Consider the following 115,343-nt stretch of genomic DNA (forward strand, 5'->3'; position numbering starts at 1 on the left):
TCGCGCACCATCTCCAGGTTCTCCTCCAGGGTGGTGCGCAGCGCCAGCTCGACATGCCGGTCGTGGGACTTCGCGACGAGGGTGATCACCGGGGCGCCGGAGTCGAGCAGCGCCTGGACCTGGGGGTCCTCGGCGGCCTTCGCGTGGGCCCGGCGGGTGGCGCCGAAGGCGACGAGCTGGGCGTGCCGGAAGTCGATCTCCTGGCGGGCGCGGGCGAAGAACTCGGTGTCCCGGGGGTTGGCGCCGGGCCAGCCGCCCTCGATGAAGCCGACGCCGAAGTCGTCCAGGTGCCGTGCGATGGCCAGCTTGTCCGCGACCGTGAGGTTGATGCCCTCACGCTGCGCGCCGTCGCGCAGCGTCGTGTCGAAGACGTGGAACGAATCGTCGAGCTCGCTGGTTTCGGTCATGGTCTGTGGCTCCTGTGAGAAAACTCGGTCTACCGGAATGACCGGCTCCACCGTCCCCCAATGATCCCTCGCGCTCTCTTCCCGGCTTGTGGTGGGCCAGGAAAACGAAAAACCCCTCGCGGGTGCGAGAGGTCTGCGCGCGGGTCGAGACGACGGTGCCCGCCCGTACGTGGTGGTACGTGGCGGTCACTGCGGACCGGCGCGCCTGCTGCCAATAATCATGGCGAACGAGAGCACGGTGGCAGTCTGGCACAACGGGGCCCCGGTGCTCACCGGCGTCTCAGGATGCGAGCCGGGCGTCCCGCCGGGAGGGCGGCTTCCGGCCATCACCGGCCGGCGTCCGGCGCCTGCGCCCAGGCGAGGCCCCGCCTCCCGGCGTCCGCCCTGCCTCCCCGAGACTGCCCTGCCGGGACCCGGCCTGCCGAGAACCGGCCACCCCCTGTCCGCCCTGCCGAGGACCCGCCTCAGGACTCCCGACCGGCCGAGCCGTCCCCGAGGGAGTCGTCCAGGAACTCCCGGACATGGGAAAGGACCTGTCCGCGGTCCGTCCCGCGCAGGCCGATGGCCACGTGGATGGAGAAACCGTCGAGCAGGGACCGCAGCCGGGCGGCGAAGCGGTCCGGGTCGACCCGGCGGAACTCGCCGCGCGAGACACCCTCGGCGAGCAGCGCCACCAGGTCGCGGTGCCAGGCGCCCTCGATGGCGGACTGCCGGTCGCGGGCCTCCTCGTCGGCGTTCTGCGAGCGGTTCCAGACCTCCAGCCAGAGCGTCCAGTGCGGGTCGCGGTGGCCGTCGGGCACGTACAGGTCGACGTACGCGTCCAGGCGCTCGCGGGCCGTCCCGCGCGCGGCGAGCAGCCGGCCGCGCTCGGCGCCGAGCCGCCCCTCGCTCCATTCCAGGGTGCGCAGCAGCAGCTCGTCCTTGGAGTGGAAGTAGTAGAGGAGGTGGCCGCTGCTCATGCCGACCTCGCGGCCGAGCGCCGCCATGGTGAGCTTCTCCAGACCGCGCTCGGCGATCATGTCCATGGCGGCCGCCAGCACGTCCTCGCGCGGAGGGGCGTTCCTCCTCCGCGGTGTGCGGCTCTCGGCCACGCGCGTCTCCCGGGTCAGGTCCTCGGCTGCTGCTGGGTGATGCAGTGGATGCCACCGCCCCCGGAGAAGATCGTACGGGCGTCCACCAGGGTGACCGTCCGCTCGGGGAACAGCCGCCGGAAGATGCCGGCGGCGATCTCGTCGCGCGGGTCGTCGAAGCCGCACAGCACCACGCCGCCGTTGCAGAGGTAGTGGTTGATGTACGAGTAGTCGGCCCAGTGACCGTCGGCCTCCAGCACCGTCGGGGCGGGCACCTCCACGACCTCCAGGCGGCGGCCGCGTGCGTCGGTCTGTCCCCTGAGCAGCCCGATGATCTCCTTGCTGACCTCGTGGTCGGGGTGCGCCGGGTCCGGCTGCGCGTGCGCCACGACGACGCCGGGCCGCGCGAAGGCGGCGACGATGTCGACGTGCCCGAGGGTGCCGAAGCCGTATGGGGGATAGTCGCCGGTCAGGCCGCGCGGCAGCCAGATCGCCTTGCGGGTGCCGAGCAGGGCGTGGATCTCGGCCTCGACCTGCTCGCGCGTCCAGTGCGGATTGCGCTCGGGGCCCAGCTGCACGGTCTCCGTGAGGAGCACGGTCCCCTCGCCGTCGACGTGGATCGCGCCGCCCTCGTTGACCAGGTCCGAGCTGTACGTGCGCGCCCCGGCGAGATCCGAGACGTACGCGGCGATCTTGCCGTCGTGCTCCCAGCGGGCCCAGTCCTGGGCGCCCCAGCCGTTGAACGTCCAGTCCACGGCGGCCAGTCGGCCCTTCCCGTCGGTGAGGAAGGTGGGGCCGATGTCGCGCATCCAGGCGTCGTCGAGGTCCCGCTCGACCAACTCGATCCCGGCTCCCAGGAGTTCGCGCGCCCCGGCCGTCTGGCCCGGTCCGCACACCATCGTCACGGGTTCGAAGCGGCGTACGGCACGCGCCACTTCGGCCCACGCCCGGCGGGCCCCGGCCAGGTCGTCCGGGTCGTCGAAGGTGGGGTTGGGGCCCGGCCACGCCATCCAGGTGCGCTCGTGCGGGGTCCACTCGGCGGGCATGCGGAAGCCGTCGGCGGCAGCAGACATGGGGGGTCCTTAGAGGCTGTGTCGATTACAGGAAGTACAGGCGATTGAGGGAGACGGAGTCGGCCGGTTCGGAGCGCAGCGGGTCCCCGTCGAGGGTGACCAGGCCGGTGCGCTGGTCGACGTCGACGGCTCCGGTACGGGAGTTGAGGCGCAGGTCGGCGGGGCCGATGCCGCGGGTGCCGCGCACGGCGACGCGGCGGCGGCGGGTCGGCATGGTGTCGTGGCCCAGGTCGAGCGCGGCCTGCGCGACGAACGCCACCGAGATCTCCGCGGGCGTCGCGCCGTGCGCCCCGAACTGCGGTCCCAGTACGAGGGGTTCGCAGGTGTCGGTGGCCGCGTTCGGGTCGCCGACGACCCCGTACGCGGGGAACCCGGACTTGAGGACGAGCTGCGGTTTGGCGCCGAAGTACTCGGGCCGCCACAGGACGATGTCGGCGAGCTTGCCGACCTCGATGGAGCCGACCTCGTGGGAGAGACCGTGCGCGATGGCCGGGTTGACGGTCAGCTTGGCCATGTAGCGCAGCACGCGCGCGTTGTCGTCGCCGGTGTCGCCCGAGCCGTCCAGCGGTCCCAGTTCGGCCTTCATCTTCCCGGCCATCGCGAAGGTGCGGCGGACGGTCTCGCCGGCCCGGCCCATGCCCTGCGCGTCGGACGAGGTGATGCCGATCGCGCCGAGGTCGTGCAGGACGTCCTCGGCGCCCATCGTCCCGGCCCTGATCCGGTCGCGGGCCATCGCGGCGTCGCCGGGCAGGTCGGTCTTCAGGTCGTGGACGGAGACGATCATCCCGTAGTGCTCGGCGACCGCGTCCCGGCCGAAGGGCAGGGTCGGGTTGGTGGAGGAGCCGATGACGTTCGGGACGCCCGCCATCTTCAGGACGTTCGGCACGTGGCCGCCGCCGCAGCCCTCGATGTGGAAGGCGTGGATGGTGCGCCCGTCCAGGACGCGCAGGGTGTCCTCGACGGAGAGGCACTCGTTCAGTCCGTCGCTGTGCAGGGCCACCTGGACGTCGTGCTCCTCGGCGACCCGCAGGGCGGTGTCGAGCGCGCGGGTGTGGGCGCCCATGTCCTCGTGGACCTTGAAACCGCTCGCGCCTCCCTCGGCCAGCGCCTCCACGAGCGGGGCCGGGTCGGAGGACGAACCCCGGCCGAGGAAGCCGATGTTCACCGGCCAGGCGTCGAAGGCACCGAAGGCGTGCCGCAGGGCCCAGGGCGAGTTGACGCCGACGCCCCACACCGGCCCGAACTCCTGGCCGATGATCGTGGTGACGCCGGAGGCGAGGGAGGCCTCCATGATGCGCGGCGACAGGAGGTGGACGTGCGTGTCGACGGCGCCGGCGGTGGCGACCAGCCCCTCGCCGGACACGATGGACGTGCCGGTGCCGACGACGACGTCGACCCCGTCGAGGGTGTCCGGGTTGCCCGCGCGCCCGATCGAGCAGATCCGGCCCTCGCGGATGCCGATGGAGACCTTGCGGATCCCCTGGACGGCGTCGATCACGACGACGTTGCTGATCACGACGTCGCAGGTGTCGCGGACGGCGGCGGCCTTCAGGTGCAGTCCGTCGCGGGCGGTCTTGCCGAAGCCGGCCAGGAACTCGTCCCCGTACTTCTGGGCGTCGCTCTCCACCCGGACCGTCAGCCCGGAGTCGCCGAGCCGGATCCGGTCCCCGGCCCGCGGGCCGTGGGTCGCGGCGTACGCGTAGGGGTCGACCCGGGTCGTGTCGCTCATCGTCCGCCTCCGTCGTGCGCGGGGCCCGCCTCGGGGCCGCTGTCGCCGTCCGTGCCGTCACGCGGGGCCGTGCCGGACCCGCCCGCTCCCAGGTAGCCGCAGGCGGCGGCCCTGCGCAGGGCCTCCCGCCTGGCTCCGGGCGCGTCCAGCGGCCCGTCGACCAGCCCGGCGAAGCCGATCGCGATCCGCTCGCCGCCGATCGGCAGCAGCCCGACCTCGACGCTCTCGCCGGGACCGAACCGCACCGAGGAGCCCGCGGGCACCGCGAGCCGCATGCCGTAGGCCGCGGACCGGTCGAAGTCCAGCCGCGGGTTGACCTCGAAGAAGTGGAAGTGCGAGGTGACGGAGACCGGGACCGTCGCGGTGTTGGTGACGGTGAGCCGGACGACGGCCTCGGGGTCGCCGTGCGCGGGTCCCGGGAGCAGCGCGCCCGGGGCGTCCCCGCCGAGTCCTCCGCCGATCGGGTCGCCGACCACCGCGAGCCGGGAGCCGTCGTCGAAGACGGCCTCCACGTGCACCTCGGTGACGACGTCGGCGACCCCCGGCAGGACGTCGTCGGGACCGAGCACCGCGCGGGCCGCCGCGATGGCCTCGGCGAGACGCCGCCCGTCCCGCGCCGCCTCGCAGACGGTGTCGGCGATGAGGGCGGTCGCCTCGGGGACGTTGAGCCTGAGGCCGCGGGCCCGGCGGGCCCGCGCCAGTTCGGCGGCCCCGAAGAGCAGCAGCCGGTCACGCTCGGTGGGAGTCAGTCTCACGACGCGACACCTCCTTGCCTTCCACCAGTTAGAGCAACACTCTAACCACAGCCTAACGGTGAGATTCACGGGACGGAAACATTGACGTGCCCGCCGGGACAGGTCACATTGAACGCCGCTCAAACTTTCAGGTGTGCACGCAGGCGGCCGATCGAAGGAGACCAGCCATGCCGATAGAACAGCGCGGAGTCGACACCGTCCCGGACGAGGAACGCACCAGCGGGCCCCGCGACCTCGTCTCGATCCTGCTCGGGTCCAACCTGTGCCTCGGAGTGATCATCTTCGGCTGGCTGCCGCCGTCCTTCGGCCTCGACTGGTGGGCGTCCGTCAGCTCGATAGTGGCCGGCACCGTCGTCGGCACCGCGGTCACCGCCCCGCTCGCGCTGGTCTCCCTGCGCACCGCGACGAACCTGTCGACCTCCTCCGGCGCCCAGTTCGGCGTCCGCGGCCGGCTGGTCGGCTCGGTCGTCGGCCTGCTGCTCGCCCTCGGCTACACCGCGCTGACCGTCTGGATCGGCGGCGACGTGATGGTGAGCGTGCTGCACCGGCTCCTCGGACTGCCGGCCACGGGAGTCTCGTACGCGGTGGTGTACGCGCTCCTCGCCACGGCGACGGTGGCGGGCGCGGTGTACGGCTACCGCGTGCTCCTCGCGATGTCCCGGGTGCTGGCGATCGGCATGACCGCGCTGCTGGTCCTCGGCGTGATCGCGTACGCCCCGCACTTCACCACCTCCGCGCTCCCGGAGACCGGCGGGTACCTGCTCGGCTCGTTCTGGCCGACGTGGCTGCTGGCGGCGGTCGCGGCGGGCCTGTCCGGGCCCATCGCGTTCATCACCCTCCTCGGGGACTACACCCGCTACATCTCCCCCGTCCGCCACAGCTCCCGCTCGGTCCTGCACGCCACCTGGCTCGGCCTGCTCGCCGGCCTCTTGGTCCCGCAGCTCTTCGGCACCTTCACGGCGTACGCGGCCCGCGCCGCCCTCGACTACGCGGGCCCGCTCGTCGCCGCCTCGCCCGGCTGGTACCTCGTCCCGCTGCTGCTCGCCGCGTCCGCCGGCTCGGTCGGCAACGCGGGCCTGATGCTGTACTCCATGGGCCTGGACCTCGACGCGATCCTCCCGCGGGCCTCCCGCGCCCGGGCCACCGTCACGGTCGCCGTCGTCGCCACCGCCTGCGTGTTCGTCGGCCACTACGCGTCCAGCGCCCAGGACGCGATGACGTCCTTCGTCCTGCTGCTCACCGCGATCGGCACGCCGTGGGCGGTGATCACCCTGATCGGCTTCGTCCGCTGCGGCGGGGTCTACGACCCGGACGCGCTCCAGGTCTTCAACCGCCGCGCCAAGGGCGGCGTCTACTGGTACCGCGGCGGCTGGCACGTCCCGGCCACCGTCTCCTGGGCGCTCGGCGCCTGCGTCGGCCTGCTGGCGGTCTCCCTCCCCTCGTACGAGGGCCCGCTGCTGTCCCTGACCGGCGGGGTGGACTGCAGCTTCCTGCTGTCGGGAGCGGTCGGCGGCGCCCTCTACCTCGCCCTGCCCCGGCGCACGTCCGCCGCGCCCGCCCCCGCGGACACGGAGCGCGAGGAGGCCCCACTGTCGTCGTGACGGGCCGGGACCGCGCCCCCGGATCCCGCACCACCGCGTACGGCGGCGACGGTCAGAGCCCCCGGCCGACCCCGCGGGGCTTGCGGGGCGCCTTGCCCCACGGTCCGGCGGGCCGTTCCCGCCGGACCCCGGCCACGAATTCGGCACGGGTCGGAACGGACCGTGCCCCCGGCCGCAGGACCGACTCCGCGTCCCACGGTTCGGCATGCGCCCATCCGAACGCGGAGACGATCTCGGCGAAGACCGGTGCGAAGTCCGCACCGGTCAGGTCCGGCATCCGATGGCGCAGCCCTCGCACCCGGGCGGTGAAGGCGGCGGGCAGCGGCACGTGGTACGCCTCCAGGTAGTGCGCGAAGTCCGCGCGCCACACCCACACGCCGTCGGTCACCAGCGAGGAGCACCCGGACGTGTGCCGGTGGACCTCTCCGGTCAGGACGTCGACGCCCGCCTCCATGACGTGCGTGAGGCCGTGGCCCGTGTCGAGATACTCCACGATCCGCGCTTCGTCCGGCTCGCCGGTCGTCCGCACCTGCGCCCTCAGCGGTCCCGCAGCCACCTCACCCCGGAAACCGAAGTCGTCGAAGAAGCCGAGCAGCCTCAGCACGCGCGCCCCCTCCGGCGTCTTCGGGCAGATGATCGAGGCGAGCATACGCAGGCTCGGCGGGGGCCGGTGCGGGACCGCGGCCGCCCGGCGGGGCGGGCCGGTGCCTGCCGGCCGGGAGACGCGGGAAGCCCGGCTCGTGACGGGCCGGGCTTCGCGCGGGGGTGGGATCGGGATCAGCCCAGGGGGTGCATCCAGCCGTGCTTGTCCTCGCTGATGCCGCGCTGGATGTCGAGGAGCGCCTCGCGCAGCCGCAGGGTGACCTCGCCCGGCCGGCCGCCCGACTGCTGCCACTCGGTGCCGGTCCGCTTGACCGTGCCGACCGGGGTGATCACGGCGGCGGTGCCGCAGGCGAAGACCTCGGTGAGGGTGCCGTTCTCCGTGTCGCGCTGCCACTGGTCGATGGAGACGCGGCCCTCCTCCGCCCCGTAGCCGAGGTCGCGGGCGACGGTGAGCAGCGAGTCACGGGTGACGCCGGCCAGCAGCGAGCCGGTCAGCTCGGGCGTGACGATCCGGTCGCCGTACACGAAGTACAGGTTCATGCCGCCGAGCTCCTCGACCCACTTGTGCTCCACGGCGTCGAGGTAGGCGACCTGGTCGCAGCCCTTGGCGGCGGCCTCGGCCTGCGCGAGCAGCGACGCGGCGTAGTTGCCGCCGGTCTTGGCGTCGCCCATGCCGCCGGGGACGGCGCGGACGCGGTCCTCGGAGAGCCAGATCGAGACGGGCCGCACGCCGCCGGCGAAGTACGCGCCGGCGGGCGAGGCGATGACCAGGAACAGGTACTCGTTGGCGGGCTTCACCCCGAGGCCGACCTCGGTCGCGATCATGAAGGGCCGCAGGTAGAGGGACTCCTCGCCGCCGTGCGCCGGGACCCAGGAGCGGTCGTGCTGCACCAGGACGTCACAGGCCTCGATGAACGTCTCGACGGGCAGCTCGGGCATGCCGAGCCGGCGGGCGGACGCCTGGAAGCGCCGCGCGTTCATCTCGGGGCGGAAGGTGGCGACGGAACCATCGGGCTGGCGGTACGCCTTCAGGCCCTCGAAGATCTCCTGCGCGTAGTGCAGGGTCATGTTCGCCGGGTCGAGGGAGAGCGGGCCGTACGGGACGAGCTGGCCGTCGTGCCAGCCGCGGCCCTCGGTCCACCGGATCGTCACCATGTGGTCGGTGAAGTGGCGGCCGAACCCGGGGTTGGCCAGGATGGCCTCGCGCTCCGCCTCGGAGAGGGGGGCGGCCGAGGGCTTGAGCTCGATGGTGGGCGTCGTCATGAGTGGTTGTCCTTCACCGGTTGTGTGTGACGGGCCGCGCTCACGCCTGTACTGCCAGTGGCCAGTGCTAGGACGTCCGAGCATTCCCTCATTCCGCGGCTCCACGTTCGATTATCGCGTGTGGCGAGCCGTGGACGAAAAAGGTGTGAATGCGGCCCAGGGTTCGATGGTGGCACCCGGCGAGGGCATAAGAAAAGCCGCCGGGTGCGGATGCGACCCGGCGGCTCCTGTGGAAAGCGAGTGGCGCGGGGTCAGCCGGCTACTCGTACGGCGAGGGCGTCGCCGATCTCATCGGTGCTGCGGGCGGGCTTTCCGACGCGCTCGGCGAGGTCGGCGGCGACCGCTTCCTCGATCCGCGCGGCCTCGTTCTCGTAGCCGAGGTGGCGCAGCAGCAGGGCGACGGAGAGGACCGTGGCGCTGGGGTCGGCCTTGCCCTGGCCCGCGATGTCGGGCGCCGAACCGTGCACGGGCTCGAACATCGAGGGGTACGTGCCGCTCGGGTTGATGTTGCCCGAGGCGGCCACGCCGATGCCGCCGGAGACGGCCGCGGCCAGGTCGGTGATGATGTCGCCGAAGAGGTTGTCGGTGACGATCACGTCGAAGCGCTCGGGCTGCGTGACGAGGTAGATCGTCGCCGCGTCCACGTGCATGTACTCGGTGGTGACGTCGGGGAACTCCTCGGCCACCTTGTTGAAGACGTCCGTCCACAGGTGACCGGCGAAGGTGAGCACGTTGTTCTTGTGGATGAGCGCGAGCTTCTTGCGGGGGCGGGCCTGGGCGCGGGCGAAGGCGTCCCGGACGACCCGCTCGACACCGAAGGCCGTGTTGACGCTGACCTCGGTGGCGACCTCGTGCGGGGTGCCCTTGCGGATGGTGCCGCCGTTGCCGGTGTACGGGCCCTCGGTGCCCTCGCGGACGACGACGAAGTCGATCTCGGGCTCGCCCGCGAGCGGGGTGGCCACACCGGGCAGCAGCTTCGACGGACGCAGGTTCACGTGGTGGTCGAAGGCGAAGCGGAGCTTGAGCAGGAAGCCGCGCTCCAGGACACCGGAGGGGACCGAGGGGTCGCCGATCGCGCCGAGCAGGATCGCGTCGTGCTTCTGCAGGGCGTCGAGGTCGGCGTCGGTGAGGGTCTCACCGGTGGCGTGGTAGCGCCGGGCGCCGAAGTCGAACTCCTTGGTCTCCAGCTTCACATCCTGCGGGAGGACGGCGGAGAGGACCTTCAGTCCCTGGGCCACGACCTCCTGGCCGATGCCGTCACCGGGAATGACTGCGAGATTGAGGATGCGAGAGCTTGCCGACATGCGCAGCACCGTACTCCTTGTCCCATGGGATGACACGCGGTGTCCGCCATACGGACATCCCGAGCGTGTCCGGACGGGCGGCGGAACCATTCGTCAGACTCCGTTCACCCGTCCGTTTGGCGGTTGTTGGGAATTGCTGGGAAGTTCACCGGCATGGACACCCCTGACGTCGGCATACCGGAGCAGCTCGCGCGCCGCATGAGCATGGCCGAGCAGCACGAGTACCTGCGCACGCGGCTCACCCGGCGCCGGGCGCTGGTGTCGGCGGGCGCGTTCGCGGGCGCCGGGCTGCTGGCCGGCTGCACGCCGGGCACCGCGAGCCGGTCCCAGCCGGCGGGCGGTGCGCCGAGCCCGGCCACCAGCCGTTTCCCGGGCTCCGCCCTCGCGCCGTTCGGGCGCCATCTCGCCTTCGGCGCGGACCCCATGACGCAGATGCGGATCTCCTGGCAGGTGCCGTCCGCGGTCCGCAGGCCGTACGTCCGCGTGGGCCTGACGCCCTGGTCGCTGAGCCGGCGGATCGAGGCCGACCTGCGCGACCTGCACACACCGGGCGTGGAGGGGCAGCGGGCGGCGCTCGACCAGTACTACCTGCACGCGGCGCTCGACGGACTGCGCCCGGGGACGACGTACTACTACGGCGTCGGCCACGAGGGCTTCGACCCGGCGGACAAGAAGCACCACGGGACGGTCTCCCGCTTCCGCACGGCGCCCGCGCACCCGGAGAAGTTCGTGTTCACGGCCTTCGGCGACCAGGGCGTCACACCCGACGCCCTGGCCAACGACAAGGCGCTGCTGGGCCGCGGCCCGGCCTTCCACCTGCACGCGGGCGACATCTGCTACGCCGACGGCACCGGCCACGGCGAGAAGTCGGACATCTACGACCCCGCGGCCTGGGACCTGTTCCTGAAGCAGACCGAGACCGTGGCCGGGTCGGTGCCGTGGATGGTGACGACCGGGAACCACGACATGGAGGCCTGGTACTCGCCGAACGGCTACGGCGGCCAGTCCGCGCGCTGGGCGCTGCCCGACAACGGCTTCGACGCGAGGCGGGCGCCGGGCGTCTACTCCTTCGTCTACGGCAACGTCGGCATCGTCGCCCTGGACGCCAACGACGTGTCGTACGAGATTCCCGCCAACCTCGGCTATTCGGACGGCCGGCAGACCGCCTGGCTCGACCGGCGGCTCGGGGAACTGCGCGAGCGGACGGACTTCGTCGTCGTGTTCTTCCACCACTGCGCCTACTCGACGTCGACGCACGCCTCCGACGGCGGGGTCCGGGACACCTGGGTCCCGCTGTTCGCCAAGCACCAGGTGGACCTGGTGATCAACGGGCACAACCACGTCTACGAGCGGACCGACGCCATCAGGGGCGGCGCCGTGGGACGGCGGGTCCCGGTGGGCGCCTCGACCGATCCGACCCGCGACGGCATCGTCTACGTGACGGCGGGCGGCGCGGGCAAGAGCCTGTACGCCTTCCCGGACGGCGTGAAGGACAGCCACGAGAAGAAGGTGCGGGACCGCGAGTCCGTGGAGACCTTCCACTGGACGAAGGCGAAGCGGCGCAAGCGGGACACCGTCGAGTGGTCGCGGGTGCGCTACACCGGCTACTCGTTCCTCTCCGTGGAGGCGGAGGCCGGTGCGAGTCCCCGGCTCACCGTGTCCGCGCTGACGCAGGACGGGGAGCGGATCGACCACTTCGAGGTGCGGCGCGGGAAGTGACCGGCGCGGGCGCCGCACCGCGCGGTGTGGCGCGGGCCGTTGGCCTCGCGCCACCGCCGCCCGGGCGCGGCCCGCGCGACGGTGGGAGGGGCGGGGGGCCTCAGTGGCCCGTGGCCCCGCCGTTGTCCCGGCGGTCGAGGGCGCGCTGGAGTGCCGCGGCTGCGTTCTTGCGGTCGGAATCGCTGGTACGGGAAACGTGACGGACTCGGCGGACGGTCGTCTCGGCCATGACGGTCGGCTCCTTGCCTCCGGACGATGACGCCGGAAGTGGGGTGAGGGATACGAGACGCCGGAGGGGCGGGGAGCGGTGCCGCAGGGGTTGCCTGCTCGGGGCCCGGCTCACGACCGCCATTCGCTTGATCGAGCGAGACGTTCGGCTCCTACAAAGCTAGGCGAGGACGGCGCATCTGTCTCCACAATTACTCGGACTTCCTACTATCTGAGACGGCGGCCTGCCCTCCACCGCTCTGACCTGCGGGGACGTGATCCGGGGGGTCATACCCGCCGGGGGTGCAGCGCCCGCAGCTCCCTGATCAGCGCGCGGACGGCGACGGTGCCGGCGAGCTCGGGCGTGGTGACGTACCCGACGGAGCGCGTCGGCCGGTCCGGGCCGAGATCGGTGATCTCGACGGAGAGCGGTGCACTCGCGAGGGAGAGCTCGGGCATGATCGCCATGCCGAGACCACTGCTCACCATGGAGAGCACCGCTCCGTCGTCCTCGGCCCGCACCGTCGCGCACGGGATCCAGTCCTGCGCCGCCCACCACGCGCGGGTGTACGACGAGCAGTTCTCGGTCCAGTCGACCAGCGGCAGCGAGCGCGGGCGCGGATGACCGGCCGGGTGGACGAGGGCGTACGGCTCCTCCAGGAGGACGTCGCCGACGAGTTCCGGCGGCACGGGCGCGCTCGTGCCGAGCGTGGCGATCCCGAGGTCCGCCCGTCCCTCGGCCACCTCGCCCGCCGTACCGGGCCCCACCTCGCGCACCACGCGGACGGTCGCCTCGATCCCGGGGTGCCGGGCCGCCAGCCTCTCCAGGGCAGGCGGCAGCAGATGCAGGGCGGCACTCCGGAAGGAGGCGACGCGCAGCGGCCCGGCGACGGTGTCGCCGCCGTCCGGCCCCGCCCCGGCACCACGCGCCTCGGCGGTGAGCGTCTCCAGCATCCGCAGGACCCGCCGGGCGTGGACGACGGCCCGCTCCCCCGCGGGTGTGGGCCGTGCCCCGTACCGGCCCCGCTCGAACAGCACGACGCCCACCTTGCGTTCGATACCGCGCACCGCGTGCGAGACGGCGGACTGGGTCGTGCCGAGCGTCCCGGCCGCCGCCGAGAACCCGCCCTCCCGCGCGACGGCCACCAGGGTCCGCAGTTCCTGCGGGGCGAGGTCGGCTGCGGTCATCGGGGCTCCCACCTGCTCCTATGAGGACGGCTCATGGAAGGCGCCGTCGCATGAGCGCAACCCTCTGCCCGGGCCGCGCATTCCTTCCTAGCGTCATGCCCATGAACCCAACGCCCCTCGGCACCCCCGCGGTCGGAGCGCCGGCCTCCCCCGGCGGGACCGCGCTCACCGTCCAGCAGACCGCCCGTCCGACCGGATTCCCCACCGCGGACCACTTCCGCTTCGTCGAGTCGCCGGTGCCCCGGCCGGCCCCGGGCACCGCCCTGGTGGAGAACCTGTACTGGTCCGTCGACCCGTACCACCGCGAGATGATGGACGGCGACTTCACGCTCGGCGCCCCGCTGGAGGGCCGCACGCTCGGACGCGTGACCGAGTCCCGCGATCCGGCGCTCCCCGAGGGCGAGATCGTGTTCCACCGCCACGGCTGGCGCACCCATTCCGTCGTGCGCCCGGACGAGGCCAGACGGCTCCCGCGTCTCGACGGGGTCCCCCTGACCGCCCACCTGGGCCTGCTCGGCGGCACCGGCCTGACCGCGTACGTGGGACTGACCCGCGTGGCGCGGCTGCGCGAGGGCGAGGACCTGTTCGTCTCGGCCGCCGCGGGCGGGGTCGGCACGGCGACCGGACGGCTGGCCAGGCTGATGGGCGCCGGGCGCCTGGTGGGCAGCGCGGGAAGCGCCGCGAAGGTGCGCTACCTGAAGGAACAGGTCGGCTACGACGAGGCGTTCGACTACCGCACCGGACCGGTGGCGGACCTCCTGGCCGGCGCCGCGCCCGACGGCGTCGACGTGTTCGTGGACAACGTGGGAGGCGAGCACCTCGGGGCGGCCGTCGGCGCGCTGCGCCGGTACGGGCGGGTGGTGCGGGTGGGCACGGTCGGCCAGTACAACACCCCCGACGCCACGCTCGCGGTGTTCGACCACGCCGACGTGGTGGAGAAGAGCCTGCGCATCGAGGGCTTCCTGGTGCGCGACCACCTGCAACTCCAGGACGAGCTGTACGAGTTCGCGGTGCCGGCGCTGCGGGACGGACGGCTGGCCCTCGACGAGACGGTGGTGGACGGCTTCGGCCGGATCGTGGAGGCGTTCCTCGCGATGCTGCGCGGCGGCAACACAGGGAAGATGATCGTGCGCGGCGTCTGACGCACCGTCACAGCACGTCGCCGTCACGCCAGTCGAAGATCAGCTCGTGCGCAGGGTCGAGCGGGCCGGCCGTGGCGTGCCGGACGAAGGTGGTGCCCTCCTCCTCCGCGAGCCGGACGACACCGGCCGGGCCGAGCGCGCAGATCCGGCCGGGCCAGACCTGCCAGCCGCGGGCCGCGTAGAGGGCGGCGCCCTCGTCGCTCGCGGAGAGCGCGCCGAGGGCGTAGGCGCGGTCGACGATCCCCTCCAGGGCGCCCATGACCCGGCCGCCCAGGCCGGTCCGCCGGACGTCGGAGCGCACGCCGACCGCCTCGACGTATCCGACGCGCAGCGAGCGCCCGCGGTGCAGGACGCGCCGCTGGACCACGGAGCCGTGGGCGGCGAGGCCGCGCTCGTCGTGGACGAGGGCGTGCATGCCGCCGAGACCGTGGTCCCAGTCCTCGTCGCCGAAGTCGCCCTCGAAGGCGTCCTCCAGGAGGGCGCGGACGGCGCGGAGTTCGGCGGGGGCGAGTTCCGCCGTGTGAGCGGTACGCAGTCGGGTGGCCATCGCCCCAGTATTCCGGCCGCCGCGTCCCGCCGGGCGGCCCGGGGACGCATGCGGGCCGGGAACCGCCGTCGCTCGGCGGCCTCCCGGCCCGGAACCTCGCGGGAGGTCAGCCCATGTGCGGGTACGTGTAGTCGGTCGGCGGGACCAGCGTCTCCTTGATGGCGCGGGTCAGCGTCCAGCGCATCAGGTTCTGCGGGGCGCCGGCCTTGTCGTTGGTGCCGGAGGCACGGCCGCCGCCGAAGGGCTGCTGGCCGACCACGGCGCCGGTCGACTTGTCGTTGATGTAGAAGTTGCCCGCGGCGTAGCGGAGCTTGTCCATCGTGTACGCGGCCGCCGCACGGTCGTTGGAGACGACCGAGCCGGTGAGCGCGTAGTCCGACACCGACTCCATCTGGGTCAGCATCTCCTCGTACCGCTCGTCCTCGTAGACGTGCACGGCGAGGAACGGGCCGAAGTACTCCGTGCGGAAGACCTCGTTCTCCGGGTCGGAGCACTCGACGACGGTCGGGCGCACGAAGTAGCCGACCGAGTCGTCGTAGGAGCCGCCCGCGACGATCGTGCAGGCAGGGTCCGAGCCGGCGCGGTCGATGGCGGCCTTGTTCTTCGCGAACGACCGCTCGTCGATGACGGCGCCCATGAAGTTGGTGAGGTCGGTGACGTCACCCATGGTCAGGCCGTCGACCTCGGCCGCGAACTCCTCCTTGAAGCCGGAGTTCCAGATGGAGGCGGGGATGTACGCGCGGGAGGTCGCGGAGCACTTCTGGCCCTGGTACTCGAAGGCACCGCGGGTCAGGGCGGTCTTGAGGACGGCGCGGTCGGCGCTCGGGTGCGCGACCAGGAAGTCCTTGCCGCCGGTCTCGCCGACCAGACGGGGGTACGAGCGGTACTTCTCGATGTTGTTGCCGACCGTCTTCCACAGGTACTGGAAGGTCTTGGTCGAGCCGGTGAAGTGGATGCCCGCGAGGTCGCGGTGCTCCAGGGCGACCTCGGAGACCGCGATGCCGTCGCCGGTGACGAGGTTGATGACGCCCTTGGGCAGGCCCGCCTCCTCCAGGAGCTGCATGAGCAGCACGGCGGCGTGGGTCTGCGTCGGGGACGGCTTCCAGACCACGACGTTGCCCATGAGCGCGGGCGCGGTGGGCAGGTTGGCCGCGATGGCGCTGAAGTTGAACGGCGTGATCGCGTAGACGAAGCCCTCCAGCGGGCGGTGGTCCATGCGGTTCCACACGCCCGGGGAGTTGGCCGGGGGCTGCTCGGCCAGGATGTTGCGGGCGTAGTGGACGTTGAAGCGCCAGAAGTCGACGAGCTCGCAGGGACAGTCGATCTCGGCCTGCTGGGCGGTCTTGGACTGGCCGAGCATGGTGGAGGCGGCGAGGGTCTCGCGCCAGGGGCCGGACAGCAGCTCGGCGGCGCGCAGGATGATCGCGGCACGGTCGTCGAAGGACATCGCGCGCCAGGCCGGGGCGGCGGCGAGGGCGGCGTCGATCGCGTCCTGCGCGTCCTGCGCCGTGGCGTTGGCGCCGGTGCCGAGGACGGCCTTGTGGTTGTGCGGCTGCACGACCTCGAAGCGCTCACCGCCACCGAGCCGCTTCTCGCCGCCGATGGTCATCGGCAGCTCGATGGGGTTCTCGGCCAGCTCCTTGAGCTTGGCCTCCAGACGGGCGCGCTCCGGGGAGCCGGGGGCGTAGCCGTGCACCGGCTCGTTGACGGGGGTGGGGACCTGGGTCACAGCGTCCATGGTTTCCGTAACTCCTTAGTGAGCGGTGGTTCGGGCTCAGCCCTTGGTAAGGATCGAACGCGCGAAGAACAGGAGGTTGGCCGGCTTCTCCGCGAGGCGCCGCATGAAGTAGCCGTACCAGTCGGTGCCGTACGCGGTGTAGACACGCATCCGGTGCCCCTCGGCGGCGAGCCGCAGGTGCTCCTCGCCGCGGATGCCGTAGAGCATCTGGAACTCGTACTCGTCGAGCTTGCGGCCGGCGAGCCGGGCGAGCTCCTGGGCGATGGAGATCAGCCGGGGGTCGTGGGACCCGATCATCGGGTAGCCGTCGCCCTGCATCAGGGTGCGCAGGACACGGACGTACGCCTTGTCGATCTCGGCCTTGTCCTGGTACGCGACCTCGGCGGGCTCCTTGTAGGCGCCCTTCACCAGCCGCACCCGGCTGCCGTTCGCGGCGAGGCGGCGGGCGTCGGCCTCGGTGCGGAAGAGGTAGGCCTGGATGACGCAGCCGGTCTGCGGGAAGTCCTTCCGCAGCTCCTCGTGGATGGCGAACATCGAGTCGAGGGTGGTGTGGTCCTCGGCGTCCAGGGTGACCGTGGTGCCGATGGCGGCGGCGGCCTCGACGACCGGGCGCACGTTGGCGAGCGCCAGCTCGTGCCCGCCCTCCAGCGCCTGGCCGAACATCGACAGCTTGACGGACATCTCGGCGCGGGTGCCGAGCTCCAGGCGCGCGAGGTGCTCGATCAGCTCCAGGTAGGCGTCCCGGGCGGCGGCGGCCTGCTCGCGGGTGGTGATGTCCTCGCCGACGACGTCGAGGGTGACCTCCAGGCCCTTCCCGACGGCGTCCTGCACGATCGGCACGACCTGGTCGACCGTCTCACCGGCGATGAAGCGGGCCACCACCTGCTTGGTGCCGGGGGCCGCCGACACGAAGCGGCGCATCCTGTCGCTGCGCGACGCGGCGAGAATCACGGGACCCAGCACGGGGCACCTCCACGGAAAGTACGGACGGCCGCGGGCCCCGGGCGGGGACGCCCGGGTACGGCACGGAGAACCACCGTGAAACCTAAGGATCCCCCCGATCCTCGGCCATCGACAGCTGTCACGCATCCGTGCCCCGGATCTCAGACATCTGTATGAAGGCTCCGGGGGAATGAGGGAGAATGCCCGTGTGACGGGCGATTTCAAGGCGGGCCGGCCGGCCGGACGCGGCGAGTACCAGGAGCTGGTGGACGAGATCTCCGCGCTCCTCGGCGCCCCCGCGACGCTGGAGAACCGCGACTTCGAGCTGATCGCCTTCGGCACGTACGACAGCGAGAGCGACTTCGACGAGGCCGCCCTCGACCCCGTGCGCACCCGCTCGATCCTCACCCGCCGCTCGACGCCGGCGGTCCGTTCCTGGTTCGAGGGCTTCGGCATCGCCCGGGCGACGGGCCCGGTCCGCATCCCGCCGGCGCCGGAGGCCGGCGTCCACCGCGGACGCGTCTGCCTGCCGGTACGCCATCGGGGGGTCGTCCTCGGTTACGTGTGGCTCCTGGACGGCGATCCGGGGCCGACGGCGGCGCAGCTGACCGCCGCCATGGAGGTCGCCGCCCGCATCGGGGCGCTGCTCGCCGACGAGGCACAGGCGGGCGCGGACCTCACCCGGGAGCTGCGGGCGGTCCTCACCGCCGAACGGGGCTGGCAGCGGGACATGGCGGTGGCCGAGCTGCGCACCGCGCTCGGCCCGCGCGGGGACGGCCTGCACACGGTCGTGTGTGTCGCCCCGTGGCCCTCCGCCGACCCGGACGACGCCCCGTCCGTGCGTACGGTGCCGGGGGCGACCGCGCTGTGCACGGTGCCCTGGGGGGCGACGGGGCAGAGCCTCGCGCTGCTGATGCGGCTGCGGTCGCCGGAGGTGCTGACACCGGCGCTGACGGCGGCCACGCGTTTCGTCCGGGAGGCGGCGGGCGCGGGGGCTCCGGCGGCCGGGCGCCTCGCGGGAACGGCCGGACCCCACGACCTCGGAGGCATCGGGGGCACCGGGGGCACCGCAGGGGTCGTGGCGGCCGGGGTCGCCGGGGCGCGCGCCGGACTCACCGAACTGGGCGCCGCGTGGCAGGAGGCGTCGGCCGCCGCCCGGGCCGTACTGGCCGAGCCGCGTCTCGGCCCGGTCGCCGAGTGGGCGTCCATCGGCCCCTTCCGGCTCCTGACCTCGCTCCCCCCAGGCGCCGCCCAGGACCCTGCCGTCCGCACCCTGCTGACCCCCGCCCACCGCGAACTCGCCCGCACCGCCGAGGTGTTCCTCGACTGCGCGGGCCAGGCGGGACGCACCGCGGCGGCGCTGGGCATCCACCGGCAGACCCTGTACTACCGCCTGTCCCGGGTCGAACAGCTCACGGGCCTCGACCTGGACGACGGCGAGGACCGCCTGCTGCTGCACATGGCCCTCAAGGGGACCCGCCTGTAGACGGCGCGTCCGGCATCCCCGCGGCCGTGCCGCACGCGGGCGGCGTCAGCCGGCCGTCTTCGCCGACGCCTCGATCACCCGCCGCAGGCCCTCCGTGAGATGCGAGGCGTCCGTCGCGGAGTCGGGGTCGAAGAGCCACTGCACGCACAGGCCGTTGAGCAGGGTCTGGTAGAAACCGCCGACCGTGCGCAGCGTCTCGTCGTCCACGTCGGACTCCCGGCCGCCCATGAGCAGCGGGACGAGACCCCGGCGCCCCTCGTCCTGGGCCTTCACCAACTGCTCGCGCACCCCGGGCAGCCGGCCGTCGTCGGTGATCACCTCGAAGGTCAGCATCCAGACGGGGCGGGCTTCGCGGAAGGACCGGGTGATGTTCGCCCAGACCTCCTGGAAGCGCTCCAGGGAACCCGGCTCCCCCACCGTGCCGTCCCCGCCGAAACCGTCGAAGCCCTCGCCCAGGTTCGCGATCAGGTCGACGTAGGCCTCCGCGAGGAGCGCGTCCTTCGAGCCGTAGTGGTAGCCGATGGACGCCAGGTTCGTGCCCGACTCCCGGACGATGTCGCGGGCCGTGGTGCGCACGAACCCCTTCTCCAGCAGGCAGCGCTTGGCGCCGTCGAGCAGATCCTCACGGTGTCCCATACGGACGAGCGTACCCCGATCCAGACAAGCGTCCCATACGGTCGTCCCATACAGGCGTCTCTGACACCCGTACTATACAAACGTTCTAGACAAGCGTTTAAGACGCCCGTACAGTCCCTGCCATGACGCACTCGACGAGCCCCGCCCCCACGCCCGGCCCCCGCGCCGGCCGCCGCGAATGGACCGCCCTCGGCGTCCTGATGCTTCCGCTGCTCCTGGTCTCGATGGACGTCTCGGTCCTCTACTTCGCGATCCCCGCGATCAGCGCGGACCTGGAGCCGAGCGGCACCCAGCAGCTGTGGATCTTCGACATCTACGCGTTCGTGCTCGCCGGGCTCCTCATGACGATGGGCTCGCTGGGCGACCGGATCGGACGCCGTCGGCTGCTGCTGTGCGGCGCCGCCGCCTTCGGGGCGGCCTCCGTGCTCGCCGCGTACGCGGACAGCGCCGGGACCCTGATCGCGGCCCGCGCCCTCCTCGGTGTCGGCGGCGCGACCCTGATGCCGTCGACGATGGCGATCATCCGCACGATGTTCACCGACCCCGGCCAGCGCGCGAAGGCCGTCGGCCTGTGGTCCGGCGTGATGACCGGCGGGATCGCGCTCGGCTCGGTGATGAGCGGTGTCCTCGTCCAGTACTTCTGGTGGGGCTCGGTCTTCCTGGTCAACCTGCCCGCGATGGTGCTGCTGCTGGTCCTCGGCCCGGTCCTGCTGCCCGAGTCCAGGAACCCCCGGCCCGGCCGCTTCGACCTGCTGAGCGTGCCGCTGTCGATGGCGGCCGTGCTGCCCCTGATCTACGGCGTCAAGGAGATCCCCTCCGAGGGCTGGCAGCCGCGGTACGTGGTCTGCGTCGCCGTCGGCCTGCTCTTCACCGCGCTCTTCGCACACCGCCAGCGCACCGCCGAATCCCCCCTGATCCCACCGGAGTTGTTCCGCGGACGCGGTTTCGCGCCGGCGGTCGTCCTCAACCTGGTCTCCTCGTTCGGGATGATGGGATCGGCGTTCTTCACGACCCAGTACCTCCAGTCCGTGCTCGGCAAGAGCTCCATGGAGGCCGCCCTGTGGGCGCTGCTGCCGACGGTGCTGGTCGGCGTCGCCGCCCCGGTCGCCGCGCAGTTGGTGCAGAAGGGCGTGGACCGCGCCCATGTCGTCGCCGGCGGCTTCGCCGTGGCCGCGTGCGGTTACGGCCTGCTCGTCCTCGCCGGTACGGACTCGCTGTGGCTGGTGCTGGCCGGCGCGGGCGTCCTCGCCTCCGGGATCGTCACCGTGATGTCCCAGATGATGGACCTCGCCCTCGGCACGGTCCCCGTCGGCAACGCGGGCACCGCGTCCTCCCTGCTGGAGACGGGCGCGGAGTTCGGCGGCGCGCTGGGTATGGCGGCCCTCGGCTCCATCGGCACCGCCGTCTACCGCCACGAGATGCCGTCCACCGCCCCGGCCGCGGCCCGCGAGACCCTCGGCGGCGCGTTGGACACCGCCCGCCGGCTGCCGGACGGCGCGGGCGACGCCCTGACGACGGCCGCCCGCGAGGCGTTCACCAGCGGCATGAACGCCGCCGCCGTCGCCGGAGCGCTGCTCCTCCTGGCGGCAGCGACCCTGGCCACCACCACCCTCCGCCGCCTCCCCACCCCGACCCCGACCCCCACTCCGGAAAAATCCCTGACCTGACGCCCGACACAGAGCCCCGGGACGGCACCGGCAGCGCGGGCACGGGGCACCCCACCGAGAAAACCCAACCCGTCCGGCGCCCAGGAACTCCGCCCCCCGGCCAAGACCCTCCAGCCCGTCCAACGCCCAGGACCTACGTCCTTGGCCGAGAACACCCAGCCCGTCCGGCGCTTGAGGACAAGACCGTCCAGGCCAATGCGGGGGGCCGGGGGCGCAGCCCCCGGAGGGCAGCCTTATTGCAGGGTGCCGTGTCACCCCCGCATGCCAGGATGGACCCGTGGCACAGACATTCGGTACGCCGTTCATCGGCCGGTCAGACGAACTGTCCCGGCTCACCGGCGTGCTGGACCGCGCCAGAACCGGCGACCCCCGCGCCGTACTGCTGGCGGGCGACGCCGGCGTCGGCAAGACCCGCGTCCTGACGGAGGCCGCCGCACACGCCGCCGCCACCGGCACGACCGTCCTCACCGGCCACTGCGTGGACCTGGGCGACGTCGGCCTGCCGTATCTGCCGTTCACCGAGATCCTCGGGGTGCTCGCCGCCGATGAGCGGTTCGCGCCCGCGCTCGCGGCGCACCCCGCCGTCGACCGGCTGCTCGGCAGCGGGGCCGACGGCGCCTCGGACGCGGGCGGCCGGCTGCGCCTGTTCGAGGGCGTGGCCGGCCTGCTGGGCGACGTCGCCGCGATCACCCCGGTCCTCCTGGTCCTGGAGGACCTGCACTGGGCGGACCAGTCCTCCCGCGACCTGCTGCGCTTCCTGCTCAGCCGCGGTCTGCCCCAGCTCCCCCACACCCGCGGCCCGGCGGCACCGGGGACAGCCGGGACCGGCGCCCCCGCCCGGCGCCTCGCCGTCTTCGCCTCGTACCGCGCCGACGACCTGCACCGCCGCCACCCGCTGCGCCCCCTGCTCGCCGAGCTGGTCCGGCTGCCCGCCGTCGACCGCCTGGAGCTGCGCCCGATGCGCGACGCGGAGGTGGCCACCCTGGTGCGCGCCCTCAACACCGGCCCGGTGCCGGACACCACGGTCCGCCGCATCGTCGAGCGCGCCGAGGGCAACGCGTTCTACGCGGAGGAACTGCTCGCCGCCACCGCCGACGCCGTACCCGGTTCCTCGGACCCGGCAGCGGACGCCATGCCCAGCGGCCTGGCCGACGTCCTGCTCATCCGCTTCGAGCAACTGCCCGCCACCGCCCAGCAGGTACTGCGCACCGCCGCCGTGGCCGGCCGCCGCGTGGAGCACGAGCTGCTGCGCGACGCCGTCCAACTGCCCGAGGAGGAACTGGAGTCGGCGCTCCGCGAGGCCGTCGGCAGACAGCTCCTCGTCCCGGCCGAACAGGACACGTACACCTTCCGGCACGCCCTCATCCGCGAGGCGGTCTACGCCGACCTGCTGCCGGGTGAACGGGTGCGGCTGCACCGGGCGTTCGCCCGTCTGCTGGCCGGCCGCGGCGACCCGGCGAAGAGCGCGGCCGAGCGCGCCCACCACTCGCGGGAGAGCCACGACCTCGCCGACGCCCTGCGCGCGTCCCTGGAGGCCGCCGACCACGCGGCCGGCGTCGGCGCGCCCGCCGAGGAGCTGCGCCACCTGGAGGCCGCCCTCGACCTGTGGCCCGCCGTGGCGCCCACCGCCCGGCCGGAGGACAGCCTCGACACCGTCACCCTGACCCTGCGCGCCTCGGCCGCCGCAGCCCACGCCGGCGAGAGCCACCGGGCGGTGACCCTGACCCGGGCCGCGCTTGCGCGGGCGGGCTCGGACGCCGACTCCGAACTGGCCGTGCGCGTCCGCTACACCCTCGCGGGCAACCTGATCCGCGTCGACCGGCTGAAGGCCGCGTTCACGTACAGCAGCGAGGCGCTGGCCATGATCCCCGCCGAGCCGCCGTCGCGCACCTGGGTCTGGGCCGCGGCGACCCACGCCATGGCCGCCCGCTACATGGGCCACGACGAGGACGCCCAGCGCGTCGCCCGGCAGGCCCTGCGCGTCGCGGAGGACCTCGGACTCCCCGACGCCCAGGCGGACTTGACGATCTCACTGGTCGGGCTCGAAGGACACAACCGCCGCACTCCGCAGGGCCGCCTGAGGCTGGCGGAGGCCCGCGGACTGGCCCGGCGCGCGGGCAACGTCCCGGTGGAGATGCGGGCCCTGTTCAACCTCGCGGTCGGCTGCTACGAGTCGGGCGACCTGGACGAGTGCCTGACCTGGCTCTCCGACGGACTCGACCGCGCGGGCCGCTCCGGTCTGCTGTCCTCGCCGTACGCGCTGGAACTGCGTTATCTGCAGTCCCTGCTGTTCTACACGCTGGGCCGCTGGGACGAGTGCGCCCGCGCGGCCGCCGCCGACGCCGGGCGGCTGCCCGCCGCCGCCGGCTTCGCGACCGGCCCGGCGCTCTACGTGGCACTCGCGCGCGGCGACCGCACGGCGGCCGACCGCGCGCTCGCCCTGCTCGACGGCCCCTTCGACTGGATGGCCACGCTCGTCGCGGGCATCGTGCTGACCGACGCCGCGGCGCTGCGCGGTGACGCGGAGGCGGCCGTCGCCCGGGTCCGTACGACGATCACCACGCTGGCGGGCGAGGCCGGGGCCGAACGGCCGGACGTCGCGGTGCACCTGGCCGGGCTCGCCCTGGCCGCGGTCGCCGACCGGGCCGAGCAGCTGCGGACGACCGGCGACCGGACCGAGCTGGGCCGGTGGACGGACACGGCGGACGAGCTGGTCGAGCTGGCCCGGGCCACCGCCTCCAAGGGCGAGGACGGCTCACGGCAGGGCCCGGAAGGGCTCGCCTGGCTCGCCCGCGCCGAGGCGGAGTGGACCCGCGCCCGCACCGGTCCCGACGTCGCCGCGTGGGAGAAGGCCGTCGCCGCCTTCGCGTACGGCGACCCGTACGAGCTGGCGCGGTGCCGGCGGCGGCTCGCGGAGGCGCTGCTGACGGCGGACCGCCGCGAGGAGGCCGCCGAGCAGATCCGCGCCGCGCACGAGACGGCCGAACGGCTCGGCGCCGTGCCCCTGTGCGAGGACCTGGACGCCCTGGCCCGGCGCGGCCGGCTCGCCCAGGCCGGACCCGCCGCGCAGGACGGCGCCGTCCTGACCGCCCGGGAGTACGACGTGCTGCGGCTGCTGGCCCTCGGCCGCACCAACCGCCAGATCGGCGAGGAGCTGTTCATCAGCGGCAAGACGGCGAGCGTCCACGTCTCGAACATCCTCGCCAAGCTGGGCGCGGCCGGGCGCACGGAGGCCGTCGCCATCGCCTACCGGCAGGGCCTGATCGAGCCGGAGCGCACCGCGTCCCCCTGACGTCCGCCCGGGCACAAGCGAAGGGCCGGATCACCCGAAGGTGACCCGGCCCTCGGCTCGCGCGGCCCGTACTCCCGTACGGCGCGTGGCGGCCTGGTGCGACTCAGACGAGGTTGACCGAGCGGGCCGACGTGGCGCCGATCTCGTCGGCGACCTCGGTGAGGACGGTCTGCGGGACCGTGTCGTCGACCGTGAGGACCGCGAGGGCCTCCCCGCCGACGGCGGCACGGGCGACCTGCATGCCCGCGATGTTGATACCGGCCTCGCCGAAGACGCGGCCGACGGTGCCGACGACACCGGGACGGTCCTCGTAGCGCAGCACGACCATGTGGTCGGCGAGCGCGAGGTCCACGTCGTAGTCACCGACGGCGACGATCTTCTGGAGGTGCTTGGGGCCGGCCAGCGTGCCGGAGACCGCCACCTCCTGACCGTCACTGAGCGTGCCGCGGACGGTGACCACGTTGCGGTGGTCCGGGGACTCGGAGCTGGTCGTCAGACGCACCTCGACGCCGCGCTCCTGCGCGAACAGCGGGGCGTTCACGTACGACACGGTCTCGTCGACGACGTCCTCGAACACGCCCTTGAGCGCGGAGAGTTCGAGCACCTTCACGTCGTGCTGGGTGATCTCTCCGTACACCTCGACGTCGAGGCGGACGGCGACCTCACCGGCGAGGGCGGTGAAGATGCGGCCCAGCTTCTCGGCGAGCGGCAGGCCGGGCTTGACGTCCTCGGCGATGACGCCGCCCTGCACGTTCACCGCGTCCGGCACGAGCTCACCGGCGAGGGCGAGGCGCACGGAGCGGGCGACGGCGATGCCGGCCTTCTCCTGGGCCTCGTCGGTGGAGGCGCCGAGGTGCGGGGTGCAGACGACCTGGTCGAGCTCGAAGAGCGGGGAGTCCGTGCAGGGCTCCTTGGCGTACACGTCGAGGCCGGCGCCGGCGACGCGGCCCTCCTTGAGCGCCGAGTACAGCGCCTCCTCGTCGACGATCCCGCCGCGCGCGGCGTTCACGATGCGCACCGAGGGCTTGACCTTGTGGAGCGCCTCGTCGCCGATCAGGCCGAGCGTCTCGGGGGTCTTGGGGAGGTGGACGGTGATGAAGTCGGCGACCTCCAGCAGCTCGTCCAGCGACAGGACCTTCACGCCCATCTGGGCGGCGCGCGCGGGCTGCACGTACGGGTCGTAGGCGACGACCTTCATGCCGAACGCGGACATGCGCTGGGCGACCAGCGCGCCGATGCGGCCGAGGCCGACGACGCCGAGGGTCTTCTCGGCGAGCTCGACGCCCGTGTACTTGCTCCGCTTCCACTCGCCGTTCTTCAGGGCGGTGTTGGCCTGCGGGATGTGGCGCGCGGTGGCGAGCAGGAGGCCGCAGGCCAGCTCGGCGGCGGTCACGATGTTCGAGGTGGGGGCGTTGACGACCATCACGCCGGCCTTGGTGGCGGCGGAGACGTCGACGTTGTCCAGGCCGACGCCGGCTCGCGCGACGACCTTGAGCTTCTTCGCGGCGGCGACGGCCTCCGCGTCGACCTTGGTGGCCGACCGGATCAGGATCGCGTCCACGTCGGCGATCGCGGGCAGCAGCTCGGCGCGGTCCGCGCCGTTGCACTGGCGGATCTCGAAGTCCGGGCCCAGGGCGTCCACGGTCGCGGGCGACAGCTCTTCAGCGATGAGTACGACAGGTTTCGAGCTCACGTGAGTCCTCACAAGTCCAATGCGGACGGCCGTCCCGACGGCCGCATGCGGTGGAGGGTTGTCGGCGGCCCCGGGGAGTGCTGGTGGCGTCCCGCGCCGAGTGGCGTGGGGGCGTGCCTTCACTTCCTCGGTGTCGCTTGAGCCGCGTGGAAGACGCACGACGCTGTGGGCCTGACGCGTTTGTTGTGCAGCAGTCTAGTGCCGCTGCGGGGGCCGTCTTGCGCCTCCGCGTAAGGATCACCCGGACGAGGCTGGCCTCAGTGGACAACAGCGTTACCCCGGGTTCGGCGACGGGCCGGAACAGTACGCTCCGGCCCGCCGTCCCGAGGCTTACGCCTCGTCGTCGTTGACCCAGCTCATGAGCTTGCGCAGCTCCTTGCCGGTGGTCTCCAGGAGGTGGTTCTCGTCCTGGGTCTTGTACTCGTTGTACTTCTTCAGGCCGCCGTGGTACTCGTCCATCCACTGCTGGGCGAACGTGCCGTCCTGGATCTCGGCGAGGACCTTCTTCATCTCCGCCTTGGTGGCGTCGGTGATGATCCGCGGGCCGGTGATGTAGTCGCCCCACTCGGCGGTCTCGGAGACCGACCAGCGCATCTTCTCCAGGCCGCCCTCGTACATGAGGTCGACGATGAGCTTCAGCTCGTGGAGGCACTCGAAGTACGCGATCTCCGGCTGGTAGCCGGCCTCGGTCAGCGTCTCGAAGCCCGCCTTGACCAGCGCGGCGGTACCACCGCAGAGGACGGCCTGCTCACCGAACAGGTCGGTCTCGGTCTCCTCGGTGAACGTCGTCTTGATGACGCCGGCGCGGGTGCCGCCGATGCCCTTGGCGTACGAGAGCGCCAGCGCGAAGGCGTTGCCCGTCGCGTCCTGCTCGACGGCCGCGATGCAGGGGACGCCGCGGCCTTCCTCGTACTGGCGGCGCACCAGGTGGCCCGGGCCCTTGGGGGCGACCATGCAGACGTCGATGCCGGCCGGGGGCTTGATGAAGCCGAAGCGGATGTTCAGGCCGTGGCCGAAGAACAGCGCGTCGCCGTCGTTCAGGTTGTCCTTGATGGACTCCTCGTAGACCTGGGCCTGGATCGGGTCCGGCACCAGGATCATGATGACGTCGGCCTCGGCCGCCGCCTCCGACGGCGTCACCACGCGCAGGCCCTGCTCCTCGGCCTTGGCCTTGGACTTCGAGCCCTCGTGCAGACCGACGCGGACGTCGACACCCGAGTCACGGAGCGACAGCGCGTGGGCGTGGCCCTGGCTGCCGTAACCGATGACCGCGACCTTGCGGTTCTGGATGATGGACAGGTCGGCATCGTCGTCGTAGAACAGCTCGGCCACTGGGGTTCTCCTCGTTTGCGGTATTGCTGGTTCTGCTTGCCACCGTACGGCGGGCGGGGGAAGGGAAGTCTTCGGGTCTCGGAATACGGGCGGTCCGCGGCTGCAGACCGTCCGTTTCCGGTCGTGCCGTGGCCGGGGGCGATCGGTCCCCGGTCGAGAGCGTCAGGCGGAGCGGTCGAGCGCGCGCAGTGAACGGTCGGTGATGGAGCGGGCGCCCCGGCCGATGGCGATCGTGCCGGACTGGACCAGCTCCTTGATGCCGTACGGCTCCAGCATCTTGAGCATGGCCTCCAGCTTGTCGCTGCCGCCGGTGGCCTCGATGGTGACGGCCTCCGGGGAGACGTCGACGGTCTTGGCGCGGAACAGCTGGACGATCTCGATGATCTGCGAGCGCGTCTCGTTGTCCGCGCGCACCTTCACCAGAACGAGTTCCCGCTGAACGGCGGAACCCGGCTCCAGTTCGACGATCTTCAGGACGTTGACGAGCTTGTTGAGCTGCTTCGTCACCTGCTCCAGCGGCAGGTCGGCGACGCTCACCACGATGGTGATGCGGGAGATGTCGGGGTGCTCGGTGACACCGACCGCGAGCGAGTCGATGTTGAAGCCGCGACGCGAGAACAGGGCGGTGATCCGGGCGAGGACACCGGGCTTGTTCTCGACCAGGACGGAGAGCGTGTGCTTGGTCATGGGTGGCGTTCCTTCTCCTGCGGCTCTCAGTCGTCTTCGTTGTCGCCGAAGTCGGGGCGGACGTCCCGGGCGGCCATGATCTCGTCGTTCGAGGTGCCGGCGGCGACCATCGGCCACACCATCGCGTCCTCGTGGACGATGAAGTCCACGACGACCGGGCGGTCGTTGATGGAGTTCGCCTCCTCGATGACCTTGTCGAGGTCGTCCGGGGACTCGCAGCGGATCGCGTGGCAGCCCATGGCCTCCGACAGCTTCACGAAGTCGGGGACGCGGGTGCCGGCGCTGGGCTCCCTGCCGCTGGCCCCGGGGCCGGAGTGCAGCACGGTGTTGGAGTACCGCTGGTTGTAGAAGAGGGTCTGCCACTGGCGGACCATCCCGAGGGCGCCGTTGTTGATGATGGCGACCTTGATCGGGATGTTGTTCAGGGCGCAGGTGGTGAGTTCCTGGTTGGTCATCTGGAAGCAGCCGTCGCCGTCGATCGCCCAGACCGTCCGGTCCGGGACCCCGGCCTTGGCGCCCATCGCGGCCGGGACCGCGTAGCCCATCGTCCCGGCGCCGCCCGAGTTCAGCCAGGTCGCGGGCTGCTCGTACTGGACGTAGTGCGCGGCCCACATCTGGTGCTGGCCGACGCCCGCCGCGAAGATCGTGCCCTGCGGGGCGAGTTGACCGATGCGCTCGATGACCTGCTGCGGCGACAGCGAGCCGTTCTCGGGCTGCTCGTAGCCCAGCGGGTACGTCTCGCGCCAGCGGTCGAGGTCCTTCCACCAGGCCGCGTACTTCGACCGGGCGGCCTCGCCCAGGTGGCCGTCGCTGTGCTCCTTCTGGACGGCCTGGACGAGGTCGGCGATGACCTCGCGGGCGTCACCGACGATCGGCACGTCGGCGGCGCGGTTCTTGCCGATCTCCGCCGGGTCGATGTCGGCGTGGACGATCTTGGCGAACGGGGCGAAGCTGTCCAGCTTGCCGGTGACACGGTCGTCGAAGCGGGCTCCGAGGGCGACGATCAGGTCGGCCTTCTGCAGCGCGGTGACGGCGGTGACCGCACCGTGCATGCCCGGCATCCCCACGTGCAGCGGGTGGCTGTCGGGGAATGCGCCGAGCGCCATCAGGGTGGTGGTGACGGGCGCTCCGGTGAGTTCGGCGAGGACCTTCAGCTCCGCGGTGGCCCGCGCCTTCAGGACGCCGCCGCCGACGTACAGGACCGGCCGCTTGGCGGCGGTGATCAGCTTCGCGGCCTCGCGGATCTGCTTGGCGTGCGGCTTGGTCACCGGCCGGTAGCCCGGCAGGTCCTGGGTGGGCGGCCAGCTGAAGGTGGTCTTCGCCTGGAGGGCGTCCTTGGCGATGTCGACGAGGACGGGACCGGGCCGGCCGGTGGAGGCGATGTGGAAGGCCTCCGCGATCGTCCGCGGGATGTCCTCGGCCTTGGTCACCAGGAAGTTGTGCTTGGTGATCGGCATCGTGATGCCGACGATGTCCGCCTCCTGGAAGGCGTCCGTGCCGATCGCCTTGGAGGCGACCTGGCCGGTGATGGCGACCATCGGCACGGAGTCCATGTGGGCGTCGGCGATCGGCGTGACCAGGTTGGTGGCGCCGGGGCCGGAGGTCGCCATGCAGACGCCGACCCGGCCGGTGGCCTGGGCGTAACCGGTGGCCGCGTGGCCCGCGCCCTGCTCGTGCCGGACGAGCACGTGCCGCACACGCGTCGAGTCCATCAGCGGGTCGTACGCCGGGAGGATCGCACCGCCGGGAATGCCGAATACCGTGTCGGCCCCGACCTCCTCGAGAGAGCGGATGAGGGACTGCGCGCCCGTCACGTGCTCGGGGGCGGACTGATGTCCTCCGGAACGGGGCCGCGGCTGCGGATGGTGGGCCCCGGTGGCCTGCTCGGTCATCGGCATTCTCTTCTCGATGCTGAGGGTTTTTGCGAGGTTTGTGCGGTGTACGTCTGCTGATGGAAAGGCGCCTGTGCAACAAAAAACCCCTCGTGCCGTGAGGCAAGCGAGGGGAGCGCGCCGGGTGCGGTCGCTGGGTGTCTCCGGATCGTCCTCCGGTGTGCCCCAGCTTCAGCCGACGCGCTTTCCAAGTACGAGAATTCGGGTGCGCATGGCATTGACCCTCCCCCCGGCACGCACCGACTGTCAAGTGGGTGGGACGGGAGTCTCATTATGTGAGCGCAGTGCCGTGCCGCCCCCGTAGACGGAGGGCATACCGCTCCCGTACATTCCCGCGCCGCCGCCGGCGAAAGCGGGCTCGACCGGTCCGTGCGGCACCGGGTACTGACCGAGGGACAGCGCCCGGCGCAACCGGTACTCGTCGAGCGGTCCGGAGAAGGCCATGCCCTGCCCGTGGGTGCAGCCCATCGCGCGCAGGGCGATGACCTGCTCCGGCAGGTCCACGCCGTCGGCCACGGACTGCAGCCCGAGGTCGGTGGCGATGCGCAGCAGCCCGCTGGTGATCTTGTGCAGCCGCGCGGACTCGACGACGCCCTCGACCAGCCCGCGGTCGAGCTTCAGTACGTCGACGGGGAGCCGGCGCAGCGCCGTGATGGCCGCGTAGCCGCTGCCGAAGCCGTCCAGCGCGATCCTGACCCCCATGCGCCGCAGCGCGTTCAGCCGGCGCTCCAGCTCGTCCAGGGAGACCCGGGGGTCCATGTCGGACAGCTCGACGACCAGGGCGCCCGAGGCGAGGCCGTGCCGGGTCAGCAGTGCCTCGACGGAGCCGACCGGCATGGAGCGGTCCAGCAGTCGGCGGGCGCTCATCCGCACGGCGACGGGGACGGACAGACCGGTGGCGGTGCGCTCGGCGGCCTGCTGGACGGCCTGCTCCAGCATCCAGCGGCCGAGTTCGGCGGTGCGGTCGTTGTCCTCGGACACCCGCAGGAACTCGGCCGGGGTGAAGAAGACGCCCTGGGAGGAGCGCCAGCGGGCCTGGGCGGCGACCGACGTGATCCGGCCGCTCTCCAGGGCGACGACGGGCTGGTGGAGCAGGGCGAACTCGCCGTCGTGCAGGGCGGCCCGCAGCCGGGTGGCCAGCTCGGCCTTGCGGACGACGTCCTGCTGCATCTGGGGCGCGTACAGCTCGACCCGGCCCTTGCCTGCGCCCTTGGCGCGGTACATGGCCAGGTCCGCGTTGCGCTGGAGCTCGCCCGCGCCGAGTCCCGGTTCGGCGAAGGCGACGCCGATGGAGGCGGCGACCCGGACATCGTTGCCGTCGATGGCGTACGGCTGGGACAGGGTGATCCTGAGCCGGTCGGCCAGCTCCATGATGTGCCGTTCGCGGGCGGAGCGGTCGCGGGCGCCGTCGCCGACGATGAGGGCGGCGAACTCGTCACCGCCGAGGCGCGCGGCCGTGTCGCCCTGCCGCACCGAGTCCTGGAGCCTGCGGGCGGCCTGGACGAGGAGTTCGTCGCCCGCCTGGTGGCCGATGGTGTCGTTCACCGCCTTGAAGCCGTCGAGGTCGATGAAGAGGACGGCGGTGCCGCGGTCGGTCGAGCGGCGGCCGGACAGGGCCTGCTGGACGCGCTTGGTGAACAGGGCGCGGTTGGGCAGGTCGGTGAGCGGGTCGTGCTCGGCGTTGTGCTGCAACTGCGCCTGGAGGCGGACCCGTTCGGTCACGTCACGGCTGTTGAAGATGAGGCCGCCGTGATGGCGGTTGACGGTGGACTCCACGTTGAGCCAGCCGCCGTCGCCGGACTTGAAGCGGCACTCGATGCGGGTGGTGGGCTCCTCGGTGTGGCTGGCGGCCAGGAAGCGGCGCACCTCGTGCACCACGCAGCCGAGGTCCTCGGGGTGGATGAGCGCGGCCAGTTCGGACCCGACGAGCTCCTCGGCGGGGCGTCCGTACACACCTGCGGCGGCCGGACTCACGTACCGGAGGATGCCGTTGGGGGCGGCGATCATGATGACGTCGCTGGAGCCCTGCACCAGGGAGCGGAAGTGGTTCTCCTTCTGCGCCAGTTCCTGGGTGAGGGTGATGTTGTCGAGCAGCATGATGCCCTGGCGCACGACGAGGGCGAGCACGACCGTGCCGCCGGTGATCAGTACGACGCGGTCGACGCTGTGGCCGTTCAGCACGTTGTAGAGGATGCCCAGCGTGCAGACGGCCGCGGCGAGGTAGGGCGTGAGCGCGGCCAGGGAGCCGGCGATGGGCCGGGTGGCCGGATAGCGTCCGCGCTCGCCGCCGTGCGCGGGTCCCGGCAGCGGGGTGTGCCCCGGGGACGGCGCCTGGCCCTGTGCGGGACCGTGGAGGGGGCTTCCGGGGCGCTGCCCGGGGACGTGCTCGTGCACCACGCGCGTGTGCCCCTCGCCGTCCGGGTGCCGGCCGTTGCGCAGGCCGACCCAGGGGGCGTAGGCGAGCAGCAGGGAGCCGGCGAACCAGCCCGCGTCGAGGAGTTGCCCCGAGCGGTAGTTGTTGTGCAGCAGGGGCGAGGTGAACAGGGCGTCGCACATGACGGTGAGGGCGAGGGCGCCGATGGCGGTGTTCACCGCGGACCGGTTGACCGCCGAGCGCCGGAAGTGCAGGGCGAGCACCATGCTGACGAGGGCGATGTCCAGGAGGGGGTACGCGAGCGAGAGCGCGGTGTGCGCGACGCTCGGCCCGTCCATCTTCGCCGCCTGCGCCAGCGCCAGGCTCCACGACAGGGTGAGCAGCGAGCCGCCGATCAGCCAGGCGTCCAGCGCCAGGCAGACCCAACCGGCCTTCGTCACGGGCCTCTTGGCGAGCACCAGGAGGCCCACGATGGCGGGCGGGGCGAAGCAGAGGAAGAACAGGTCGGCGTAGCTGGGGCTGGGTACGGGGATCCCGAGCACGACCTCGTACCACCCCCAGACCAGGTTGCCCAGCGCGGCCATCGCGGAGGACAGCGAGAACAGCAGCCACGCGGGGCGGAACCGGATGCGGCGCCTGCGGGCGTACAGGAAGCAGGAGACCGCGGCGGTGCCCGCCGCGGCGCTCAGTCCGAAGTCGCCCATGACGAGGGCGGCTCCGGGGGAACCCCAGCCGAGCGCGGACCCGACTCCGTACGCCGCGCAGACCAGGGCCAGGACGAGTTGCGACCGCAGGCCCGTCCCGCCGCCCGGTTCCGGCCGGCGGGTCAGCAGCGTCCCGAGGAGCCGCTGCGGGCGCAGCGCTCCGTCGAAGGCGGTGGGCGGCGGCGGGGAACTCACCGCGCCCACCCGGTCCGTGCCGCCGCGGGGTCCCGCTGGTCGCGGTGCGCGGGGTGCGTGTGCCTCCTGCGGCCGCTGTGCCTGCGGTGGTGGTGATGACCGCCGTGGCCGTGGCCGTGGCCGCGCCTGCGCGTCGCCGCCCGCCAGGGTCGCCGTCGGCGGCCCCGCCGCGTCGGATCGTTGGTCCATAGGCCGTGCATCGCCCGTCGCCCCCCTCGCAGTCTTGAACTCTTCGTCCCCGGCGCCGAACGGTGCACGGCGCAGCCCCTGTCGGGACGATACACCAGTCTCGTCACTCAGGGACATAGTTCCTCTACGCTCCGTGACGACCAGCACGAATGACCGTACGGAACGCGTTCGGGAGACTGCGGAGGGTGCCCGAACCGGACGGGGAGTGAACGGTACGCGGATTACCCGCCGGTTGTGAGCACTACGTTCTGAAGCGCCTCCCCGCGCGCGAACCGGTTCAACTGTGCGACCAGCAGGCGCTTGGCGCGTGGCAGGAACGCGGACGTGGGTCCGCCGACGTGCGGGCTGATGAGCAGGCCCGGCGCATGCCACAACGGGTGCCCCGGGGGCAGCGGTTCGGGGTCGGTGACGTCGAGCGCCGCGGTGATCCGGCCGCTCTCCAGTTCGGAGAGAAGGGCCTTGGTGTCCACGACGGGCCCGCGGGCGACGTTGACGAGCAGGGCGCCGTCCTTCATGCGGGCGAGGAAGTCGGCCCCGGCCAGGCCACGGGTGGTGTCGTTGAGCGGCGTGGACAGGATGACGACGTCGGCTTCGGGCAGCAGGGCGGGGAGTTCGGTGAGCGGGTGCACCGGACCGCGCTCCGTCGTGCGGGCGGAGCGTGCGACGCGCGCCACCCGCGCGAGCTCGAAGGGTGCGAGCCGGTCCTCGATCGCGGCGCCGATCGACCCGTACCCCACGATGAGGACGGACTTGTCGGCCAGGGCCGGGCGGAACCCGGAGCGCCACTCCTCCCGGTCCTGTCCCCGGACGAAGTCGGGGATGCCGCGGAGCGAGGCGAGGACGAGCGCCAGGGTGAGTTCGGCGGTGCTGGCCTCGTGCACCCCGCGGGCGTTGCACAGCCGCACGCCGGGACGCAGGTGCCGGAGGCCCGGCTCGACGTGGTCGATGCCCGCGGACAGGGTCTGCAGGGCCTGCACGGACGACATGCGGGGCAGCGGGCGTACGGAGACCTCGGCCCCCTTCATGTACGGCACCACGTAGAAGGCACACTCGGCGGGGTCCGCGGGAAAGTCCTGGTCACCGTTCCAGAAGCGGTAGTCGAGGCCTTCGGGGAGGCCGTCGATCTCGTCCGCGCCGAACGGGAGCCACACATCGGAAGTCATGGTCAGGAGGCTATGCGAAGGCCGCGCCGGTCCATTGGTTAGTTTGGGGTGCCAGAGAGGGAGGGTGCGGCCAGGTGGAGCGCAGGACGATCGGTGCGGCGACGCTCGATGTGGGGGCCGTCGGACTGGGGTGCATGCCGATGAACTGGGCGTACACCGGTTCACGGCAGCGGAGCGACGAGTCGCTGCGGACGGTGCACCGGGCCCTGGACCTCGGCTCGTCGCTGCTGGACACCGCCGACATGTACGGCCCGTTCACCAACGAGCTGTTGCTGGGGCGGGTGTTGAGGGAGCGGCGCTCCGAGGCGTTCGTGTCCACCAAGGTCGGGCTGCTGGTGGGCGAGCAGCACATCGTGGCCAACGGCCGCCCCGGGTACGTGAGACGGGCCTGCGACGCCTCGCTGCGCCGATTGCAGACGGACGTGATCGATCTCTACCAACTGCACCGCGCGGACCCGGAGATACCGGTCGAGGAGACCTGGGGGGCCATGGCGGAACTGGTGTCCGCCGGGAAGGTGCGGGCGCTCGGGCTGTGCGCTGTGGGCGCGCGCTCCCGACGCCGTCCGGGCGCCCGGCTGCACGACGGGACGATCAGGCAACTGGAGCGGGTGCAACAGGTGTTCCCGGTGAGCGCGGTGCAGGCCGAGCTGTCGGTGTGGTCGCCGGAGGCGCTGGACGCGCTGCTGCCGTGGTGCGCGGCGCGCGGGGTGGGTTTCCTCGCCGCGATGCCGCTGGGCAACGGGTTCCTCACCGGGACGCTGACGCCCGGCGAGGGGTTCGAGCCGGACGACCTGCGCGCCCGGCACCCGCGGTTCACCGCCGAGATGATGGCCGCCAACCAGCCGATCGTCGTCGGGCTGCGCCGGATCGCCGAGCGGTACGGGGACGGGGTGACGCCCGCGCAGGTGGCGCTTGCCTGGGTTCTGGCGCAGGGCCCGCACGTGGTGCCGGTGCCCGGCGCCAAGCGGGAGCGGTGGGTGACGGAGAACGCGCGGGCGGCCGGGCTGCGGCTGTCGGCCGAGGATCTGGCGGCGGTGGCACGGCTTCCGGCGGCGCGCGGATCCTGGGACTGACCGGATCTCCCGGGCACCCGCCGCGGTGATCGGGAACCTGTGGCCCGTGAGCGGTGTATGAACAGTAGGACCACCGCGTCGAAGGGACCTTGATCGTGCAACGTCGAGCTGTGACGGCCGTGTTGGCCACGGCCGCGCTTCTGCTGACGGCCGGCTGCTCCTCCGACGACGGAGGAGGGCCGGACGCCGCCGGGAGCTCGGGGCCGGACAGGAAGACCCCGCCGGCCACGTCCTCCGGGGCGCCCCGGGAGACCACACCGCCCGCGAAGGGCTCGGTCGAGGTGGTGCGCACCGTCGCCGAGGGCCTGAAGTCCCCCTGGGGCCTGGCCCCCCTGCCCGACGGCGACCTGCTGGTCGCCTCGCGCGACGAGGGCACGATCACGCGGATCGACGCCAAGACCGGCGAGAAGTCGGAGCTGGGCAAGGTGCCCGGGGTGGCCGCGTCGGGCGAGGGGGGCCTCCTGGGGCTCGCGCTCTCCCCCGCGTACGCCTCGGACCACATGGTCTACGCGTACTTCACCACGGCGTCCGACAACCGCATCGCCCGTCTGCTGTACGAGGAGGAGAAGCCGGCCGGCGAGCAGCTGGGCGCCCCGGACACGATCCTGCGGGGCATCCCCAAGGGGGTCATCCACAACGGCGGCCGGATCGCCTTCGGCCCGGACCGGATGCTGTACGCGGGCACGGGCGAGACCGGGGACACGGGGCTGGCCCAGGACAAGAAGTCGCTGGGCGGCAAGATCCTGAGGATGACCCCGGAGGGCGAGCCGGCCCCGGGCAACCCCTTCGGCGACTCCGTCGTGTACTCGTACGGCCATCGCAACGTCCAGGGGCTGGCCTGGGACGACAAGCAGCGCCTGTGGGCGTCGGAGTTCGGGCAGGACACCTGGGACGAGCTGAACCACGTGGGGCCGGGCGACAACGACGGGTGGCCCGACGCCGAGGGCAAGGGCGACGACGCCAGGTTCGTGGACCCGGTCGCCCAGTGGCACACCGACGAGGCCTCCCCCAGCGGCATCGCCTACGCCGAGGGGTCGGTGTGGATGGCGGGCCTGCGCGGCCAGCGCCTGTGGCGGATCCCCTTGAAGGGGACCAAGGCGTCCGCCGAGCCCCAGGCGTTCCTGAAGGGCGAGTACGGCCGCCTGCGCACGGTGGTCTCCGCGGGCGGCGACCGGCTGTGGCTGGTCACGAGCGAGACGGACGGCCGCGGCTCCCCGAAGGGCGGCGACGACAAGATCCTGGAACTCGCGGTGAAGTAGGGCGCGCGGGCGAGCCGGCTCGCGGGGCGGCAGCCGGGCGGGTCAGCCCGCGCCGGGCGGTTGCCGCCTCGCCGGGCCCTGCGAGTACGCGCTGGGCGGCTCGGGCGTTTCCGGACCTACGAGCTAACGCCGGACGGCTCCTGCACCGTCGGGCCCTGCAAGTACACGCTGGGCGGCTCGCTGGTTTCCGGGTCCTACGAACCCGCGCCGGGCGGTTCCTGCGCCGTCGGGCCCGGCGAGTGCGCGTCGGGCGGCTCGTGCGTTTCCGGGTTTTGCGAGCCCGCGCCGGGCGGCTCCTGCGCCGCCGGGCCCTTCGAGTGCGCGCTGGGCGGCCCGCTCGTTTTTGGGTCCTGCGATCCCTCGCGGGGCGGTTCGTGCGACGACGGGTCCCTGTGGTCCGCGTCGGGCGCGGCCGGGATCTCCGTGGCCGTGTCCTGCGACGCGGGGTCGTCCGCAGCCGTCTCCTCCGGCCGCGCGTCCGGTGCGGACGGCTGCGCGCGGACGACGACCTTGCCCGAGGTGAGGTCTATCGGGCCCCGCCCGGGGTCCCCGTCGTTCAGGTCGACGCGGGTCAGCTCCAGCCGCTTGCGCTCGTCGTCGGTGTGCTTGCGGCCCGGTGCGAACAACTCCTCGAACATGTTGAACACGGCGCCTCCCTCGGCCCGGATCCTTACAGCGTAGGTCCCCCGCCCATCGCCTGGGCGGCGGGCGTCTCCGGCGGGAACAGCCGCAGCCGGTGCGCCAGCGCGGCGGCCTCCCCGCGGCCCGAGACACCGAGCTTCGCGAGGATGTTCGACACGTGGACGCTGGCCGTCTTCGGCGAGATGAACAGCCGTTCGGCGATCTGGCGGTTGCTGCGGCCGGCGGCGACGAGACGCAGGACGTCCCGCTCACGGCTGGTGAGGCCGAGTGCCTCGACGGGGTCGGCGCAGGCACCGGCCGGCTCCGCGGGCCCGGCGGGAACGTGGGTCAGGGTGAGGCGGGCGCGCCGGGCGAGCAGGGCGACGGCGTCGGCGAGTGGCCGGGCACCGAGGTGTGCGGCGACCGCGCCGGCCAGCCGCAGCAGTTCGGTGGCGCGGGCCCGGTCGTCGTCGTCCGCGCCGGAGGCGAGCAGCGACTCGGCGAGGCGGTGGCGAACGCGGGCCAGGTCGTAGGGGCGGGCCAGGGGTTCGACGGCGGTGACCACGTCGGACCAGAGGTGCGGGGCCGCCGTCCCCTCGGCGCGCTGGAGTTCGGCGCGCACCCACTGCTCGTAGGCCCGCCAGATGGGCGCCCCGGTGGCGAGGGAGCGGGCGGCGGTGCGGATGCGGCCGAGGGCCTCGGCGCGGCCCCGCTCGGCCGGTGGCAGCCCGCGGAAGTCGGCCTCGGCCGTGGTGCCGGCCAGCAGCAGCGGCCAGCCGTAGCGCTGGGTGCCGGGCGGGAAGCCGGCGTCGAGGGCCTCGTACAGCGCGGTGCGGGCGTCCTGGTGCCGGCCCTCGCCGGCCGCCAGGCCGATGGCTATGCGCAGCAGTGGCAGGGAGTTCTGCGGCATCGGGTCGTGGCTGCCGTAGAACCCGCGGGCGGCGGCCAGATGGCGGGCCACGGCGGCCATCTCGCCCCGGGCGAGGGCGATATGGGCGAGCCGGGTGGAGGCGCCGCCGCGCGGTTTGGCGCTCTGCCCGGTGGTGTGGGCGTTCGTCGCCGCCTCGGTCGCCTCGTCCCAACGGCCCAGCGAGTAGAGCGACTCGGAGAGGTTGGTCCACACCCAGGCCTCGGAGTCCAGCAGGCCCATCCGCCGGGTCAGCTGGATACCCTCGCGCAGTACGGCGACGGACTCCTCGGACCGGCCGACGCCCTCCAGGACCGACGGCAGGTTCACATGGCTGCGGCCGACGACATGGGTGACGCCCCGCTCCACCACCCGGTCCCTGACCTCGTACATCTCGGCGAGTCCGGCCTCGGTGTCGCCCGCGTCGACCATCAGGCCGCCGAGGGTGAGCCGGGCGTTCAGCTCGATGTCGTCGGCGCCCACCATGCGCGCGTACTCGACGGCGCGCTGGGCGTCGGAGAGCGCGTCGGGGCCGGGGTCGTGGAGCATCGACCAGCCGGCGACCATGGCGAGCACCTCGGCGTGCACCTCCGAGGGCGGCAGACCGCGTACGAGGTCCTGGGCGGTGGCGAGTTCCTTCCAGCCGTCGCCGCGGGCCTGGCCCTGGACGAGGCGGGAGCGCTGGACCCAGAACCAGGCCGCGCGCAGCGGGTCCGGCTCGTCCTCCAGGAGGCGCAGCGCCCGCTTGGTGATCTTCATGGCGCGTTCGCGCTCCCCGCACAGACGCCCGGCGACGGCGGCCTCGGCCATCAGGTCGAGGTAGCGCAGCGGCGTGGTCGCCGGGTCGCAGCCGCAGGGAGGGTACACCTCGGTGTAGTCGACGGGGCGCAGTGCGGCCCGTACGGCCTCGGGGGCGACCTCCCACAGCTCCATCGCCCGCTCCAGCAGCCGCAGTTGCTCGGAGGGCGCGTGCCGGCGGCGGGCCTCCACCGCGGCGTGGAGGACGGCGGGCAGGGCCTTGGCGGCGTCGTGGGCGTGGTACCAGTAGCTGGCCAGGCGGGTGGCGCGCTCGTCGGCCGGGACCAGCTCGGGGCGGGCTTCGAGGGCTTCGGCGTACCGGCGGTTGAGGCGGGAGCGCTCGCCGGGCAGCAGGTCGTCGCTGACGGCCTCGCGGACCAGGGAGTGCCGGAAGCGGTAGCCGTCGCCGCCGGGGGCGGGCTGGAGGATGTTGGCGCCGACGACCGCTCGCAGGGCCTCGATCAGGTCGTCCTCGGCGAGCCGGGCGACGGCGGCGAGGAGCGGGTACTCGACGGTGGAGCCGCCCTCGGCGACGATCCGGGCGACCCGCTGGGCGTCCTCGGGCAGCCCCTCCACACGGACGAGGAGCAGGTCGCGCAGGGAGTCGGTGAGTCCGGCGCAGCAGCCCTCGTGGGAGGCGACGGCGAGCTCCTCGACGAAGAAGGCGTTCCCGTCGGAGCGTTCGAAGATCTCGTCGACCTGGGCCGGGTCGGGTTCGTGGGCGAGGATGCCGGCGATCTGGCGGCCGACCTCGACGCGGTTGAACCGGCCCAGCTCGATGCGGCGGACCGTGCGGAGCCGGTCGAGCTCGGCCAGCAGGGGGCGCAGCGGATGGCGGCGGTGGATGTCGTCGGCGCGGTAGGTGGCGACGACGACGAGGCGGCCGCTGCGCAACGTGCGGAAGAGGTAGGCCAGGAGGTGCCGGGTGGAGGCGTCGGCCCAGTGCAGGTCCTCCAGGACGAGGACGACCGTGCGGCCCGCGGCGACGCGCTCCAGGAGCCGGGCGGTGAGCTCGAACAGGCGGGCCATGCCGTCCTCTTCGTGCCCGCGCCCGCGGGTGGCCTCGCCGAGTTCGGGCAGCAGCCGGGCCAGTTCGTCCTCCTGTCCCGCGGCCGCGGCGGCGAGTTCGCCGGGGAGTTCGCGGCGCAGGGCGCGCAGGGCGCTGGAGAACGGCGCGAAGGGGAGTCCGTCGGCGCCGATCTCGACGCAGCCGCCGATCGCGACGACGGCTCCCCCGGCGGCGGCCGCGGTGGCGAACTCCTCGATCAGGCGGGTCTTGCCGACGCCGGCCTCACCGCCGAGCAGCAGCGCCTGCGGCTCACCGGCGGCGGCACGGGCGAGTGCTTCGCGAAGGGCCTCCAGTTCGTCGGCTCGGCCGATGAACACCGGGCTGACAGACCTGGTTTCCACAGCGCCGAGCATCGCACAGGGGTCCGACAGAGCGGCATCGATTATCGGCGGCGCGGCCTCGGTCCGCCCCGTGCGCGAGGCGGCCGGAACGCTGCCGGGAGCCGGAACGGCCGTCGTCCCGGCAGCCTGGCCGGCTGCCGGGACGACGGTGTCGGAGGGAGGTGGGCCGACCCCCGTACGGCCTGCCTCCCCCGCCCCGGCGCTCACGCGGCGCGGGCGAACGGGTGCCGGCGGGGACGGTCCGTATGGGCCTGCCCTCCGGTGTCGTGCCGGGCCGACGCGTCGGCGGCGGCGCGGCGGGCGTTCCGGCGCCCGCGCAGGGCCTCGCGGACCATGCGGTGGTGGTCGGCCTGGCGGATCAGGTCGGCGGAGCGGGTCTGGTGGATCTCGTACTCGTACATCTCGTCTCCCCATGAAGAGCTGTCGGTCTCGGTCCTCGCTCGGTGCGATGCCTCAACTCTCGTCTCCCAGGGGGGTCCGCCACATCGGGAGAGTTCCGCATCTTGGACGCGGAAGGGACCTTAGAACGGCCGTGGATGACTCACGGCGGCTCTAAGGCCCCTCAGGTCGTGCGGGGGGATACGGGGTCTCAGCCGGTGGAGGGCAGGCCGAGCAGGAGGTCGGAGTACTTGGCGACGGCCAGCAGCAGCCCCACGACGCCGAGTGCGACGCCCGCCCAGGCGACCGACTTGATCCAGGGCGCCTGCGGCCTGCCGGGGACCCCGAAGGCGGGGCGGGCCAGCACGACGACGCCGACGATCAGGGCGGCCAGCGCGAAGAGGCCGCCGATCAGCGCGGTGACCTGCCAGGCGTCGCCGTAGACCTCCTGGACCTGCTTGGCGACGCTCGCGGAGGACGAGGTCCGCAGCTGGCCGACGAGCGTCTCGCGCGCGGCGGCCACGGTGGCGACCCAGCTGCCGGTGAGCGAGACGATGCCGAGCCCGGCGGAGACGACCGCGGCGGCGCCCTGGCCCACGCCGGAGGAGCCCTGCGCGGCCGGCTCGTCGTCCTCCCGGGCCTCCCTGTCCTCGGCCTCGGCCTCGGCCCGCGCCGCGTCCTGCTCCTCGGCAGCGGTTTCCCCCGGCTCGCCGGCCTTGGTGACGACCACGGTCTTCTCGTCGCTCTGCGCCTCGGTGCCGGTCTCGGTCCCGGCCTCGTCAGCTGTCTTGGTTCCCATGCGTCGCACGGTACGGACGAAGTCTGAGAGGTTTCTTAACGTTGTCTGTGTCGGTGCATAACGATCGGCACATGAGGAGGCGTGCCCGCGCCTGCCCGTCAGCCGACGGCGTCGCTGACGTCCCGCGGCCGCTCGCTCTCCAGTACGCCGACCAGCGCGGCGTCGTCCTCGTGGCGCTTCCCGGGGATTTTCGCGCCGGCGCCGTGGACGGGACGGCACTCGGGGGGCTCGATGCTGATCCGCGGCAGGCGCCGGTCGAGCCAGCCCGGCAGCCACCAGTTGGCGCCGCCCAGCAGGTGCATCAGGGCGGGGACGAGCAGGGTGCGCAGGACGAACGCGTCGAGGGCGACGGCCGCCGCGAGGGCGATCCCGAACATCGCGATGACGCGGTCGCCGCTGAGCACGAAGGCGAGGAAGACCGAGATCATGATGACGGCGGCCGAGTTGATCACACGGCCGGTCTCGGCGAGCCCGACGCGCACGGCCCGCCGGTTGTCGCCGGTCTCCAGCCACTCCTCGTACATCCGGCTGACCAGGAACACCTGGTAGTCCATGGAGAGCCCGAAGAGCACCGAGACCATGATCACCGGCAGGAACGGCTCGATCGGCCCGGCCCTGCCCAGCCCCAGCAGCTCGCTGCCCCAGCCCCACTGGAAGACCGCGACCACCACGCCGAAGGCCGCGGCGACGGCGGCGACGTTCATGACGGCGGCCTTGAGCGGGATGCCCAGGGACCGGAAGGCGACCAGCAGCAGGACGCAGCCGAGCCCGATCACCACACCCACGAACAGCGGGAGTTTGCCGACGATGACGTCGGCGAAGTCGTCGTAGCTCGCCGTCACCCCGCCGACGTGCACGTCGAGCGAGGTGCCCGACTCGGCCCGCGGCAGCACCTCGTCGCGCAGCCGGTCGACGAGTTCGCTGGTCCGCTGGGACTGCGGGGCGGACTCCGGGACGACGGTCAGGTACGCGGTGCCCGAGCCGTACGTCACGGGGGCCACCGAGGCGACGCCCTCGGTGGACCTGAGGGTGGCGTCGAGGTTGTCGAGCGCCAGCCGGTCCGCGGCGCCGCCCACCGGGGTGACGAGGGTCAGGGGACCGTTCACGCCGGGTCCGAAACCGTCCCCGATGAGGTCGTAGGCCTGCCGTGTGGTCGACGACGTGGGGCCGTTGCCCTGGTCGGACGTGCCCAGGTGCAGGGAGAGCGTCGGCAGCGCTAGCAGCGCCATGACGGCCACCGCGAGGCTCCCCAGCAGCTTCGGGTGCCGCTCCACGAACGCGGACCAGCGGGCGGCGAGGCCGGCGGCGATCTCCGGTTCGGGTCCGTGTTCGGCCAGCCGCCGCCGCTCGCGCCGGCTCAGCGCGCGCGGCCCGATGAAGGACAGGAGGGCGGGCAGCAGGGTCACGGAGGCGGCGACCGTGAGGACCACGGTCAGGGAGGCCGCGATGGCCACCCCGTTGAGGAAGCCGAGCCGCAGGATGAGCATGCCGAGCAGGGCGATGCAGACGGTGGCGCCGGCGAAGACGACGGCCCGGCCGGTGGTGGCCACGGCGTTCTGCGCGGCCTCCGCGACCGGCAGGCCCCGTTTCAGCCCCCGCCGGTGCCGGGTCACGATGAACAGCGCGTAGTCGATGCCCACCCCGAGCCCGATCAGCATCCCCAGCATGGGGGCGAAGTCGGCGACGGTCATGGCGTGCCCGAGAAGCACGATCGCTGCGTACGCGGTGCCGACGCTGACGAGCGCGGTGGCGATGGGCAGCATGGAGGCGGCGAAGGAGCCGAAGGCGAGGAAGAGGACCACCGCCGCGACCAGGACGCCGATGACCTCGGCGAGGTGTCCGCCGGCCGGTTCGGTGGCCGCGACGGCGGTGCCGCCCAGTTCCACCTGGAGGCCCTCGGTCCCGGCCTCCTGGGCGGTGTCGACGACGGCCTTCGCGTCGGCCGGGTCGATGTCCTCGGCCCGGTCCTCGAAGGTGACCGCGGCGTACGCCGTGCGTCCGTCGGCGCTGATCTGCCCGCTGTGGCGTCCCTCGTACGGGCTGACGACCGAGGCGACACCGGGCAGGTCGGCGATCCGGTCCAGCGTGCGGGTCATCGTCTGCTCGACGTCGGCGGAGCGCACGGTGCCCGGCGCCGTGTGCCAGACCACGGTGTCGGCGTCGCCGCCGAGGCTCGGGAACCCCTCCTGGAGGAGCCGGGTCGCGCGGCCGGACTCGGTGCCGGGGACCTCGTAGTCGTTCGAGTACGCGGAGCCCGCCACGGCCGCGGCGGCGGTCGTGCCGCCCAGCGCGAGGAGCCACAGCAGAACGGCGACGAGGCGGTGCCGTACACACCAGCGCGCAAGGGCTGCCAACGGACGTGCTCCCTGGATGATTCGTGGTCTTTGATCGGGAACAGCCGACAATGTAACGGAACAGCCCGCAAAGAACGTATGAGCAATGCCCAGACACTCTTACAGTCGGAAAAGATCCTTTGTCCCTTTCGTGGGCTTACTCACAGGAGCACGAGGCAGCTCACACGCCACTTCGGGGAATTTCGTCAACCCTTACGGCGCAGCGGGACGCACCTCGGGGGGACGTGCCGGCGGACGGCGCGTCCCCCCGAGGTGGACACAGGCGGAACCGGGAACTCAGCCCTCGCTGACGCCCAGCTTCTCCAGGATGAGCTCCTTGACGCGGGCCGCGTCGGCCTGGCCCCGGGTGGCCTTCATGACCGCGCCGACGAGCGCGCCCGCGGCCTGGACCTTGCCGCCGCGGATCTTGTCGGCGATGCCCGGGTTGCCGGCGATGGCCTCCTCGACGGCGGTCGTCAGCGCGCCCTCGTCCGAGACGACCTTCAGACCGCGCTTCTCGACGACCTCGTCCGGGGTGCCCTCGCCGGCGAGGACGCCCTCGATGACCTGACGGGCGAGCTTGTCGTTGAGGTCACCGGCGGCGACCAGCTGCGCCACCCGGGCGACCTGCGCCGGGGTGATCGGGAGGTCCTCCAGGGACTTCCCCGACTCGTTGGCGCTGCGGGCCAGCTCGCCCATCCACCACTTGCGGGCGGAGGCGGCGTCGGCACCGGCCTCGATCGTCGCGACGATCGGGTCGATGGCCCCGGCGTTGAGGATCGACTGCATGTCGTGGGCGCTGACGCCCCACTCCTCGCGCAGCCGGTTGCGGCGGGCCAGCGGCTGCTCGGGCAGGACCGCGCGCAGCTCCTCGACCCACTCGCGGGACGGCGCCACGGGGACGAGGTCGGGCTCCGGGAAGTACCGGTAGTCCTCGGCCTCCTCCTTCACGCGGCCCGAGGTGGTGGACCCCGTGTCCTCGTGGAAGTGGCGGGTCTCCTGGATGATCGTGCCGCCGGAGGAGAGGACGGCGGCGTGGCGCTGGATCTCGTAGCGGGCCGCCCGCTCCACGGAGCGCAGCGAGTTGACGTTTTTCGTCTCGCTCCGCGTGCCGAACTTCTCCCGGCCGTGCGGGCGCAGCGACAGGTTCACGTCGCAGCGCATCTGGCCCATCTCCATGCGGGCCTCGGAGACGCCGAGCGCCCTGATGAGCTCGCGCAGCTCGGCGACGTACGCCTTGGCGACCTCGGGGGCGCGCTCGCCCGCACCCTCGATCGGCTTGGTGACGATCTCGATGAGCGGGATGCCGGCGCGGTTGTAGTCGAGCAGCGAGTGGGAGGCGCCGTGGATGCGGCCGGTGGCACCGCCCACGTGCAAGGACTTGCCGGTGTCCTCCTCCATGTGGGCGCGCTCGATCTCCACGCGGAAGACCTCGCCGTCCTCCAGCTGGACGTCCAGGTAGCCGTTGAAGGCGATCGGCTCGTCGTACTGGGAGGTCTGGAAGTTCTTCGGCATGTCCGGATAGAAGTAGTTCTTCCGGGCGAAGCGGCACCACTCGGCGATCTCGCAGTGCAGCGCGAGACCGATCTTGATCGCGGACTCGACGCCGGTCGCGTTGACGACGGGCAGCGCGCCGGGCATGCCGAGGCAGGTCGGACAGGTCTGCGAGTTGGGCTCGGCGCCCAGCGTGGTGGAACACCCGCAGAACATCTTCGTCTTGGTGCCGAGTTCGACATGGACTTCGAGGCCCATGACGGGGTCGTACGACGCCAGCGCGTCCTCGTACGACACCAGGTCGGTCGTGGTGGTCACGGTGAAAACTTCCCTCTCAGCCCAGCAGGACGTCGTCGTCGCCCAGGCGCTTGAGCTCCCGGTAGAGGATGGCGAGGCCGGTGACGATGGCGGCGGCGGACACGGCGGAGTCGATCAGGCGCAGCGTGTCGTTGTCGGTGCGGGCCAGCTTGGCCTGCTTGGCGACGCTGAGCGCGCCGAAAGCGGTGGTGGCCATGGACAGGTACAGGCCGGACTTGGACTTCTTGAAGCCTTTGGCCTTCGACAGGGTCTTGCTCACAGCGACGGAGCCTCCTCGATCAGCGGGTGACCCCACCTTTCCACGAAGGCGGCCTCGACGGCGGCGCCGACCTTGTAGAGCCTGTCGTCCTTCATCGCCGGGGCGATGATCTGCAGACCGACCGGGAGGTTGTCCTCCGGGGCCAGACCGCAGGGCAGGGACATGGCCGCGTTGCCCGCGAGGTTGGTCGGGATGGTGCACAGGTCGGCGAGGTACATCGCCATCGGGTCGTCGGCGCGCTCGCCGATCGGGAAGGCGGTGGTGGGCGTGGTCGGCGAGACGATCACGTCGACCTGCTCGAATGCCTTCTCGAAGTCGCGCGTGATGAGCGTGCGGACCTTCTGGGCGCTGCCGTAGTAGGCGTCGTAGTAGCCGCTGGACAGGGCGTACGTGCCGAGCATGATCCGGCGCTTGACCTCGTCGCCGAAGCCCGCCTCACGGGTGACGGCGGTGACGTCCTCGGCCGAACGGGTGCCGTCGTCACCGACGCGCAGGCCGTAGCGCAGGCCGTCGAAGCGCGCGAGGTTCGAGGAGCACTCGGAGGGCGCGATCAGGTAGTACGCCGACAGGGCCAGGTCGAAGGACGGGCAGTCCAGCTCGACGATCTCGGCGCCGAGCTCCTTCAGGAGGGCGACCGACTCGTTGAAGCGCTGGACGACACCGGCCTGGTAGCCCTCGCCCGCGAACTGCTTGACGACGCCGACGCGCATGCCCGCCACGCTGCCGTTGCGGGCGGCCTCGACGACCGGCGGGACCGGAGCGTCGATGGAGGTGGAGTCGAGCGGGTCGTGACCGGCGATGACCTCGTGCAGGAGGGCCGCGTCCAGGACCGTACGGGCGCAGGGGCCGCCCTGGTCGAGGGAGCTGGAGAAGGCGACCATGCCGTGGCGCGAGACGCCGCCGTAGGTCGGCTTGACGCCGACGGTGCCGGTGACGGCGGCGGGCTGGCGGATCGAGCCGCCGGTGTCCGTGCCGATGGCGAGCGGCGCCTGGAAGGAGGCGAGCGCGGCGGAGGAGCCGCCGCCGGAGCCGCCGGGGATCCTGGTGAGGTCCCAGGGGTTGCCGGTCGGGCCGTAGGCGCTGTTCTCCGTCGAGGACCCCATGGCGAACTCGTCCATGTTGGTCTTGCCGAGGATGACGACGTCGGCGTCCTTCAGCCGCTTGGTCACCGTGGCGTCGTACGGCGGGATCCAGCCCTCGAGCATCTTGGAGCCGACGGTGGTCGGCACGCCCTCGGTGGTGAAGATGTCCTTGAGCGCCAGGGGGACGCCGGCCAGGGGGCCGAGCTTCTCGCCCCGCGCGCGCTTGGCGTCGACGGCGCGGGCCTGGGCCAGCGCGCCCTCGCGGTCCACGTGCAGGAAGGCGTGCACCTTCTCGTCGACCGCGCCGATGCGGGCGAGGTGGGCCTCGGTGACCTCGACGGCGGTGAGCTCGCCGGCGGCGATCCGGTCCGCGATCTCCGCGGCCGTCAGCTTGATGATGTTGACGTTGGTGTCCGTCATGGTGATTAGTCCTCCCCCAGGATCTGCGGCACCTTGAAACGCTGCTGCTCCTGGGCCCGGGCGCCGGAGAGCGCCTGCGCGGGGGTGAGCGACGGACGGACCTCGTCCGCGCGCATGACGTTCGTCAGCGGCAGCGGGTGAGAGGTCGGCGGTACGTCTTGGTCGGCGACCTCGCTGACGCGGGCGACCGCGCCGATGATGTCGTCGAGCTGGCCGGCGAAGTGGTCGAGCTCTTCGCCCTTCAGCTCCAGACGCGCCAGCCGTGCGAGGTGGGCGACCTCCTCGCGCGTGATGCCAGGCATGCAGCGATCCTCTGGGGTGAGTGAGTGTGGTTTGGCCCCAATCCTATGGGGCGACCACAGGTGCCCGCGCACGGGTTTCCCCGGGCAGCCGCAACCCCCACGAACGGCCGGACGCAGACGGCCGGGCCGGGGCACGGCAGAGGCCGGCCGCCGGAAGGCGGTCACGGCCGGTCCGTGGAACCGGAACCCCCGCGCACGGGCGGACGCCGACGGCGAGGTGGAGACACGGCAGAGGCCGGCCACCGGAAGGCGGCCACGGCCGGTCCGTGGAACCGGAAGCCCCGCGCACGGCCGGACGCCGACGGCGAGGCGGAGACACGGCAGAGGCCGGCCTTCCAGGAAGGCGGTCACGGCCGGTCCGTGGAACCGGAACCCCCGCGCACGGCCGGACGCCGACGGCAGGGCGGAGACACGGCAGAGGCCGGCCACCGGAAGGCGGTCACGGCCGGTCCGTGGGACCGGAAGCCCCGCGCACGGGCGGACGCCGACGGCGAGGCGGAGACACGGGAGAGGCCGGCCTTCCAGGAAGGAGCAACGGGTGGTGCGTGGGTGGGCGACATCCGGCCGGAGGCCGGTCCAGGCACCCGGGAAAGAGAGACCTACTCCGCCGCGGGCAACGCGGCGCGAGGCCGCTGCCACCCCCGAGCCCCCCGCGCGAGCAACCATGCCGTGGCCTCCTCCGGAGGCATCGCCGCCGCCACCAGCCACCCCTGCACGGCGTCACACCCGAGATCCCGCAACCGCTCCCACGTCTCGTCGTCCTCGACCCCCTCGGCGACGACGAGCAGACCGAGCGAATGCGCGAGATCGACCGTGCACCGCACGATCTCCGCGTCCTCGTTGTCCACCGCCAGCCGCGCCACGAAGGACCGGTCGATCTTCAGCTCGCTGACGGGCAGCCGCCGCAGATGGACGAGGGAGGAGTAACCGGTGCCGAAGTCGTCGAGCGACATCTTCACGCCGTGCCCGGTGAGCGCGGCCAGGGTGTCCGCGGCACGCTGCGGATCCTCCAGCAGCACATGCTCCGTGATCTCCAGCTGGAGCGCCCCGGCGGGCACCCCGTGCCGGGCGAGACGGGCGGCGACCGAACCGGCGAACCCGGGAGTGTGCACGTCCCGCGGGGACACGTTCACCGCGACCGGCACGTACAGCCCCTGTGCCCGCCAGCGCGCGACCTGCGCGAGCGCAGTCTCCAGCACGTACTCCGTGAGGTGCGGCATCAGCCCGGATGACTCGGCGATGGCGATGAACTCGTCCGGCGGCACCTTCCCGCGCTCCGGGTGCACCCAGCGCACCAGAGCCTCAAGCCCGGCCACCTGCCCGTCGAAGCGGACCTTGGGCTGGTAGTGCAGTTCCACGTCACCGGCGTCGAGCGCCCGGCGCAGGTCGCCGAGCAGGCCCAGCCGGTCAGGGGTGTTCGAGTCCCGCTTGGACTCGTACACCTCCACCCCCGTACGGTCCCGCTTCGCCTGGTACATCGCCACGTCCGCGCGGCGCAGCAGCCCCTCCGCGTCGAGCGCGTGGTCGGGGAAGACGGCGAGCCCGGCGCTGGCCTCCAGGACGAGCGTGAGCCCGTCGAGGTCGAGCGGTGACCCGAGGGCGGCGACGAGACCGCGGGCCAGCCGGGTGGCGGAGGTCGTGGAGTCCGCCACCGGCAGTAAGACGGCGAACTCGTCACCGCCCAGCCGCGCGGCCTCCGCTCCGCGCGGCAGGGCCAGTCGCAGCCGGTCGGCTATCTGCAACAGCAGCCTGTCCCCCGCGAGATGCCCGAGTGTGTCGTTGACCGAGCGGAAGCGGTCGAGGTCGATCAGCATCAGGGCGGCGCGGGCCCCGATCCGCTCGGCGTCGTCCAGTGCCGTCCAGGTCCGCTCCAGGAGCCACTGCCGGTTGGGGAGCCCGGTCAGCGGATCGCGCAGTTGCTCCTCCGCCCGGGCCCGGGCTATCCACAGCGTGGAGTCCAGCGCGATCAGCGGGATGGAGAACAGCGGCAGCAGCAGCGGGCGCGCCTGCGCCACCACGCAGATGAGGGGCGCGATGCCGAGCAGCGCCACGGCGACGAGGCCCTGGCGGGCCAGGGCGGTGCGCGCGACGGTGGGCAGTCCGCCGGTGCGCGGGGCGTGCAGGTACCAGAGCAGGGCGCGGCTCACCGCGAGGTAGCCGGCGGCGACGAGGACCACCTGGGGTGCCGCGTAGAGGGTCCAGGTCTGCGGGTCCCAGGGCGTCTCGACGGAGGGGACCCGGCCGAAGGCGGCCAGGACCAGCGCGCCGGTCCCGATGCCGAGGATGTCGACCGCGCCGTGCAGGACGCCCTGGCGCCAGCGGTTGCGGCGGGCGACGCCGACCAGCACGACGACGGTGAGGCTGACCATGCCGGCGGGCACCCAGCCGTACAGCAGCAGGACCGCGAGGGTGAGGGCGGCGCCCGAACCCGTGCCGCCCCACCAGCGGGAGCGGCCGAGGGCGACCAGGTGGCCGACGATGACGCCGGTGAGCACGGCGAGCGACCAGCCGGCGGTGCCGGACGGGAAGAGCGCGTGGTGTCCGCTGAATGCGCGGTAGAAACCGGCACCGAGGACGAAGGCGGCCGATCCCACGACGGCGGCGGGCAGCGCCGGCCAGGACAGGTGCCGTTCGCTCTCGTGGCCGGGCGGGTCCGCGGCGCGTGCGGCGGTGTGCCCGTAGGAATGCGGGGAGTCCCCGACGGTGAGCTGTGCGGCGCCGCGGGCGCCCGCGCTCGCGCCCGCCGACGGCCGCCCCGTCCGGAGTCCGGCCAGCCAGGCGCCGGACATCCGGCGCAGGCGCAGCCGGGAGCCCGGAGCGGCGCTCTCGGTCGGTTCCATTCCCGTCCCTCTCACAGCCGGCGGTGCCCACGCCACGCGGTCCGGTGCCCGGCGAACCATCCGCGGCTCCGCGTCTGAAAACCCTTCCCAGCGCCCGTGGAGAGCAAGGGGATGCGCCGGCCGCGGCCGGGCACGGCAGACGCACTTCTCAACAGTAGGCCGCGGAAGGCTTCCACGGGCAGCGGTCGTCGACGGTTGCCCGAATGCGACCCGGCCACCCGTATGCATCTGATATGCGCCGAACGGGTGGCCTTCAACCGCTACTCCTCGGTCGGAAGTGCGAGTTCGGCGGCGGCTTCCGGCCCTTGCTCCAGCAGGACCGCGAACCCCTCCTCGTTCAGAACCGGAACCTTCAGCTGCATCGCCTTGTCGAACTTCGACCCGGGGTTGTCACCCACCACGACGAACGACGTCTTCTTGGAGACGGATCCGGTCACTTTCGCGCCGCGGCTCTGCAGGGCGTCCTTCGCGCCGTCCCGCGTGTGGTGTTCGAGGGTGCCGGTGACGACGACCACGAGGCCCTGGAGGGGGCGCGGGCCCTGGTCCTCGCCGGAGTCCTCCTCCTCCATGCGCACGCCCGCGGCCCGCCACTTGCGGAGGATCTCCTGGTGCCAGTCGACGGCGAACCACTGCTTCAGCGAGGCCGCGATGATCCCGCCCACGCCGTCGGTGTACGCCAACTCCTCCTCGGTGGCCTGCTCGATGCGGTCGATCGAGCGGAACTCGCGGGCCAGGGCCTCGGCCGCGACCGGTCCGACATGGCGGATCGACAGTCCGGTCAGCACGCGGGCGAGCGGGCGCTGCTTGGCCGCCGCGATGTTCTCCAGCATGGCGAGGGCGTTCTTCTTCGGCTCGCCCTGCTGGTTGGCGAAGACCGTGACGATCTTCTCCTCGCCGGTCTTCGGGTCGCGCTTGGGCAGACCGCTGTCCTGGTCGAGGACGTACGCCTTGATGGGCAGCAGCTGCTCGATGGTGAGGTCGAAGAGGTCGCCCTCGTCCACGAGGGGCGGCTCGGCGGGCTCCAGCGGCTTGGTGAGGGCCGCGGCGGCGACGTAGCCGAAGTTCTCGATGTCGAGGCTCTTGCGTCCGCCGAGGTAGAACAGGCGCTCGCGCAACTGGGCCGGGCAGGTGCGGCCGTTCGGGCAGCGGAGGTCGATGTCGCCCTCCTTCGCGGGCGCCAGCGGTGTGCCGCACTCGGGGCACTCGGCCGGCATCACGAACTCCCGCTCGCTGCCGTCCCGCAGGTCGACGACCGGGCCGAGGATCTCCGGGATCACGTCACCGGCCTTGCGCAGCACCACCGTGTCCCCGATGAGGACGCCCTTGGCCTTCACCACGTCCTGGTTGTGCAGGGTCGCGAACTCGACCTCGGAGCCGGCCACGGTCACCGGCTCGACCTGCGCGTAGGGCGTGACGCGTCCCGTACGGCCCACACCGACGCGGATGTTGACCAGCTTGGTGTTGACCTCCTCCGGCGCGTACTTCCAGGCGATGGCCCAGCGGGGCGCGCGGGAGGTGGAGCCGAGGCGTCCCTGGAGCGGGATCTCGTCGAGCTTGACGACCACACCGTCGATCTCGTGCTCCACGGAGTGGCGGTTCTCGCCGAAGTGGGCGATGAACTCCCGTACGCCGTCGAGGTCGTCGACCACCTTGTTGTGCTGGGCGGTGGGCAGGCCCCATTCGCGCAGCAGCTCGTACGCCTGCGAGAGGCGCTCGATGTCGAAGCCCTGCCGGGCGCCGATGCCGTGGACGACCATGTGCAGCGGGCGGGTTGCGGTGACCCGGGGGTCCTTCTGGCGCAGTGAACCCGCGGCCGCGTTGCGCGGGTTGGCGAAGGGCTTGTCGCCGCCCTCGACCAGACGGGCGTTCAGCTCCTGGAACTTCTCCATCGGGAAGTAGACCTCGCCGCGGATCTCCACGAGGTCCGGGACGCGGTCGCCCTTCAGCCGGTCGGGGATCTCCGCGATGGTGCGGACGTTCGGCGTGATGTCCTCGCCGGTGCGTCCGTCGCCGCGGGTCGCGGCGCGCGTGAGGCGGCCGTGCTCGTACGTGAGGTTGACCGCGAGGCCGTCGACCTTGAGCTCGCACAGGAAGTGGTAGCCGGGGGTGCCGACGTCCTTGGCGACGCGGTCGGCCCAGGCGGTGAGCTCCGCGTCGTCGAAAGCGTTGTCCAGGGAGAGCATGCGCTCGCGGTGCTGCACGGCCGTGAACTCGGTCTCGTAGGCGCCCGCGACCTTCTGGGTCGGCGAGTCCGGCGTCCGCAGCTGCGGGTACTCCTCCTCCAGTGCCTCCAGCGCGCGGAGCAGCTTGTCGAACTCCGCGTCGCTGACGACGGGAGCGTCCTTCACGTAGTACCGGAAGCGGTGCTCCTCGATCTGCTCGGCGAGCTCCGCGTGCTTCTCCCGTGCCTCGGTGGGCAGGGGCTGCGCGGTCGAGGCGGTCTGTGCGTCCTGGTCGCCGGCCACCGTGTCGTCCTCCCGTTACTCAGGGTTGTCCGCGAGGGATCTCGCCGCCCGGGCGCAGTGGGCGAGCGCCGTGCGCGCGTAGTCGGGGGAGGCCCCCGCGAGCCCGCACGACGGAGTGAGCGTGACCGTCTCCGTGAGAAGCCCCGGATTCAGTCCCAGCCTGCGCCACAGCGTCCTGACACCCATGACGCTACCGGCAGGGTCTGACAATGGGGCGTCCGTGCCCGGCACGACACCGGCGAACAGCCGGGTGCCCCCCTCCACCGTTTCCCCGATCGCGTCGTCGTCACGCTCGGTGAGGAGCGAGAAGTCGAAGGAGATCGCGGCGGCGCCCGCCCGGCGCAGCAGCGCGAACGGCACGTCGGGCGCGCAGGAGTGCACGACGACCGGTCCCCCGTCCTGGACGCCGAAGACGTCCCGCAGCGTGGACTCGATCACCTGCCGGTCGACGGCGCGGTGGGTGCGGTAGCCGCTGGCGCTCCTGACCTGGCCGCGCAGCACGGACATGAGGGAGGGCTCGTCGAGCTGGAGGACGACGTCGGCGCCCGGCACCCGGCGGCGCACCTCGGCGAGGTGCGTCCGCAGCCCCTCCGCGAGCGATCCGGCGAGGTCCCGGCAGGCGCCCGGGTCGGAGAGCGCCACCTCGCCGTTGCGCAGCTCCAGTGCGGCGGCCAGCGTCCAGGGGCCGACCGCCTGCACCTTGAGCGGGCCCTCGTAGCCCTGGGTGAACTCCTCGAAGGCGTCCAGGTCCTCGCCGAGCCAGGACCGGGCCCGCCGGGTGTCCCGTCCGGGCCGGTCGCCGATCCGCCAGCCGCTGGGCTCCACGCGCGCGTACAGCTCGACGAGCATCCCGGCGGTCCGGCCGATCATGTCGGCGCCGGGGCCGCGCGCGGGGAGTTCGGGCAGGAACGGGAAGTCCTCGAACGATCCGACGACGGTCTTGGCGGCCTCCCGGGCGTCGCCGCCCGGCATGGATCCGACGCCGGTCGCCGGCCCGAACCTGAACACGCTGTTTTCGCTCACCCCGGCAGCCTACGGAATCCTTCCGCCGAGGTCAGCGGCCCGGTCGTACCGTCAGGTCGTTGATCTCGGCGTCCCTCGGCAGGTCCAGGGCCACCAGCACGGTCGTGGCGACCGACTCGGGGTCGATCCAGCGGGACGCCTCGTAGGGCTTGCCCTCCTGCTGGTGCACCTTGGCCTGCATGGGGCTGGCGGTGCGGCCGGGGTACACGGAGGTGACGCGGACGCCGTTGCCGTGCTCCTCGTGGCGCAGGGAGTCCGCCAGCGCCTTCAGGCCGTGCTTGGAGGCGGCGTACGCGGACCAGTCGGCGTGGGCGCTGAGTCCGGCGCCGGAGTTGACGAACACCACGTGCCCCTGGGCCAGGCGCAGCTGGGGCAGGAAGTGGCGGGTGAGTTCGGCGGGGGCGATCAGGTTGACGTTGAGCTGGTGCCGCCAGGTCTTGGGGGTCAGCTCGCCGACGGGGCCGAGGTCGACCACGCCCGCGATGTGCAGGAGCGAGTCGATCCGGTCGGGCAGGGACTGGTGGGAGAACGCCCAGGAGAGCTTGTCGGGGTCCGCGAGGTCGCCGACCAGGGTGCGCGAACCGGGGTACTGCCCGGCGAGTTCCTTCGCGCGGCCCGCGTCGCGCGCGTGCAGGACGAGTTCGTCCCCGCGCGCGTGCAGGCGGCGCGCGACGGCCGCGCCGATGCCGGAACCCGCCCCGGTGATCACATGTGTAGCCATGTCCGCCATGCTCGCATCACCGCGTGCCGTGGCTCTCCTCGAGGTAGGCCAGCGCGCCCACCGGCTCCTCGGCGAAGAAGACCAGCTCGGTGAGGGGCCGCGGCAGGAAGCCCTCGTCCTCCATGCGCCGGAACTGCTCCTTGAGGCCGTCGTAGAAGCCCGCGGTGTTGAGCAGGACCACCGGCATCTCGGTCATGCCGTGCTTCTTCATCTCCAGGATCTCGGTGGCCTCGTCGAGGGTGCCGGTGCCGCCGACCATGATCACCACGGCGTCGGCCTTCCCCAGGAGGAGCGCCTTGCGCTCGGCGAGGTCCCGGGCGACGACCATCTCGTCGGCGCCCTCGCGGGCCTTGGCCGCGAGGAAGTCGACGGAGACGCCCAGCAGCCGTCCGCCGGCCTGCTGCACGCCGTCGGCGACCACCTTCATCAGTCCGACGTCGGAACCGCCCCACACCAGGGTGTGGCCGCCCTTGCCGAGCAGTTCCGCGAACTCGCGGGCGGGCCGGGTGTAGCGGTCGTCGAGGTCGGCGGCGGAGAGGAAGACGCAGATGTTCATGCGTCCACCGTACGAGGGGAAGAAGCGCGGGCCCGACGGTGCTGTCCAGATATGGCTGAAGGACACACGATCACGATCGAGCAAGGCACCGAACGCGTACGCGTGGTGCACGACGGCAGGGTCCTGGCGGAGACCGAGCGGCCTCTGCTGCTGCGCGAGACCGGCTGTCCCGTGCGCTACTACCTGCCGCCGGAGGACGTCCGTCTCGACCTGCTGACGCCCTCGCAGACCCACACGTACTGCCCGTTCAAGGGCACGGCCTCCTACTGGTCGCTGCCGGACGCGCCCGACCTGGTGTGGGCGTATCCCGACCCCAAGCCGGACGTCGCGCGGATCAAGGACCACCTCTGCTTCTACGAGGTGGAGACCGGCTGAGCGCCGGTACGGAGCCGGCCGCCCGCGGGTCGGTCCGCGGGCGGCCGGCGATCAGGGGGGGGCCGGAGGTGGCCCTAGACGGCGGCCTTCGCGCGCGTGGTCGTCGCGATCGTCGCCGAGCCGACCACGCGTGTGCCGTCGTACAGGACGATCGCCTGGCCGGGCGCGACGCCGCGCACGGGCTCGGTGAACGTGACCTCCAGGGAGCCGTCGACGAGTTCGGCGGCCACCTCGGTCTCGCCGCCGTGGGCGCGCAGCTGGGCGGTGTACGTGCCGGGGCCGGACGGCGCGGCGCCGCACCAGCGGGGCCTGACCGCGGTCAGCGCGGTGACGTCCAGGGCGTCGGCCGGGCCGACCGTGACCGTGTTGTCCACCGGCGAGATGTCCAGCACGTAGCGCGGCTTGCCGTCGGGGGCCGGGGTGCCGATGCGCAGGCCCTTGCGCTGGCCGATGGTGAACCCGTACGCGCCCTCGTGCGTGCCGAGCTTGGCGCCGGACTCGTCGACGATGTCGCCCTCGGCCCGGCCGAGGCGGCCGGCGAGGAAGCCCTGGGTGTCGCCGTCGGCGATGAAGCAGATGTCGTGCGAGTCGGGCTTCTTGGCGACGGCGAGGCCGCGGCGCTCCGCCTCGGCGCGGATCTCGTCCTTCGTCGTGACGGTGTCGCCGAGCGGGAACAGCGCGTGCGCCAGCTGGCGGTCGTCGAGCACCCCGAGGACGTAGGACTGGTCCTTGGCCATGTCGGAGGCACGGTGCAGCTCGCGGGTGCCGTCCTCGCGGACGATCACCTGGGCGTAGTGGCCGGTGCAGACGGCGTCGAAGCCGAGGGCGAGCGCCTTGTCGAGGAGCGCCGCGAACTTGATCTTCTCGTTGCAGCGCAGGCAGGGGTTCGGGGTGCGCCCGGCCTCGTACTCGGCGACGAAGTCCTCCACCACGTCCTCGCGGAAGCGCTCGGCGAGGTCCCACACGTAGAACGGGATGCCGATGACGTCCGCGGCCCGGCGGGCGTCGCGGGAGTCCTCGATGGTGCAACAGCCACGCGCGCCCGTCCGGAAGGACTGGGGGTTCGCCGAGAGGGCGAGGTGCACTCCGGTGACGTCGTGCCCGGCCTCGGCGGCGCGGGCGGCGGCGACGGCGGAGTCGACACCACCGGACATGGCGGCGAGGACGCGAAGGGGGCGGGTGCGCTGCGGGGTCTCAGTCATAGCCCCTCCAGGGTACGGGGCGCCGGGAACCGGAGCCCCCGCATATCCGTTGGGCATCGCATGGGGGAGACGAAGGGCGCGCCCGGCGGGGGCGGCGCGGACGGAGACCGGCACCTCGGGCGCCGGGCACTGCTCATCGGAGGCACGGCGGCCGCGGTGGGCAGCGCCGCGCTGGCCCGGGACGAGCTGGCGCACCTGTGGTGGCGGCTGCCCGGGGTCCAGAAGCCGCGTGAGGCGGGCGCGGTCGACTTCGCGGGCGCCCGGTGGGTGGCGGCCTCGCCGGCGAACTGGCGGCGCGCGGACCGGCCCGACGACTACGGCATAGACCGGGTCGTCGTCCATGTCACCCAGGGCAGTTTCCGGGACGCGGTGAAGGTCTTCCAGGATCCGGGGCACGGTGCGGCGGCGCACTACATCGTGCGCCGGGACGGTCACGTCACGCAGATGATCCGCGAGCTGGACGTGGCCTTCCACGCGGGCAACCGCGAGTACAACGAACGCAGTGTCGGCATCGAGCACGAGGGCTTCGTCGACCGCGCCTCGTCCTTCACCGACGCGATGTACGCCGCCTCGGCGCGGCTGGCGGCCGGGATCTGCGCGCGGTACGGGATACCCGTGGACCGGGAGCACCTCATCGGGCACGTCGAGGTCCCCGGCACGGACCACACGGACCCGGGCCCGCACTGGGACTGGGACCGGTACATACGGCTGGTACGGCGCGCGCGTACGACGACGGCCTGACGCGCCGCCGCGCGGAGGCGGGCGCGTGCCCGGGCACCCCTGCCCGCGGGTACGGCGTCCCGGCGTCGCGGCCTTCGCCCGTGGCCGGACGCGGTCAGGTGAGTCCCGCCGTGCGGGCGCGTTCCACCGCCGGGCCGATCGCGCGGGCCAGTGCCTCGACGTCCGCCTCGGTGGAGGTGTGACCGAGGGAGAAGCGCAGGGTGCCGCGGGCCAGTTCGGGGTCGGCGCCGGTGGCCAGGAGGACGTGGCTGGGCTGAGCGACACCCGCCGTGCACGCCGATCCGGTCGAGCACTCGATGCCCTGGGCGTCGAGCAGCAGCAGCAGGGAGTCGCCCTCGCAGCCGGGGAAGGTGAAGTGCGCGTTGGCCGGCAGCCGTCCGGAGGAGGCGGGGTCGCCGCCGAGGAGCGCGTCGGGCACGGCCTTGCGCACGGCGTCCACGAGGTCGTCGCGCAGGGCGCCGATCTCCCGGGCGAACCACTCGCGCTGTTCGGCCGCCAGCCGTCCGGCGACGGCGAACGAGGCGATCGCGGGCACGTCGAGGGTCCCGGAGCGCACGTGCCGCTCCTGGCCGCCGCCGTGCAGGACGGGCACCGGGGTGTACTCGCGGCCCAGGAGCAGCGCGCCGATGCCGTACGGGCCGCCGATCTTGTGGCCCGAGACCGTCATCGCGGCGAGCCCGGAGGCGCCGAAGTCGACGGGCACCTGTCCGAAGGCCTGGACGGCGTCGGCGTGCAGCGGGACGCCGAACTCGGCGGCGACGTCGGCCAGTTCGCGGACCGGCATGAGGGTCCCGATCTCGTTGTTGGCCCACATGACCGTGGCGAGGGCGACGTCGTCGGGGTCGCGGGCGATGGCCTCGCGCAGTGCCTCGGGGTGGACGCGTCCGTACGCGTCGACCGGCAGGTACTCGACGGTGGCGCCCTCGTGCTCCCCGAGCCAGTCGACGGCGTCGAGGACGGCGTGGTGCTCGACGGGGCTCGCGAGGACCCGGGTGCGGGCGGGGTCGGCGTCGCGGCGGGCCCAGTACAGGCCCTTGACGGCGAGGTTGTCGGCCTCGGTGCCGCCGGAGGTGAGGACCACCTCGCTGGGGCGCGCGCCGAGGGCGTCCGCCAGGGTCTCGCGGGATTCCTCGACCGTCCGCCGGGCGCGGCGGCCGGCGGCGTGCAGGGAGGAGGCGTTGCCCGTGATGCCGAGCTGGGCGGTCAGGGCCTCCGCCGCCTCGGGAAGCATCGGGGTGGTCGCGGCGTGGTCGAGGTAAGCCATGGTGGGCCCGATTCTACGGGCCCGCCGTCCGTCGCCTCGGCCCGCGTGGTCCCTCGCTCGTCCCGTCGGTGCTCAGAAGCTCCAGGACACCGTGTTGTCGGCCTGCATGAAGGCCAGCAGGACGACGAGGTCGGCGACGCCGAGGCCCAGTCCGAGGAGGGCACGACCCTTGCGCTCGGTGCCGCGCCAGAGGGCGACGGAGGCCAGGACGATGGCGATCGGGCCCAGGAAGAGGTTCAGGACGAGCAGGCCGAGGAGTCCGAGGACGAAGGAGGCGACGGCCATGCCGTCGGTGTCCCGGATCCCGGTCCGGCGGGTCGGCGATGCGGTGAGTTCCATGATCGGTTCAGCTCCCGGCGGTAGGTGGGCGGAGACGGGGACGCGCGCCGTCAGGGGTGGCGCGGGCGTCAGTGGGCGGTGGTGCGGCGCTTGCCGGAGTGCCGCTCGCGTACCGCGAAGACGACCAGCCACAGGCCGATGACGGCCGCGGCGACGAGGGTGAGGGGCAGCGGCGCGTGGGCCACGGAGCCCATGACGACGCCCATCAGCAGGAGGGCTGCGACCAGGATCAGCATGACGTTCCTCTCGTGAGGTCCTGGAGCGTCCGGTCCCCTCGCCCGGAAGGTCCGGGTTGCGTCGATGGCCCGCATTCCGTCCCCCTTTCAACACCCCGGATGTTTCGGGGACTTGACGCTCCAGTGAACAGTTGTAGTAACAGTTGTTCACTGACTCATGAGTCTAGCGCGTCCGGCGGCTTTTCAATTCCGGAGAACAGTTGTTAACTGCATGGCATGAGTCACACCCTCGGCATCCGCCAGGCGCAGAAGCAGAAGACCCGCCAGGCCCTCCTGGACGCGGCGCTCGGCCTGCTGGAGGAGCAGAGCCTCAGCAGCCTGGGACTGCGCGAGGTCACCCGGGCGGTCGGCGTCGCCCCGACCGCGTTCTACCGGCACTTCCGCTCCACGGCCGACCTCGGTGTGGCGCTGGTCGAGGAGGCGCTGGGCAGCCTGCACCCGATGATCGGGCACACGGTGTCCGCGGCCGGCGACAGCGACGAACGCATAGCGCGTGCCGTGGATCTGATTGCCCGTCATGTGGAGACGTTCCCGGCGCACGTCCGCTTCATCGCGCGCGAGCGGCACGGCGGTGTGCAGCCGGTGCGCGAGGCCATCAGCGGCCAACTGGCCCGGTTCTCCGAGGAGGTGCGGGCCGAGCTGGCCAAGCACCCGGAGTCCGCGGGCTGGAGCGACGACGACCTCCTCATGCTGGCGGCGCTGTACGTGGACCAGATGCTGATGACGGCCTCGCTCTTCCTGGAGGCGCTCGACGCCTCCGAGGAGGAACGGGACCGGGTCGCACGCGTCGCGAGCCGCCAGATGCGGCTGATCAGCATCGGCCGCCGCCACTGGCTGGGCTGACCGAAGCCCCTTCCCGCGTCCCCGATCCAAATCAGCTGCGGGTCGCCTGCCCGCGCCCGCCCCTCCCCCGCCCTCGGGCCGGGATCAGCCCCGAGCCGCCGGTCCGCCTCCCGCCCGCCCGTCGGGGGTCCCGTACAGCTCCGTGACGGCGGCCGCCGCCGCGGCCAGTTCCGCGCGGACCTCGGGCGGTGACAGCACCTCGATCCGGTCGGCGAAGGCGAGCAGGGAGCGGGCCTCCTGGACGACTCCGTACGACAGCCCGGCCGTCACCCACTCGCTCTCCCCGTCGTCCTCGGGCAGTTCCCTGAGGGCGGCGGCGTTCAGGCGCAGGAACATGTCGAGGCGCGAGCGCAGCACCCGGACCGTGACGTCGATGCCGCCGGGCCGCTCCTCGACCTGGCGGCGCAACACCTCCCAGGCGTCGGCGAGTTCCACGCCCGGCCGGCGCCTGACCGGCTCCGCGAGGAGCGTGGCCGAGCGCACCCGGTCCGCGCGGAAGAGCTGCGGCCTGCCGCGCCGGTCGGCGACGAGGTACCAGACGCCGGCCTTGGACACGAGGCCGTAGGGGTCGACGGTGTACCGGCTCGGCTCGCTCCGCCCGCTGTGCCGGTAGCGCAGCCGCAGCCGGCGGTCGGCGAACACCGCGTCCTGCAGCACCTCCAGGTCGACGGCGGGCTGCGGGCCGCCCTTCCAGCGGGTGGCGTCGACGAGGACGCGGCGGCTGGTGGCCTCGGCCGCCGGTCTGTGCGGGGCGGGCAGCGCGGCCATCACCTTGCGCAGTGCCGAGCCGAGCGCGGCGTCCAGGCCGAGCGCGGCGTGCGCCCCCTGCGCGGCCAGGATGAACAGGGCGCGGGACTCGTCGGCGGTCAGCCCGGTGACGTCCGTACGGAATCCGGCGAGCAGCTCGATGCCGCCGTGCCGTCCGCGCTCCGCGTACACGGGGACACCCGAGGCCGACAGTGCCTCGACGTCCCGGTAGACGGTGCGCACCGACACCTCCAGGCGGCGGGCGAGTTCGTGCGCGGGCACCCGGCCGCGGGTCTGCAGCAGCAGGAGGATCGAGAGCAGGCGGCCGGACTTCACGGACCCAGCATTCCGCGTCCGCCGGACGCTCGGCAAATGCTGACGGAAACTGTCAGGTTATGCCGGGAGCCTGTGGGCACACCGACTCGCGGTGCACGAAAGAAGAGGTCGAGATGAACGCCATGCCCGATCCCCGCCCCCTGTACCGGAGCGCCGCCGGACAGCTCGCGACCCTGATCGGGACCGTCCGTCCCGAGCGGCTGGACGGGCCGACCCCGTGCGCCGAGTACGACGTGCGCAGGCTGCTGTCGCACATCGTGGGCGGAACCCGCCGGATCGCGCTGATCGGCGCGGGCGGCGACGGACTCGCCGTGGCCCCGTACGCCGAGGGCGTTCCCGACGACGGCTGGGCGGCCGCGTACGACGAGGCGCGGGAGCGGGTGCGGCGGGACTGGGCGGACGACGCCCGGCTCGACGCCCTGGTCCGGGTGCCGTGGGGCGAGGTGCCGGGCCGCGCCGCCCTGGCCGGATACGTCATGGAGGCGGTCACCCACACCTGGGACCTCGCGGAGGCCCTCGGGTCGCCGCTCGAACTCGACCCGGAACCGGCCCGGTTCGCGCTCGCCGTGGCCCGGCGGGTGCTGCCCGAGGCGCGGCGCGAGGAGGGCGGTCACTTCGCCTCCGCGGTGCCGGCCCCCGAAGGAGCCGACGTGTACGGGCAGTTGGCGTCCTGGCTGGGGCGCCGCCCGCTGGTCACCGCGTGAGCGCGGACGAAGACACGGAGCGGGGTGCCCGCCGGCGAACGGCGGGCCCCCGCGCCGGGGTTCAGCCGAGCCGGACGCGCGCGAGCTGACGGGACTGCGCGACCAGCCGGTCCGCGCTGTCCCACACCTCGGCGTCCTCCTCCAGGAAGCCTCCGGCGAGGTTCCGGGTGGTGATGGAGACCCTCAGCGGTCCCGGGGCCGGGCGGCTGCGCACGTGCACGGTCAGCTCGACCGTCGGCACCCAGCCGGACAGGCCCAGCTCGAAGGCGGTCGGCGGCAGCGCGTCGACCGCGAGGAGCAGCGAGAGCGGGTCGTGGTCGCGGCCGTCGGCGAGACCGAACCAGGACCGCATCTCGCCCTTGCCGGACGGCGAGCCGAGGGCCCAGCCGAGCGTGGCCGGGTCGAGCTTGAGCATCAGCCGGTCGGTGATGGCGGAGCTGCCGGGCACGGGCGCCGGTCCGTCCTGCGGCCCGAAGCACTGCTCCATGGGCGGGATGGCGGGCGGCCTGGCCGTCGTGCGGACGTCGTCGGGCAGGGCGCCGAGATCCCCGTACGACGCGAGCACGCGGATCCGCTCGACCTCGCGCCCCTCCTCGTCGTACTGGAAGAGCGAGGCCTGGCCGGTCGACAGGGTGCGGCCGGTGCGGACGACCTCCGTGCGGACGACCGCGGGGCCCGGCTGGGACGCGGTCAGGTAGTGCGCGGAGATCGTGAACGGGTCGGAGTGCGGCAGGGCGTCGCCGAGCGCGCGGCCCAGGACGGCCAGCAGATACCCGCCGTTGACGGCGCTGATGATCGTCCACCCGGCGGACAGGTCGATGTCGTAGACGCCGGGTTCGCGCAGGGTGACCGCGGTGTCCCGGTCGAACTCGCTGTCGCCGACCGTGGCCCGCGTGGCCTGTACGGAAGCTGCTTCAGACATGCCTGAACGGTACAACAGGAGATTACTAAGCAGTAGCTTTTCTCCGTTGCGATCCCGTGAATCCCGCGCTCACTCCTCCGTCTCCTGCACGGTCGAGCGCCGGTTCCAGGCCCGCGGCGCCCGCCAGTGGAACCGCATCGCGAGCAGCCGCAGCACGAAGGCGGTCACGACGGCCAGTCCGCTGGTGAACGGCGAGAGCACGTCGTAGCGGATGCACAGGGCCACCATCGTGGCGCCGACGATGGCGGGCACCGCGTAGAGGTCGCGGTCCCAGCGCAGCAGCGAGGGCACCTCGTTGGCCAGCACGTCGCGCAGCACGCCGCCGCCCACCGCCGTGGCCAGGCCCAGCGCCGCGGACGGGGTGAGCCCGAGGCCGTAGGTGTACGCCTTCGTCGTACCGGCGACGCAGAAGAGACCGAGGCCGGCCGCGTCGAAGACGTTCACCGCGACCTGGATGCGCTCCACCTGCGGGTGGAGGAAGAAGACGAGCAGCGCGGCCAGCAGCGGGGTGATGAAGTACCCCAGGTCCGTGAAGGCGGCCGGCGGCACGGCGCCGATGATGAGGTCCCGGAACAGCCCGCCGCCCAGCGCGGTGACCTCGGCGAGGACGGCGATGCCGAAGACGTCGAAGTTCTTGCGGACGGCCAGCAGCGCACCCGAGATGGCGAAGACGAAGATGCCGACCAGGTCGAGCGTGTGCTGGACGGAGGGGCTGAACAGTTGCTGAAGCACCCGACATTCTTACCCGCCACGACAGGGAGGGGAGAGCGCGCCCGCGCTCTCCCCTCCCTGTTCACGTGCGGGCCTACTCCTTGACGGGAGTGTCCCCGGCGTCGTCCGCCTTCGCGGTCGCGGGCTTCCCCGCGTCCGGCTCCACGACCGCGGGCTTCGCGGCCTCGGACTCCGTCACCGCGGGCTTCGCGGCGTCGGGCTCCGCAGCCACGGGCTCGGCGGTCGCGGGCCGCGCGGTCACCGGCTCGGCGATGTCGGAGTCCGCTGCCGCGGGCTTCGCGGCCTCGGGCTCGGCGGCCTCGGACTCCGTCACCGCGGGCTCCACGGCCTTGGACTCCGTCACCGCGGGCTCGGCGGCCTCGGACTCCGTCGCCACGGGCTCGGCGGCCACGGGCTCCGCGGTCTCCGGGGCAGCGGCGGCCTTCGGCTCGGCGGCGGGCTCCGCCGTCACGGCGGGCTCCTCGGCGGCGGGCGTCACGGCCGGCTCCTCGGTGGCCGCCGGCGCCGCGTCGGCCTCCTTGAGGGACTCCTGCACCGCCACGGCGGAGGTCTGCGCCAGCACCGCGTCCGGCACCAGCTCGACCGCCTCCCGCGCCGCCGACAGCAGCACGGTGTCCTGCGGCGCCTGGTCCGCGGCGTTCTCCGGGTGGTGGCAGGCGACCTGCTGGCCGGGCTTCAGCTGCAGGAGCGGCGGCTCGGTCGTCTTGCAGATCTCCGTCGCCTTCCAGCACCGCGTGTGGAAGCGGCAGCCGCTCGGCGGGGAGATCGGCGAGGGCACGTCGCCCTTGAGCAGGATGCGCTCGCTCTTGGCGTTGCGCCGGGCCGGGTCCGGGATCGGCACGGCCGACATGAGCGCCTTGGTGTACGGGTGCATCGGCGCCTTGTAGAGCGCGTCGCGGTCCGCCAGCTCGACGATCTTGCCGAGGTACATCACCGCGATGCGGTCCGAGACGTGCCGCACCACCGAGAGGTCGTGCGCGATGATCACGTACGTCAGGCCGAGCTCCTGCTGGAGGTCGTCCAGCAGGTTGACGACCTGCGCCTGGATCGACACGTCGAGCGCCGAGACCGGCTCGTCCGCGACGACCAGCTTCGGGTTGAGCGCGAGCGCGCGGGCGATGCCGATGCGCTGGCGCTGGCCGCCGGAGAACTCGTGCGGATAGCGGTTGTAGTGCTCGGGGTTGAGACCCACGACCGACAGCAGCCGCTGGACTTCCTTCTTGATGCCGCCCTCGGGCGTGACGCCCTGGAGCTTGAAGGGAGCGCCGACGATCGTGCCGATGGTGTGGCGCGGGTTCAGCGACGAGTACGGGTCCTGGAAGATCATCTGGACGTCACGGCGCATCGGCCGCATGCCGCCCACACCGAGGTGCGTGATGTCCTTGCCCTGGAACTCGACCTTGCCCTCGGTCGGTTCGAGCAGCCGCGTGATCAGCCGGCCCATCGTCGACTTGCCGCAGCCCGACTCGCCCACGACGCCCAGGGTCTCGCCCGAGCGCACCTCGAAGTCGATGCCGTCGACGGCCCGCACCGCGCCGACCTGACGCTGCAGGAGGCCCTTCCGGATGGGGAAGTGCTTCTTGAGGCCGGTCACCTTGAGCAGGGTCTCACCGGGGGCGGCACCCGGGGCGAGGGTCGCGCCGCCGCTCTGTGCAGGGATGCTCACTGCTTTGTCCTCTGCGTTCTCACTCACAGCTTGGGCGCAATCTCTTCGGTCCAGATCCGCTCCCGCTGCTCCTGCGTCATGTGGCAGGCGGCCCAGTGCTTGCTGCCCACTTCGGACAGCTCGGGGCGGACCGTGCGGGTGACGTTGTCCTTGGGGACGTCCGCGTACGGGCAGCGCGGGTTGAAGGCGCAGCCGGACGGGATGTTGATGAGCGAGGGCGGGGAGCCCTTGACCGGGATGAGGCGCTCCGTCTGCTCGCGGTCCAGCCGCGGCATCGAGCCGAGCAGACCCCAGGTGTAGGGGTGCCGGGGCTCGTAGAACACCTTCTCCGCGGGACCGCGCTCGACGCAGCGGCCGCCGTACATCACCAGGAGGTCGTCGGACAGCTCGGCGACGACGCCCAGGTCGTGGGTGATCACGATGACCGCGGAGCCGAACTCCTTCTGCAGGTCCCGGATGAGGTCGAGGATCTGCGCCTGGACGGTGACGTCGAGGGCGGTCGTCGGCTCGTCCGCGATGAGCAGCTCGGGGTTGTTGACCAGCGACATCGCGATCATCGCGCGCTGGCGCATACCGCCGGAGAACTCGTGCGGGTAGCTGTCGACGCGCTTGTCCGGCTGCGGGATGCCGACGCGGTCGAGCATCTCGACGGCGCGGCGCTTCGCGGTCTTCTTGTCGACGTCGTGGTGGATCCGGTACGCCTCCACGATCTGCTGCCCGATCGTGTAGTACGGGTGCAGCGCCGACAGCGGGTCCTGGAAGATCATCGCCATCTCGCGGCCACGCAGCTTGCGCACGTAGTCGGGGTCGGCGGACAGCAGTTCCGTGCCGTTCAGCCAGATCTCACCGGAGATCTGGGCCTTGCGCTTGCCGTACTGGCCGGCGGTGTGCAGGCCCATGATGCCGAGCGAGGTCACCGACTTGCCGGAGCCCGACTCGCCCACGATGCCGAGGGTCTTGCCCTTCTCCAGCGTGAAGCTGAGCCCGTCGACGGACTTGACGAGACCGTCGTCGGTCGGGAAGTGGACCTTCAGGTCGCGCACTTCGAGGAAGGCGGACGGTGCGGGAGAGCCCGTGACAGGCTCGCCGACCGCGGCTCCGCTCTTGCTGAGGTCGGTCATGCGAGCCTCACTCGGGGGTCGATCACGGCGTACAGGATGTCCACGACGAGGTTGGCGACGATCACCGCGAGGGAGGTGATCAGCGTGACCCCGAGGATGACGGGCAGGTCCTTGTCGCTGATCGCCTTCAGCACCGCCTGGCCGAGGCCGGGGAGGCTGAACGTGGTCTCGGTCAGGATCGCGCCGCCGATGAGGGCGCCGAGGTCCATGCCGAGCATGGTCAGGATGGGCGTCATCGTGGAGCGCATGGCGTGCTTGCCGATGACGACCGGCTCGCGCAGGCCCTTCGCGCGGGCGGTGCGGATGTAGTCCTCACCCATGACCTCCAGCATGGTGGCCCGGGTGATCCGCGCGTACATCGCCGCGTAGAGGAAGGCGAGCGTGATCCACGGGAGGATCATGCCGCCGATCCAGCCGCCGAGGCCGTCCTCCAGCGGGACGTACTGGGCGTCGAGCCAGCCGAGCCCGTAGCTGAAGATCGCGAGCGACAGCAGACCGGTGAAGTAGATGGGGAGCGAGACGCCGGCGAGGGCGACGACCATCGCACCGCGGTCCCAGAGGGAACCGCGCTTGAGCGCGGAGAGCACACCCGCCGCGACACCGAAGATCAGCCACAGGACAGCGGCACCGAGCGCGAGGGCCAGGGTCACTGGGAAGCGGTCGGTGATCTGCGGCCAGATGGCCTGCTCGCTGCGGAAGGAGTAACCGAAGCACGGCGCGGCGCAGTTCGTGACGTCGCCGCCGGACGCGTACGTGCGCCCCGCGAAGATGCCCTTGAAGAACTCCCACACCTGGACGAAGATCGGGTCGCCCAGACCGAGCTTCTCCCGCACGCCCTCGATGGCTGCGGGGTCTGCCTGCTTGCCCACGAACATCGTGGCCGGGTCGACCCCCGCCCACTTGGGGACGAGGAAGAAGATGCCGAAGACCACCAGAATGATGACCACCAGCATCACTGCGGCGGCGAAGAGCCGCCTGATGAGGTAAGCGAGCACTGCTCTCGGCCCGACGGCGGGGCCGTGGGCCACCGGAGGTCTTCCGGTGGCCCACGGCTCACACCGCTCCGGCCTTCACCTGCCTTTCGTGCCTTATGGCGGGTGCGCCGGTCGGGATTACTTCACGCCGAGGTTGACGAAGTCGAACTGACCGCTGTAGTTGTCCGTCGTGTAGACGTTGGTCAGCCGGTTCGAGCGCCAGTTGATGAACTTCTCGAAGACGAAGGGCAGGTAGTAACCGCCCTCCATGACCTTGTGGTTGATCTCCTTGGCCAGCTCGACCTTCTTGGCCTCGTCCAGCTCGTTCACGTAGTCGTCGAACAGACCGTTGATGGTCTTGTCGTCGATCATCGCGAAGTTGTTGTTACCGCTCTCCAGGATGTACTTGCCGGACCACAGCGGCAGACCGAAGCCCTGGACGGTCGGGAAGTCCGGACCCCAGCCCATGATGATGATGCCGTAGCCCTTCTTCTTCACGTTCGAAGGGCTGCCGATGATGCCGGTGGTCTGGGCGCCGTCGAACTGCTCGATGTCGACGGTGATGCCGATCTTCTTCAGCGACGCCTGGAGGGACTCGGCGGTCGCGACCTCGACGGGCTTGTTGTTGCGGACCGCGATCGTGGTCTTGAAGCCGTTCGGCTTGCCGCAGGCCTTGAGCTCTTCCTTGGCCTTGGTGATGTCCGCGGCGCCGTCGTTCTTCGCGGCGTTGTACGGGTCGTACTTCTGGCCCTCGGAGCCCGGGACGGACGGCGGGAGCATGTTGGTGCCGATGTCACCGCCGGCGACCGGGCCACCGCGCGCGGTCTGCAGCGACTTGTGGTCGGCGCCGTAGATCACGGCCTTGCGGCAGTGCTCGTTGTCGAACGGCTTGACCGTCTGCGGGAAGACCGCGTAACGGATGTAGCCGGAGACCGGGTTGTCCAGGTTGCCCTTGTGCTGCTTCAGGGCGGTGGTGCGGCCCTGCGGCGACAGACCGGTCTGCGCGAGGTCCAGGTCGTAGTCGCCGGCGATCAGGCGCTGGTCCAGGTCGTTGGCGTTGGTGAAGAACTTGATCGAGATCTTGTTCGGCAGCGCCTTGCGGATCGGGTCCGAGGACTGCTTCCACTCGGTGTTGCGAACCAGCGTCAGGCTCTTGTTCGGGGTGTAGCTCTCGAACTTGTACGGGCCCGAGGAGAACGGGTGCAGGCCGTACTTGGACTTGGTGTCCTTGTCCTGGCGGACCGGCGCGGACGAGGCGAGGGCGAGGATGTCCTCGAAGTCCGAGTTCGCCTTCGGGAGCTTGAAGACGATCGTCTTGTCGTCCGGCGTCTCGATGGCCTTCAGGCCGAGCTTGTCCTTGGACTTGTCCTTGTAGGGGCCCTTGTACTCGCCCTTCGGGTCCAGGAGGTCCTTCAGGTAGACCGGACCGCCGGACAGCACGTCCTGCGCCCACTGGCGCTCGATGCCGTACTTGACGTCCTTGGAGGTGATGGGCTTGCCATCCTCCCAGGTGACGCCGTCACGCAGGGTGTACGTGTAGGTCTTGCCGTCGTCCGAGACCTTGCCGAGACCCTCGGCGAGGTCGGGGGTGAGCTCGGCCCCGGCCTTGCCCGGCGCGGCCTTGCCCGTGACGAGCGTACGGCTGTAGTAGCGCATGAAGTTCCACGCGAAGCCGTAGTAACCGCGGGTGGTGTCCCACGAGTCGGCGTCCTGGGCGCCGGCGAACTTGAGCTCGCCGCCCTTCTTCGACGAGGCGTTGGCGACCTTGTTGTTACCGGCGTTGAAGCCGGCAGCGCCGCCGTTCTTGCCGCCGCCGTTGTTGTCGTCGCCGCCGCCGCACGCAGCCGTGCTCAGCAGTGCTGCGACCACGGCAGCTGCGGCCACGGCCTGCTTGCGCCGCCCTGTGGTGCGTTGGGTAGTCACGATCTCGGATCCTCCGAAATGATGTAGGCGGCCTGCGAATGATTCACAGGCCCCGGGGGTACGGCAGTTCAGCGGGAAGCCTTCGGGTCGAGCGCGTCACGCACGCCGTCGCCGAAGAGATTGAAGGCGAGCACGGTGATGAAGATCGCCACACCGGGGATCACCATGTACATGGGATCCGAGTCGTAGTAGTCGATCGCCGAGGAGAGCATCTGTCCCCAGGAGGCCGTCGGCGGCTTGACGCCGACACCCAGGAAGCTGAGCGCCGCCTCGGTGAGGATGTTGGTGGGGATCATCATCGTCGTGTACACGATGATGGGCGCGATGAGGTTGGGCAGCAGTTCCTTGAACAGGATGTAGAACCGCCCGGCGCCCAGGCTCCGTGCCGCCTCCACGTACTCGCGCTCGCGCAGCGAGAGCGTCTGGCCGCGCACCACGCGGCCGACGTAGGGCCAGCCGAAGAAGCCGATCACCAGGATCATGACGAACAGGCGCACGCCGGTGCCCGTGAGGCCCAGCATCTCGTTCGGCATGACGGAGACCAGGGCGATGATGAACAGCAGCTGCGGGAAGGCCAGCAGACCGTCCATCACACGGCTGATGGCCGCGTCCACCCAGCCGCCGAAGAAGCCCGCGAGGATGCCGAGGACGGTCCCGAGGACCACGGCGACCAGCGCGGACAGGAAGCCCACGAGGAGCGAGATGCGGGCTCCGTAGATGATGCGGGCGAAGATGTCGCGGCCGCTCACCGGCTCGACGCCGAGCAGGTGGTCGCCGCTGATGCCGCCGAGGGAACCCGTCGGCGTGGAGAACAGCGGGTCGATCAGGTTCTCGTGGTGCGACTCGGGATCCTGGCCGACCAGGTTGGCGATCACCGGGGCGAGGATCGCGATCACGATCAGCACGAGCACGACGACACCGCCCGTGAGGGCCAGCTTGTCCCGCTTGAGGCGCTCCCAGGCGATCCGGCCGAGAGAGCGTCCTTGAACCGCCTTCGGATCGGCGCTGACAACCGCCGCTTCCTCGGCCGCGCTCGGGGCCGCTTCAGCGGTCGGCTCGTGCAATGGTGCCGTCATCGTGGCAGGGACCCCTCTCAACCGGCGGTAGCCGGCCCACACGTGCCGCTGGTAGCGGCATGATCAGTCCGTCGTACAAAGGGGCGAACACCCCTGGACCGGGAGTCTTCAACGCCTCGGCGATCTGTTGCCAGACTTGGCGGTGAATGGATGCCTAAACGTGATGCGGGCTGGGGGGTTCCGTTATCCGGACGGCGGGTAACGGGGGTCGGACAGGGGGCAATTGGGCCGCAAGGTCCCACGGGGGACGCTTTCCTGTCACCTCGTCCGCAACACGGACATCCCGTACTTCCGCCTTCGAGCGCGCTGGTCAGCGCCGGGTTCCGCGTCCGAAGGACGCGGCGCAGCCCGGTTTTCCGACGGATGGGAGATCAGTACGGCCGTGGCTGTGGGTAGCCGTAGCCGCCGGCCGCGGGGGCCTGCGCGGGTGCCGCGTGCGCCTCACGGTCGTAGAAGGGCCGCGCGTTGGCGCGCAGCCACATGGCCACCGGGTCGTAGGCGTCGGACATCGCGACGGTGGACACGGGCAGCCCGTCCGGGACCGCGCCGACGGACTGCTGCATCATCGCCCGCACCGAGTCGACGGCGGCCGGTGACGTGTCGTAGACGTCGAGACCGATGGCCAGGTACGGCGCCCCGAGCGCGGGCTGCACCCAGGCGCGGCGCAGCGAGCGCACGGCGGACGTGCGGTGCGCGTTCTGCGTGAGGAGGGCGTAGAACTGCGGGATCTCGATGGCCGGTTCGGACAGCCGCAGGGGTCCCGCGGGCTGGCGTTCGAGGCCGGTGGCGATCCGGCGCAGATCCAGCCAGGGGATGCCGACGCCCCCGCCGGGGGCGTGCGGGTTGAGCCAGAGCCCGAAGTGGTCGGGGTAGAGGGTGCGGGCGACGTCGAGACCGTCCACGACCTCGTACGACCTGTTCCAGCCGCTGGCGGACAGCTCCTGGGCCGAGGTCACGCAGGGGGCGTAGCCGTAGCCGCCCACCTCCATGTTCCCGTACTGGGCGTCCGGCGAGCCGGCCTGGCCGTGCCAGAGCAGCATCCAGATCTGGCCGTTCGAAGGGGTCGCGAGCGCACGCAGGAGCGCCTCGTAGGCGTCGTAACGCCCGGGCGTCACCTGGCGCAGCATGTGCTCGACCTGCCCGGCCGCGGCCGTGCCCGACGCGCTCACCTTCAACCGCCCCTTCGCGAACAGATCATCATGAACTCACCCATTGCCCCCGGGGCGCTCGCGCGGCCTCCCCGTCCGGGAGCACGTCAACACCTCGACCGAGCCATGAAACCAGCTTAAGCGGCGTTCCTGACAGGAACTTGACGCTCGGCTTCGCCGGTTCGCGTGGCGTCGGGCGCCCGCCCGGGGGCCGGGCCCGCCCGGTCAGTACTCCCGCTGGTAGAAGGGCCGCACCTGGGCGCGCATCCAGTCGCCCACCGGATCCTGGGTGACGTCGAGGAGGACCAGGTTCACCGGCCGGTCCACCGGGACCCGGCCGAGCGCCCGGCCGAGGGCGTCCAGCGGGTAGGTGCGCGCGGGGCCCTCCCAGTCGGACAGCTCGACGCCCACGAACATCACCGGGTCGCCGCCCTCGATGCTGGCCAGGCAGCGGCGGGCGGTCAGCACGACGCCGGTCGCCGCGAACTCGGCGGAGGCGGCGGACAGGAAGTCGACCGGGTCGTCCTGCCAGTCGGGCTCGAACAGCCGGACCCGGCCGCCGCTCGCGGGACCGTCCAGCGGGGTCCGTCCGGTGCGGCACAGTTCGGCGACGGCGGGCGGCGGCAGCGGCACGCCGACCACACCGTCGGGGTTGACGGCGAGGCCGACCTGCGGGGGCAGGCCGCGCGCGAACTCCACGGCGGGCGCGATCGTGTACGGCATGTGCCCGCCGGCGACCTGGCGGAACTGCTCCTCCGAGCTGAAGACCGGGACGTACGCCTGTCCCGCGATCTCCATCGTGGGGAGGTCGAGCGGGCCGCTGTGCGGGCCGCCGCCGTTCGGCAGCGGGATCCACAGGAAGCTGCGGCCGAGCACCTCGACGATCCGGGCGCCCGCCGAGGGGACTCCGAGGGATGCGGAGAGCACCTCCTCCAGTTCGTTGCCTGGCCATCCGCCGTGCGGATGGGGGTGCGGGTGCGCCTGTGCCGGGAAGTCCATCTGTCTACCGCCTGCTGTGAACCGCTGTTCCGGCTGGAAACCCTAGCCGGTGGGCGCGTACGGGGGTCAGTCGCCGAAGTCGATGCGGCGCAGCACGTCCGCCGCGGCCCGGTCGATCAGGACCGCCGAGCCGCAGCCCTCGGGCAGGTCGCCCTTCTCGGCGGCGCGCAGCAGCCGGCCGGCGGCGCGGCGGTGGCGCAGGAAGGCGTAGCGCGAGACCCCCCGGCCCCGCTCGCGCTGGCCGTCCAGGGCGGTGTCCGGCGGGACGTCGAGGAGCAGCAGGTGCAGGGTGCCGCCGCGGCGCCGGGCCTCGCGGGCGAGCCAGCGGCGCACCCAGGCCTGGGTGCCGCAGTCGTGCACGACGACGCCGGCTCCCGAGCGCAGCGCGCGGCGCAGTCCGGCGTAGTGCGCGACGCGGACGACGGGGCGGTAGAGCGCGTACGGCAGGAAGCGGGAGAGGCGGGTGTCCCAGCGGTCGCGGGTGTCCTGGGAGTCGACGCGGGCGCCGCTCACGGCCCGGCGCATCAGCGTCGACTTGCCGCTGCCGGGGAGTCCGGTCACCACGACCAGGTCGGCCGGGCCGAAGGACAGCCCGTGCGGGCTGCGTCCCGCGCGCTCGCGCAGGTCGCGGACGACGGTCCCGGACCGCCCGCGCGCCTTCCGGGCCTGGGCCGCGGGCTGTTCCGGCAGTGCGAGGCCCGAACTCGTCGCGTACGCCGTGGTCCTGTTCACCCTGGTCGTCCTCCCCCTCGGATCCGGAGTCCCATCCCCGTCGAGTGTAAAGAGAAGGTAATGCGGGGCGCCTCCCGTTTCCGTCCCCGTCCTGCCACAGACCGGTCACAGGTCCTCGGCCGGCCGCCGGACGGGCCGCCCCTGCCGGGTTTCACGGATGCGTGCAATGATGTGCCCGCCAACTGCATACCGGCCGCTTGAATCCGCGCGGGAGAGTCCCGGGGCACATCCGCCCGGGCGCCGAAGGAGCAAGTCCCTCCCTTGAATCTCTCAGGCCCCGATACCGCGCGGGCGAGGCACATCTGAAAAGCGGGCCGCTGACCAGTGGCTCCACCCAAGGTGCAAGTCAGGACCACCGGTTCGCCGGGTCGTGATGAACCTCTCAGGTTCCGATGACAGATGGGGAGGAACGACCTCGCCGTCATGCCTTGGGAGCCCCACCGATGAGCAGTAACGCCCCCCGTCACACCGCGCTCGATGCCCTGCATCGCTCTCTCGGCGCGACGATGACCGACTTCGCCGGCTGGGACATGCCCCTGCGCTACGGCTCCGAGCGCGACGAGCACCTCGCGGTCCGCACGAAGGCCGGTCTCTTCGACCTCTCCCACATGGGCGAGATCACGGTCACCGGCCCCGAGGCCGCCGCCTTCCTGAACTTCGCCCTCGTCGGCAACATCGCCTCGGTCGGTGTCGGCCGCGCCCGCTACACCATGATCGTCCGGGCGGACGGCGGCATCCTCGACGACCTGATCGTGTACCGGCTCCAGGAGCAGGAGTACATGGTCGTCGCGAACGCCTCCAACGCCCAGGTGGTGCTGGACGCGCTGACCGAGCGGGTGGCCGGTTTCGACGCCGCGGTGCGCGACGACCGTGACGCGTACGCGCTGATCGCGGTGCAGGGCCCGGAGTCGCCCGGGATCCTCAAGTCGCTCACCGACGCCGACCTCGACGGCCTGAAGTACTACGCGGGTCTGCCGGGCACCGTCGCGGGCGTCCCGGCGCTGATCGCGCGGACCGGCTACACCGGCGAGGACGGCTTCGAGCTGTTCGTGGCGCCGGCCGACGCCGAGAAGCTGTGGCAGGCGCTGACCGAGGCGGGAGCCCCGGCCGGGCTCGTCCCCTGCGGCCTGTCCTGCCGCGACACGCTGCGCCTGGAGGCGGGCATGCCGCTGTACGGGCACGAGCTGACGACGTCGCTCACCCCCTTCGACGCCGGCCTCGGGCGGGTCGTGAAGTTCGAGAAGGAGGGCGACTTCGTGGGCCGCGAGGCCCTCTCCGAGGCGGCCTCCCGTGCCGCGGACAACCCGCCGCGCGTGCTCGTCGGGCTCGTCGCCGAGGGCCGCCGCGTGCCCCGCGCCGGGTACCCCGTCGTCGCCGGCGGCGAGGTGATCGGCGAGGTCACCTCCGGTGCCCCCTCCCCCACGCTCGGCAAGCCGATCGCGATGGCGTACGTCGACGCCGCGCACGCCGCCCCCGGCACCGCCGGTGTGGGGGTCGACATCCGGGGCAGCCACGAACCGTACGAGGTCGTGGCGCTGCCGTTCTACAAGCGCCAGAAGTGACACTGGTCCCCAGGCGATCCCGGTGACCCCGGCCCCGGCGCCCCTCGCGGCGCCGGGCACCCCCGGGCACGTCCGCCCAGCTCATCCACGTCCCCGCTGCATCAGCAGTCCCCCGCGTACAGGAGAATCCAGGCCATGAGCAACCCCCAGCAGCTGCGCTACAGCAAGGAGCACGAGTGGCTGTCGGGCGCCGAGAACGGCGTCTCGACGGTCGGCATCACGGAGCACGCGGCCAACGCGCTCGGCGATGTCGTGTTCGTCCAGCTCCCGGAGGTCGGTGACACCGTGACCGCGGGTGAGACCTGCGGCGAGCTGGAGTCGACCAAGTCGGTCAGCGACCTCTACGCCCCGGTCACCGGCGAGATCACCGAGACCAACCAGGACGTCGTGGACGACCCGTCCCTGGTGAACTCCGCCCCCTTCGAGGGTGGCTGGCTGTTCAAGGTGCGCGTCACGGACGAGCCGGACGACCTGCTCTCCGCGGACGAGTACACCGAATTCACCGCAGGCTAAGGACTCCCGACTGATGTCGCTTCTGAACACGCCCCTTCATGAACTCGACCCGGACGTCGCCGCCGCGGTCGACGCCGAGCTGCACCGCCAGCAGGCCACCCTGGAGATGATCGCCTCGGAGAACTTCGCTCCGGTCGCGGTCATGGAGGCCCAGGGCTCGGTCCTCACCAACAAGTACGCCGAGGGCTACCCGGGCCGCCGCTACTACGGCGGCTGCGAGCACGTCGACGTGGTCGAGCAGATCGCCATCGACCGCGTGAAGGCGCTCTTCGGTGCCGAGCACGCCAACGTCCAGCCGCACTCCGGTGCCCAGGCCAACGCCGCCGCGATGTTCGCGCTGCTCAAGCCCGGCGACACGATCATGGGTCTGAACCTCGCGCACGGCGGGCACCTGACCCACGGCATGAAGATCAACTTCTCCGGCAAGCTCTACAACGTGGTCGCGTACCACGTCGACGACGCCACCGGTCAGGTCGACATGGCCGAGGTCGAGCGGCTGGCCAAGGAGTCGAAGCCGAAGCTGATCGTGGCCGGCTGGTCCGCGTACCCGCGTCAGCTGGACTTCGCCGCGTTCCGCCGGATCGCGGACGAGGTCGGCGCCTACCTGATGGTCGACATGGCGCACTTCGCCGGCCTGGTGGCGGCGGGCCTGCACCCGAACCCGGTGCCGCACGCCCACGTCGTCACGACCACCACGCACAAGACGCTGGGCGGCCCGCGCGGCGGCGTGATCCTCTCCACGGCCGAGCTGGCGAAGAAGATCAACTCCGCCGTCTTCCCCGGTCAGCAGGGCGGACCGCTGGAGCACGTGATCGCCGCCAAGGCCGTGTCCTTCAAGGTCGCCGCCACGGAGGACTTCAAGGAGCGCCAGCAGCGCACGCTGGACGGCGCCCGGATCCTGGCCGAGCGCCTGGTCCAGGACGACGTCAAGGCCGTCGGCGTCGACGTCCTGTCCGGTGGCACGGACGTGCACCTCGTCCTGGTCGACCTGCGCGAGAGCGAGCTGGACGGGCAGCAGGCCGAGGACCGCCTCCACGAGGTCGGCATCACGGTCAACCGCAACGCCGTCCCGAACGACCCGCGCCCGCCCATGGTCACCTCGGGCCTGCGGATCGGCACGCCCGCCCTCGCCACCCGCGGCTTCCAGGCCGAGGACTTCACCGAGGTCGCGGACATCATCGCCGAGGCGCTCAAGCCCTCGTACGACGCGGACTCGCTCAAGGCCCGGGTGTCCGCTCTGGCCGACAAGCACCCGCTGTACCCCGGCCTGAAGTAAATTCGTACGCTTTTTTGCCGTACGCGTCTTTTCATGACAGCGTCTTCTCTCGTACGAACGTCCGGGGCACCGCGCACACTGGAAACCGAGCGCGGTGCCCCGCCGCATGTACCGCCCCGCACGACCGGCTGACAACGGCGTCCGCCGAAACCCTGAGGAGTTACCCGTGGCCATCTCGGTCTTCGACCTGTTCTCGATCGGCATCGGCCCGTCCAGCTCCCACACGGTGGGCCCGATGCGCGCGGCCCGCATGTTCGCCCGGCGGCTGCGCAACGAGGACCTGCTGACCCCGACCGCCTCGATACGCGCCGAGCTGTACGGCTCCCTGGGCGCGACCGGCCACGGCCACGGCACCCCCAAGGCGGTCCTGCTCGGTCTGGAGGGCGCGTCCCCGCGGACGGTGGACGTCGAGGGCGCCGACGCCCGGGTGGAGGCCATCCGCACCGGCGGCCGGCTCGCCCTGCTCGGCGAGCACGAGATCGACTTCTCCTTCGACGACCACCTGGTCCTGCACCGCCGCAAGGCCCTGCCGTACCACGCGAACGGCATGACGCTGTGGGCGTTCGGCGCCGACGGCGAGGAACTGCTGTCGAAGACCTACTACTCGGTCGGCGGCGGCTTCGTCGTCGACGAGGACGCGGTGGGTGAGGACCGCATCAAGCTGGACGACACGGTCCTCAAGTACCCCTTCCGCACGGGCGACGAGCTGCTGCGCCTGACGAAGGAGACCGGCCTGTCGATCTCCGCCCTCATGCTGGAGAACGAGCGGGCCTGGCGCACCGAGGAGGAGATCCGCGAGGGCCTCCTGGAGATCTGGCGGGTGATGCAGGCGTGCGTCGCGCGCGGCATGTCCCGTGAGGGCATCCTGCCGGGCGGCCTCAAGGTGCGCCGCCGGGCCGCCGTCACGGCCCGCCAGCTGCGCGCGGACGGCGACCCGCTGGCCCACGCCATGGAGTGGATCACGCTCTACGCGATGGCCGTGAACGAGGAGAACGCGGCGGGCGGCCGGGTGGTCACGGCGCCCACCAACGGCGCCGCCGGCATCATCCCGGCCGTCCTGCACTACTACGTGAACTTCGTGCCGGGCGCCGACGAGGAGGGCGTCGTGCGCTTCCTGCTCGCGGCGGGCGCCATCGGCATGCTCTTCAAGGAGAACGCCTCCATCTCCGGCGCCGAGGTCGGCTGCCAGGGCGAGGTCGGCTCCGCCTGCTCGATGGCCGCGGGCGCGCTCGCCGAGGTCCTCGGCGGAAGCCCCGAACAGGTCGAGAACGCCGCCGAGATCGGCATGGAGCACAACCTGGGCCTGACCTGCGACCCGGTCGGCGGCCTGGTCCAGATCCCGTGCATCGAGCGCAACGGCATGGCGGCGGTCAAGGCCGTCACGGCGGCGAAGATGGCCATGCGCGGCGACGGCTCCCACAAGGTGTCCCTCGACAAGGTCATCAAGACCATGAAGGAGACCGGCGCGGACATGTCCGTCAAGTACAAGGAGACCGCGCGCGGCGGACTCGCGGTGAACATCATCGAGTGCTGAGGCCCCTTCCGTGCGTACAGGGGTGGGCACCGCGAAGTGAGGGAAAAGGCAAGGAAGTTGGCGTTTCTCGCCGCTCCCCCCACTTCCCCGCCCCCCACGGCACCAGGAGTCGCCATGCTGCGCGGCATCGACGTCAGCGCCTACCAGTCGTCGTCCTTCTCCACCGACGGTCTCTCCTTCGTCTTCGTCAAGGCGACGGAAGGCCGCTCCTACGTCAACCCGAAGCTCAACTCGCAGGTGAAGCGGGCCCGTGACGCCGGCTGCGTCGTCGGGCTCTACCACTTCCTGTGGCCGGGCAACATCACCGCCCAGGCCGAGTACTTCCTCGCCAAGGCCCCGGACAAGGCCGGTGACATCCTCGCCGTCGACTGGGAGACCACCGGCGAGGGCACGCACGCGAGCAACGCCGAGAAGGACCGCTTCCTGCGCAAGCTCAAGGAACTGCGCCCGGACAACCGGGTCGTCCTGTACTGCAACCGCAACTTCTGGCTGAACGTCGACAGCACGTCCTACGCGGGCGACGGTCTGTGGATCGCCGACTACGTGAGCGCGGGCAGGCCGAGGATCCAGGCCGACTGGACGTTCCACCAGTACACCGACGACCCCCTGGACAGGGACGTGGCGGCCTTCACCGACGCCGCCGATCTGCGGGAATGGGCGAACCCGTAGGCTTCGCCGCATGGGGAAAGTGACCGCGGTCAGCCGCAACGGGACGTATGCGTTCACCAAGCCGAACCGGGACGCCATCACGCTGCTCGACGGGCTCGGCGTCGAGGGGGACGTGCACGCGGGCGTGACCGTCAAGCACCGCTTCCACATGCGCAAGGACCCCACGCGGCCGAACCTGCGGCAGGTGCACCTCATCCACGAGGAGCTGTTCGAGGAGGTCCGCGAGGCGGGCTTCTCCGTCACCGCGGGTCAGCTCGGGGAGAACGTCACCACTCGCGGGATCGACCTGCTGGGCCTGCCCACCGGGGCGCTGCTGCGGCTCGGCGGCGAGGCCGTGGTCGAGGTCACCGGGCTGCGCAACCCCTGCGCGCAGATCGACGGCCTCCAGAAGGGCCTGCTCAAGCAGATGGTCGAGCGGGACGGGGACGGCGCGCCCCGCCCTCTGACCGGCGTCATGAGCGTCGTGCGTGCCGGGGGCGTGGTGCGGCCCGGGGACCCGATCGTGATCGAGCTGCCGGACGGGCCGCACCACCCGCTGCGGATCGTCTGACGGCTCAGCCGCGGAAGTCCGCCGGGCGTTCCGCGGGAGCCTCCGCGAGAGCCTTCGTCACCCCGTCGACGCCGGCCCGCAGTCCGTACACCGGGGTGCCCGGCTGCTGGCGCCAGGAGTCGTCGAGGCCGCCCGCGTCGACGGTGTCGAAGCCGAGTTCGTCGATGAGGCCGCGCACGACCCGCTTCGCGGCCTCGTCGTCGCCGGCCACCGGCAGGGCCATCCGCTCGGGGTCGCCGGCCGGGCGGCCGCGGTCCAGGATGTCCTGCGCGAAGGTGCCGTTGAACGCCTTGACCACGGTGTGGCCGATCCGCTCGGCCGTCCAGCGGCTCTCGGTCAGGCCCTCGTCCTCGATCGCGGCGATCCGGCCGTCGCGCTGCTGCGGGTAGTAGTTGCCGGTGTCGATCACGGCGACGCCCTCGGCCGCCCCGTCGAGGACGCCGGACGGCAGGTCCGGCACCGCCTTCAGCGGGATCGTGACGACGACGACCTCGGCGCCGCGCGCCGCCTCCTCGACCGGTACGGGCGTCGCCCCGGTCTCCTCGGCGAGCTGGGTGAGGGTGTGCGGGCCGCGCGAGTTCGCGACGGAGACCTCGTGGCCGAGGGCGGTGAGCCGCCTCGTGAGGTTGCCGCCGATGTTGCCCGCTCCGATGATGCCGATCTTCATGACATGCCCTTCCGGGGGCCGGGTGCCTGCTGACGCGGACCACCAACCTCCGGAGGCGGCGGGCTATTCCGGGGGTACGGGCAGACGGGTGACGCCGGCCGGATGACGCCGGTGGTCTTCGGGGGCCCGACCCGGTGCGGCACCGGCGCCCGGCCGCCGCGTGCGTACGCCGCTCCCGCGGGCATGACGAAGGGGCGCCCCCGCGCTGCGGTGGCGCCCCTCGTCCGGCCGGCTCACTTGTTCAGGTGGGCCCAGAACTCGTCGAACGAGAGGAGCTTGTCTCCGTCGATGTCACGGGAGGCGATCACGGCCTCCGCGACCGACTCGGTGACGTTCCAGTCCCCGCCCTGGGCGAGAGCGGTCTTGAACTCCGCGGCCGTGACGTACCCGTCGCCGTCCGCGTCGATCCGCTCGAACGCCTTGCGTGCTTCCTCGATGTCCGCCACCGGATCCGCCCCTTCTTGGTGCTTCATGCAGGCCCTGCGGCCCTACTGACGGAGGTCAGATTAACGGTCCGCCCGCGCGGGCGGGGCAGCGCCCACCGGGGCCGGTTCCGGGGCCCGCGGCGCGGGGGCCGATCATGGGGTGGCGCCGGGCGTTCCGGCGCCCGGGACACCCGGGGCGGGAAGAGGGGCGGCGCCATGGCCGGCACGCTGCGGGACATCCTGGACGCGGCGGCCCGCGGGGTCTTCCCGCCGGCCGACGGCTCCACCACCGTCGTACCGCAGCCCTGCCCGCGTGACGCGGGCGTCCTCGCCTTCACCGCGCACTCCGTGGTGTTCACCGACGAGGACCCGGCGTGGGTGCGCGCGACGCTGGGCTCCCTGGACTGCGATCCGCTGGCCGCGACGATGAACCCGCGCTTCCTCGCCGCGTTCATGGACCGCACCGGGCGGTCCACGGACACCGTCGACCTGCTGACGGTGGCCGCGCCGCTGGCCGGGGAGCCGCCGGTGGCGCTGACGGAGATCGACGACCCCGGTCATCCCCGGGTGGCCCGGGCGCGCGAGCGGCGGGACGACGTGCGGGTGTGGGCGGCGGACGGCGGCGTGCTCGTGCTGGGGCGCGGGGTCGCCGGGCGGCTGGAGGCGGCGGTCGAGGTGACGGAGTCCGCACGGCACCAGGGGCTCGGCCGGGCGCTCGCGGTGGCGGCCCGGCACCTGGCCGGCGGCGAACCGGTGTGGGCCCAGCAGGCTGCGGGGAACGCCCGCAGTGTGCGGGCGTTCCAGGCGGCGGGCTACCGGCCGGTCGGGGCGGAGGCCCTCCTCGCCCGCCGGTGAGGGCCCGCCGGGGGTCGGCTCAGTGCCAGGGCTCGTAGTACGGGTTGCTCTCGCAGTCGCTCATGATCTCGGTCCGGGTCTTCTTGTCGACCGGGCAGACGCCCACGATGTACTGCCGCGCGATGCCGCCCGGGAAGGCGACCTCGACCTGGTCGGCCCACCGGTGGGTGGTCCCGATGGTCTTGTTGACGTCGATGCCGCCGGGGGCGTCGACGTAGTAGTTGTAGGCGCTCTTCCACGTCTTGTAGAGGTCGTGGTCGTAGCTCGTCGAGACGTACGGCGAGGGCTGGTTGACCAGGACGTACTGCTCGATGTCGTACTGCCCGCCGACGGTGTCCTTGGGGTGGAAGCCCTGCTCGAAGACGGTCGAGGGGCCGCGGCCGTCGCTGCGGTAGAGGGTGCCGCAGGTCGTGCGCCAGACCGGCTCGGGGGTGATGCGGCCGACGTCCACGCGCCGGTCGGCGGCCGCCGTGAGCGGATCGTAGAACTGCGGGCAGGCGGGGGCGGCGGCCCGGGTGAGCGAGGCGGGCGGGGACGCGGGGGTCGTCGCCGCGGAGGTGGCGAGGACGGCCGCGAGGGACAGGGCGAGGGCGGCGGCCCGTCGCCGCAGGCGAGTGGTGATCATGCGGTGCACGATCTCGGCTGTGCGGCGGCGGACCGGGGATCCTCACCCCTGGGGCGGCGTGTCACCGTCACCAGGTCGACGGGAACGGTGCCGGGCCGGGGTCAGCGGAAGATTCCGGTGTGCCCCAGCGAGTAGCGGCCGGGCTGCGGGTACACCGCGAGTCCGTGCGGGCCGCTGCCGACCTTGATGCGGGCGAGCTGGGCGCCGGTACGGGTGTCGATGGCGTACACCTCGGAGTCGTAACGCCCGGACAGCCAGAGCACCTTGCCGTCGGCGGAGACACCGCCCATGTCGGGGCTGCCGCCGTCGGGCAGGTGCCACTTCTTGGTCAGCCGGTTCTGTGCGAAGTCGAAGACGGAGACGGTGCCCTCGCCCCGGTTGGAGATGTACATCTCGCGCGAGTCGCGGCTGACGTAGAGGCCGTGGCAGCCCTTGCCGGTGGGCAGCAGGGTCGGCTCGGTGAACTTGTCGCCGTCCAGCACCCACATGCCGTGGGCCATCATGTCGGCGATGTAGAACTTCTTGCCGTCCGGGGAGATCTTCACGTCCTGCGGCATGGCGCCGTCGAACGGGAGCTTCTGCTGGGCGACGACCTTCATCTTCTCGGTGTCGACCTTGAGCAGTTCGCCGCTGAACTCGCAGGAGACGATGAAGTAGCGGCCGTCCGGGGAGAAATCGGCGTGGTTGACGCCGTAGCAGCTGACCGGCTCACTCTTCACCCGCTTCATGGTGTGCGCGTCCCGGAAGACCAGCTCGCGGTCGAGCGAGGCCATCACGATCGCGTACTTGCCGTGCGGCGTGAAGTACAGGTTGTACGGGTCGTGCACGTCGACGGTCTTGCCCGCCCGGCCGGTCTTCGGGTCGATCGGGGTGAGGGTGTTGCCCTTGTCGTTGTTGACCCACAGCGTCTTCATGTCCCAGGAGGGGACGACGTGCTGCGGCTGGGAGCCGACCGGGATCGTCTCGATGACCTCGTAGGTGGCCGGGTCGATGACCGAGACGGTGTTCGAGTTGGTGTTGGGGACGTAGACGCGGGAGGGGAAGTCCTTGACCACCGGCGAGAGCTTGCCGGGACGGTCCGCCGCGTAGACGTCCTTCGGGTCCAGGACGGGCGGCATCCCGGGCAGCCCCCGCGCCGGCTCCGGCCGGGCCCGCTCGACGGGCGCCTTGGTGCCGAGTGCCTCGTCGGCGTGGTCGTCGGCCGCGCTCGAACACCCGGCGAGGGCGGTGAGAACGGCGCCCGCGATCAGGGCGCGCTTGGTGAGTTTCCGGTTGCGGTGCATCAGCTCAGCAGCTCCGTGGTGGTCACCGCGCGCAGTCCGCGGCGGTCGAGTTCTTCCAGGACGGCGGGAAGCGCGGCGACCGTGTCCGCGTACCCGAAGTGCAGGCTCACCACCGATCCGGCGCGGACCTCGCCCATGACCTTGCGGGTCACGGCCGTGGCGCCCGGCGAGGTGAAGTCGAGCGAGTCGACGTCGTACGAGAGGACGTGGGGGTATCCGGCGCGACGGGCCACCCGCTCCACCAGGGGCGAGGCGTGCGGGGTGCGCGAGGGGCGGAACCAGGTGCCGGGGGAACCGGTCAGCCGGCGCAGCCGGTCCGCGCAGCCCCGGATCTCGGCGTACGCGTCCGCCTCGGACATCGTGTTGATGCCGAGGTGGCGCAGGGTGTGGTTGCCGAGGTCGTGGCCGCCGTCGAGGATCCGCCGGGCCAGCTCCGGATGCTCGTCGAGCCAGGTTCCGACGGCGAGCACGGTGACCCGGGCGCCCCGGCGCTCGGCCTCGCCCAGGAGGGCGCGGGCGATCGCCGGATCACCCTGCCCGTGGAAGGTGAGGGCGACCTGGGGCCGGGTGCGGGGGCCGTGCTCGATCTGCACGGGCTGCCCCGGGTAGTGCCGGGGTGAGGGCGCCGGGCGCCTGTCCGGGGGGTGAGGGGCGCCGGACGCGGCGGGTGAGTCCGGGATGCCCGGCGCGCGGGCCTCGTGCGCGGCGGCCCCTCCCGGGGAACACGCGGCGGAGAGGGCCCCGGCTACGGCGAGCCCGGCACCCGCGCGCAGCGCCGAACGGCGGTCGGTCGTGGTCACCTGCACCATTTAAGGGCGATCCGACCACAAATAGGCATATTGACGTGTTGAACGACTGACGCGGGTCGCGGCGCCGTCACCGACGAACGCGAATCGCTTGGCAGCGGCGCCACGGAAAATCCAGCCCCTCCGGCGCTTGAGAAGCGGGGTCCGGGGCGGACCCCGTGACGTCGGCACCAGTGAGCGTCGAGGGCCCGTGCCCGCGATCACGTCACGTCACGTCACGTCACGTCACGTCACGTCGCCAAGACGACCCCGTACGCGGAGCCGGGGCAAGAGGGCCGCCCCCGCGTCAGCGGTCGGCGACCCGCATCTCGAACCAGGTCGTCTTGCCGCGGGGCAGCAGATCGACGCCCCAGCGGTCGGAGAGCTTGTCGACGAGGAAGAGCCCGCGCCCGCTCAGGTCCATCTCCTGGACCGGCATCAGACAGGGCAGCCCGCGGGAGGGGTCACGCACCTCGACGCGGATCCAGCCCCGGCGCCGGCGCATCCGCAGACCGAACACCCGGGCGCCGGTGTGCCGCACGGCGTTGCCGACGAGTTCGGAGACGAGTAGGACCGCGTCCTCGGTCATCTTCGGCGAGAGCCCCCACTGGCGGAGCACCACCACCTGGGCGAGCCGTCGCGCACTGGCGGCCGATTCGGGGCGGGACGGCAGGACCACCTCACCCTCCGTCGGATTCCCGAACAACTCCAGGGCTTTCAGAGCCCGTTCGTCCTCCACCGCCGGCGACCAGCGCGCCGCGGTCGCACTCGCGTGCCGCCGCGGCTGTTCCACACCCTCCAGCCCCGCCATGGCACCATCATGGCCGCCCCAGGACCCCTACGGGGCGGTTCCGAGGGAATACGCCCCCCGGAACCGCTCGTTCCGCAGGAGTCGAACGGCATATGCCACAGGTAATTCAAGACCGGCGGCACACTGTCCGACCTGCGGTGGAACCCCCGTTCACGGCATGGACCCGGGAACCCCGTTCAGTTGCCCTTAAGGTTCTCTTAAGGCGGGCATAAACCAGCCCATCGGGGGACGCCGGGTGAGACGTCGCGTCAACTGCAAGCGGTTCGGGGCGACAACTGCTGCCGGATCAGAGGAACTTCGCCTTGCCGGGACCCTCGTCCACGAAGCTGCGCATGCCCCGCTCCCGGTCCTCCGTGGCGAACAGCCCCGCGAACCAGTTGCGTTCGACGGTCAGTCCGGTCTCCAGGTCGGTCTCCAGCCCGGCGTCGATCGACTCCTTGGCGGCCCGCAGCGCGATGGCGGGTCCCTGCGCCAGCTTCGCGGCCCACGCGTGCGCCTGGGCGTACACCTCGTCCCTGGGGACGACCCGGTCGACGAGCCCGAGCGTGAGCGCCTCGTCGGCCTTGACCATGCGGCCCGTGAAGATGAGGTCCTTGGCCCGGGAGGGACCGATCAGCCGAGAGAGGCGCTGGGTGCCGCCGGCGCCGGGGATCAGGCCGAGCAGGATCTCCGGCTGGCCGAGCTTCGCGTTCTCCGCGGCGATGCGGTAGTCGGCGCAGAGCGCCAACTCGCAGCCCCCGCCGAGCGCGTAGCCGGTGACCGCGGCGACGACGGGCTTGGGGATGCGGGCGACGGCGGTGAAGGAGTCCTGCAGGCCCCGGGACCGCGCGACCATCGCCGCGTGGTCCATGGCCTGCATCTCCTTGATGTCCGCGCCGGCCGCGAACACCTTCTCGCCGCCGTACAGCACCACCGCGCGCACGTCGGTGCGGCGCGTGGCCTCCTCGGCGAGTTCCTTCAGGCGGTCCTGGGTGGCGACGTCCAGCGCGTTCATCGGCGGACGGTCGAGACGGATGGTGCCGACGCCTTCGGCGACTTCGAGATGCACAGTCATGGGAGCAGGTTAGTGGCCGTTAACGCCGACGGGCCCGGTGTGCTCGGTCACAGCGGCACACCGGGCCCGGAGGCGAAGGGGGATCTTAAGCTGTCCACTTCTCCCAGGACATGTTCCAGCCGTTGTACCCGTTGTCCGGGGCCACCGTCTTGTCGTGGGAGTTCTTCACGACGACCACGTCGCCGACCATCGAGTGGTCGAAGAACCACGCGGCGGGCACGCTCCGGTCGCCGCCGCCGCGCACGTCCCGCAGGCCGACGCAGCCGTGGCTGGCGTTGTAGTTGCCGAAGGCGTCGCCGCCCCAGTAGTTGCCGTGGATGAAGGTGCCCGAGTTGGTCAGGCGCATCGCGTCCGGCACGTCCTTGATGTCGTACTCGCCGCCGTAGCCGACGGTCTCGCCGTTCATCCGGGTCACCCGCAGGCGCTCGCTGATGACCATCTGGCCGTTCCAGGTGTCGTAGCCGGGCTTGCCGGTGGTGACCGGGATGGTCTTGATGGTCTTCCCGTCGCGCTTGACGGTCATCTTCTTGGTCTTGACGTCGACGGTGGAGACCTGGCTGCGGCCGATCGTGAACTTCACGGTCTTGGCCTGCTCGCCGTACACCCCGGGCCGGCCCTCGACGCCGTCGAGGTTGAACTCGACGGTGACCTTCGTGCCCGCCGCCCAGTACTCCTCAGGGCGGAAGTCCAGCCGGTCGTTGCCGAACCAGTGCCCCTGGACGTCGACCGCGGGCTCGGTCTTGATCCTGATCGCCTTCTCGACGTCCTCCGGGTGCGTGATGCCCCGGGTGAAGTGCACCGAGAACGGCATGCCCACGCCGACCTTGGAGCCGTCCTCGGGCGTGTAGATCCCGACGAAGGTGTTCTTCGGGGTCAGCGTGGTGAACGCGGACTCCTCGGCGGCCTCACGGCCGTCGGCGTCCTTGGCCACCGCGTGGACCTTGTACTTGGTGGCCGAGGCCAGGTGCGTCGAGGGGGTCCAGGTGGCGCCCCCGCCGGTTATCTTCCCCTCGACGGCCTTGCCCTTGGTGTCCTCGACCTTCACCTCGGTCAGCTTGCCCTTGGCCGCGGTCACCTTGAGGGCGCCGCTGGTCCGCACGTCGTCGGCGCCGTCCTTCGGGGCGATCGTCACGACCGCCGCCGACGCCTTGGTGTCCGCCGTACCCGACTCGCCCTTGCTCTTCCCGGACCCGGAGCCCGTGTCCCCGCCCCCGCCGCACGCGGTCACCGCACACAACAGGACACCCAGCAGCAGTGCCAGGCCCCCCTTGTTCCGCCGTGACCGCGCGCCAACCGACGCCCCCGATATCGGTCGCCCGTTCAAAGTCGTTCTCCCCTCGCACGGCCTGATCAGGCCCGCACCCCGGCGCGTCCCACGCGCATATCGCGCTAATTAATCACACCGCCGGAGGTGTTGGATCCCCGCGATTGTCACCGTTCAGTTCCAAGTTCAACCGCGCGAAGGGGAGTCGGAAGCCGCTCCGTACGTACCCGTATGTCGGGCTACTCGACCGCGGAGCCCGCCTTCCACTGTTTCCAGCCCATGTTCCAGCCGCCGAGGCCGTTGTCGGGGGCGACCTTCTTGTCCTTGCTGTGGACGACCTCCACGACGTCGCCGACGAGGCTGCGGTCGAAGAACCAGCCCGCGGGCGTCCGCGAGCTGCCGCCCCTGACGTCCCTCAGCCCCACGCAGCCGTGACTGACGTTGGTGTTGCCGAAGGCGTCCGGCGCCCAGTAGTTGCCGTGCAGGAAGGTGCCGGAGCTGGTGAGACGCATGGCGTGCGGGACGTCCGGGATGTCGTACTCGCCGCCGAAGCCGACCGTGCGGCTGTTCATCCGGGTCACCTCGAGCATCTCGGTGACGACCATCTTCCCGTTGTACGTCGTCGTCTTCGGGGCGCCCGCCGTGATCGGCACGGTGGCGAGCAGGTCGCCGTCGCGGCGCACCTCCATGGTGTGCTCGGCCGCGTCCACGAGGCTCACCTGGCTGCGTCCGACGGTGAAGGTGAGCGTCTTGTCCTGCAACCCGTAGACACCGGGCGCCCCTTCGACGTCCCGCAGCCGCAGCGCCACCGTCACCCGGGTCCCGGGCTTCCAGTACCTCTCGGGCCGGAAGTCGAGCCGGTCCCGGCCGAACCAGTGCGGGCGGATGTCCACCGGGGGCACCGCGGTCACCCGGATCGCGCGCTCGACGGCGGCCCGGCGCCGGATCTCCCGGTTGAACTCCAGGGAGACGATCATCCCGGTGCCGACCACGGCGCGGTTCTCGGGGGCCACGTACCCGATGAACCGCTCGTCCGGCACCGCCGTCGTGAACGCCGTGTGCCGGGCGGAGCGGCGCCCGTGCCCGTCCAGCGCCACCACGTCCACGGTGTACCGGGCGGCGAGCGCGAGCCTCCTGTCGTCGGGCCGCCAGCTCAGGCCGTCGTCCGTGATGCGGCCGCGCACTTCGGACTCCTGCGCGTCCTGGGACTTGACGACCTTCACCGACTCCAGGCGCCCGCCGGGCACCCGTACCGTCAGCTTCTCGCCGGGCCGCACCCCCTTGCTGCCGTCGTCCGGCGAGACACGGATGACGTCCTCGGGCGCGCGGGGCTTGCCGAGCACCTCGTCCATCCCGTCCGACGAGCAGCCGGAGGCGGCGGCCAGCAGGACCGCCCAGGTCAGTACGGCCGCCAGTACGGCCCCGGCGCGTCGCGCGCGCGTCTGTACGTGGATCACGACCGCCCAACGACCATGCCCCTCCTGGGGAAACGTGAGTGCGAGCCACCCGGTGGGCAGAACAGTGGGGAGGACGACGCGACGGGGAACCGCGGCCGGGACGCCACGGGCCCCTTTTCTTGTCGCTCCCCATCGAGCCGCGGGAGGCTGACCGGTGTCGAGCGCACCCGAGCAGGAGGCAGTCCAGGAAGGACATGCCACGGGAAGCGGACTGCCCACGCAGTCCGCCCCTGTGAGGAACGGCACGCAGCGGGCGGCGCCCGTCGTGCCCGTGTGGCCGGGTACCCCGACTCCCCTCGGGGCACGCTTCCGGGTCGGCCCCGACGGCGTCGCGGGCACCAACTTCGCGCTGTGGGCGGGCGGGGCGGAGGCGGTGGACCTGTGCCTCTTCGACGAGCGGGGCGGCGGGGCGAGCGAGATCCGCGTCAAACTCACCGAGCTGACGCACGAGATCTGGCACGGTTTCGTCCCCGGCGTCCTCCCCGGACGCCGCTACGGCTACCGGGTGCACGGCCGCTGGGACCCGTGGACCGGCGCCCGCTGGAACCCGGCGAAGCTGCTCCTGGACCCGTACGCGCGCGCCGTGGACGGCGACTTCACCCTGCCGCCGGAGGTGTACGGGCACGTCCGCGACTGGCCCCAGCAGCATGTCGCCGACACCGTGCGCGACGACCGCGACTCGGCCCCGTACGTCCCCAAGGGCGTCGTCGTCCATGACGACGACGACTGGGCGGACGACCACCGGCCCAAGACGCCGTGGGCCGACTCGGTGATCTACGAGCTGCACGTACGGGGCTTCACCCGGCTGCACCCGGGCATCCCGGAGGAACTGCGCGGCACCTACGCCGGTCTGGCGCACCCGGCGGCGATCGAGCATCTGACGGCGCTCGGGGTGACGGCGGTGGAGCTGCTGCCGGTGCACCAGTTCGCGCACGAGGACCATCTGCTGCGCAGGGGCCTGCGCAACTACTGGGGCTACAACTCCATCGGGTACTTCGCCCCGCACGCCGCCTACTCCGCGACCGGCACCCGGGGCGAGCAGGTCGGCGAGTTCAAGCGGATGGTGCGCGCGCTGCACGCGGCCGGCATCGAGGTCATCCTCGACGTGGTCTACAACCACACGGCGGAGGCGAGCGAGCTGGGCCCGATGCTCTCGCTGCGCGGCATCGACAACCGCGGCTACTACCGGCTCCAGTCGGACGCCCGGCGGTACGCGGACTACACGGGCTGCGGCAACACCCTGCACGTGGTGCAGCCGCACGTGCTGCGGCTGATCACCGACTCGCTGCGCTACTGGGTGACGGAGATGGGGGTGGACGGCTTCCGTTTCGACCTGGCTGCGGCGCTCGCCCGCTCCATGCACGACGTCGACATGCTCTCGCCGTTCCTCGCCGTCATCGCGCAGGACCCGGTGCTGCGGCGGGTCAAGCTCATCGCGGAGCCCTGGGACGTCGGTTCGGGCGGATACCAGGTGGGGTCCTTCCCGCCGCTGTGGACGGAGTGGAACGACCGGTACCGCAACGCGGTGCGCGACTTCTGGCGCGGGGCGCTGCCCGACGTACGGGACCTGGGCTACCGGCTGTCCGGGTCGAGCGACCTCTACGCGTGGGGCGGGCGACGCCCGTACGCGTCGGTCAACTTCATCACGGCCCACGACGGGTTCACCCTCCGGGACATGGTCTCCTACGAGCGCAAGCACAACGAGGCCAACGGCGAGGGCAACCGGGACGGCTCCGACGACAACCGCGCCTGGAACTGCGGGGTGGAGGGCGAGACGGACGAGGAGCGCGTACAGGCCCTGCGCCGCCGCCAGTTGCGCAACCTGCTGACCACGCTGCTGCTGTCCACCGGGGTGCCGATGCTGGTCGCGGGCGACGAGTTCGGGCGGACGCAGCGGGGCAACAACAACGCGTACTGCCAGGACAACGAGATCAGCTGGGTCGACTGGTCGCAGCTGGAGGACCCGGCCTGGCGGGCGCTGTTCGACCTCACGTCCCGGCTGATCGCCCTGCGGCACGGGCACCCGGTGCTGCGGACGCGGGCCTTCTTCTCCGGGCGGGCGCACTCGGCGGACGGACTGCGGGACCTCGCCTGGTTCACCTCGCGCGGCACCGAGATGACGGAGCGGGACTGGTACGCGCCGGCCGCGACGCTCGGGATGTACCTGTCCGGGCGGGACATACCCGGACGCGACGCCCGGGGGGCGCCGGTCGTGGACGACAGCTTCCTCGCCGTGCTGCACGCCGGGGACCGGCCGACGGCGTTCGTGCTGCCGGGGCCGCCGTGGGCCGCGGAGTACGAGGTCGTCGTGGACACCTCCCGCGAGGAACAGGGCGAGGCGCCGGGAGTGACGCACCGGGCCGGCACGACCGTCACGGTGCCCGCGCGCGCGGTGCTGCTGCTGCGGGTCGCGGGCTGAGGGGCGTGATTTAAGGGGGGCGCGGACCGAGGGCCGTCGGGCCGGCGTCGCGGCTTGGTGCGCGTAGGCCGGTGCGCGTCGGCCCGGTGCGAGCCGGCCCGTGGAAGGACCGCGTCCGGTACGGCGTCGAGCACGGCGTCCGGGCCGCCGGGCCGTCGTGGGTCCGGCCAAAACTCGGTGGGCGGTGTCAGTGGCAATCCGTAGGCTCGCCCCTGATGGCCACGACAGATGCAACGACCAAGGATCACGACGGCCCCACCGGCGGGCCCGGTCACGCGGATGCCGCCGAGGCCGCCGCCGGACCGGGCGGCCAGGCCGACGGGGGCTCCACCGTACGCAGCCTGCTGCGCCTGTGGCCGTACGTACGGCCCGTGCGCGCGCGGCTGTTCGGCGCGGCCTGCGTCGCCGTCGTCGCCTCCTGCGTCGGGCTGGTGATCCCGCTCGTCCTGAAGTGGCTGGTGGACGGTCCCGTCGCCGGCCACGACCCGCAGGGAGTGTGGCTCGGGGCGCTGTACCTGCTGCTGCTCGGGTTCGCGGAGGCGCTGCTGTTCGGGCTGCGCCGGTGGCTGGTGGCGCGACCGCTCGCGGGTGTCGAGGCGGACATGCGGGCGGATCTGTACCGGCATCTCCAGCGGCTCCCGGTCGCCTTCCACGACCGCTGGGCCTCGGGTCAGCTGCTGTCCCGGGCCACCACGGACCTGATGCTGCTGCGCATGTTCCTGGCCTTCCCGCTGACGTTCCTGTTCGTCAACGCCGTGACGATCCTCGTCGGCATGGCCATCATGCTGCTCCAGCAGTGGACCCTCGGGCTGGTGCTGCTGGCCCCGGTCCTGCCGGTGGTGCTGGTCTGCTGGCTCTTCGAGCGGCGGTACTCGCAGGTGGCGCGGCTGGCGCAGGACCAGGTGGGCGATCTGACGACGGTCGTCGAGGAGAGCGTGCTCGGCATCCGCATCATCAAGGGCTTCGGGCGCCACCGCAGCCAGGCCCGCGCGTTCCGGGAGCTGTCGCGGACCCTGCGCGGCACGGAACTGGCCAAGGCCCGGCTGCTCGCCTCCATCTGGGCCGTCATCGTCACCCTGCCGGAACTGGCCATCGGCGCGGCCCTGGTCCTCGGTACGGTCCAGGTCGCGGACGGCGATCTCTCCGCCGGGACGCTGGTCGCCTTCCTGTCGACGGCCCTGGCCCTGCGCTGGCCCATCGACTCGATCGGCTTCCTGCTGGCGATGAGCCAGGAGGCGGCGACGGCCACGCAGCGGTACTTCGAGGTGATGGACTCCGCGCCGGAATCGGCCGACCCGGCCGACGGAGCCGCCGGTGAAGGCGCCGGTCCCCGCAAGGGTGTGGGTACGGGCGGCGGTACGGGGACTCGGGACGGCGTCGGTAAGGGGACTCCGGACGACGCCGACGCCGACGCCGGTGATGGTGATCGTCACGGTCCCGCCTCGGGTTCCGGGGCGAGCCGTCACGACGGTGACGGTGACGTCGAGGGCCCGGAAGGCATCGGTGCCGGAGCGGCCGGCACCGGGCGGGCGGGCGCGGGCGGACTGCGGTTCCACGGGGTGCGGTTCCGCTACCCGGACGCCCCCGCGGACGCGGCCCCCGTGCTCGACGGCATCGACCTGCACATCCGCCCCGGCGAGACGATGGCCCTGGTCGGGGCGACCGGCTCCGGCAAGACCACCCTCACGGCCCTCATCCCGCGCCTGCACGAGGTGACGAGCGGCCGCATCACGCTGGACGGCGAGGACATCACCCGGATGCCCAGGGCGACGCTGCGCGAGCTCGTCGCCGTGGCCTTCGAGGAGCCCACGCTGTTCTCCGCGAGCGTCGGCGAGAACGTCCTGATGGGCGCCGCCGACACCGCGGGCGAGACGGAGCTGGACCGCGCCCTGGCCGTGGCGCAGGCCGACTTCGTCCACGCGCTGCCCGAGGGGGCCGCCACCCAGGTCGGCGAGCAGGGCCTGAGTCTGTCCGGCGGTCAGCGCCAGCGCCTCGCCCTGGCACGCGCCGTCGTCGGCAGCCCCCGCTTCCTCGTCCTGGACGACCCGCTCTCGGCGCTGGACGTGCACACGGAGGCCGCGGTGGAGGCGGCCCTGCGCCGCGTACTGGCCCGCACGACGGCACTGGTCGTCGCGCACCGCCCGTCCACGGTGCTGCTCGCCGACCGGGTGGCCCTGCTGTCCGGGGGCCGCGTCGCCGCCGTCGGCACTCATCACGAACTGCTGCGCTCGAACGCCGAGTACGCCTGGCTGATGTCGGGCACCGAGGACACCGGCGCCGCTCCCGGTGCGGGGCACGGCACCGACACCGCACGCCGGACCGCCCACGCCGGCGCCCGCACCGAGGAGGACCACCGATGACGGCGCCGACGACGACCGCGCCGGACCGGGACCCCGACCGGGACCGGGCCGGGGAACCGGACCACACGCCGCGGGAGGACACCGGGCGCGCCGACCCCTTCGACCGCGACGTCCTGCCCACTCCCCCGGGTGCGACGGCCGCGCTGCTGCGCTCGCTCCTCGCCCCGCTGAGGGCCCGGGTCGTGGTGGCGACGGTCCTGCTGCTGGTCCAGCAGGCGGCCGTCCAGGCGGGTCCGCTGCTCGTCGCGTACGCCATCGACCGCGCGGTACCGGCCTTCCGGCACGACGACCGCGGTCCGCTGATCGCGGTGGCGGTCGCCTACCTCGTGTGCTCGGTCGCCTCCGGCGCACTGCAATACGCGTTCATCGCGGCCTCCGCCCGCGTCAACCAGGACGTCCTGCTCGACCTGCGCGGACGCATCTTCCGGCACGCGCAGGCGCTCAGCATCGACTTCCACGAGCGGTACACCTCGGGCCGGCTGATCTCCCGCTCCACCACGGACGTCGAGTCCCTGCGGGAGCTGCTCAGCGAGGGCCTGCAGGAACTCGTCATGGTCATCCTGTCCTTCGTCTACATCTCGGCGATGCTGCTCTGGCTCGACCTGGGCCTGGGCGCGATGGCCGTTGCCTCCTTCGTGCCGCTGTACCTGCTGGTGCGGCTCTACCAGCGCCGCGCGGGCCGCGTGTACCGCGTGCGGTCGACCGCGATCGCCGCCGTCATCGTGAAGTTCGCGGAGACGATGAACGGGATCAGGCCGGTGCGCGCCTTCCGGCGCGAGGCGGCCAACGACGCGCAGTTCCGGGTCCTGAACCGGCGGCACGAGCGGACGAACGGCGACGCGCTGCTGGAGATGGCGCGCTACGTCACCGGCTCGCGCCTGGTCGCGAACGTTGCGGTCGCGGGCATCGTGCTGTGGGGCGCGCACCGGGTGGCGTCCGGCTCGCTGGAGCTCGGCGTGCTGGCCGCCGCGGTGCTCTATCTGCGCCGGCTGTACGACCCCATCGACCGGCTCGGCATGTTCCTCAACTCGTACCAGTCGGCGGCGGCCTCGCTGGAGAAGATCGCGGGTCTGCTCGCCCAGACGCCCGCGGTGCCGGAGCCCGTGACGCCCCGGCACCTGCCGGAGTCCGCCTCGGAGCACCCGGGCCGCGAGGTCGTCTTCGAGGGCGTCCGCTTCGCGTACCGCACCGGCGGCGAGGTCCTGCCCCGCTTCGACCTCACGCTGACCGCCGGGCAGACGGTCGCCGTGGTCGGCTCGACCGGCGCCGGCAAGTCCACCCTGGCCAAGCTCCTGGCCCGCTTCTACGACCCGACCGAGGGACGGGTCCTGCTGGACGGGGTCGACCTGCGTGATCTCGCCAACGCCGAACTGCGGCGCGGAGTGGTCATGGTGACGCAGGAGGCGTTCCTGTTCTCCGGCACGGTCGCCGAGAACATCGCCATCGGCCGCCCGGACGCGGGCCGGGAGGAGATCGAGCGGGCCGCGAAGGCGATCGGCGCGCACGAGTTCATCAGCGCCCTGCCCGACGGCTACGACACGGACGTACGCAAGCGGGGCGGCCGCATCTCGGCGGGGCAGCGCCAACTGGTCGCGTTCGCGCGGGCGTTGCTCGCCGACCCCGCCGTGCTGATCCTCGACGAGGCGACCAGCTCGCTGGACGTGCCCGGCGAGCGGGCGGTGCAGCGCGCGATGTCGACGGTCCTGCACGGCCGGACCGCCGTCGTGATCGCGCACCGGCTGTCCACGGTGGAGATCGCCGACCGGGTGCTGGTGATGGAGCACGGCCGGATCGTGGAGGACGGCACGCCGGACCAACTCGTGCTCGACACCGGCAGGTTCGCCGATCTGCACCGGGCGTGGCAGGACAGTCTGGCCTGACCGGGTGACCAGTTCGTATACCGAACACGACCAACCGGACAACGAACGGTTTCCGGCCAAGTTCTTGATGCGCCCCTGACAGAACGCGCAATCTGCTGCCACTCTTCCCACGGCCGCTTCACAGCAACCTCACAGCACCTTCGCTGTGCCGTGGCGCAACCTCCTGTGCACCTGGCTTTGCGTACCGCCCTGTTCTGCCCGGACGGCTCACCCATCGTCCGGTCTCCCCTGGCCGTGCGACCCGCGGCCACGCAGAAGGAGTCAGTGTTGAGAAGCAGCACCTCCCACAGACGCACCTCCCACACCGCGCGCCGCCGCGCCACCGCCGCCGCACTCGTCGGCGTCACCGCGCTGCTCACCGCGGCCGTCCAGTCGGGCGCCGCCAGCGCCGCCCCCGAGAAGGCACCGGCCGGGAAGATCAACCCCGGTTCCGTCGCCGTGCAGCTCACGCCCTCCCAGCGCGCCGAGCTGATACGCGACGCCGACGCCGCGAAGGCGGACACCGCCAAGGACCTGGGACTCGGGGCGAAGGAGAAACTCGTCGCCCGCGACGTCATCAAGGACAAGGACGGCTCCGTCCACACCCGCTACGAGCGCACCTACGCCGGACTCCCGGTGCTCGGCGGCGACCTGGTGGTCGACACCGCCGCCTCCGGGAAGACCGAGGGCGTCGTCAAGGCGACGAAGGCCACGATCAAGGTCGCCTCGCTGACGCCGGCCGTCACCGCCTCGAAGGCGGAGAAGCAGGCGCTGTCGGCCGCCAGGGACGCCGGCTCGGAGAAGACCGAGGCCGACCGCGCGCCCCGCAAGGTGATCTGGGCGGCGAACGGCAAGCCCGCGCTCGCGTACGAGACCGTCGTCGGCGGCCTCCAGGAGGACGGCACCCCGAACGAGCTGCACGTCGTCACGGACGCGGCCACCGGCAAGAAGCTCTACGAGTACCAGGGCATCGAGACCGGCACCGGCAACACCCAGTACAGCGGCACGGTGCCGCTGACGACCACGCTCTCGGGCTCCACGTACACGCTGAACGACGGCGCGCGCGGCGGCCACAAGACGTACAACCTGAACCGCGGCACGTCGGGCACCGGCACGCTGTTCTCCCAGACCAGCGACACCTGGGGCAACGGCACCACGTCGAACGCCGCCACCGCGGGCGCCGACGCGCACTACGGGGCCGCCGTCACGTGGGACTTCTACAAGAACTCCTTCAACCGCAGCGGCATCAAGAACAACGGCGTCGGCGCGTACTCCCGCGTCCACTACGGCAACGCGTACGTCAACGCGTTCTGGGACGACGGCTGCTTCTGCATGACGTACGGCGACGGGTCGGGCAACGCCAAGCCCCTCACGTCGATCGACGTGGCCGGCCACGAGATGAGCCACGGCGTCACCTCCAACACCGCGGGGCTCAACTACTCGGGCGAGTCCGGCGGTCTGAACGAGGCGACCTCCGACATCTTCGGCACCGGCGTGGAGTTCTACGCCAACAACTCCTCCGACGTCGGTGACTACCTCATCGGCGAGAAGATCGACATCAACGGCAACGGCACCCCGCTGCGCTACCAGGACAAGCCGAGCAAGGACGGCGCGTCCAAGGACAGCTGGTACTCGGGGATCGGGTCGATCGACGTCCACTACTCCTCGGGTCCCGCGAACCACTTCTTCTACCTGCTGTCCGAGGGCAGCGGCGCGAAGGTGATCAACGGCGTCAGCTACAACTCGCCGACCGCCGACGGCCTTCCGGTCACCGGCATCGGACGCGAGAAGGCGCTCCAGATCTGGTACCGGGCGCTCACCACCAAGTTCACCTCGACCACCAACTACGCGGCGGCCCGCACCGGCACGCTCGCGGCGACGGGTGAGCTGTACGGCACCACCGGCGCGGAGTACAAGGCGGTGCAGGACGCGTGGGCGGCCGTGGCCGTGGGCGCGCGTTCCGGTGGCGGCGGCGGTGGCGGCACGTCGTTCGAGAACACGGCCGACGTATCGATTCCGGACAACGGCGCTGCCGTGACGTCCTCGGTGACGGTCTCCGGCCGGACGGGCAACGCCCCTACGAACCTGGCCGTCGCGGTGGACATCGTGCACACCTGGCGCGGTGACCTCGTCATCGACCTGGTGGCCCCGGACGGCACCGCGTACCGGCTGAAGAACTTCAGCTCGTCCGACTCGGCGGACAACGTGAACACCACCTACACGGTCGACGCGTCCTCCGAAGTCGCCAACGGCACCTGGAAGTTGAGGGTCCAGGACCAGGCGGCGCAGGACACCGGCTACATCAACAGCTGGAAGCTGACGTTCCCGTAGACCGTCCCGCGGTCCCGCACAGGCAGGGCGCCGTCCCGGTGGTTCGACTCCCCGGGGCGGCGCCCTCTTTTACCGTGCCCTGACCCGGCCTTGGTTGCCTCTTTGAACAAGATCGATTCCGCATTGCGTACAGCGGTTTTCACTCAACGGACGCTTTCCGGCCAAGCTTTGATCGCACTCCTGACATGTACGCGTCCCAGGTGGCACTCTTCCACCGCACGGCACTCCCGCACCGCACCTTCGTACTTCCGGACGGCGACCCCACGCCGCCCGGTCGCCCCCCATAAGGAGCTTGCGTGACCCCCCTCTACGCGCGTCACAAGCGCACCACTCTGGCCATCGCGACCGCCGTTGCGGCCGGAGCGCTCCTCACCACCGGTATCACCGGTGCGTCCGCCCAGACCCCCACCTCCCCCTCGGGCACGCCCGCCCTCTCCGCCGCGCCGGTGCAGCTGTCCGCGGCGGCCCGCACGACCCTGATCAAGGACGCCCAGGCGGGCGTCACGCGCACGGCCGACGAGATAGGTCTCGGCGCCAAGGAGAAGCTCGTCGTCAGAGACGTCGTCAAGGACGCCGACGGCACCCTCCACACCCGCTACGAGCGCACCTACGACGGACTCCCGGTCCTCGGCGGCGACCTGGTCGTCCACGAGACGAAGGCCGGGAAGACCAAGGGCGTCACCAAGGCGACGAAGGCGGCCATCAAGGTGGCCTCCCTCAAGCCCGCCGTGACCGCCCAGAAGGCCGAGAAGCAGGCCGTGAAGGCCGCCCAGTCGGCCGGCTCCGAGAAGACGACCGCCGACCAGGCCCCCCGCAAGGTGATCTGGGCGGCGGACGGCAAGCCGACCCTCGCCTACGAGACCGTCGTCGGCGGCCTCCAGGACGACGGCACCCCGAACGAGCTGCACGTCGTCACCGACGCGGCCACCGGCAAGAAGCTCTACGAGTACCAGGGCATCGAGACCGGCACCGGCAAGACGCTGTACTCCGGCTCGGTCTCGCTCACCACCACCCTGTCGGGTTCGACGTACAGCCTGACGGACGGCACCCGCGGCGGCCACAAGACCTACAACCTCAAGCACGGCACGTCGGGCACCGGGACGCTGTTCACGGACGCCGACGACGTCTGGGGCACCGGCGCCGCCTCCAGCTCCACCACCGACCAGACCGCCGCCGCGGACGCCGCGTACGGCGCCCAGACGACCTGGGACTTCTACAAGAACACCTTCAACCGCAGCGGCATCAAGAACAACGGCGTCGGCGCGTACTCCCGCGTCCACTACGGCAACGCCTACGTCAACGCGTTCTGGGACGACGGCTGCTTCTGCATGACGTACGGCGACGGCTCGGGCAACACCCACCCGCTCACCTCGCTGGACGTGGCCGGCCACGAGATGAGCCACGGCGTCACCTCCAACACCGCGGGCCTCAACTACTCGGGCGAGTCCGGCGGTCTGAACGAGGCGACCTCCGACATCTTCGGCACCGGCGTCGAGTTCTACGCCAACAACTCCTCCGACGTCGGCGACTACCTCATCGGCGAGAAGATCAACATCAACGGCAACGGCACGCCGCTGCGCTACATGGACAAGCCCAGCAAGGACGGCGGCTCCGCCGACTACTGGTCCTCCACGGTCGGCAGCAAGGACGTGCACTACTCGTCCGGTGTCGCCAACCACTTCTTCTACCTGCTGTCCGAGGGCAGCGGCAGCAAGACGATCAACGGGGTCACCTACAACTCCCCGACGTACAACGGCTCCGCGGTCACCGGCATCGGCCGCGCCAAGGCCCTGCAGATCTGGTACAAGGCGCTGACGACCTACATGACGTCGTCGACCAAGTACGCGGGCGCCCGCACCGCGACCCTGTCCGCGGCCTCGGCGCTGTACGGCTCCACCAGCACGGAGTACGCGGCCGTGAAGGCCGCCTGGACCGCGGTCAACGTCAACTGACCCGTCCTCGCTCCCGTCGGGCGGCCCCCGGAGAGAAGGTTTCTCCGGGGGCCGCCCTAGGCTGTCCCCCATGCCCTTCACCTACGAGGACGTGGGCGCGACCCGCGAGGACCGTTGCCCACCGGGCTTCCACCGACTGCATGTCCGAAACCGTATCGGCGAGGGCGAGGACGTCTTCCGCAGGGCGTGCCAGGCGGTGCTGACCTGGGAGATGCACCGCGCGGTCGGCGTCACCGTCTCGGCGGACGCGCCGACGGCGACGCCCGGCATCGACGTCACCGTCGGCATCGGCCCGATCAAGGCCCCCTGCCGGGTCGTCTGGACGCTCGACGAACCCCGCCGCGCCGGCCTCGCCTACGGCACCCTGCCCGGCCACCCGGAGAGCGGCGAGGAGGCCTTCGTCGTGGACCGCACCGGCGACGGCACCGTCTGGCTGACGGTGACCGCCTTCAGCCGCCCGGCCAAGTGGTACACCCGGGCGGGCGGCGCGGCCACCCGCGGACTCCAGCACGCCTACGCGCAGCGCTGCGGAGTCGTGCTGCGCCGGCTGTGCGCCGAGGTGCAGGAGTAGCGGCGGCCCGGCCCCGCCGCTCGGGCGGGGCCGGACGCCCTCACCGCATCAGCACGCCCGCCCCCTCGCCGGCCTCCTCCGACGGGACGGTCACCAGGCCCAGTTCCGCGCTCGACGCCAGCAGCCGGTGCGCGGGCAGGATGCGGACCGTGTAGCCGAAGGGACCGGTGCGGTCCAGGGACAGCGGGCCCTCGTAGACCCAGCGGCCCTCCATGTCCGGGCCGCCGGCCGGCTTGAGGGGCACCGTCACCGCGTCCGCGATGCGGTCCTGCGCGTCCACCCGCCCGGCGACCGCCTGCACCTCGACGTCGTCGGGGCCGAGGTCGGCGAGGTCCACGCGGACCCTCAGGTCGAGCGTCGTGCCGAGTTCGGCGGTGGTCGTCGCCGCCGACGCCTCCACGTGGTCGACGGTGACCCGCGGCCAGGCCGCCCGCACCCGGGACTTCCACCCGGCCAGCTCGCGGGCGGACTCCGGGGTCACGGCGCGGTGGGCGCGGGCCGCGGGCGTGTAGAGGCGCTCCACGTACTCCCGGACCATCCGGCCCGCCAGCACCTTGGGACCCAGGTGCGTCAGGGTCTGGCGGACCATCTCGATCCAGCGGTCGGGCAGACCGCCCTCCCCCCGTTCGTAGAAGCGCGGGGCGACGCGGCGTTCGAGGAGGTCGTAGAGGGCCGAGGCCTCCAGTTCGTCGCGGCGGTCGTCGTCCGTCGCCGTGCCGTCCGCCGTCGGGATCGCCCAGCCGAAGTCCGGCTGGAACCACTCGTCCCACCAGCCGTCCAGGACGGACAGGTTGAGGCAGCCGTTCAGCGCGGCCTTCATGCCGCTCGTCCCGCAGGCCTCGAGCGGGCGCAGCGGGTTGTTCAGCCAGATGTCGCAGCCCGGGTAGAGCTTCTGCGCCATCGCCATGCCGTAGTCGGGCAGGAAGACGATGCGGTGGCGCACCCGGGGGTCGTCGGCGAAGCGGACGAGTTCCTGGATCAGGCGCTTGCCGCCGTCGTCGGCGGGGTGCGCCTTGCCGGCGACGACGATCTGAACCGGGCGCTCGGGGTGCAGCAGCAGGTCCATCAGCCGGTCCCGGTCGCGCAGCATCAGCGTCAGCCGCTTGTAGGAGGGGACGCGGCGGGCGAACCCTATCGTCAGGACGTCGGGGTCCAGGACGCCGTCGATCCACCCCAGTTCGGCCGTGCCCGCGCCGCGCCGGCGCCAGGAGGCGTACAGGCGTTGCCGTACCTCGGTGACGAGTTGTTCCCGCAGGACGCGCCGCAGGTCCCAGATCTCCTGGTCGGGGATCTCGCCCACCGCGTCCCAGCGGTCCGAGCCGCCGACGGTGAGCGCGTCCTCGGTGCGCCGGCCGCCGATCTGCCGGGCGCCGAGGCGGAACACCTCGGGGGCGACCCAGGTCGGCGCGTGCACCCCGTTGGTCACCGAGGTGATCGGGACCTCCTCCGGGTCGAAGCCCGGCCACAGGCCCGAGAACATCTCCCGGCTGACCTGCCCGTGCAGCAGGGACACGCCGTTGGCGCGCTGGCCGAGCCGCAGCCCCATCACGGCCATGTTGAAGAGGTTCGGCTCGCCGCCCGGGTAGGTCTCCATGCCCAGGCGCAGGATGCGCTCCACGTCGATCCGGGGCAGTTCGGCGTCGGGGCCGAAGTGGCGGGCCACCAGCTCCCGGTCGAAGCGGTCGATGCCGGCCGGGACCGGGGTGTGGGTGGTGAACACGGTGCCCGCGCGGACGGCTTCGAGGCCGGAGTCGAAGTCGAGCCCGGTGTCGCACAGTTCGGCGATGCGCTCCAGGCCGAGGAAGCCTGCGTGTCCCTCGTTGGTGTGGAAGACCTCGGGCTGGGCGTGACCGGTGAGCCGGCAGTACGTGCGGACCGCGCGCACCCCTCCTATGCCCAGCAGCATCTCCTGGAGCAGCCGGTGCTCGCTGCCGCCGCCGTAGAGCCGGTCGGTCACCCCGCGTTCGCCGGGGGCGTTCTCCTCGACGTCCGAGTCCAGCATGAGGAGCGGGACGCGGCCGACCTGGGCCAGCCAGACGCGGGCGCGCAGCCGGCTGCCGCCGGGCAGTGCCAGGGACACCTGGGCGGGGGTGCCGTCGGCCTCGCGCAGCAGCACCAGCGGGAGCTCGTTCGGGTCGAGGACGGGGTAGTGCTCCTGCTGCCAGCCGTCGCGCGAGAGGGACTGGCGGAAGTAGCCGTGCCGGTAGAGCAGGCCGACGCCGATGAGCGGGACGCCGAGGTCGCTGGCGGCCTTGAGGTGGTCGCCGGCGAGGATGCCGAGGCCGCCGGAGTACTGGGGCAGGGCGGCGGTGACGCCGAACTCGGGCGAGAAGTAGGCGATGGCGGCGGGCAGTTCGGCCGACTGGGTCTGGTACCAGCGCTCGCCGGTCACGTATTCGCGCAGGTCGTCGGAGGCGGCGGCCAGTCTGCGCAGGAAGCGCCGGTCCTCGGCGAGCTCGGCGAGGCGCGCGGTCGGCACGCTGCCCAGCAGCCGTACGGGGTCGCCGCCGGACGCGGTCCAGCGCTCGGGGTCCACGGACTGGAAGAGATCACGGGTCTCCGCATGCCATGACCACCGCAGATTGCGTGCGAGGTCGACGAGCGGGTGAAGGGCTTCGGGGAGTACGGGTCGAACGGTGAACCTGCGGATTGCCTTCACGAATTCCACCTTCACGGAGGACGTACGCGGCAGAGGGACGCACGTCGCTGTGCGCCCTTCGTCACCCACGACGGTAACGGGACGAGCGCCCTCGCAACCACGGCGCACGGCGGGACACGCGGCGGGTCTCCCACGCCTGCCTGCCGACTTCGGCGTGAATTCGCCGCAACCTTCCCACCGGGCCGTCGTGCGCTCCATGGCCGGTTCCGCCCGCCTGTGCGCCCTTGTGGCGCTTCGCGCCCCACGAGAGGCTGCTCTCCGACGCACCGGCCCGGACCCGGCCCGACGGGGTGAACCGCGGCCCCCGTGCGCCGAGTCAGGGAGGGGAACCCGGACATGCCACAGACGCGCACCAGACGCCCGTACCGGGCGGGGGGCCTCGTCGCGGTCGTCATCGCGGCGGTACTTTCGGCCACCGCGCCGCCCGCGCACGCCGCTCCCGAGGGACGGACAGCCGGGGCCGGGGCGCCCGGAGCGGTGGACGGGAGCTACCTCGTGACCCTCGAAGGGGGCACGGTGGCGTCCTCGGCGGCCGGGAGGGACGTCGCCGAGACGTATGCGGCGAAAATCAGCCACACCTACCGCGCTGCTCTCAATGGGTACGCGGTGCGGGCCGACCCGGCCCGGGCACGCCGGCTCGCGGCGGACCCCCGTGTCGTCTCGGTCGTCCAGGACACCGCGGTGCGCCTCGACCACCGGCAGCGGAACCCGCCCTCCTGGGGCCTGGACCGGATCGACCAGCCGGCCCGGCCGCTGGACCACCGCTACGCCTCACCGGATTCCGGGGGCGCCGGCGTCACCGTCTACGTCATCGACACCGGCATCCGCGTCACCCACCGGGACTTCGGCGGCCGGGCGGGCGACGGCTGGGACTTCGTCGACGGCGACCGCACCGCCGGGGACGGCAACGGGCACGGCACGCACGTCGCCGGCACCATAGCCGGGAGGACGTACGGCGTCGCCAAGAAGGCCCGCGTCGTCGCCGTGCGGGTCCTCGACGACGCGGGCGTCGGCACCACCGCCCAGGTCATCGCGGGCATCGACTGGGTGACCAGCCACGCCAGGAAACCGGCGGTCGCCAACCTGAGCCTCGGCGGCCCGGCGAACGCGCAACTGGACGCGGCCGTACGCAATTCGATCGCCTCGGGCGTCACGTACGCCGTCGCGGCGGGCAACGACGGACTTTCGGCCAGTCTCTACTCCCCCGCCCGGGTCGGGGAGGCGCTCACCGTCGGGGCGACCGGCCGGAACGACGCCCGCGCCGGGTTCTCCAACTTCGGTCCCCGGGTCGACCTGTTCGCCCCGGGCGTGTCGATCACCTCGGCGTCGCACACCGGCGACACCGCCGAGGCCACCCTCTCCGGCACGTCGATGGCGACTCCGCACGTCACAGGGGCCGCGGCGCTCTATCTCGCCGGTCACCCGGGGGCCTCGCCGGCCCGGGTGGGCAAAGCGCTCGTCGAGCGGGCGAGCCGCGGGAAGGTCACCGGCGAGGGGCCCGGCTCGCCGGACCGGCTGCTGCGGACGAGCCGTCCGTAGCGGCGCGCACGGGAGCGCACCCCGGCCGGCCCGCCGGAGTCCGGCCGGCCGCGGCAACTTCCGGACGAGGCCGGTCTTGTGTGCAGATTTACGGGTGAGTAGTTAACAAAGCGCCGGATTGCTCACCCGAATAGGGTGGGAAGGCTCCTCCGGTACGCCCCGCAGGACCCACCTCCCCACACTCTCATCCGCCCACCCACGTTGACGCGGACAGGAGCGGTCATGCCCGCCAAGCACCACACGTCGCCACCCCCGACGCAGCACACCGTCACACCCTCCATGAGCAGGGTCGATTCAGGTCCCCCAGGTCCCCCCACCGCGGCGAAACCCTCCGCGGAGGTCACGGCGGGGGTCGGACGCATCCCCGTCCTGGACGTCCGGCCACGCGTCCTGGAAGGACGACGCCCCGCGAAGGCGGTGGTGCGCGAGTCGTTCGAGATATCGGCCACGGTCTTCCGCGAGGGCCACGACGCGGTCGCCGCCAACGTCGTCCTCAAGGACGCCGAGGGCCGCGAGGGGCCCTGGACCCCGATGCGTGAACTCGCCCCCGGCACCGACCGCTGGGGCGCGACCGTCTCCGTGCCGACGGAGGGCCACTGGACCTACGCCGTCGAGGCGTGGAGCGATCCGGTCGCCACCTGGCGCCACCACGCGGGCATCAAGATCCCCGCGGGAATGGACACCGAGCTGGTCCTGGAGGAGGGGGCCCGCCTGTACGAACGGGCGGCCGCCGGCCTGCCGGACGGCGGCGCACGGGACGTCGTCCTCGCCGCCGTGGCCGCGCTGCGCGACGGAGAGCGCCCCGCCGCGTCCCGGCTCGCCGCCGCGCTCACCCCCGAGGTGGACGAGGTCCTCGCCTGCCGTCCGCTGCGGGAACTCGTCACCTCCTCGGCGCCGCTGCCCCTCGTCGTGGAGCGCGAACGGGCCCTGTACGGCGCCTGGTACGAGTTCTTCCCGCGCTCCGAGGGCGCCGTGGTCCGGCCGGGCGAGCCGCCGGTCAGCGGGACGTTCCGCACGGCCGCCGAGCGGCTGCCCGCGATCGCGGAGATGGGCTTCGACGTCGTCTACCTCCCGCCGATCCACCCCATCGGCACCACCTTCCGCAAGGGCCCCGACAACACGCTGTCCGCGGGTCCGGACGACGTGGGCGTGCCGTGGGCGATCGGCTCACCGGAGGGCGGCCACGACGCCGTCCACCCGGACCTGGGCACGATCGAGGACTTCGACGCCTTCGTACGGCGGGCCTCGGGCCTCGGCCTGGAGGTGGCCCTGGACTTCGCGCTCCAGTGCTCCCCCGACCACCCGTGGGTCGAGAAGCACCCCGAGTGGTTCCACCACCGCCCCGACGGGACCATCGCCTACGCGGAGAACCCGCCGAAGAAGTACCAGGACATCTACCCGATCGCCTTCGACCGGGACATGCCGGGCCTGGTCGAGGAGACCGTGCGCGTCCTGCGGCACTGGATGGACCACGGCGTGCGGATCTTCCGGGTGGACAACCCGCACACCAAGCCGGTGGTGTTCTGGGAGCAGGTCATCGCGGACGTCAACCGCGCCGACCCCGACGTGATCTTCCTGGCCGAGGCGTTCACCCGGCCCGCGATGATGCACACCCTCGGGGCGATCGGCTTCCAGCAGTCGTACACCTACTTCACCTGGCGCAACACGAAGGAGGAGCTGACGGAGTACCTGACCGAGCTGTCGGGCGAGGCCGCCGCCTACATGCGGCCGAACTTCTTCGTGAACACCCCTGACATCCTGCACGAGTTCCTCCAGCGGGGCGGCCGTCCGGCGTTCGAGCTGCGGGCGGTGCTGGCTGCGACGCTCTCCCCGACGTGGGGCGTCTACAGCGGGTTCGAGCTCTGCGAGAACGTGCCCCTGCGGGAGGGCAGCGAGGAGTACCTGCACTCCGAGAAGTACGAACTGCGCCCCCGCGACTGGGCGGCGGCGGAGCGCGAGGGCCGCAGCATCGCGCCTCTCCTCGCGTCCCTCAACGCGGTACGGCGCCGCAGCCCGGCCCTGCGGCAGCTGCGTGACCTGCACTTCCACTCCACGGACAAGGAAGCCGTGATCGCCTACTCCAAGCGCAGCGGTTCGAACACGGTTCTGGTGGTGGCGAACCTGGACCCTCACCACACCCAGGAGGCCACGGTCTCGTTGGACATGCCGCAACTCGGCCTGGACTGGCACGAGTCCGTGCCGGTGCGCGACGAGCTCACCGGTGAGACCTACAACTGGGGCAGGGCCAACTATGTGCGTCTCGAGCCGGGTCACAGGCCGGCGCACATCCTCACCGTCCTGCGACCGTCCTCACCGCAGATCGGAGGGTCACCCGCCATATGATCGTCAACGAGCCCGTCCCGGACACCTTCGAGGACACCCCCGCCAAGGACCGCGACCCGGAATGGTTCAAACGAGCCGTCTTCTACGAGGTCCTAGTCCGCTCCTTCCAGGACAGCAACGGCGACGGCGTAGGTGACCTCAAGGGCCTCACGGCCAAACTCGACTACCTCCAGTGGCTCGGCGTCGACTGCCTCTGGCTGCCGCCCTTCTTCAAGTCACCGCTGCGCGACGGCGGTTACGACGTCAGCGACTACACCGCCGTGCTGCCCGAGTTCGGCGACCTCGCCGACTTCGTGGAGTTCGTCGACGCCGCCCACCAGCGCGGCATGCGCGTCATCATCGACTTCGTCATGAACCACACCAGCGACCAGCACCCGTGGTTCCAGGAGTCCCGCAACAACCCCGACGGCCCCTACGGCGACTACTACGTCTGGGCCGACGACGACAAGCAGTACCAGGACGCCCGCATCATCTTCGTCGACACCGAAGCATCCAACTGGACCTTCGACCCCGTCCGCAAGCAGTACTTCTGGCACCGCTTCTTCTCCCACCAGCCCGACCTCAACTACGAGAACCCGGCCGTGCAGGAGGAGATCATCTCCGCGCTGCGGTTCTGGCTGGACCTCGGCATCGACGGGTTCCGGCTGGACGCGGTGCCGTACCTGTACCAGGTCGAGGGAACCAACTGCGAAAACCTTCCGGCAACCCACGAGTTCCTCAAGCGGGTCCGCAAGGAGATCGACACGCAGTACCCGGACACGGTGCTGCTGGCGGAGGCGAACCAGTGGCCGGAGGACGTCGTCGACTACTTCGGCGACTTCCCCTCGGGCGGCGACGAGTGCCACATGGCGTTCCACTTCCCGGTGATGCCGCGCATCTTCATGGCGGTGCGCCGGGAGTCGCGCTACCCGGTGTCGGAGATCCTGGCCAAGACGCCGGCGATCCCGTCCGGCTGCCAGTGGGGCATCTTCCTGCGCAACCACGACGAGCTGACCCTGGAGATGGTCACCGACGAGGAACGCGACTACATGTACGCGGAGTACGCCAAGGACCCGCGTATGCGCGCCAACATCGGCATCCGGCGGCGGCTGGCCACGCTGCTGGACAACGACCGCAACCAGATCGAGCTGTTCACCGCCCTGCTGCTGTCCCTGCCCGGCTCGCCGATCCTGTACTACGGCGACGAGATCGGCATGGGCGACAACATCTGGCTCGGTGACCGCGACGCCGTCCGCACGCCGATGCAGTGGACCCCGGACCGCAACGCGGGCTTCTCGTCGTGCGACCCGGGCCGGCTGTTCCTGCCGACGATCATGGACCCGGTCTACGGCTACCAGGTCACCAACGTCGAAGCGTCCATGAGCAGCCCCTCCAGCCTGCTCCACTGGACCCGGCGCATGATCGAGATCCGCAAGCAGAACCTGGCGTTCGGCCTCGGCTCGTACACCGAACTGCCCTCCACCAACCCGGCCGTCATCGCGTTCCTGCGCGAGTACAAGGACGACCTCGTGCTGTGCGTGCACAACTTCTCCCGCTTCGCGCAGCCCACGGAGCTGGACCTGAGCGCGTTCAGCGGTCGGCATCCGGTCGAGCTGATCGGCGGGGTGCGCTTTCCGGCCATCGGCGAGCTGCCGTACTTGCTGACGCTCGCCGGTCACGGCTTCTACTGGTTCCGGCTCCGCAAGGACGCCGCGTAGAAGCGGGGCAGAAGCCGCGCAGAACCCGGTCGGGTCGGTTTCCACCGGCCCGACCGGGGCACGCATCAGTAACACCCCGCCCCGACCTCCCGGGGAAAGGACGCGACGCCATGTCGGAAGCCGCAACCCACCCAGTCACGGCCCCGGTCGCCCGCCCTGATCTGCTCGCGTCCCTCGATCCACTGCTGCGAGAATGGCTGCCGCGGCAGCGCTGGTTCGCGGGCAAAGGGCGTCCGGTGACCGGCTTCACCCTGGTGGCAGCCACCGAGCTGCTGCCGCCCGGCTCCACGACGGGCCTGTTCCACCTCCTCGTACGCGCACACCAGCCGCTCACCCCGGCACCGGGCGCCCTCGCCCACCCCGGGGACTGCTACCAGCTGCTGATAGGCGTGCGCGAGGCGCTGCCGCCCCGGCTGGCGCCCGCGCTGATCGGCCATCTCGACGAGGGCCCGCTGGCCGGACGGACCGCCTACGAGGCCCTGTACGACCCACGCTCCGCCGACGTGCTGCTCGAAGCGCTGCGGACGCAGGCCCGCATCGGGGACCTGCGGTTCGAGCGCGACCGGCGCCAGGACATCCGGGAGGACCTGGTTCCGCGGGTGGTGACGGCGGAGCAGTCCAACTCCTCCATCGTCTATGGAGATACGTTCATCCTGAAGCTGTTGCGCCGGATCGTGCCCGGGGTCAACCCCGATCTGGAGCTGCCGCTGGTGCTGGCCCGCGAGGGCTGCCCGCGGGTGCCCGCCCCCACGGCGTGGGTGCTCGCGGACCTGGCCGACGAGACGTACGTCCTCGGTGTCATGCAGCCCTTCGTGCAGGGTGCCGCCGACGGCTGGGAGCTCGCGCTGCGCGAGCTGGCCAAGGGCGAGGACTTCAGCGCCGAGGCCCGGGCGCTCGGCCGCGCCACGGCCGAGGTGCACACCGCGCTCGCCCGCGCGCTGCCCACGGTCACCGTCGGCCCGCCCCAGCTGCAACTGATCGTCGACGGCATGACCGAGCGGCTGGAGGCCGCCGCGCAGGCGGTGCCCGCCCTGCGGCCGTACGCCCCCGGGCTGCGCTCCGCCTTCCAGGCCCTGTCCGACCTGGCGGGCGAGGGTCACACCTGGACCGCCCAGCGCATCCACGGCGACCTGCACCTCGGGCAGTGCCTGCGCTCCGCGTCCGGCGAGTGGTCGCTGATCGACTTCGAGGGCGAACCGTCGAAGCCGCTCGCGGAACGCCGGATGCCGCAGCCTGCCGTGCGGGACATCGCGGGGATGCTGCGCTCCTTCGACTACGCGGCGCACTCGGCCGAGTCCCGGGCGGCGGGCTGGGCCGACGCCTGCCGGGCGGCGTACTGCAGCGGGTACGCGGAGGTCACCGGGCGCGACCCGCGCACCGATCCGGTCCTGTTGCGCGCCTACGAGACGGACAAGGCGATATACGAAGTGCTGTACGAGGCCCGGCACCGGCCCGACTGGCTGCCGGTGCCGATGGCCGCGGTGCGCCGGCTCGCCGCGGACGACGGCTCGCCGTGACCCGCGCCCCGAACCGCCCCACCTCACCCCTGCCGAGGAGGCCCTGCCCGTGACCCCCCGTCCCCCGTCCGAGGACAGTCCGAAGAAGACCGGCGCGAACGCGAGGAAGCCGGCCGCCGCCGAGAAGGCGGCCGACGGCAAGAGGACGGCCGCCGCGAAGAAGGCGGCCGGGAAGAAGACCACGGCGGCCCCGAAACGCTCCGCCGAGGAGAAGGCGGCCGTCAAGAAGGCCGCCGAGGGCGCACCGGCGGCGAAGAAGGCGACGGGGAAGAAGGCCGCCGCCAAGAAGTCGGCGGTCGTGAAGGCCGCGGCGACGAAGACCACGGCCGCCGGGACCACGGCCGCGCGGACACCGGCCGGGAAGACGGCCGCGAAGAAGACCGCGGACAAGAAGGTGCCCGCCCAGAAACGGGCCGGCGGCACGGGCGCCGGGCGGCGGAGCGATCAGGCGGGCGTCTCGGTCACCGCGCCCCGGACACCCGAGCCCGCGTCCGCCCAGGGGCCCGAGCCCACCAGTGCCCAGGTGCCCGCGCCCGCGCCCGCGCCCGCTCAGGTGCCCGCGCCCGCCGGGCCACCGGAGCCGCCCGCCTTCGCCGGTGTCGAGCCGGACGACCGGGAGCGGCTGCTGAACGGCACGCACCACGACCCGCACGGGGTGCTCGGCGCGCACGTCGTGCCCGGCGGCGTGGCCTTCCGCGCGCTGCGCCCGTACGCCCTGGCGGTGTCCGTCGTCGTCGGCGAGACGCGGGCCGAGCTGCGGGACGACGGCGACGGCTTCTTCTCGGGAGTGCTGCCGCTGCGCGAGGTCCCCTCTCAACACCGGCTGGTCGTCACCTACGAGTCGGTGGTGCAGGAGACGGAGGACGCGTACGGGTTCCTGCCCGCGATCGGCGACTTCGACCTGCACCTGCTCGGCGAGGGCCGGCACGAGCAGCTCTGGAAGGCGCTCGGCGCGCAGCCGATGGTGCACCAGGGCGTGACCGGCACCCGGTTCACGGTGTGGGCGCCGAACGCGCGCGGGGTGCGCGTGGCCGGCACCTTCAACTACTGGGACGCCACCGGGTATCCGATGCGCTCGCTCGGCTCGTCCGGGGTGTGGGAGCTGTTCGTGCCCGCGATCGGCGAGGGCGAGCTGTACAAGTTCGAGATCACCAGGGCCGACGGTTCGAAGACCCTGCGGGCCGACCCGATGGCCCGGCGCACCGAGGTGCCGCCCAGCACCTCCTCGATCATCGAGGCCTCGCACCACGAGTGGCGGGACGAGGAGTGGATGTCCGCGCGTGCGCGGCGGCCCGCGCACGAGGCGCCCTTCTCGGTGTACGAGGTCCACCTGCCGTCCTGGCGGCCCGGTCTGACGTATCGTCAGCTCGCCGAGCAGCTGCCCGCGTACGTGGCCGACCTGGGCTTCACGCACGTCGAGTTGATGCCGGTGGCGGAGCACCCGTTCGGCGGCTCGTGGGGATACCAGGTCACCGGGTTCTACGCGCCGACGGCCCGGCTCGGCACTCCGGACGACTTCAAGTACCTGGTCGACGCCCTGCACCGGGCCGGGATCGGCGTGCTCATGGACTGGGTGCCCGCGCACTTCCCGCGCGACGACTGGGCACTGGCCGAGTTCGACGGGCGTCCGCTGTACGAGCACGCGGACCCGCTGCGGGCGGCCCATCCGGACTGGGGCACGCTGGAGTTCGACTACGGGCGCCGCGAGGTGCGGAACTTCCTGGTCGCCAACGCCGTGTACTGGTGCGAGGAGTTCCACATCGACGGCCTGCGCGTGGACGCCGTCGCCTCCATGCTTTACCTCGACTACTCGCGTGAACCCGGCCAGTGGACGCCGAACGAGCACGGCGGCCGGGAGAACCTGGACGCGGTGGCCTTCCTCCAGGAGATGAACGCCACCGTGTACCGGCGGAATCCGGGCGTGGTCACCATCGCCGAGGAGTCGACCGCCTGGGACGGCGTCACCCGCGCCACCCACCACACCGGGCCCGGCGGATTCGGCGGCCTGGGCTTCGGGCTGAAGTGGAACATGGGCTGGATGCACGACTCGCTCGACTACGCGCAGCACGAGCCGGTCCACCGCCGGTACCACCACGACGAGATGACCTTCTCGATGGTGTACGCCTACAGCGAGAACTACGTGCTGCCGATCTCCCACGACGAGGTCGTGCACGGCAAGCGGTCGCTGGTGTCGAAGATGCCGGGCGACTGGTGGCAGCAGCGGGCCACCACCCGCGCCTACCTCGGCTTCATGTGGGCCCACCCCGGCAAGCAACTCCTCTTCATGGGCCAGGAGTTCGCGCAGGGCGCCGAATGGTCCGAGGCGCACGGACCCGACTGGTGGCTGCTCGACCCGGCGTACGGCGCGGAGGCCGACCACCGCGGCGTCCGCGACCTGGTCCGCGATCTCAACACCGTCTACCAGGGCGAACCCGCCCTGTGGGAGCGGGACACCGACCCCTCCGGGTTCGCGTGGATCGCCGGGGACGCAGCGGAGGACAACGTCTTCGCCTTCCTGAGGTACGACGCGGACGGCTCCCCGCTGCTCGCCGTCTCCCACTTCGCGCCGGTGGTCCGGCACGACTACCGGCTCGGGGTGCCGGACGACGTGCCCGCCTGGCACGAGGTCCTCAACACCGACCTCAGCCGGTACGGCGGCAGCGACGTCACCAACCCGCACCCGGTGAAGCCGGAGCCGCAGGGCGCCCACGGCCGTCCGGCGAGCATCCGGCTGACCCTGCCGCCCCTGTCGACGGTGTGGCTGCGCCCGGCCTGATCCGCGACCCGCTCACCGGCGCCGGACGGGCTGAATCCTCCCCCGGACGGATTCAGCCCCTCCGGCGTCAGGCCGTCTTCAGGGCCTCGGGCACGTCCCCGGTGTGCAGCACGCCCAGTGCCTGGGTGGCGCGGGTCAGGGCGACGTACAGATCGCTCGTCCCGTACCGCCCCGGCTCGACCACCAGGACGGAGTCGAACTCCAGCCCCTTGGCCTGCCGGGGGTCGAGCAGCACGACGGTGCGGGTCAGGTCCGGCTCCGCGCCGGCGCTCACCCCGTCCAGCCGGGCGGCCAGCGCCCGGTGCAGGTCGCGGGGCGCGATCACGGCGAGCCGTCCCTCGGCGGGGGTGAGTTCGGCGACGGCCTCGGCGACGGCGCCGGGCAGGTCGTCGGTGGCGCGCACCCAGGGCCGTACGCCGGTGGAGCGCACCGAGCTGGGCGGCTCGAAGTCCGGGTTCCCGGCGCGCAGCACGGCCGCCGCGAGGTCCATGATCTCGGACGGGGTGCGGTAGTTGACGGCGAGGCGGGTGTGCTCCCAGCGGTCCTCGACGTACGGGGCGAGGATGTCCGACCAGGAGCCGACGCCGCCCGCCTCGGACGTCTGCGCGGGGTCTCCGACCAGCGTCATCGAGCGGGTCGGGCTGCGCCGCATCAGCAGCCGCCAGGCCATCGGGGACAGCTCCTGCGCCTCGTCGACGATGATGTGCCCGAACGCCCAGGTGCGGTCGGCCGCGGCACGTTCGGCGGCGCTGCGGTGGTCGTCCTCCTCGTGCCGCTCGGCGAACCGCTCGGCGTCGATGATGTCGTGCGCGGACAGGATCTCGGAGTCCTCCTCGTCCTTGTCCTCGAACTCGTAGGTCCGGGAGGCGTAGGAGACGTCCAGCACGCCCTGGGCGTAGGCGACCTGCGCGTTGCGCTCCCGCTCGGCGGCGGCCCGCGCCAGCCGGTCGTCCTCGCCGAGGAGTTCGGCCGCCTCGTCCAGGAGGGGGACGTCCGCGACGGTCCACGCACGGGTGACCGGCCGACGGATCGCTGCCGCGTCCTCGTCGGCGACGTACCCCTCCGGGGCCGCCAGGAAGTCGGCGACCAGGCGCTGCGGGGTCAACCGGGGCCACAACTGGTCGATCGCGGACCAGACCTCGGGGTTCTCGGCGAGTTCGTCGCGGATCTGGGTGATGTCGCCGGGGTCGAGCAGGTTGGAGCCGTCGAAGGGGTCGGTGCCGATCCGCTCGGCGAGCATGTCGGTGAGGGTGTTGAGGACGTGGCCCTCGAAGTGCTCGCGCGCCGCGTTGTGGGGCAGCTTCGCCTCGCGGGCACGCTCGCGGGCCACCCGCACGAGGCCCTCGTCGAGCATCAGTATGTCGCGGTCGTGCTCGATGGCGATGACCGGATCGGGCAGCGCCTGCCGGTCTCGTACGACGGCGGCGAGGACGTCGGCCATGTCCGCGCGGCCCTTCACGGCGGCCGCCTCGGGCGTGTCGGTGGCGGTGGCCCGCACGCCGGGGAACAGCTCGCCGACGGTGGCGAGCAGCACGCCCGTCTCGCCGAGCGAGGGCAGCACCTCGCCGATGTAGCCGAGGAAGGCGGGGTTCGGGCCGACGATGAGGACGGCCCGCTTGGCGAGCAGCTCGCGGTGTTCGTAGAGGAGGAACGCGGCCCGGTGCAGCGCGACGGCGGTCTTGCCGGTGCCGGGGCCGCCCTCGACGACCATGACGCCCCGGTGCGGGGCGCGGATGATGCGGTCCTGCTCGGCCTGGATGGTCTGCACGATGTCGCTCATCCGGCCGGTGCGGGCCGAGTTGAGGGCGGCGAGCAGCACGGCGTCGCCCGCCGGGTCCTCGTGGCCGGTGCGCTCCCGCTCGCCGAGGTCGAGCAGTTCGTCGTGCAGGGCGGTGACCCGGCGGCCGTCGGTGGTGATGTGCCGGCGGCGGCGCAGGTCCATCGGCGTGTGGCCGGTGGCGAGGTAGAAGGGGCGGGCGACCGGGGCCCGCCAGTCGATCAGGATCGGGGTGAGCTCGGCGTCGTCGGCGCGGACGCCGATACGGCCGATGTGGTGGCTGACGCCGGTGGTGAGGTCGATGCGGCCGAAGCAGAGGGAGCCGTCCACCGCGTTCAGGGCGGCCAGCAGCCCGGAGCGCTCGGCGACGAGGACGTCCCGTTCCAGCCTGGCCTGCATCGGGGTGTTGCCCTGGCCGAGCGCGTCGACGACGGACGCCTCCGTGGCGCCGCGCAGGGTGTCCACGCGGGCGTACAG

At 72.1% G+C, this 115,343-nt stretch carries 88 protein-coding genes, 2 pseudogenes and 1 riboswitch (1 of these 91 running past the window's edge); of the genes and pseudogenes, 30 read left to right on the top strand and 60 right to left on the bottom strand.

Features of this window, described 5'->3' with window-relative positions:
- The 5 genes and pseudogenes from ACFYQQ_RS08725 to ureA form a co-directional block, all read right to left on the bottom strand.
- A pseudogene (locus tag ACFYQQ_RS08725) lies at positions 1-407 on the bottom strand (citramalate synthase); the annotation flags it as partial.
- 464 nt (positions 408-871) lie between these two features.
- On the bottom strand, positions 872-1,432 hold the full coding sequence (locus ACFYQQ_RS08730; RefSeq protein ID WP_355780988.1) for a TetR/AcrR family transcriptional regulator: 561 nt from the start codon (positions 1,430-1,432) through the stop codon (positions 872-874).
- An 80-nt stretch (positions 1,433-1,512) separates the two neighbouring features.
- Positions 1,513-2,550, bottom strand: a complete 1,038-nt coding sequence (locus ACFYQQ_RS08735) for an agmatine deiminase family protein (protein ID WP_355780983.1) — start codon at positions 2,548-2,550, stop codon at positions 1,513-1,515.
- Between the two features lie 25 nt (positions 2,551-2,575).
- A complete protein-coding gene (locus tag ACFYQQ_RS08740) occupies positions 2,576-4,279 on the bottom strand; it encodes an urease subunit alpha (protein WP_355780985.1) in 1,704 nt (567 codons plus the stop codon).
- Complete coding sequence (gene ureA, locus ACFYQQ_RS08745) at positions 4,276-5,034, bottom strand: urease subunit gamma (RefSeq protein WP_356243746.1); 759 nt, start codon at positions 5,032-5,034, stop codon at positions 4,276-4,278. The genes ACFYQQ_RS08740 and ureA overlap by 4 nt, the downstream gene beginning before the upstream one ends.
- Positions 5,035-5,201: 167 nt before the next feature.
- On the opposite strand from ureA, the gene ACFYQQ_RS08750 reads away from it, so the two are divergent.
- On the top strand, positions 5,202-6,635 hold the full coding sequence (locus ACFYQQ_RS08750) for a cytosine permease (protein WP_388904032.1): 1,434 nt from the start codon (positions 5,202-5,204) through the stop codon (positions 6,633-6,635).
- Between the two features lie 52 nt (positions 6,636-6,687).
- On the opposite strand, the gene ACFYQQ_RS08755 is transcribed toward ACFYQQ_RS08750, so the two are convergent.
- The 3 genes from ACFYQQ_RS08755 to ACFYQQ_RS08765 all read right to left on the bottom strand — a co-directional run bounded on the left by ACFYQQ_RS08755 (position 6,688) and on the right by ACFYQQ_RS08765 (position 9,805).
- A complete protein-coding gene (locus tag ACFYQQ_RS08755; protein ID WP_356243752.1) occupies positions 6,688-7,284 on the bottom strand; it encodes a hypothetical protein in 597 nt (198 codons plus the stop codon).
- 128 nt (positions 7,285-7,412) lie between these two features.
- Positions 7,413-8,501, bottom strand: a complete 1,089-nt coding sequence (locus ACFYQQ_RS08760) for a branched-chain amino acid aminotransferase (RefSeq protein ID WP_356171710.1) — start codon at positions 8,499-8,501, stop codon at positions 7,413-7,415.
- A gap of 251 nt (positions 8,502-8,752) precedes the next feature.
- Entirely contained in the window at positions 8,753-9,805 is a 1,053-nt protein-coding gene (locus tag ACFYQQ_RS08765; RefSeq protein WP_355782000.1) for a 3-isopropylmalate dehydrogenase, read from the bottom strand.
- Between the two features lie 153 nt (positions 9,806-9,958).
- On the opposite strand from ACFYQQ_RS08765, the gene ACFYQQ_RS08770 reads away from it, so the two are divergent.
- Positions 9,959-11,524 (top strand): purple acid phosphatase family protein, encoded by a 1,566-nt coding sequence (locus tag ACFYQQ_RS08770; protein ID WP_388904035.1) that lies wholly within the window; start codon positions 9,959-9,961, stop codon positions 11,522-11,524.
- A gap of 100 nt (positions 11,525-11,624) precedes the next feature.
- Here the strand turns inward: ACFYQQ_RS08770 and ACFYQQ_RS08775 are convergent, their stop codons facing one another.
- Positions 11,625-11,753: a hypothetical protein gene (locus tag ACFYQQ_RS08775; RefSeq protein WP_344392558.1), complete on the bottom strand. Its 129-nt coding sequence runs from the start codon at positions 11,751-11,753 to the stop codon at positions 11,625-11,627.
- Positions 11,754-12,019: 266 nt separating this feature from the next.
- Entirely contained in the window at positions 12,020-12,919 is a 900-nt protein-coding gene (locus tag ACFYQQ_RS08780) for a LysR family transcriptional regulator (protein ID WP_388904037.1), read from the bottom strand.
- Positions 12,920-13,020: 101 nt separating this feature from the next.
- Between ACFYQQ_RS08780 and ACFYQQ_RS08785 the strand changes: the two genes are divergently transcribed.
- On the top strand, positions 13,021-14,061 hold the full coding sequence (locus ACFYQQ_RS08785) for an NADP-dependent oxidoreductase (protein WP_355794488.1): 1,041 nt from the start codon (positions 13,021-13,023) through the stop codon (positions 14,059-14,061).
- A 7-nt stretch (positions 14,062-14,068) separates the two neighbouring features.
- Here the strand turns inward: ACFYQQ_RS08785 and ACFYQQ_RS08790 are convergent, their stop codons facing one another.
- The 3 genes from ACFYQQ_RS08790 to ACFYQQ_RS08800 form a co-directional block, all read right to left on the bottom strand.
- The gene (locus tag ACFYQQ_RS08790; protein WP_355794489.1) at positions 14,069-14,608 is read right to left on the bottom strand and encodes a GNAT family N-acetyltransferase; all 540 of its coding nucleotides are present in this window, start codon (positions 14,606-14,608) and stop codon (positions 14,069-14,071) included.
- Between the two features lie 106 nt (positions 14,609-14,714).
- A complete protein-coding gene (pruA, locus tag ACFYQQ_RS08795; RefSeq protein ID WP_356171700.1) occupies positions 14,715-16,346 on the bottom strand; it encodes an L-glutamate gamma-semialdehyde dehydrogenase in 1,632 nt (543 codons plus the stop codon).
- A 36-nt stretch (positions 16,347-16,382) separates the two neighbouring features.
- Positions 16,383-17,309, bottom strand: a complete 927-nt coding sequence (locus ACFYQQ_RS08800; protein WP_355792243.1) for a proline dehydrogenase family protein — start codon at positions 17,307-17,309, stop codon at positions 16,383-16,385.
- A gap of 169 nt (positions 17,310-17,478) precedes the next feature.
- Here ACFYQQ_RS08800 and ACFYQQ_RS08805 point away from each other — a divergent pair, with 169 nt between their 5' ends.
- Positions 17,479-18,774 (top strand): PucR family transcriptional regulator, encoded by a 1,296-nt coding sequence (locus ACFYQQ_RS08805; protein ID WP_388904041.1) that lies wholly within the window; start codon positions 17,479-17,481, stop codon positions 18,772-18,774.
- Between the two features lie 45 nt (positions 18,775-18,819).
- On the opposite strand, the gene ACFYQQ_RS08810 is transcribed toward ACFYQQ_RS08805, so the two are convergent.
- Positions 18,820-19,410, bottom strand: coding sequence for a TetR/AcrR family transcriptional regulator (locus ACFYQQ_RS08810; protein ID WP_355794068.1), 591 nt, complete (start codon positions 19,408-19,410; stop codon positions 18,820-18,822).
- 122 nt (positions 19,411-19,532) lie between these two features.
- Between ACFYQQ_RS08810 and ACFYQQ_RS08815 the strand changes: the two genes are divergently transcribed.
- Both ACFYQQ_RS08815 and ACFYQQ_RS08820 read left to right on the top strand, forming a co-directional pair.
- A complete protein-coding gene (locus tag ACFYQQ_RS08815; protein WP_388904043.1) occupies positions 19,533-21,077 on the top strand; it encodes an MFS transporter in 1,545 nt (514 codons plus the stop codon).
- A 277-nt stretch (positions 21,078-21,354) separates the two neighbouring features.
- A complete protein-coding gene (locus ACFYQQ_RS08820) occupies positions 21,355-24,369 on the top strand; it encodes an AAA family ATPase (protein ID WP_388904045.1) in 3,015 nt (1,004 codons plus the stop codon).
- A 103-nt stretch (positions 24,370-24,472) separates the two neighbouring features.
- Here the strand turns inward: ACFYQQ_RS08820 and serA are convergent, their stop codons facing one another.
- The 6 genes from serA to ACFYQQ_RS08850 all read right to left on the bottom strand — a co-directional run bounded on the left by serA (position 24,473) and on the right by ACFYQQ_RS08850 (position 34,598).
- A complete protein-coding gene (gene serA, locus ACFYQQ_RS08825) occupies positions 24,473-26,062 on the bottom strand; it encodes a phosphoglycerate dehydrogenase (RefSeq protein WP_355781018.1) in 1,590 nt (529 codons plus the stop codon).
- A gap of 330 nt (positions 26,063-26,392) precedes the next feature.
- Positions 26,393-27,394, bottom strand: coding sequence for a ketol-acid reductoisomerase (gene ilvC / locus ACFYQQ_RS08830; protein WP_121406125.1), 1,002 nt, complete (start codon positions 27,392-27,394; stop codon positions 26,393-26,395).
- Positions 27,395-27,556: 162 nt separating this feature from the next.
- On the bottom strand, positions 27,557-28,081 hold the full coding sequence (ilvN, locus tag ACFYQQ_RS08835; protein WP_355781014.1) for an acetolactate synthase small subunit: 525 nt from the start codon (positions 28,079-28,081) through the stop codon (positions 27,557-27,559).
- 26 nt (positions 28,082-28,107) lie between these two features.
- Positions 28,108-29,979 carry an acetolactate synthase large subunit gene (locus ACFYQQ_RS08840; protein WP_355781011.1) on the bottom strand — a complete coding sequence of 624 codons (1,872 nt, stop codon included), beginning with the start codon at positions 29,977-29,979 and terminating at the stop codon, positions 28,108-28,110.
- A gap of 240 nt (positions 29,980-30,219) precedes the next feature.
- A complete protein-coding gene (locus ACFYQQ_RS08845; protein WP_356243771.1) occupies positions 30,220-33,246 on the bottom strand; it encodes an EAL domain-containing protein in 3,027 nt (1,008 codons plus the stop codon).
- A 410-nt stretch (positions 33,247-33,656) separates the two neighbouring features.
- Positions 33,657-34,598, bottom strand: a complete 942-nt coding sequence (locus tag ACFYQQ_RS08850; protein WP_355783438.1) for a 2-hydroxyacid dehydrogenase — start codon at positions 34,596-34,598, stop codon at positions 33,657-33,659.
- A 74-nt stretch (positions 34,599-34,672) separates the two neighbouring features.
- Between ACFYQQ_RS08850 and ACFYQQ_RS08855 the strand changes: the two genes are divergently transcribed.
- Both ACFYQQ_RS08855 and ACFYQQ_RS08860 read left to right on the top strand, forming a co-directional pair.
- A complete protein-coding gene (locus ACFYQQ_RS08855; protein ID WP_355783435.1) occupies positions 34,673-35,671 on the top strand; it encodes an aldo/keto reductase in 999 nt (332 codons plus the stop codon).
- A gap of 89 nt (positions 35,672-35,760) precedes the next feature.
- The gene (locus ACFYQQ_RS08860) at positions 35,761-36,930 is read left to right on the top strand and encodes a PQQ-dependent sugar dehydrogenase (protein WP_355783432.1); all 1,170 of its coding nucleotides are present in this window, start codon (positions 35,761-35,763) and stop codon (positions 36,928-36,930) included.
- A gap of 194 nt (positions 36,931-37,124) precedes the next feature.
- Here ACFYQQ_RS08860 and ACFYQQ_RS08865 read toward each other — a convergent pair whose 3' ends face one another.
- The 14 genes from ACFYQQ_RS08865 to ACFYQQ_RS08930 all read right to left on the bottom strand — a co-directional run bounded on the left by ACFYQQ_RS08865 (position 37,125) and on the right by ACFYQQ_RS08930 (position 55,656).
- A complete protein-coding gene (locus ACFYQQ_RS08865; protein ID WP_356171731.1) occupies positions 37,125-37,568 on the bottom strand; it encodes a DUF6191 domain-containing protein in 444 nt (147 codons plus the stop codon).
- Positions 37,569-37,600: 32 nt separating this feature from the next.
- A complete protein-coding gene (locus ACFYQQ_RS08870; protein ID WP_355783441.1) occupies positions 37,601-40,678 on the bottom strand; it encodes an AAA family ATPase in 3,078 nt (1,025 codons plus the stop codon).
- Positions 40,679-40,869: 191 nt separating this feature from the next.
- Positions 40,870-41,067: a hypothetical protein gene (locus tag ACFYQQ_RS08875; protein ID WP_356171677.1), complete on the bottom strand. Its 198-nt coding sequence runs from the start codon at positions 41,065-41,067 to the stop codon at positions 40,870-40,872.
- 188 nt (positions 41,068-41,255) lie between these two features.
- On the bottom strand, positions 41,256-41,843 hold the full coding sequence (locus ACFYQQ_RS08880; protein WP_356171674.1) for a hypothetical protein: 588 nt from the start codon (positions 41,841-41,843) through the stop codon (positions 41,256-41,258).
- 98 nt (positions 41,844-41,941) lie between these two features.
- Entirely contained in the window at positions 41,942-44,197 is a 2,256-nt protein-coding gene (locus ACFYQQ_RS08885) for an MMPL family transporter (protein WP_355786651.1), read from the bottom strand.
- Between the two features lie 276 nt (positions 44,198-44,473).
- Positions 44,474-45,988, bottom strand: a complete 1,515-nt coding sequence (gene gatB, locus ACFYQQ_RS08890; RefSeq protein WP_355786654.1) for an Asp-tRNA(Asn)/Glu-tRNA(Gln) amidotransferase subunit GatB — start codon at positions 45,986-45,988, stop codon at positions 44,474-44,476.
- 16 nt (positions 45,989-46,004) lie between these two features.
- Positions 46,005-46,247, bottom strand: coding sequence for a hypothetical protein (locus ACFYQQ_RS08895; protein ID WP_355786657.1), 243 nt, complete (start codon positions 46,245-46,247; stop codon positions 46,005-46,007).
- The gene (gene gatA, locus ACFYQQ_RS08900) at positions 46,244-47,749 is read right to left on the bottom strand and encodes an Asp-tRNA(Asn)/Glu-tRNA(Gln) amidotransferase subunit GatA (RefSeq protein WP_355786660.1); all 1,506 of its coding nucleotides are present in this window, start codon (positions 47,747-47,749) and stop codon (positions 46,244-46,246) included. Before gatA ends, ACFYQQ_RS08895 begins: the two co-directional genes overlap by 4 nt.
- A gap of 5 nt (positions 47,750-47,754) precedes the next feature.
- Positions 47,755-48,051 carry an Asp-tRNA(Asn)/Glu-tRNA(Gln) amidotransferase subunit GatC gene (gatC, locus tag ACFYQQ_RS08905; protein WP_355786663.1) on the bottom strand — a complete coding sequence of 99 codons (297 nt, stop codon included), beginning with the start codon at positions 48,049-48,051 and terminating at the stop codon, positions 47,755-47,757.
- Between the two features lie 599 nt (positions 48,052-48,650).
- Positions 48,651-50,891 (bottom strand): bifunctional diguanylate cyclase/phosphodiesterase, encoded by a 2,241-nt coding sequence (locus ACFYQQ_RS08910; RefSeq protein WP_356171665.1) that lies wholly within the window; start codon positions 50,889-50,891, stop codon positions 48,651-48,653.
- A gap of 260 nt (positions 50,892-51,151) precedes the next feature.
- Positions 51,152-53,356 carry an NAD-dependent DNA ligase LigA gene (gene ligA / locus ACFYQQ_RS08915; protein WP_355789079.1) on the bottom strand — a complete coding sequence of 735 codons (2,205 nt, stop codon included), beginning with the start codon at positions 53,354-53,356 and terminating at the stop codon, positions 51,152-51,154.
- A 15-nt stretch (positions 53,357-53,371) separates the two neighbouring features.
- On the bottom strand, positions 53,372-54,379 hold the full coding sequence (locus ACFYQQ_RS08920) for a methionine synthase (RefSeq protein ID WP_355789082.1): 1,008 nt from the start codon (positions 54,377-54,379) through the stop codon (positions 53,372-53,374).
- 31 nt (positions 54,380-54,410) lie between these two features.
- The gene (locus ACFYQQ_RS08925) at positions 54,411-55,109 is read right to left on the bottom strand and encodes an SDR family oxidoreductase (RefSeq protein ID WP_355789084.1); all 699 of its coding nucleotides are present in this window, start codon (positions 55,107-55,109) and stop codon (positions 54,411-54,413) included.
- 7 nt (positions 55,110-55,116) lie between these two features.
- The gene (locus ACFYQQ_RS08930; RefSeq protein ID WP_355789087.1) at positions 55,117-55,656 is read right to left on the bottom strand and encodes a TIGR00730 family Rossman fold protein; all 540 of its coding nucleotides are present in this window, start codon (positions 55,654-55,656) and stop codon (positions 55,117-55,119) included.
- Between the two features lie 51 nt (positions 55,657-55,707).
- On the opposite strand from ACFYQQ_RS08930, the gene ACFYQQ_RS08935 reads away from it, so the two are divergent.
- Positions 55,708-56,031, top strand: a complete 324-nt coding sequence (locus ACFYQQ_RS08935) for a DUF427 domain-containing protein (protein ID WP_356171653.1) — start codon at positions 55,708-55,710, stop codon at positions 56,029-56,031.
- Between the two features lie 74 nt (positions 56,032-56,105).
- Here the strand turns inward: ACFYQQ_RS08935 and mnmA are convergent, their stop codons facing one another.
- On the bottom strand, positions 56,106-57,233 hold the full coding sequence (gene mnmA, locus ACFYQQ_RS08940; RefSeq protein ID WP_356171650.1) for a tRNA 2-thiouridine(34) synthase MnmA: 1,128 nt from the start codon (positions 57,231-57,233) through the stop codon (positions 56,106-56,108).
- Positions 57,234-57,293: 60 nt separating this feature from the next.
- Between mnmA and ACFYQQ_RS08945 the strand changes: the two genes are divergently transcribed.
- On the top strand, positions 57,294-57,974 hold the full coding sequence (locus ACFYQQ_RS08945; protein ID WP_356171647.1) for an N-acetylmuramoyl-L-alanine amidase: 681 nt from the start codon (positions 57,294-57,296) through the stop codon (positions 57,972-57,974).
- 94 nt (positions 57,975-58,068) lie between these two features.
- Here ACFYQQ_RS08945 and ACFYQQ_RS08950 read toward each other — a convergent pair whose 3' ends face one another.
- From ACFYQQ_RS08950 to ACFYQQ_RS08960, 3 genes are all read right to left on the bottom strand, one after another.
- Positions 58,069-59,238 carry a cysteine desulfurase family protein gene (locus tag ACFYQQ_RS08950; protein ID WP_355789737.1) on the bottom strand — a complete coding sequence of 390 codons (1,170 nt, stop codon included), beginning with the start codon at positions 59,236-59,238 and terminating at the stop codon, positions 58,069-58,071.
- A 72-nt stretch (positions 59,239-59,310) separates the two neighbouring features.
- Positions 59,311-59,577, bottom strand: a complete 267-nt coding sequence (locus tag ACFYQQ_RS08955) for a DUF4190 domain-containing protein (RefSeq protein WP_355789735.1) — start codon at positions 59,575-59,577, stop codon at positions 59,311-59,313.
- A gap of 68 nt (positions 59,578-59,645) precedes the next feature.
- A complete protein-coding gene (locus ACFYQQ_RS08960; RefSeq protein WP_355794886.1) occupies positions 59,646-59,813 on the bottom strand; it encodes a hypothetical protein in 168 nt (55 codons plus the stop codon).
- Between the two features lie 216 nt (positions 59,814-60,029).
- Here ACFYQQ_RS08960 and ACFYQQ_RS08965 point away from each other — a divergent pair, with 216 nt between their 5' ends.
- A complete protein-coding gene (locus ACFYQQ_RS08965) occupies positions 60,030-60,656 on the top strand; it encodes a TetR family transcriptional regulator (protein ID WP_355794884.1) in 627 nt (208 codons plus the stop codon).
- An 84-nt stretch (positions 60,657-60,740) separates the two neighbouring features.
- Here ACFYQQ_RS08965 and ACFYQQ_RS08970 read toward each other — a convergent pair whose 3' ends face one another.
- On the bottom strand, positions 60,741-61,739 hold the full coding sequence (locus ACFYQQ_RS08970; protein ID WP_356171642.1) for a YafY family protein: 999 nt from the start codon (positions 61,737-61,739) through the stop codon (positions 60,741-60,743).
- Positions 61,740-61,852: 113 nt separating this feature from the next.
- On the opposite strand from ACFYQQ_RS08970, the gene ACFYQQ_RS08975 reads away from it, so the two are divergent.
- Positions 61,853-62,443, top strand: a complete 591-nt coding sequence (locus ACFYQQ_RS08975; RefSeq protein WP_356171639.1) for a TIGR03086 family metal-binding protein — start codon at positions 61,853-61,855, stop codon at positions 62,441-62,443.
- A gap of 61 nt (positions 62,444-62,504) precedes the next feature.
- Here the strand turns inward: ACFYQQ_RS08975 and ACFYQQ_RS08980 are convergent, their stop codons facing one another.
- The 10 genes from ACFYQQ_RS08980 to ACFYQQ_RS09025 all read right to left on the bottom strand — a co-directional run bounded on the left by ACFYQQ_RS08980 (position 62,505) and on the right by ACFYQQ_RS09025 (position 73,736).
- On the bottom strand, positions 62,505-63,365 hold the full coding sequence (locus ACFYQQ_RS08980) for a thioesterase family protein (RefSeq protein WP_355794863.1): 861 nt from the start codon (positions 63,363-63,365) through the stop codon (positions 62,505-62,507).
- Between the two features lie 69 nt (positions 63,366-63,434).
- Complete coding sequence (locus tag ACFYQQ_RS08985) at positions 63,435-64,097, bottom strand: trimeric intracellular cation channel family protein (protein ID WP_355794861.1); 663 nt, start codon at positions 64,095-64,097, stop codon at positions 63,435-63,437.
- Positions 64,098-64,170: 73 nt separating this feature from the next.
- Positions 64,171-65,763: a dipeptide ABC transporter ATP-binding protein gene (locus ACFYQQ_RS08990; RefSeq protein WP_356171635.1), complete on the bottom strand. Its 1,593-nt coding sequence runs from the start codon at positions 65,761-65,763 to the stop codon at positions 64,171-64,173.
- A gap of 23 nt (positions 65,764-65,786) precedes the next feature.
- The gene (locus ACFYQQ_RS08995; RefSeq protein WP_355793024.1) at positions 65,787-66,884 is read right to left on the bottom strand and encodes an ABC transporter ATP-binding protein; all 1,098 of its coding nucleotides are present in this window, start codon (positions 66,882-66,884) and stop codon (positions 65,787-65,789) included.
- On the bottom strand, positions 66,881-67,879 hold the full coding sequence (locus ACFYQQ_RS09000) for an ABC transporter permease (RefSeq protein WP_356171632.1): 999 nt from the start codon (positions 67,877-67,879) through the stop codon (positions 66,881-66,883). The genes ACFYQQ_RS08995 and ACFYQQ_RS09000 overlap by 4 nt, the downstream gene beginning before the upstream one ends.
- Before the next feature lie 117 nt (positions 67,880-67,996).
- Positions 67,997-69,781 carry an ABC transporter substrate-binding protein gene (locus ACFYQQ_RS09005; RefSeq protein ID WP_355793040.1) on the bottom strand — a complete coding sequence of 595 codons (1,785 nt, stop codon included), beginning with the start codon at positions 69,779-69,781 and terminating at the stop codon, positions 67,997-67,999.
- A 68-nt stretch (positions 69,782-69,849) separates the two neighbouring features.
- Complete coding sequence (locus tag ACFYQQ_RS09010; RefSeq protein ID WP_356171629.1) at positions 69,850-70,857, bottom strand: ABC transporter permease; 1,008 nt, start codon at positions 70,855-70,857, stop codon at positions 69,850-69,852.
- 371 nt (positions 70,858-71,228) lie between these two features.
- Positions 71,229-72,026, bottom strand: coding sequence for an enhanced serine sensitivity protein SseB C-terminal domain-containing protein (locus ACFYQQ_RS09015; protein WP_355794028.1), 798 nt, complete (start codon positions 72,024-72,026; stop codon positions 71,229-71,231).
- 204 nt (positions 72,027-72,230) lie between these two features.
- The gene (locus ACFYQQ_RS09020; RefSeq protein ID WP_356243800.1) at positions 72,231-73,004 is read right to left on the bottom strand and encodes an enhanced serine sensitivity protein SseB; all 774 of its coding nucleotides are present in this window, start codon (positions 73,002-73,004) and stop codon (positions 72,231-72,233) included.
- A 66-nt stretch (positions 73,005-73,070) separates the two neighbouring features.
- Complete coding sequence (locus tag ACFYQQ_RS09025; RefSeq protein ID WP_355794899.1) at positions 73,071-73,736, bottom strand: AAA family ATPase; 666 nt, start codon at positions 73,734-73,736, stop codon at positions 73,071-73,073.
- A 198-nt stretch (positions 73,737-73,934) separates the two neighbouring features.
- Positions 73,935-74,032: riboswitch (glycine riboswitch) on the top strand.
- A 147-nt stretch (positions 74,033-74,179) separates the two neighbouring features.
- On the opposite strand from ACFYQQ_RS09025, the gene gcvT reads away from it, so the two are divergent.
- From gcvT to ACFYQQ_RS09055, 6 genes are all read left to right on the top strand, one after another.
- The gene (gene gcvT, locus ACFYQQ_RS09030; RefSeq protein ID WP_356171623.1) at positions 74,180-75,298 is read left to right on the top strand and encodes a glycine cleavage system aminomethyltransferase GcvT; all 1,119 of its coding nucleotides are present in this window, start codon (positions 74,180-74,182) and stop codon (positions 75,296-75,298) included.
- A 135-nt stretch (positions 75,299-75,433) separates the two neighbouring features.
- On the top strand, positions 75,434-75,811 hold the full coding sequence (gene gcvH, locus ACFYQQ_RS09035) for a glycine cleavage system protein GcvH (protein ID WP_355793244.1): 378 nt from the start codon (positions 75,434-75,436) through the stop codon (positions 75,809-75,811).
- Between the two features lie 13 nt (positions 75,812-75,824).
- Positions 75,825-77,087: a serine hydroxymethyltransferase gene (glyA, locus tag ACFYQQ_RS09040; protein ID WP_355793246.1), complete on the top strand. Its 1,263-nt coding sequence runs from the start codon at positions 75,825-75,827 to the stop codon at positions 77,085-77,087.
- A 166-nt stretch (positions 77,088-77,253) separates the two neighbouring features.
- Entirely contained in the window at positions 77,254-78,621 is a 1,368-nt protein-coding gene (locus tag ACFYQQ_RS09045; RefSeq protein WP_356171618.1) for an L-serine ammonia-lyase, read from the top strand.
- Positions 78,622-78,735: 114 nt separating this feature from the next.
- On the top strand, positions 78,736-79,290 hold the full coding sequence (locus ACFYQQ_RS09050) for a glycoside hydrolase family 25 protein (RefSeq protein ID WP_355794030.1): 555 nt from the start codon (positions 78,736-78,738) through the stop codon (positions 79,288-79,290).
- 10 nt (positions 79,291-79,300) lie between these two features.
- On the top strand, positions 79,301-79,840 hold the full coding sequence (locus ACFYQQ_RS09055; protein ID WP_355794031.1) for an MOSC domain-containing protein: 540 nt from the start codon (positions 79,301-79,303) through the stop codon (positions 79,838-79,840).
- A 4-nt stretch (positions 79,841-79,844) separates the two neighbouring features.
- On the opposite strand, the pseudogene ACFYQQ_RS09060 reads toward ACFYQQ_RS09055, so the two are convergent.
- Positions 79,845-80,546: pseudogene (locus tag ACFYQQ_RS09060) on the bottom strand (NADPH-dependent F420 reductase); the annotation flags it as partial.
- A gap of 194 nt (positions 80,547-80,740) precedes the next feature.
- Entirely contained in the window at positions 80,741-80,953 is a 213-nt protein-coding gene (locus tag ACFYQQ_RS09065; protein ID WP_356171728.1) for an EF-hand domain-containing protein, read from the bottom strand.
- 195 nt (positions 80,954-81,148) lie between these two features.
- Here ACFYQQ_RS09065 and ACFYQQ_RS09070 point away from each other — a divergent pair, with 195 nt between their 5' ends.
- Entirely contained in the window at positions 81,149-81,787 is a 639-nt protein-coding gene (locus ACFYQQ_RS09070; RefSeq protein ID WP_388904064.1) for a GNAT family N-acetyltransferase, read from the top strand.
- A 19-nt stretch (positions 81,788-81,806) separates the two neighbouring features.
- Here the strand turns inward: ACFYQQ_RS09070 and ACFYQQ_RS09075 are convergent, their stop codons facing one another.
- The 7 genes from ACFYQQ_RS09075 to ACFYQQ_RS09105 all read right to left on the bottom strand — a co-directional run bounded on the left by ACFYQQ_RS09075 (position 81,807) and on the right by ACFYQQ_RS09105 (position 89,066).
- A complete protein-coding gene (locus tag ACFYQQ_RS09075) occupies positions 81,807-82,412 on the bottom strand; it encodes an ADP-ribosyltransferase (protein ID WP_355784486.1) in 606 nt (201 codons plus the stop codon).
- A gap of 101 nt (positions 82,413-82,513) precedes the next feature.
- The gene (locus ACFYQQ_RS09080) at positions 82,514-83,695 is read right to left on the bottom strand and encodes a beta-propeller fold lactonase family protein (protein WP_355784488.1); all 1,182 of its coding nucleotides are present in this window, start codon (positions 83,693-83,695) and stop codon (positions 82,514-82,516) included.
- The gene (locus ACFYQQ_RS09085) at positions 83,695-84,504 is read right to left on the bottom strand and encodes a polysaccharide deacetylase family protein (RefSeq protein ID WP_355784491.1); all 810 of its coding nucleotides are present in this window, start codon (positions 84,502-84,504) and stop codon (positions 83,695-83,697) included. Before ACFYQQ_RS09085 ends, ACFYQQ_RS09080 begins: the two co-directional genes overlap by 1 nt.
- A gap of 283 nt (positions 84,505-84,787) precedes the next feature.
- A complete protein-coding gene (locus tag ACFYQQ_RS09090; protein WP_355784494.1) occupies positions 84,788-85,291 on the bottom strand; it encodes an ATP-binding protein in 504 nt (167 codons plus the stop codon).
- A 286-nt stretch (positions 85,292-85,577) separates the two neighbouring features.
- Positions 85,578-86,345, bottom strand: a complete 768-nt coding sequence (locus tag ACFYQQ_RS09095; protein ID WP_355784497.1) for an enoyl-CoA hydratase-related protein — start codon at positions 86,343-86,345, stop codon at positions 85,578-85,580.
- Between the two features lie 85 nt (positions 86,346-86,430).
- On the bottom strand, positions 86,431-87,669 hold the full coding sequence (locus tag ACFYQQ_RS09100) for an Ig-like domain-containing protein (protein WP_355784500.1): 1,239 nt from the start codon (positions 87,667-87,669) through the stop codon (positions 86,431-86,433).
- A gap of 179 nt (positions 87,670-87,848) precedes the next feature.
- Positions 87,849-89,066, bottom strand: coding sequence for an Ig-like domain-containing protein (locus tag ACFYQQ_RS09105; protein WP_355784503.1), 1,218 nt, complete (start codon positions 89,064-89,066; stop codon positions 87,849-87,851).
- A 154-nt stretch (positions 89,067-89,220) separates the two neighbouring features.
- On the opposite strand from ACFYQQ_RS09105, the gene glgX reads away from it, so the two are divergent.
- From glgX to ACFYQQ_RS09135, 6 genes are all read left to right on the top strand, one after another.
- On the top strand, positions 89,221-91,485 hold the full coding sequence (glgX, locus tag ACFYQQ_RS09110) for a glycogen debranching protein GlgX (RefSeq protein ID WP_356171603.1): 2,265 nt from the start codon (positions 89,221-89,223) through the stop codon (positions 91,483-91,485).
- A gap of 215 nt (positions 91,486-91,700) precedes the next feature.
- Entirely contained in the window at positions 91,701-93,845 is a 2,145-nt protein-coding gene (locus ACFYQQ_RS09115; RefSeq protein WP_388904069.1) for an ABC transporter ATP-binding protein, read from the top strand.
- A complete protein-coding gene (locus tag ACFYQQ_RS09120) occupies positions 93,842-95,725 on the top strand; it encodes an ABC transporter ATP-binding protein (protein WP_355792105.1) in 1,884 nt (627 codons plus the stop codon). The genes ACFYQQ_RS09115 and ACFYQQ_RS09120 overlap by 4 nt, the downstream gene beginning before the upstream one ends.
- A 267-nt stretch (positions 95,726-95,992) precedes the next feature.
- The gene (locus tag ACFYQQ_RS09125) at positions 95,993-98,035 is read left to right on the top strand and encodes a M4 family metallopeptidase (RefSeq protein WP_388904072.1); all 2,043 of its coding nucleotides are present in this window, start codon (positions 95,993-95,995) and stop codon (positions 98,033-98,035) included.
- A 296-nt stretch (positions 98,036-98,331) separates the two neighbouring features.
- A complete protein-coding gene (locus tag ACFYQQ_RS09130) occupies positions 98,332-99,987 on the top strand; it encodes a M4 family metallopeptidase (protein ID WP_355780791.1) in 1,656 nt (551 codons plus the stop codon).
- Between the two features lie 70 nt (positions 99,988-100,057).
- A complete protein-coding gene (locus tag ACFYQQ_RS09135) occupies positions 100,058-100,558 on the top strand; it encodes a DUF1990 domain-containing protein (RefSeq protein WP_355780788.1) in 501 nt (166 codons plus the stop codon).
- A 40-nt stretch (positions 100,559-100,598) separates the two neighbouring features.
- Here ACFYQQ_RS09135 and ACFYQQ_RS09140 read toward each other — a convergent pair whose 3' ends face one another.
- Positions 100,599-103,217 carry a glycosyltransferase family 1 protein gene (locus ACFYQQ_RS09140; RefSeq protein WP_355780785.1) on the bottom strand — a complete coding sequence of 873 codons (2,619 nt, stop codon included), beginning with the start codon at positions 103,215-103,217 and terminating at the stop codon, positions 100,599-100,601.
- Between the two features lie 336 nt (positions 103,218-103,553).
- Here ACFYQQ_RS09140 and ACFYQQ_RS09145 point away from each other — a divergent pair, with 336 nt between their 5' ends.
- The 5 genes from ACFYQQ_RS09145 to glgB all read left to right on the top strand — a co-directional run bounded on the left by ACFYQQ_RS09145 (position 103,554) and on the right by glgB (position 113,089).
- A complete protein-coding gene (locus ACFYQQ_RS09145) occupies positions 103,554-104,756 on the top strand; it encodes a S8 family peptidase (RefSeq protein WP_355780782.1) in 1,203 nt (400 codons plus the stop codon).
- 222 nt (positions 104,757-104,978) lie between these two features.
- The gene (locus ACFYQQ_RS09150) at positions 104,979-107,099 is read left to right on the top strand and encodes an alpha-1,4-glucan--maltose-1-phosphate maltosyltransferase (RefSeq protein WP_388904075.1); all 2,121 of its coding nucleotides are present in this window, start codon (positions 104,979-104,981) and stop codon (positions 107,097-107,099) included.
- The gene (gene treS, locus ACFYQQ_RS09155) at positions 107,096-108,796 is read left to right on the top strand and encodes a maltose alpha-D-glucosyltransferase (protein WP_355789481.1); all 1,701 of its coding nucleotides are present in this window, start codon (positions 107,096-107,098) and stop codon (positions 108,794-108,796) included. Before ACFYQQ_RS09150 ends, treS begins: the two co-directional genes overlap by 4 nt.
- Positions 108,797-108,906: 110 nt before the next feature.
- A complete protein-coding gene (locus ACFYQQ_RS09160; protein WP_356169518.1) occupies positions 108,907-110,313 on the top strand; it encodes a maltokinase in 1,407 nt (468 codons plus the stop codon).
- A 49-nt stretch (positions 110,314-110,362) separates the two neighbouring features.
- Positions 110,363-113,089 (top strand): 1,4-alpha-glucan branching enzyme, encoded by a 2,727-nt coding sequence (gene glgB / locus ACFYQQ_RS09165; protein WP_388904078.1) that lies wholly within the window; start codon positions 110,363-110,365, stop codon positions 113,087-113,089.
- 67 nt (positions 113,090-113,156) lie between these two features.
- Here glgB and ACFYQQ_RS09170 read toward each other — a convergent pair whose 3' ends face one another.
- Positions 113,157-115,343 carry the 3' portion of an ATP-dependent DNA helicase gene (locus ACFYQQ_RS09170; protein WP_355782557.1) on the bottom strand. 78 nt of this gene lie beyond the right edge of the window, so 2,187 of the gene's 2,265 nt are visible here — the last part of the coding sequence; its start codon lies beyond the right edge, outside the window; its stop codon occupies positions 113,157-113,159.

This window comes from Streptomyces sp. NPDC005496, assembly GCF_042872045.1.
In the GTDB taxonomy this organism is placed as follows: domain Bacteria; phylum Actinomycetota; class Actinomycetes; order Streptomycetales; family Streptomycetaceae; genus Streptomyces.

What these genes read in the sequence shown, in the direction of transcription:
- ACFYQQ_RS08960 (WP_355794886.1), bottom strand. Translation starts at nt 59,813, where the DNA reads ATGCTGATCCTGGTCGCAGCCCTCCTGCTGATGGGCGTCGTCATGGGC.
- ACFYQQ_RS09080 (WP_355784488.1), bottom strand. Translation starts at nt 83,695, where the DNA reads ATGCACCGCAACCGGAAACTCACCAAGCGCGCCCTGATCGCGGGCGCC.
- ACFYQQ_RS09055 (WP_355794031.1), top strand. Translation starts at nt 79,301, where the DNA reads ATGGGGAAAGTGACCGCGGTCAGCCGCAACGGGACGTATGCGTTCACC.
- pruA (WP_356171700.1), bottom strand. Translation starts at nt 16,346, where the DNA reads ATGGACGCTGTGACCCAGGTCCCCACCCCCGTCAACGAGCCGGTGCAC.
- ACFYQQ_RS09020 (WP_356243800.1), bottom strand. Translation starts at nt 73,004, where the DNA reads ATGGACTTCCCGGCACAGGCGCACCCGCACCCCCATCCGCACGGCGGA.
- ACFYQQ_RS08870 (WP_355783441.1), bottom strand. Translation starts at nt 40,678, where the DNA reads ATGCTCGGCGCTGTGGAAACCAGGTCTGTCAGCCCGGTGTTCATCGGC.
- ACFYQQ_RS08785 (WP_355794488.1), top strand. Translation starts at nt 13,021, where the DNA reads ATGAACCCAACGCCCCTCGGCACCCCCGCGGTCGGAGCGCCGGCCTCC.
- ACFYQQ_RS08775 (WP_344392558.1), bottom strand. Translation starts at nt 11,753, where the DNA reads ATGGCCGAGACGACCGTCCGCCGAGTCCGTCACGTTTCCCGTACCAGC.
- ACFYQQ_RS09120 (WP_355792105.1), top strand. Translation starts at nt 93,842, where the DNA reads ATGACGGCGCCGACGACGACCGCGCCGGACCGGGACCCCGACCGGGAC.
- ACFYQQ_RS08980 (WP_355794863.1), bottom strand. Translation starts at nt 63,365, where the DNA reads ATGTCTGAAGCAGCTTCCGTACAGGCCACGCGGGCCACGGTCGGCGAC.
- ACFYQQ_RS08760 (WP_356171710.1), bottom strand. Translation starts at nt 8,501, where the DNA reads ATGACGACGCCCACCATCGAGCTCAAGCCCTCGGCCGCCCCCCTCTCC.
- ACFYQQ_RS08730 (WP_355780988.1), bottom strand. Translation starts at nt 1,432, where the DNA reads ATGGACATGATCGCCGAGCGCGGTCTGGAGAAGCTCACCATGGCGGCG.
- ACFYQQ_RS08755 (WP_356243752.1), bottom strand. Translation starts at nt 7,284, where the DNA reads ATGCTCGCCTCGATCATCTGCCCGAAGACGCCGGAGGGGGCGCGCGTG.
- ACFYQQ_RS08765 (WP_355782000.1), bottom strand. Translation starts at nt 9,805, where the DNA reads ATGTCGGCAAGCTCTCGCATCCTCAATCTCGCAGTCATTCCCGGTGAC.
- treS (WP_355789481.1), top strand. Translation starts at nt 107,096, where the DNA reads ATGATCGTCAACGAGCCCGTCCCGGACACCTTCGAGGACACCCCCGCC.
- ACFYQQ_RS08965 (WP_355794884.1), top strand. Translation starts at nt 60,030, where the DNA reads ATGAGTCACACCCTCGGCATCCGCCAGGCGCAGAAGCAGAAGACCCGC.
- ACFYQQ_RS08875 (WP_356171677.1), bottom strand. Translation starts at nt 41,067, where the DNA reads ATGTACGAGTACGAGATCCACCAGACCCGCTCCGCCGACCTGATCCGC.
- ACFYQQ_RS08780 (WP_388904037.1), bottom strand. Translation starts at nt 12,919, where the DNA reads ATGACCGCAGCCGACCTCGCCCCGCAGGAACTGCGGACCCTGGTGGCC.
- ACFYQQ_RS08950 (WP_355789737.1), bottom strand. Translation starts at nt 59,238, where the DNA reads ATGGCTTACCTCGACCACGCCGCGACCACCCCGATGCTTCCCGAGGCG.
- ACFYQQ_RS09075 (WP_355784486.1), bottom strand. Translation starts at nt 82,412, where the DNA reads ATGATCACCACTCGCCTGCGGCGACGGGCCGCCGCCCTCGCCCTGTCC.
- ACFYQQ_RS09150 (WP_388904075.1), top strand. Translation starts at nt 104,979, where the DNA reads ATGCCCGCCAAGCACCACACGTCGCCACCCCCGACGCAGCACACCGTC.
- ACFYQQ_RS09115 (WP_388904069.1), top strand. Translation starts at nt 91,701, where the DNA reads ATGGCCACGACAGATGCAACGACCAAGGATCACGACGGCCCCACCGGC.
- ACFYQQ_RS09085 (WP_355784491.1), bottom strand. Translation starts at nt 84,504, where the DNA reads ATGGTGCAGGTGACCACGACCGACCGCCGTTCGGCGCTGCGCGCGGGT.
- ACFYQQ_RS08930 (WP_355789087.1), bottom strand. Translation starts at nt 55,656, where the DNA reads ATGAACATCTGCGTCTTCCTCTCCGCCGCCGACCTCGACGACCGCTAC.
- ACFYQQ_RS09070 (WP_388904064.1), top strand. Translation starts at nt 81,149, where the DNA reads ATGGCCGGCACGCTGCGGGACATCCTGGACGCGGCGGCCCGCGGGGTC.
- ACFYQQ_RS09135 (WP_355780788.1), top strand. Translation starts at nt 100,058, where the DNA reads ATGCCCTTCACCTACGAGGACGTGGGCGCGACCCGCGAGGACCGTTGC.
- ilvN (WP_355781014.1), bottom strand. Translation starts at nt 28,081, where the DNA reads ATGACCAAGCACACGCTCTCCGTCCTGGTCGAGAACAAGCCCGGTGTC.
- gatC (WP_355786663.1), bottom strand. Translation starts at nt 48,051, where the DNA reads ATGCCTGGCATCACGCGCGAGGAGGTCGCCCACCTCGCACGGCTGGCG.
- gcvH (WP_355793244.1), top strand. Translation starts at nt 75,434, where the DNA reads ATGAGCAACCCCCAGCAGCTGCGCTACAGCAAGGAGCACGAGTGGCTG.
- ACFYQQ_RS09095 (WP_355784497.1), bottom strand. Translation starts at nt 86,345, where the DNA reads ATGACTGTGCATCTCGAAGTCGCCGAAGGCGTCGGCACCATCCGTCTC.
- mnmA (WP_356171650.1), bottom strand. Translation starts at nt 57,233, where the DNA reads ATGACTGAGACCCCGCAGCGCACCCGCCCCCTTCGCGTCCTCGCCGCC.
- ACFYQQ_RS08805 (WP_388904041.1), top strand. Translation starts at nt 17,479, where the DNA reads ATGAGGGAGAATGCCCGTGTGACGGGCGATTTCAAGGCGGGCCGGCCG.
- ACFYQQ_RS08770 (WP_388904035.1), top strand. Translation starts at nt 9,959, where the DNA reads ATGGACACCCCTGACGTCGGCATACCGGAGCAGCTCGCGCGCCGCATG.
- ACFYQQ_RS09145 (WP_355780782.1), top strand. Translation starts at nt 103,554, where the DNA reads ATGCCACAGACGCGCACCAGACGCCCGTACCGGGCGGGGGGCCTCGTC.
- ACFYQQ_RS09090 (WP_355784494.1), bottom strand. Translation starts at nt 85,291, where the DNA reads ATGGCGGGGCTGGAGGGTGTGGAACAGCCGCGGCGGCACGCGAGTGCG.
- glyA (WP_355793246.1), top strand. Translation starts at nt 75,825, where the DNA reads ATGTCGCTTCTGAACACGCCCCTTCATGAACTCGACCCGGACGTCGCC.
- ACFYQQ_RS08810 (WP_355794068.1), bottom strand. Translation starts at nt 19,410, where the DNA reads ATGGGACACCGTGAGGATCTGCTCGACGGCGCCAAGCGCTGCCTGCTG.
- ACFYQQ_RS09010 (WP_356171629.1), bottom strand. Translation starts at nt 70,857, where the DNA reads ATGACGGCACCATTGCACGAGCCGACCGCTGAAGCGGCCCCGAGCGCG.
- ACFYQQ_RS08750 (WP_388904032.1), top strand. Translation starts at nt 5,202, where the DNA reads ATGCCGATAGAACAGCGCGGAGTCGACACCGTCCCGGACGAGGAACGC.
- ACFYQQ_RS08850 (WP_355783438.1), bottom strand. Translation starts at nt 34,598, where the DNA reads ATGACTTCCGATGTGTGGCTCCCGTTCGGCGCGGACGAGATCGACGGC.
- ACFYQQ_RS08815 (WP_388904043.1), top strand. Translation starts at nt 19,533, where the DNA reads ATGACGCACTCGACGAGCCCCGCCCCCACGCCCGGCCCCCGCGCCGGC.
- gcvT (WP_356171623.1), top strand. Translation starts at nt 74,180, where the DNA reads ATGAGCAGTAACGCCCCCCGTCACACCGCGCTCGATGCCCTGCATCGC.
- ACFYQQ_RS08735 (WP_355780983.1), bottom strand. Translation starts at nt 2,550, where the DNA reads ATGTCTGCTGCCGCCGACGGCTTCCGCATGCCCGCCGAGTGGACCCCG.
- ACFYQQ_RS08740 (WP_355780985.1), bottom strand. Translation starts at nt 4,279, where the DNA reads ATGAGCGACACGACCCGGGTCGACCCCTACGCGTACGCCGCGACCCAC.
- ACFYQQ_RS09160 (WP_356169518.1), top strand. Translation starts at nt 108,907, where the DNA reads ATGTCGGAAGCCGCAACCCACCCAGTCACGGCCCCGGTCGCCCGCCCT.
- gatA (WP_355786660.1), bottom strand. Translation starts at nt 47,749, where the DNA reads ATGACGGACACCAACGTCAACATCATCAAGCTGACGGCCGCGGAGATC.
- ACFYQQ_RS08945 (WP_356171647.1), top strand. Translation starts at nt 57,294, where the DNA reads ATGGGGGAGACGAAGGGCGCGCCCGGCGGGGGCGGCGCGGACGGAGAC.
- ACFYQQ_RS08910 (WP_356171665.1), bottom strand. Translation starts at nt 50,891, where the DNA reads ATGGAACCGACCGAGAGCGCCGCTCCGGGCTCCCGGCTGCGCCTGCGC.
- ACFYQQ_RS08925 (WP_355789084.1), bottom strand. Translation starts at nt 55,109, where the DNA reads ATGGCGGACATGGCTACACATGTGATCACCGGGGCGGGTTCCGGCATC.
- ACFYQQ_RS09050 (WP_355794030.1), top strand. Translation starts at nt 78,736, where the DNA reads ATGCTGCGCGGCATCGACGTCAGCGCCTACCAGTCGTCGTCCTTCTCC.
- ACFYQQ_RS08840 (WP_355781011.1), bottom strand. Translation starts at nt 29,979, where the DNA reads ATGCCGATGACCGAGCAGGCCACCGGGGCCCACCATCCGCAGCCGCGG.
- ACFYQQ_RS08880 (WP_356171674.1), bottom strand. Translation starts at nt 41,843, where the DNA reads ATGGGAACCAAGACAGCTGACGAGGCCGGGACCGAGACCGGCACCGAG.
- ACFYQQ_RS08995 (WP_355793024.1), bottom strand. Translation starts at nt 66,884, where the DNA reads ATGACCGACCTCAGCAAGAGCGGAGCCGCGGTCGGCGAGCCTGTCACG.
- ACFYQQ_RS08865 (WP_356171731.1), bottom strand. Translation starts at nt 37,568, where the DNA reads ATGTTCGAGGAGTTGTTCGCACCGGGCCGCAAGCACACCGACGACGAG.
- ACFYQQ_RS08790 (WP_355794489.1), bottom strand. Translation starts at nt 14,608, where the DNA reads ATGGCCACCCGACTGCGTACCGCTCACACGGCGGAACTCGCCCCCGCC.
- ACFYQQ_RS08975 (WP_356171639.1), top strand. Translation starts at nt 61,853, where the DNA reads ATGAACGCCATGCCCGATCCCCGCCCCCTGTACCGGAGCGCCGCCGGA.
- ACFYQQ_RS08955 (WP_355789735.1), bottom strand. Translation starts at nt 59,577, where the DNA reads ATGGAACTCACCGCATCGCCGACCCGCCGGACCGGGATCCGGGACACC.
- ACFYQQ_RS08935 (WP_356171653.1), top strand. Translation starts at nt 55,708, where the DNA reads ATGGCTGAAGGACACACGATCACGATCGAGCAAGGCACCGAACGCGTA.